Annotated in this window: 70 protein-coding genes and 1 pseudogene (1 of these 71 running past the window's edge); 21 read left to right on the forward strand and 50 right to left on the reverse strand. The window is 53.4% G+C overall.

Features of this window, described 5'->3' with window-relative positions:
* From COO59_RS13270 to COO59_RS13285, 4 genes are all read left to right on the forward strand, one after another.
* On the forward strand, positions 1–105 hold the final stretch of the coding sequence (locus COO59_RS13270; RefSeq protein WP_103060266.1) for an MFS transporter. 1,182 nt of this gene lie to the left of the window's left edge; only the last 105 of its 1,287 coding nucleotides appear in the window; the start codon falls outside the window, past its left edge; its stop codon occupies positions 103–105.
* Positions 106–196: 91 nt separating this feature from the next.
* Positions 197–1,171, forward strand: coding sequence for a glyoxylate/hydroxypyruvate reductase GhrB (gene ghrB, locus COO59_RS13275; protein WP_103060267.1), 975 nt, complete (start codon positions 197–199; stop codon positions 1,169–1,171).
* Positions 1,172–1,328: 157 nt separating this feature from the next.
* Positions 1,329–2,582 (forward strand): valine--pyruvate transaminase, encoded by a 1,254-nt coding sequence (locus COO59_RS13280; RefSeq protein ID WP_103060268.1) that lies wholly within the window; start codon positions 1,329–1,331, stop codon positions 2,580–2,582.
* A 381-nt stretch (positions 2,583–2,963) separates the two neighbouring features.
* Positions 2,964–3,878, forward strand: coding sequence for an EamA family transporter (locus COO59_RS13285; protein WP_103060269.1), 915 nt, complete (start codon positions 2,964–2,966; stop codon positions 3,876–3,878).
* A gap of 60 nt (positions 3,879–3,938) precedes the next feature.
* Here the strand turns inward: COO59_RS13285 and ibpA are convergent, their stop codons facing one another.
* Entirely contained in the window at positions 3,939–4,355 is a 417-nt protein-coding gene (gene ibpA, locus COO59_RS13290; protein ID WP_103060270.1) for a small heat shock chaperone IbpA, read from the reverse strand.
* A 307-nt stretch (positions 4,356–4,662) separates the two neighbouring features.
* Between ibpA and COO59_RS13295 the strand changes: the two genes are divergently transcribed.
* Complete coding sequence (locus tag COO59_RS13295; RefSeq protein WP_103060271.1) at positions 4,663–5,031, forward strand: YceK/YidQ family lipoprotein; 369 nt, start codon at positions 4,663–4,665, stop codon at positions 5,029–5,031.
* Here the strand turns inward: COO59_RS13295 and COO59_RS13300 are convergent.
* The 13 genes and pseudogenes from COO59_RS13300 to dnaA form a co-directional block, all read right to left on the reverse strand.
* Complete coding sequence (locus tag COO59_RS13300) at positions 5,012–6,274, reverse strand: YidR family protein (protein ID WP_103060272.1); 1,263 nt, start codon at positions 6,272–6,274, stop codon at positions 5,012–5,014. The two genes, COO59_RS13295 and COO59_RS13300, sit on opposite strands and share 20 nt — an antisense overlap.
* A gap of 63 nt (positions 6,275–6,337) precedes the next feature.
* Positions 6,338–7,270, reverse strand: coding sequence for a 2-hydroxyacid dehydrogenase (locus COO59_RS13305; RefSeq protein ID WP_103060273.1), 933 nt, complete (start codon positions 7,268–7,270; stop codon positions 6,338–6,340).
* Positions 7,271–7,283: 13 nt separating this feature from the next.
* Positions 7,284–8,594 (reverse strand): MFS transporter, encoded by a 1,311-nt coding sequence (locus COO59_RS13310; protein WP_103060274.1) that lies wholly within the window; start codon positions 8,592–8,594, stop codon positions 7,284–7,286.
* 141 nt (positions 8,595–8,735) lie between these two features.
* A pseudogene (locus COO59_RS13315) lies at positions 8,736–10,072 on the reverse strand (MFS transporter).
* Positions 10,073–10,205: 133 nt separating this feature from the next.
* Entirely contained in the window at positions 10,206–11,354 is a 1,149-nt protein-coding gene (dgoD, locus tag COO59_RS13320) for a galactonate dehydratase (protein ID WP_103060276.1), read from the reverse strand.
* The gene (locus COO59_RS13325; protein WP_103060277.1) at positions 11,351–11,968 is read right to left on the reverse strand and encodes a 2-dehydro-3-deoxy-6-phosphogalactonate aldolase; all 618 of its coding nucleotides are present in this window, start codon (positions 11,966–11,968) and stop codon (positions 11,351–11,353) included. Before COO59_RS13325 ends, dgoD begins: the two co-directional genes overlap by 4 nt.
* Complete coding sequence (locus COO59_RS13330; RefSeq protein WP_103060278.1) at positions 11,952–12,836, reverse strand: 2-dehydro-3-deoxygalactonokinase; 885 nt, start codon at positions 12,834–12,836, stop codon at positions 11,952–11,954. The genes COO59_RS13325 and COO59_RS13330 overlap by 17 nt, the downstream gene beginning before the upstream one ends.
* Positions 12,833–13,522: a D-galactonate utilization transcriptional regulator DgoR gene (gene dgoR, locus COO59_RS13335; protein WP_103060279.1), complete on the reverse strand. Its 690-nt coding sequence runs from the start codon at positions 13,520–13,522 to the stop codon at positions 12,833–12,835. Before dgoR ends, COO59_RS13330 begins: the two co-directional genes overlap by 4 nt.
* Before the next feature lie 301 nt (positions 13,523–13,823).
* Entirely contained in the window at positions 13,824–14,636 is an 813-nt protein-coding gene (gene yidA / locus COO59_RS13340; protein WP_103060280.1) for a sugar-phosphatase, read from the reverse strand.
* A gap of 145 nt (positions 14,637–14,781) precedes the next feature.
* A complete protein-coding gene (gyrB, locus tag COO59_RS13345; RefSeq protein WP_103060281.1) occupies positions 14,782–17,190 on the reverse strand; it encodes a DNA topoisomerase (ATP-hydrolyzing) subunit B in 2,409 nt (802 codons plus the stop codon).
* Positions 17,191–17,207: 17 nt separating this feature from the next.
* The gene (gene recF / locus COO59_RS13350) at positions 17,208–18,293 is read right to left on the reverse strand and encodes a DNA replication/repair protein RecF (RefSeq protein ID WP_103060282.1); all 1,086 of its coding nucleotides are present in this window, start codon (positions 18,291–18,293) and stop codon (positions 17,208–17,210) included.
* 255 nt (positions 18,294–18,548) lie between these two features.
* A complete protein-coding gene (dnaN, locus tag COO59_RS13355) occupies positions 18,549–19,649 on the reverse strand; it encodes a DNA polymerase III subunit beta (RefSeq protein WP_103060283.1) in 1,101 nt (366 codons plus the stop codon).
* A 4-nt stretch (positions 19,650–19,653) separates the two neighbouring features.
* Positions 19,654–21,054: a chromosomal replication initiator protein DnaA gene (gene dnaA / locus COO59_RS13360; protein WP_205960868.1), complete on the reverse strand. Its 1,401-nt coding sequence runs from the start codon at positions 21,052–21,054 to the stop codon at positions 19,654–19,656.
* A gap of 596 nt (positions 21,055–21,650) precedes the next feature.
* Between dnaA and rpmH the strand changes: the two genes are divergently transcribed.
* From rpmH to mnmE, 5 genes are all read left to right on the forward strand, one after another.
* Positions 21,651–21,791 carry a 50S ribosomal protein L34 gene (gene rpmH / locus COO59_RS13370; RefSeq protein WP_003849659.1) on the forward strand — a complete coding sequence of 47 codons (141 nt, stop codon included), beginning with the start codon at positions 21,651–21,653 and terminating at the stop codon, positions 21,789–21,791.
* Between the two features lie 16 nt (positions 21,792–21,807).
* A complete protein-coding gene (rnpA, locus tag COO59_RS13375) occupies positions 21,808–22,167 on the forward strand; it encodes a ribonuclease P protein component (RefSeq protein ID WP_103060285.1) in 360 nt (119 codons plus the stop codon).
* Entirely contained in the window at positions 22,131–22,388 is a 258-nt protein-coding gene (gene yidD / locus COO59_RS13380; RefSeq protein WP_103060286.1) for a membrane protein insertion efficiency factor YidD, read from the forward strand. Before rnpA ends, yidD begins: the two co-directional genes overlap by 37 nt.
* A gap of 2 nt (positions 22,389–22,390) precedes the next feature.
* Positions 22,391–24,034, forward strand: a complete 1,644-nt coding sequence (gene yidC, locus COO59_RS13385; protein ID WP_103060287.1) for a membrane protein insertase YidC — start codon at positions 22,391–22,393, stop codon at positions 24,032–24,034.
* Positions 24,035–24,335: 301 nt separating this feature from the next.
* Positions 24,336–25,700, forward strand: a complete 1,365-nt coding sequence (gene mnmE / locus COO59_RS13390; protein WP_103060288.1) for a tRNA uridine-5-carboxymethylaminomethyl(34) synthesis GTPase MnmE — start codon at positions 24,336–24,338, stop codon at positions 25,698–25,700.
* 100 nt (positions 25,701–25,800) lie between these two features.
* Here mnmE and COO59_RS13395 read toward each other — a convergent pair whose 3' ends face one another.
* From COO59_RS13395 to COO59_RS13440, 10 genes are all read right to left on the reverse strand, one after another.
* Positions 25,801–28,911: an autotransporter family protein gene (locus COO59_RS13395; RefSeq protein WP_165786518.1), complete on the reverse strand. Its 3,111-nt coding sequence runs from the start codon at positions 28,909–28,911 to the stop codon at positions 25,801–25,803.
* Between the two features lie 122 nt (positions 28,912–29,033).
* Positions 29,034–30,074, reverse strand: a complete 1,041-nt coding sequence (locus COO59_RS13400; protein ID WP_103060290.1) for a fimbrial protein — start codon at positions 30,072–30,074, stop codon at positions 29,034–29,036.
* A 27-nt stretch (positions 30,075–30,101) separates the two neighbouring features.
* Positions 30,102–32,669, reverse strand: a complete 2,568-nt coding sequence (locus tag COO59_RS13405; protein WP_103060291.1) for a fimbria/pilus outer membrane usher protein — start codon at positions 32,667–32,669, stop codon at positions 30,102–30,104.
* 37 nt (positions 32,670–32,706) lie between these two features.
* A complete protein-coding gene (locus tag COO59_RS13410) occupies positions 32,707–33,429 on the reverse strand; it encodes a fimbrial biogenesis chaperone (protein WP_103060292.1) in 723 nt (240 codons plus the stop codon).
* Between the two features lie 91 nt (positions 33,430–33,520).
* A complete protein-coding gene (locus COO59_RS13415; RefSeq protein ID WP_103060337.1) occupies positions 33,521–34,063 on the reverse strand; it encodes a fimbrial protein in 543 nt (180 codons plus the stop codon).
* 380 nt (positions 34,064–34,443) lie between these two features.
* Positions 34,444–34,857 carry a hypothetical protein gene (locus COO59_RS13420; protein WP_240614139.1) on the reverse strand — a complete coding sequence of 138 codons (414 nt, stop codon included), beginning with the start codon at positions 34,855–34,857 and terminating at the stop codon, positions 34,444–34,446.
* Positions 34,858–34,973: 116 nt separating this feature from the next.
* Positions 34,974–37,124 (reverse strand): peptidase domain-containing ABC transporter, encoded by a 2,151-nt coding sequence (locus tag COO59_RS13425; protein ID WP_103060293.1) that lies wholly within the window; start codon positions 37,122–37,124, stop codon positions 34,974–34,976.
* Between the two features lie 41 nt (positions 37,125–37,165).
* Positions 37,166–38,425 carry an HlyD family secretion protein gene (locus COO59_RS13430; RefSeq protein WP_103060294.1) on the reverse strand — a complete coding sequence of 420 codons (1,260 nt, stop codon included), beginning with the start codon at positions 38,423–38,425 and terminating at the stop codon, positions 37,166–37,168.
* A 4-nt stretch (positions 38,426–38,429) separates the two neighbouring features.
* Positions 38,430–39,800: a TolC family outer membrane protein gene (locus COO59_RS13435; RefSeq protein WP_103060295.1), complete on the reverse strand. Its 1,371-nt coding sequence runs from the start codon at positions 39,798–39,800 to the stop codon at positions 38,430–38,432.
* 38 nt (positions 39,801–39,838) lie between these two features.
* Positions 39,839–40,480: a LuxR C-terminal-related transcriptional regulator gene (locus tag COO59_RS13440; RefSeq protein WP_103060296.1), complete on the reverse strand. Its 642-nt coding sequence runs from the start codon at positions 40,478–40,480 to the stop codon at positions 39,839–39,841.
* 881 nt (positions 40,481–41,361) lie between these two features.
* On the opposite strand from COO59_RS13440, the gene COO59_RS13445 reads away from it, so the two are divergent.
* A complete protein-coding gene (locus tag COO59_RS13445) occupies positions 41,362–42,102 on the forward strand; it encodes a 4'-phosphopantetheinyl transferase family protein (protein ID WP_103060339.1) in 741 nt (246 codons plus the stop codon).
* Between the two features lie 17 nt (positions 42,103–42,119).
* Here COO59_RS13445 and COO59_RS13450 read toward each other — a convergent pair whose 3' ends face one another.
* Positions 42,120–43,433, reverse strand: a complete 1,314-nt coding sequence (locus COO59_RS13450) for an NCS2 family permease (RefSeq protein ID WP_103060297.1) — start codon at positions 43,431–43,433, stop codon at positions 42,120–42,122.
* A gap of 164 nt (positions 43,434–43,597) precedes the next feature.
* On the opposite strand from COO59_RS13450, the gene yieH reads away from it, so the two are divergent.
* On the forward strand, positions 43,598–44,260 hold the full coding sequence (gene yieH, locus COO59_RS13455) for a 6-phosphogluconate phosphatase (RefSeq protein WP_103060298.1): 663 nt from the start codon (positions 43,598–43,600) through the stop codon (positions 44,258–44,260).
* A gap of 68 nt (positions 44,261–44,328) precedes the next feature.
* Here yieH and gbpA read toward each other — a convergent pair whose 3' ends face one another.
* The 6 genes from gbpA to pstS all read right to left on the reverse strand — a co-directional run bounded on the left by gbpA (position 44,329) and on the right by pstS (position 50,873).
* Entirely contained in the window at positions 44,329–45,798 is a 1,470-nt protein-coding gene (gbpA, locus tag COO59_RS13460) for an N-acetylglucosamine-binding protein GbpA (RefSeq protein ID WP_103060299.1), read from the reverse strand.
* 517 nt (positions 45,799–46,315) lie between these two features.
* On the reverse strand, positions 46,316–47,050 hold the full coding sequence (gene phoU, locus COO59_RS13465) for a phosphate signaling complex protein PhoU (RefSeq protein WP_103060300.1): 735 nt from the start codon (positions 47,048–47,050) through the stop codon (positions 46,316–46,318).
* A 12-nt stretch (positions 47,051–47,062) separates the two neighbouring features.
* Positions 47,063–47,830, reverse strand: a complete 768-nt coding sequence (gene pstB, locus COO59_RS13470; protein ID WP_103060301.1) for a phosphate ABC transporter ATP-binding protein PstB — start codon at positions 47,828–47,830, stop codon at positions 47,063–47,065.
* Between the two features lie 46 nt (positions 47,831–47,876).
* Positions 47,877–48,764 (reverse strand): phosphate ABC transporter permease PstA, encoded by an 888-nt coding sequence (pstA, locus tag COO59_RS13475; protein WP_103060302.1) that lies wholly within the window; start codon positions 48,762–48,764, stop codon positions 47,877–47,879.
* On the reverse strand, positions 48,761–49,723 hold the full coding sequence (pstC, locus tag COO59_RS13480) for a phosphate ABC transporter permease PstC (protein WP_103060303.1): 963 nt from the start codon (positions 49,721–49,723) through the stop codon (positions 48,761–48,763). Before pstC ends, pstA begins: the two co-directional genes overlap by 4 nt.
* Before the next feature lie 106 nt (positions 49,724–49,829).
* Entirely contained in the window at positions 49,830–50,873 is a 1,044-nt protein-coding gene (gene pstS / locus COO59_RS13485) for a phosphate ABC transporter substrate-binding protein PstS (protein WP_103060304.1), read from the reverse strand.
* A 771-nt stretch (positions 50,874–51,644) separates the two neighbouring features.
* Here pstS and COO59_RS13490 point away from each other — a divergent pair.
* Positions 51,645–51,974, forward strand: a complete 330-nt coding sequence (locus COO59_RS13490) for a hypothetical protein (protein ID WP_103060305.1) — start codon at positions 51,645–51,647, stop codon at positions 51,972–51,974.
* Positions 51,975–52,397: 423 nt separating this feature from the next.
* Here the strand turns inward: COO59_RS13490 and cspG are convergent, their stop codons facing one another.
* The 18 genes from cspG to ravA all read right to left on the reverse strand — a co-directional run bounded on the left by cspG (position 52,398) and on the right by ravA (position 71,927).
* Entirely contained in the window at positions 52,398–52,610 is a 213-nt protein-coding gene (gene cspG, locus COO59_RS13495; RefSeq protein WP_085069158.1) for a cold shock protein CspG, read from the reverse strand.
* Positions 52,611–53,133: 523 nt separating this feature from the next.
* Positions 53,134–54,963 (reverse strand): glutamine--fructose-6-phosphate transaminase (isomerizing), encoded by a 1,830-nt coding sequence (gene glmS, locus COO59_RS13500; RefSeq protein ID WP_103060306.1) that lies wholly within the window; start codon positions 54,961–54,963, stop codon positions 53,134–53,136.
* Positions 54,964–55,192: 229 nt separating this feature from the next.
* Positions 55,193–56,563, reverse strand: a complete 1,371-nt coding sequence (glmU, locus tag COO59_RS13505; protein WP_103060307.1) for a bifunctional UDP-N-acetylglucosamine diphosphorylase/glucosamine-1-phosphate N-acetyltransferase GlmU — start codon at positions 56,561–56,563, stop codon at positions 55,193–55,195.
* A gap of 260 nt (positions 56,564–56,823) precedes the next feature.
* Positions 56,824–57,243 (reverse strand): F0F1 ATP synthase subunit epsilon, encoded by a 420-nt coding sequence (locus COO59_RS13510; protein WP_103060308.1) that lies wholly within the window; start codon positions 57,241–57,243, stop codon positions 56,824–56,826.
* 138 nt (positions 57,244–57,381) lie between these two features.
* The gene (gene atpD / locus COO59_RS13515) at positions 57,382–58,779 is read right to left on the reverse strand and encodes a F0F1 ATP synthase subunit beta (RefSeq protein ID WP_103060309.1); all 1,398 of its coding nucleotides are present in this window, start codon (positions 58,777–58,779) and stop codon (positions 57,382–57,384) included.
* Between the two features lie 122 nt (positions 58,780–58,901).
* A complete protein-coding gene (gene atpG, locus COO59_RS13520; RefSeq protein WP_103060310.1) occupies positions 58,902–59,768 on the reverse strand; it encodes a F0F1 ATP synthase subunit gamma in 867 nt (288 codons plus the stop codon).
* Between the two features lie 52 nt (positions 59,769–59,820).
* A complete protein-coding gene (gene atpA / locus COO59_RS13525; RefSeq protein WP_103060311.1) occupies positions 59,821–61,362 on the reverse strand; it encodes a F0F1 ATP synthase subunit alpha in 1,542 nt (513 codons plus the stop codon).
* A gap of 14 nt (positions 61,363–61,376) precedes the next feature.
* Positions 61,377–61,910, reverse strand: a complete 534-nt coding sequence (gene atpH / locus COO59_RS13530) for a F0F1 ATP synthase subunit delta (protein ID WP_103060312.1) — start codon at positions 61,908–61,910, stop codon at positions 61,377–61,379.
* 14 nt (positions 61,911–61,924) lie between these two features.
* Complete coding sequence (gene atpF / locus COO59_RS13535) at positions 61,925–62,395, reverse strand: F0F1 ATP synthase subunit B (RefSeq protein WP_103060313.1); 471 nt, start codon at positions 62,393–62,395, stop codon at positions 61,925–61,927.
* Positions 62,396–62,514: 119 nt separating this feature from the next.
* On the reverse strand, positions 62,515–62,757 hold the full coding sequence (atpE, locus tag COO59_RS13540; RefSeq protein WP_038629267.1) for a F0F1 ATP synthase subunit C: 243 nt from the start codon (positions 62,755–62,757) through the stop codon (positions 62,515–62,517).
* Between the two features lie 49 nt (positions 62,758–62,806).
* Positions 62,807–63,625, reverse strand: a complete 819-nt coding sequence (atpB, locus tag COO59_RS13545; protein ID WP_103060314.1) for a F0F1 ATP synthase subunit A — start codon at positions 63,623–63,625, stop codon at positions 62,807–62,809.
* Positions 63,626–63,633: 8 nt separating this feature from the next.
* Entirely contained in the window at positions 63,634–64,017 is a 384-nt protein-coding gene (atpI, locus tag COO59_RS13550; RefSeq protein WP_103060315.1) for a F0F1 ATP synthase subunit I, read from the reverse strand.
* 711 nt (positions 64,018–64,728) lie between these two features.
* The gene (gene rsmG, locus COO59_RS13555; RefSeq protein ID WP_103060316.1) at positions 64,729–65,346 is read right to left on the reverse strand and encodes a 16S rRNA (guanine(527)-N(7))-methyltransferase RsmG; all 618 of its coding nucleotides are present in this window, start codon (positions 65,344–65,346) and stop codon (positions 64,729–64,731) included.
* Positions 65,347–65,448: 102 nt separating this feature from the next.
* A complete protein-coding gene (gene mnmG / locus COO59_RS13560; protein WP_103060317.1) occupies positions 65,449–67,338 on the reverse strand; it encodes a tRNA uridine-5-carboxymethylaminomethyl(34) synthesis enzyme MnmG in 1,890 nt (629 codons plus the stop codon).
* Between the two features lie 443 nt (positions 67,339–67,781).
* Entirely contained in the window at positions 67,782–68,222 is a 441-nt protein-coding gene (mioC, locus tag COO59_RS13570) for an FMN-binding protein MioC (RefSeq protein WP_103060318.1), read from the reverse strand.
* 155 nt (positions 68,223–68,377) lie between these two features.
* The gene (asnC, locus tag COO59_RS13575; protein WP_085069191.1) at positions 68,378–68,839 is read right to left on the reverse strand and encodes a transcriptional regulator AsnC; all 462 of its coding nucleotides are present in this window, start codon (positions 68,837–68,839) and stop codon (positions 68,378–68,380) included.
* Positions 68,840–68,973: 134 nt separating this feature from the next.
* On the reverse strand, positions 68,974–70,434 hold the full coding sequence (viaA, locus tag COO59_RS13580; protein ID WP_103060319.1) for an ATPase RavA stimulator ViaA: 1,461 nt from the start codon (positions 70,432–70,434) through the stop codon (positions 68,974–68,976).
* A complete protein-coding gene (gene ravA, locus COO59_RS13585) occupies positions 70,431–71,927 on the reverse strand; it encodes an ATPase RavA (protein WP_103060320.1) in 1,497 nt (498 codons plus the stop codon). Before ravA ends, viaA begins: the two co-directional genes overlap by 4 nt.
* Before the next feature lie 265 nt (positions 71,928–72,192).
* On the opposite strand from ravA, the gene kup reads away from it, so the two are divergent.
* The 8 genes from kup (at position 72,193) to rbsR (ending at position 80,791) form a co-directional block, all read left to right on the forward strand.
* On the forward strand, positions 72,193–74,061 hold the full coding sequence (gene kup / locus COO59_RS13590; RefSeq protein ID WP_103060321.1) for a low affinity potassium transporter Kup: 1,869 nt from the start codon (positions 72,193–72,195) through the stop codon (positions 74,059–74,061).
* A gap of 202 nt (positions 74,062–74,263) precedes the next feature.
* Positions 74,264–74,659, forward strand: a complete 396-nt coding sequence (locus COO59_RS13595) for a YgiW/YdeI family stress tolerance OB fold protein (protein WP_103060322.1) — start codon at positions 74,264–74,266, stop codon at positions 74,657–74,659.
* A 320-nt stretch (positions 74,660–74,979) separates the two neighbouring features.
* Positions 74,980–75,399, forward strand: coding sequence for a D-ribose pyranase (rbsD, locus tag COO59_RS13600; RefSeq protein ID WP_103060323.1), 420 nt, complete (start codon positions 74,980–74,982; stop codon positions 75,397–75,399).
* Between the two features lie 7 nt (positions 75,400–75,406).
* Positions 75,407–76,918 (forward strand): ribose ABC transporter ATP-binding protein RbsA, encoded by a 1,512-nt coding sequence (gene rbsA, locus COO59_RS13605; RefSeq protein ID WP_103060324.1) that lies wholly within the window; start codon positions 75,407–75,409, stop codon positions 76,916–76,918.
* Entirely contained in the window at positions 76,915–77,886 is a 972-nt protein-coding gene (gene rbsC, locus COO59_RS13610; protein ID WP_103060325.1) for a ribose ABC transporter permease, read from the forward strand. The genes rbsA and rbsC overlap by 4 nt, the downstream gene beginning before the upstream one ends.
* A 23-nt stretch (positions 77,887–77,909) precedes the next feature.
* Positions 77,910–78,791, forward strand: coding sequence for a ribose ABC transporter substrate-binding protein RbsB (gene rbsB, locus COO59_RS13615; protein ID WP_409371596.1), 882 nt, complete (start codon positions 77,910–77,912; stop codon positions 78,789–78,791).
* A gap of 63 nt (positions 78,792–78,854) precedes the next feature.
* A complete protein-coding gene (gene rbsK, locus COO59_RS13620) occupies positions 78,855–79,784 on the forward strand; it encodes a ribokinase (RefSeq protein WP_103060326.1) in 930 nt (309 codons plus the stop codon).
* Positions 79,785–79,789: 5 nt separating this feature from the next.
* Entirely contained in the window at positions 79,790–80,791 is a 1,002-nt protein-coding gene (gene rbsR, locus COO59_RS13625; RefSeq protein ID WP_409371595.1) for a ribose operon transcriptional repressor RbsR, read from the forward strand.
* Here rbsR and mdtD read toward each other — a convergent pair.
* On the reverse strand, positions 80,788–82,191 hold the full coding sequence (mdtD, locus tag COO59_RS13630; protein ID WP_103060341.1) for a multidrug transporter subunit MdtD: 1,404 nt from the start codon (positions 82,189–82,191) through the stop codon (positions 80,788–80,790). The two genes, rbsR and mdtD, sit on opposite strands and share 4 nt — an antisense overlap.
* Between the last annotated feature and the right edge of the window lie 520 nt (positions 82,192–82,711).

Raw genomic sequence — 82,711 nt, forward strand, 5'->3', positions numbered from 1 at the left:
TTTATGGGCGTTGCGCTGCTGGTTGCTGTTTTCCTGACGCTGATCGTTAAACCGGCGGAGAACAAGAAGTCCCCCTCTCCCGGACGCGCGGCCAGGCACGCCTGATTAGCCCGCGCGTAAAGGCCGGGTTCGCCCGGCCTCAGACCATAGTCCCATTCTTTTTGTTTTACCGCCTGACAGGCGGATGGAGCCTGATATGAAGCCTGAAGTGGTGTTATACAAATCTTTGCCCGATGATTTACGTGCCCGTCTTGATGCGCATTTTACCGTAACGGCCATTAAAGGCCTGACGCCGGAAAGCGTGGAAGAACATGCGGATCTCCTGGCCCGTGCGGAAGGCATCATCGGTTCCAGCTGCAAAGTGGATGACGCGCTGCTGGAGAAAATGCCAAAGCTGCGTGCCGCCTCGACCATTTCCGTGGGCTATGACAATTTTGACGTCGATGCGATGAACCAGCGCGGCATTGTGCTGATGCATACGCCAACCGTGCTGACCGAAACCGTCGCCGATACTATGATGGCGTTGGTATTGAGCAGCGCCCGCCGCGTGGTGGAGGTTGCCGAGCGGGTTAAGGCCGGAGAGTGGCAGCGCAGCATCGGGCCGGACTGGTTTGGTATCGATGTGCATCATAAAAAGATGGGCATTCTTGGCATGGGCCGCATCGGCCTGGCGCTGGCGCAGCGCGCGCATCACGGCTTCGGCATGCCGATTCTGTATAATGCCCGCAAACATCATGAGGAAGCGGAATCACGCTTTAACGCGCAGTATTGCGATCTTGATACGCTGCTGCAGGAGTGCGATTTTCTTTGCATCAGCCTGCCGCTGACCGAGCAAACGCACCATATGATCGGACGTGAGCAGCTGGCAAAAATGAAGCCGGGCGCCATTTTAATCAACGCGGGCCGCGGTCCGGTGGTGGATGAGCAGGCGCTGATCGCGGCGCTGAAAGATAAAACCATTCATGCCGCCGGGCTGGATGTGTTTGAACAGGAACCGCTGCCGGCCGATTCAGAATTGCTGAAGCTGCCTAACGTCGTGGCGCTGCCGCATATTGGCTCTGCAACGCATGAAACCCGCTACGGTATGGCGCGCGATGCGGTAGAAAACCTGATTGCCGCGCTGGCGGGCAACGTAGAGAAGAACTGCGTTAATCCCCAGGTGCTGCGCTAAGCGATCCGCCTTACCGCCAGCTCATCTTTTAATAGCGTACAGGTCAGCGTAGCCTGAGTTTAACGTGCCTGACCGCCGTGCTGGTCAGGCATTTGCATCAGCATCCGCCTGACGGTAAGGTAGAACCCCACTTGCCCATCATATTTAATTGACAGCTATGAGCTTTTCTCTCTTCGGTGACAAATTTACCCGCCATACCGGCATTGCTCGTTTAATGGAAGATATGGACGAAGGGCTGCGCACGCCTGGCGCGGTGATGCTTGGCGGCGGCAATCCGGCGCAGATCCCGGAGATGGATAACTATTTTCATCAGCTGCTGCTGCAGATGCATCAGGAGGGAAAGCTAACCGAGGCGCTGTGCAATTATGATGGCCCACGCGGCAAAGCGCTGTTGCTGGAAGCGCTGGCAACGCTGCTGCGCGAGGAGCTGGGCTGGCAAATCTCGCCTAAAAATATCGCCCTGACCAACGGCAGCCAGAGCGCTTTTTTCTATCTGTTTAACCTGTATGCCGGACGTTGTGCCGACGGCACCAAAAAGCGCGTGCTGTTTCCGCTGACGCCGGAATATCTTGGCTATGCCGATGCCGGGCTGGATGAAGAACTGTTTGTTGCCGCCCGGCCCAATATCGAACTACTGCCGGAAGGCCAGTTTAAATATCACGTCGATTTCGATCATTTGTCGATTACCGATGAAATTGGTCTGATTTGCGTTTCGCGCCCCACTAACCCTACCGGCAATGTGATTACCGATGATGAGCTGCTGCATTTGGATATGCTGGCGCAGCAGCATGACATTCCGTTATTGATCGATAACGCCTACGGCCTGCCTTTTCCCGGCATTATTTTCAGCGAGGCGCGTCCGCTGTGGAATCCCAACGTTATTCTCTGCATGAGCCTGTCGAAACTGGGGCTGCCGGGTGCGCGCTGCGGGATTATCGTGGCGGATGAGAAGGTAATTGACGCCATCAGCAATATGAACGGCATTATCAGCCTGGCGCCGGGCGGCATTGGCCCCGCCATCGCCACGGAAATGATTCAGCGCGGCGATCTGCTGCGGCTGTCGGAAACGGCGATCAAACCTTTCTATCAGCAGCGCGTGCAGGAAACCATCAGCATTATTCGCCGCTATCTGCCGGAAGAGCGCTGTCTGATTCATAAGCCGGAAGGAGCGATCTTTCTGTGGCTGTGGTTTAAAGATCTGCCCATCACCACCGAACTGCTTTATCAGCGCCTGAAACAGCGTGGCGTACTGATGGTGCCCGGACATTTCTTTTTCCCTGGGCTGGCGCAGGACTGGCCGCATACGCATCAGTGTATGCGCATGAACTATGTTCCGGACGGCGAAAAGATTGAACGGGCCGTAAAAATTCTTGCTGAAGAGATCGAGCGCGCCTGGGGCGAACTGGCGTAGCCGGGGCGCTAAACGACAGTAATATCACGAGCCGCTGATAGGTTTAAGGGATGTTTCCACCCCTTAAACCTATTCTCAATCACAGACCTGATAACCGCCCTGAATTCGGCATATCCCCCGCCCGCCGCCACTCCCGAAATATATTCAATGTCATTCAGGTACAACTTTTTCATTTAATCTTTTTAACTTTAATAAAAACCTACCATGCAACCGTATTGAGCAGGGAAAAAATCATGGAGGCCAAATGAAGGGGATAAACCCTCTCTTTATCCCTTCGTCCATCAGATCGTCCCCTTATGGTTGTACGCTCTGTATAGCAAACAGGCAGATTTGCGAGTAAGTTAATTAACAATTTCTTAACTATGGATAGCTGGAGAAAAGATGTCTGTAAAAGATCTGTTGCTGGCGCTGTGTGTGGTCGTCACCTGGGGCGTTAACTTCGTGGTGATCAAGGTCGGGCTGCACGATATGCCACCGTTTCTGCTGGCTGCCCTGCGCTTTGCGCTGGTGGCGCTACCCGCTATCTTTTTTGTGCGCCCACCGAAAGTTCCGCTGCGCTGGCTGGCACTCTATGGGCTGACCATCAGCTTTGGGCAGTTCGCCTTTCTGTTTCTGGCTCTCAATCTCGGTATGCCTGCCGGGCTGGCGTCGCTGGTGCTGCAGGCACAGGCCTTTTTTACGCTGCTGCTCGGCGCGCTGCTGCTGGCGGAAAAGCTGCGCTGGCACCATGTCGCCGGTATTGTTATCGCCTCAGGCGGCATGTTTCTGTTAGCCACCACCGCTCATGGCATCCAGGCCGCCAGCGGCGTGACGATAACCACCATGCTGCTGACGCTGGCCGCCGCGCTCTGCTGGGGTATGGGCAACATTACCAATAAGGTCATTATGCGTAACGGTAATGTTCCCATTATGTCGCTGGTGGTCTGGAGCGCGCTGATACCCGTCGTGCCGTTTCTGCTTTGTTCATGGCTGTTCGAAGGGCAGGCAGCGATTGTTCACAGCCTGGCGCATATCCAGCTGCAAACGGTGCTGGTGCTGTTTTATCTGGCGTTTGTCGCCACCATTGTAGGCTACGGCATCTGGGGCACGCTGCTGAGCCGCTATGAAACCTGGCGCGTGGCGCCGCTTTCGCTGCTGGTGCCGGTGGTGGGCATTCTTAGCGCGGCGCTGCTGCTGGGGGAAACGCTCTCAATGCGTCAGCTTATCGGCGCTATGATTATTGTGATCGGTCTGGTAATTAATGTCTTTGGCGGGCGGTTAAAGCCGCTGCGTACGGCGCGTGCGCAGCACGACTAACGGATTGTTGCCGACGGCAGATATAACAACGCCGCGTTTCCGCGGCGTCAGGCTAGCTTATTAGCCCAGGATTTCGATACGGCGTGGTTTCATCTCTTCCGGCACGATGCGTTCCAGATCGATGTACAGCAGGCCGTTTTCCAGGCGGGCATCGCGCACCACAATGTGGTCGGCCAGCTGGAATTTACGTTCGAAATTACGTTCGGCAATACCCTGATAAAGATATTTGCGCTCGTTCTGTTCTTCAGGATGTGCGCCACGCACGATTAACATATTGTCATGCGCGGTAATATCCAGTTCGTTCTGTGCGAAACCCGCTACGGCAATAGTAATGCGGTAGTGGTTTTCCGCCACCAGCTCAACGTTATACGGAGGGTAACCGCCGTTGCTTTGGTTCTGATTAGATTCCAGCAGGTTGAACAGACGATCGAAACCGATAGATGAACGATAGAGCGGAGAAAGGTCAAAGTTACGCATAATGCAAAGCTCCTGATTTTCAGCGAGTTGGTTAATCGTAGCCTTCCGCTATGGACAGGCTATCCGGTCACGCTGGCAAACCCATTCGGCGAAGGCCGCGCTGACCGTGATAACAAAATGGGGATAGCTAAAAATCTTTCAAGAGGAGATTTGCGATTTTTTTAAGCAAACACCAGAGAATGTCATACACTCAGGGGAAAATGTCGTCATACATCAGGCGTGAGTCACCACAGAGTGACCGGGATTTTCCCCGCCGCGGATAATGAAACTCAGCCAGGCTACCGGCTATGGCTGAAGGGATAAAAAGATGAAAGCGATAAAGAAATACCGTTTAGCAGGGCTTCTGGCCTGCAGTGCATTGGCCGGTACTTCCGGCTGCTCCAGCATGATGTCACATACCGGCGCCAGTCAGGGTTATTATCCCGGCACCCGCGCCAGCGCGGAAATATTAACCGACGATCAAAGCAGCTGGGCGCTGAAGCCGCTGGCGCTGGTCGATCTTCCTTTCTCCGCCGTACTGGATACCGTCCTGCTGCCCTGGGACTATATGCGTGCTGGCGACAGCCAATCTATCGATTCGCCGCGCGCACGCGTCATAGAAGCGGAAAAACTGGCGCGTACCCAGGAAAACCTGGCGGAAGCCGCGCCGCTGGCGATTAACTCACCGCAACCGTAAATATCTGCCGGTAGCCGTCAAGGTCGCACATCCAGGCGACCTGACGGCCATCGGGCGAAAACACGACCGCATCGCCTGACGGCGGCGTTGCACTTCGCGGCGTAAGACGCCGTAGCTTTCCGCTTTCCCGCTCGCACAGCATCACGCTGTTATCGCAGATAAAAGCCAGCCGATCGCCATCGGGATGCCAGCTAAACGCCGACTGGATATCATGCCTGCCGTGTGTAATCTGGCGCGGTTCGCCGCCGCATGACGGAATGCCCCACAGCTGCACTACGCCTTTATCATCACGCATCAAACAGGCGATTTCACTGCCGTCCGGCGCGCTGCGCAGCCAGTGACGCGGCGCCGTCGCCAGCCCCGGATAGCGGCGCTGATGAGTAAACGTTAAGCGGCGCTGGACAACGCCGCGCGGCACCGCCGGTAAGCTGGTTTCGGTGCCTTCCAGCGGCGCATCTCCCGGCTGAGCATACTCCGTCAGGCTTTCCGGCAGATCGACAATAAACACTTCCGGCACCGTGCTGCCATCCGTTGCCCGCGTATCGCCAATAAAGGCCAGCGCCCAGCGCTGACGGCTGCCGTCCGCACGCAAATAGCCCTGCTGACCGATCCAACCCTCTTCGTAAGCGCGATTGATCTCATCGCTGCCGGGCCGGGGCGTGGAGGTGGTTTTGCTGACCAGCACGCAAAAATGGCTGCCGTCATATTCACGCGGATGCTGTTTAACGGGACAAACCGCATGCAGCGGTACGGCAACGCCTACGTTACGCAAATCCTCTTTGCTATCCCATTCGTGCATCACATGATCGTTATAGGTAAAGCTGATGCGGCTGCCGTCCGGGCTGAAAATGTGAACATGCGAGCCGCCACGCAGCGCGCCGGGCGTAAAAGGCGGCGTAATATCGCAGGCGTCGAGGTTTTCCGCCGTGCCGTTCTGAATGATAACGCCACGGCGATGATGGAAATCATAGCGCCAGCTGGCGTCCGGATGCTCCGGCCCATGAATACAAACATAGCGCGGCGGCATATCCGGGCTAACGGTAACGACGCCAACGTGGGCGCCGTCACGCGCCTGATAGAGAATTTCCGTCATCCCGCTGGTCACATTGACGCGTTCAATGGTTAAGCCGGTAAAGGAGGCGCCGGAAGGACGCACATCATAAACCAGCCACTGGCTATCGCCGGTCCAGACGTTGATGTTGGTCAGCTGATGGTTACGCGCGGCGAAAGTAAGCTGTTTCATAAATAAAAACCCTGAAGCGACGAAGTATCGCCTCAGGGTAAAAGATTCGCGCGTAAAAACCTATCAGGGAACCGGCGTAATCAGCGGCTGGCCGGTAAACCAGGCGTTGACGTTTTCCAACACCAGCCGTGACATTTCGCGGCGCGTCTCCCAGGTAGCGCTGGCCATATGCGGCGTGATGACCACGTTGTCGCGCTGCTGCAGCGCGGCGGGGACGTTCGGCTCATCGGCGAAGACGTCCAGCCCCGCGCCAGCGATAGCGCCGCGATCCAGCGCGTCGATCAGCGCAGCCTCATCCACCACGCTGCCGCGTGAGATATTGATCAGCATGCCCTGCGGCCCCAGCGCGGCGAGGATCTGCTGATTTACCTTACCCTGCGTTTTTGCGCCGCCCGGCACGCAAACCATCAGGAAATCGCTCCACTCCGCCAGCGCGCGCAGGTCATCGATATAGCGCCACGGCAGGCTGCTGTCCGGCCGACGGCCGTTCCAGGCGATATCCATATCAAACGCCTGGGCGCGGCGCGCGATGGCCTGACCGATGCGACCCATGCCGAAAATGCCGAGACGCGCGCCGGAGACCTTGCGCGTCCACTGAAAGCCGCCCTCCCGCCAGCCATCCTGCTCAATAAACTTCTGCGCGGCGACGATTTTACGCGAGGTCGCCAGCAGCAGACCGACGGCGAGATCGGCAACGTCATCCGTCAGCACGCCCGGCGTGTGGGTCACCGCCACGCCGCGATCGTGCGCCGCCGCCACGTCCACGCCGTCATAACCGACGCCGAATACCGCAATCAGTTTTAACGCAGGCAGCGAAGCGATAAATTCGCGCGTCACTACCGCTTCGCCGTTGGTGATGACGACCGTCACCTCATCGGCGATGGCGGCAAGATCGGCAAGCGACATCCGCGCCAGCTCAAGCAGGTCGTAGCGTTCACTCAGCCCGGCGGTAAGCGCATCCGGCAGGCTGGCCTGTTTCAATACTTTCTGTTTCATTTTCCTTCCTGCGTTAAGAGAGACGGGAAGCAGTACGTTCAGCCGTGCCAGGCCGCGCCGGGCGTGATACCAGCACGCCGATAACGCCGCCGAGTATCAGCGCCACCGCCACAATCAGCAGTCCATAGTGATAGCTGTTGGTCATATCTTTGATTTTTCCCAGAATCGGCGGCAGCCCCAGCCCGACGAAATTCGCCACGGTATTAATAAAGGCGATAGAGGCGGCAGCGGCGACACCCGCCAGCTTCTCGGTGGTAACCGCCCAGAAAATCGGCGTCAGGGCGAAGTTAAAGCCGACGGTCAGCACCAGCAGCAGATAGGCCACCAGTAAATTGCTGCAGTAGATGGCGATAGCGAGCGACACGCCGGAAATAATCAGCGGCAGGCCGAGATGCCAGCTGCGCTCGCTGGTGGTGTCGGAGTGACGGCCGTTAAGGTACATAAATAAACAGGCGGCGATAAAGGGCACGGCGGAGAGCAGGCTCACTACCAGGTTACTTTGCTCGCTCGCCATGCTTTTGATGATCAGCGGCAGAAACAGCGTGATACCGATAGAACCGAACGCCTGCAGAAACCAGACCAGGCTCAGCAGCAGCACAGTTTTGTTTTTTAGCGCGCTGTACCAGCCGTGGTTTTTGCCCACCTCCACGCCTGCGTTATCGCGCTCAAGCTGCGCCTTGAGCCAGCTTTTTTGCGCGCTGGAAAGCCAGGCGGCATGATCGGGCGTTTGCGGCAGGCGCCACAGCACCAGAATGCCCAGCACCAGCGCCGGCACGCCCTCAATGGCGAACAGCCAGCGCCAGCCCGCGATATCGGCAATGCCGTGCATATTCAGCAGGGAGCCGGAAAGCGGCAGGCCGATAATCGACGCCATCACCGAGCCCATATAAAAGAAGGACATCGCCCGCGCGCGGTTGCTTTTCGGGAACCAGCAGGAGATGTAGTAGATGATGCCCGGCGTAAAGCCCGCCTCCGCCATGCCAAGCAGAAAACGCATCACATAGAGCTGCGTCGGCGTCTGCACCAGCGACATCCCGGCGCTGACAATGCCCCAGGTAATCATGATGCGCGCAATCCACACGCGGGCGCCCACCTTCGTCATGATCACGTTGCTGGGGATTTCGAAAATAATGTAGGAGATATAGAACATCCCCACGCCCAGACCATACATGCTGGTGCTCAGGCCGAGATCGGCGTTCATTTGCAGCGCCGCGATGGAGATATTGGTTTTATCGAGGTTGGCAACGAAATAGCAGATGATAATAAAGGGAATAATTTTCGCGTTTAGCTGCCGTAAGGTTGTAGCGTACAGATCGGTATTCATAGCGGAACCCTCGCGATACCGTTTTATAAGCGACTGATTAACGGTTGAGTTTTATCATAATGAAGCCGTTACCGTCCGATGATGCCGGACGGTAACGCCCTGATGCGCTCCGTCGCCTGTCGATCTTTTCCCTTGCGGGACTTAGCCTACGCGCTTCACCTCTCCGACCAGCAGGATGTAAGAGAGCGCGCCGATCAGCGCCACCGCGGAGATATAGATCAGCGCCGGGCCAAAACCGTAATCCTGCGCCAGATAGCCAATCACCAACGGCACGGTGATGCCGCCAAGCCCGCCGACAAAGTTGAACACGCCGCCGGTCAGGCCGATCAGGCGCATCGGCGCCAGCGAAGAGACCAGCGACCAGGTGATGGATGCGAAGCCGTTGCCGAAGAAGGCGATAGCCATCAGCGTCACAATCCAGACCGGATCGTTGGTGTAGTTCGCGCCCATGATGCAGGTAGAGATCAGCAACCCGCAGATAATCGGCGTTTTACGCGCCACGCCGAGTGAATGCCCTTTACGCACCAGACGATCCGCCACCCAGCCGGAGAGCAGCACGCCAACGAAGGCAGCGAGAAACGGCACGGTGGTCATAAAGCCCGCCTTGAGCGCGGTGATGCCCTTCTCCTGCGTCAGGTAGTTCGGGAACCAGGTGAGGAAGAACCAGAGCGTGGAGGTCACGGCAAACTGGCCGAGATAAACGCCGATCAGCTTGCGGTGGAAAACCAGCTTCCAGTCGGCGCGGGAGAGCGGCTGGCGCTCAACCTTCGTCGTCGGCGCATCGCCGTCCACCAGCCCGCCGCCGTCGCGAATATAGTCCAGCTCCGTCTTGCTGAGGCTTTTGGTCAGGCGCGGCGGCTGATAGACCTTAAACCAGACCAGCGACCAGATAATGCCGATGCCGCCGGTGATGATAAATACCCAGTGCCAGCTTAATACTTCCTGGATCCAGATAAGCAGCGGCGTGAGGAACGCCAGCCCGACGAACTGCCCGGACGTGTAGAAACCTACCGCCGAGGCACGCTCCCGCTCCGGGAACCAGCTGGTTACCATGCGGTTGTTGGTGGGAAACGCCGGCGCCTCGAAAACGCCGGTGATGGCGCGCAGGCCGATCAGCGATATTAATCCGCTGGCGAAGCCCTGGAATAGCGTGGCGACCGACCAGCCGAAAATGGCGATGAAATAGGTCAGACGCGAACCCACCCGATCGAGGAACCAGCCGCCCGGAATCTGGCAAAGCGTATAAAGCCAGGCGAAGGCGGAAAAGACGTAGCCCATTTCCGCTTTGCTGATGCCGAACTCTTGCTGAATATGAGCCGAGGCCACCGCCAGATTAGCGCGGTCCACGTAGCAGATGACGACAGTAATAAAGATCATTAGCAGCGTCAGGTAGCGGCGACGCCCGGTTTTTACCGCAGTTACAGGTATATCCATGATAATCTGTCTCCAGATTTGGGCATGGCGAGGCCACTCACCATGCCCTGTAGATTACAGAGGGTGTTCGGATAACGAATTTTTTATTTATTAAGCTCAGGTGCTTAAATTATTCACGTAGCGCTAAAGCGACGAGTTAATTCAGCCCTTGCCTTTATATCGCTAAATATTACGCGTTTACCATTCGGCGACGGAGCCGTCATGATGACGCCATAACGGATTACGCCAGTCGGCGTTATTTTGGCTGCGCGCGATCACCTGCTCCTCGTCAATTTCCACGCCCAGACCCGGCTTCATTAACGGCAGGAAATAGCCGCCTTCCATTTTGAAGTCCTCTTTGTTTTTCACAAAGTCGAGCAGCTCGGCGCCTTGGTTATAGTGAATGCCCATGCTCTGTTCCTGGAAAACGGCGTTGCGTGAGACGAAATCGACGTGCAAACAGGCCGCCAGCGCAATCGGCCCCAACGGGCAGTGCGGCGCAAGGCCGACGTCGTACGCTTCCGCCATCGCGGCGATTTTGTAGCATTCGGTGATGCCGCCTGCATGTGACAGATCCGGCTGCAGAATGGCCAGGCCGCCCGCCTCCAGCACGCGCTTAAACTCAAAGCGCGAGAACATGCGCTCGCCCGCGGCGATAGGAATAGAGGTTTGCGCCGCAAGCCGCGGATAATATTCCGCCTGCTCCGCCAGCACCGGCTCCTCAATAAATAATGGGCGATAGGGTTCCAGCTCTTTAATTAATATTTTCGCCATCGGCGCGCTGACGCGACCGTGAAAATCGAGACCGAATTCAATATTCATACCGAACGCTTCACGGATCTGCGCCACGGTATTGACTGCCGCATCCACTTTGCGCGCGTTATCAATTACGCCCAGCTCTTCGCAGCCGTTTAATTTAAAAGTATCGAAGCCAATCTCGCGCAGCGTCTGAATACCGTTAATGACTTCCGCAGGGCGATCGCCGCCGACCCAGCTATAGGCTTTGATTTTGTCGCGCACCAGGCCGCCCATTAACTGCCAGACCGGCGCGTTTAACACTTTCCCTTTAATATCCCACAGCGCCTGATCGATACCGGCGATGGCGCTCATCAATATCGGGCCGCCGCGATAAAAGCCGCCGCGATACATCACCTGCCAGAGATCGTTGATGCGTGACGGATCCTGGCCAATCAGGTATTCGCCTAATTCATGCACCGCTGCCTCAACCGTGCTGGCGCGTCCTTCAATCACCGGCTCGCCCCAGCCGACAATGCCTTCATCGGTTTCAATCTTAAGAAACATCCAGCGGGGAGGTAAACGCCAGGTGGTGAGTTTAGTTATCTTCATTGCACAGCCTCTCGATACGCTTTAACGAATGCTTTAGCCTGCTCAACGGTGCGGCTCAACGGCTGCCCCGCGCGGTATAAATCGCTGCCCAGCCCGGCGCCGATGCAGCCCGCCTTCAGCCACAGCGCCAGATTTTCCGGCGTCACGCCGCCTACGGCAAAGAGCGGAATTTCTGGCGGCAGCACGGCTTTCAGCGCCTTGATGTAATCGGGTCCAAAGGCGGAGGAAGGGAAGATTTTCAGCGCCTGCGCGCCCGCCTCAATGGCGTTGAACGCCTCGGTCGCCGTGGCACAGCCGGGGCAGACGCTCATGCCGTAATCCACCGCGCGGCGGATCAGCGCCGGCTGAATATTCGGCGTGACGATAAGTTTGCAGTCCATCTCCGCCAGCTCATCGACCTGCTCCGGTTTAAGCACGGTGCCCGCGCCAATCAGCGCCTGCTCGCCAAACGCCTTCACCATGGCGGGGATGCTGGTGCGCCATTCCGGCGAGTTGAGCGGAATTTCCACCGCTTCAAACCCGGCCGCAATGACCGCCCCGACGTGATCGTGCGCCTCTGCCGGCGTGATGCCGCGCAAGATGGCGATAAGCGGAAGTTTATTCTGCCACTGCATGAACGATGCTCCTTATACCTGCCTGAAATGCGGTATCGCCTTCCAGCACCTGCGCGCTGATATTCAACGCGCTGAGCGCCTGCCGGTAACGTTCGGCGAGCGCCTGGCCAGCGACGATGGTGATAGGTTGCTGGGTATCCGGCCGCCACTGGCGAACCATACTGGCTACCTCGTTGCCAATCAGCAGCCCGGAGAGAAATTCGCTGACCTGCTCGCGCGGCAGCTCGCCCAGTACGTGGGCGGCGCGCACTTCAAACAGGCGGGCCAGCGGTGCATCGGTTTCCAGCCCCTGCGCCAGCCCGGCGCGGAAGGCCTCGGTGCTCGCCTGCTGGGCGGGCAGCCCGGCGCCGACCAGCGAATGCGTCAGCAACAGATGATGCAGCTCGCCGGTCATGACCGTGCGGAAGTCGGTGACCTGCTCGCTATCGGCGCGCACCCATTTGCAGTGGGTGCCGGGCATGATATAGAGCGGCGCGGGCTGTAACGCCCGCGCGCCGAGCAGCTGCGTCTCTTCGCCGCGCATCACGTTGCGGTTGTTTTCCTGCCGTACGCAGAGGCCGGGAATGATAAAAACGTTCGGCGCCGCCGTGGTGAGCTGCTGACCAAAATCGCTGAAGCGAGCCGGACAGGGCAAATAGGGGGCGACTTTCCAGCCAGCGTTGCTGCCGACCATGCCGGCCATCATTACCGGCGTGGCGTCGTCGCGCCAGCCCTGGGTAACCTCCGCTAACACCGCTTCGGGGGATCTGCCGTTAAGACGGGTGACGCCCGCCTCGGATTTTCTGCTCTCCTGACAGTCGCCGTTCTGAAAAAGCCAGGCGCGCAGGTTGGTCGAACCCCAGTCGATAGCGATGTAGCGTGAAGTCATGTGATTTCCTTGAGTCTCCGGGTGGAGCTGGCGATCATGGTGAGCGCCGCCTGTTCCGCCGCCTGGCTGTCCTGATGCCGAATCGCATCGTACAGCGCCTTATGTTCCCGCAGGGTTTTCGGCATGTTGGCCTCATCGCCCATCCAGGTTCGTTCAAACACCGCGCGCTGCAGAGAACTGATAGCTATACTCAGCTGCTGCAGCAGCGGATTATGCACCGATGCCAGCACCGCTTCGTGATAGCGGATATCCGCTTCGTTGAACGCTTCGCGGTTCTGGTTGTTGGCAATCATGTCGTTAAGCGCCAGTTCAATCTGCGCAAGGTCGCTGGAGGTTGCGCGCTCCGCCGCCCAGCGGGCAATGGCGGGCTCCACCAGATTGCGCACCTCGCTCATGGCGGCGATCAGTCGTGGGTCATAGTCATGCTCCAGCACCCACTGCAGCACCTCCGTGTCCAGGTAGTTCCACTGGTTACGCGGCGCAACAAACGCTCCACGGTAACGCTTCATCTCAATCAGCCGTTTCGCCATCAGCGAGCGGAAGACTTCGCGGATAATGTTGCGCGAGGTGGCAAACTCTTCGCATAGCTCAGCCTCTGCTGGCAGCGCCGCGCCCGGAACATACTTGCCGCTGACAATCTGGCGGCCCAGCGTAACGATGATGCGATCGGTTTTCGTGAGGGTCATGGTTCGTCCTTATCCAAAGGGGTAATGCCCTCTACTTTACCGCGGCTGTTGTTTTTCGCCTCTGTTTTGCAGTACAAACGTGACGCCTGATGCCATATCAACAGGGCCTAATGTAGTACAATCAATACATGTTGTACTACAATCCTGATCACAAAAACGACAATAAAAAAGCGCAGGCGAAATCGGGATGACGCGTATCAGACGGGAAGCGTAAAAGGAGAAGCGGCGGGATTCATCAAAACAAAGGGGCCATCAGCGTTCAGGCTGATGGCCCCTTTGCGTACGGATTTGCTAAGCGAGCTTAACGCAGTACGAATTTCTCAATGGCATACGCCACGCCATCTTCCGCGTTGGTTTTGGTGACGAACTGGCTGACGGCGATAACGGAATCGATCGCGTTGCCCATCGCCACGCCGGTGCCCGCATATTCAATCATCGCCAGATCGTTTTCCTGATCGCCGATAGCCATGATTTCATCCTGCGCCAGATGCAGCAGCTGCGCCAGCGCATGCACGCCGGTGCCTTTATTGACCTTTTTATTAAGAATTTCAAGATAGAAAGGCGCGCTTTTCATCAGGGTGTAATTCTGCCGCGCCTCCTGCGGCAGACGGGCGATGGCCGCATCCAGCAGTTCCGAGTTATCAATCATCATCAGTTTCGGGAAGGTGAGCGAGCGATCCATCTCTTCCACCGCGCGATAGCGCACCGGAATGCCGGTCAGAGAGGCTTCATGGATGGTGTATTCACTGATGTCCTTGTTCGGGGTATACAGCGAGGATTTATCCAGCGCCTGAAAATGAACGCCCAGTTCACGCGCCAGCTGTTCAAACTTCAGATAATCATCAAACGAGAGCGTGGTTTCCGCTACGCAGTCGCCGTTTACCGCCCGTTGAACCAGCGCGCCGTTGTTGGTAATGCAGTATTGGCCTTCCTGCTGCAGATCCAGCTCCATCAGATAGCGTTCCACACCGATATAAGGACGTCCGGTCGTCAGCACGATATGCACGCCTTTGTCACGCGCCTGGCCGATAGCCTGTTTTACGCGCGACGTAATTTGGTGTTGGGGATTAAGCAGCGTGCCGTCCATATCAATTGCAATCAATTTTATCGCCATAACGTCCTCGTTAGTTTTCGGTTTGCTGTCATGCTAACGCGATCCAGCTCACAATGGCCAGTATGACGCAAACTCGCGGCGCGCCAGATAAAAAAAACGCCAGTCACAAGGACTGGCGTCAGGCTGCGGTTAAATCCTAAAGCGCTTAAATATCGATATTGGCCGCTTTCAGGGCGTTCTCTTCGATAAAGGCGCGGCGTGGTTCTACCGCATCGCCCATCAGCGTGGTAAACAGCTGATCGGCAGCAATCGCATCTTTAATCGTTACGCGCAGCATACGGCGGCTATCCGGATCCATAGTGGTTTCCCACAGCTGCTCCGGGTTCATCTCGCCCAGACCTTTATAACGCTGTACCGACAGGCCGCGACGCGACTCTTTCACCAGCCACTCCAGCGCCTGCTCGAAGCTTTCTATCGGCTGACGGCGTTCGCCGCGTTCGATATAAGCATCTTCTTCCAGCAGACCGCGCAGCTTAGCGCCCAGCGTACAGATTTTGCGATATTCCGGCCCCTGAATAAATTCGCTATCCAGCAGATAGTCGGTATCCACGCCGTGCGTACGTACGCGCAGTACCGGCTCAAAAATATTCAGCTCACGATTTTCACGCACGCTGGCAACGTAGGTACTGCCGTGGGTCTCTTTTTCATTCAGCAAGGTAACCAGCGTATCGATCCAGTCGGTGACCGTCTGTTGGTTATCCAGGCTTTCCAGCGTCGGATGGTAAACCAGCGCTTTAAGCAGGGCCATCGGGAAGCGACGTTCCATACGCTTGATCATGCGCTGCGTGCTGTTGTACTCGGAAACCAGGCTTTCCAACGGTTCGCCGCCCAGAGCCGGCGCGGCTCCGTTGGTGTGCAGCGTTGCGCCATCCAGCGCAATGGCGATCTGATACTGATCCATCGCCTCATCATCTTTGATGTACTGCTCCTGCTTGCCTTTTTTCACCTTGTACAGCGGCGGCTGCGCAATATAAACGTGGCCGCGCTCGATGATTTCCGGCATCTGACGATAGAAGAAGGTCAACAGCAGGGTACGAATGTGCGAGCCGTCGACGTCCGCATCGGTCATGATAATGATGCTGTGATAGCGCAGCTTGTCCGGGTTGTATTCGTCACGGCCGATGCCGCAGCCCAGCGCGGTGATCAGCGTCGCCACTTCCTGCGAGGCGAGCATCTTATCGAAGCGCGCTTTCTCTACGTTCAGGATTTTACCTTTCAGCGGCAGGATGGCCTGGTTCTTACGGTTACGTCCCTGCTTGGCTGAACCCCCTGCGGAGTCACCCTCCACCAGGTAAATTTCAGAGTGCGCCGGATCGCGCTCCTGACAGTCGGCCAGCTTGCCCGGCAGCCCGGCCAGGTCCAGCGCGCCTTTACGGCGGGTCATTTCACGCGCACGGCGCGCTGCTTCACGCGCACGCGCCGCATCGATAATTTTGCCCACCACGATTTTCGCATCGGACGGGTTTTCCAGCAGGTATTCGGCCAGCAGTTCGTTCATCTGCGATTCAACCGCCGACTTCACCTCGGAAGAGACCAGCTTATCTTTGGTCTGTGAGGAGAACTTCGGATCCGGCACCTTCACGGAAACCACCGCGATTAGCCCTTCACGCGCATCGTCGCCGGTGGCGCTGACTTTCGCTTTTTTGCTGTAGCCTTCTTTATCCATATAGGCGTTCAGCGTACGCGTCATCGCCGCGCGGAAGCCCGCCAGGTGCGTACCGCCGTCGCGCTGCGGAATATTGTTAGTGAAACAGTAAATGTTTTCCTGGAAACCATCGTTCCACTGCAGCGCCACTTCCACGCCGATGCCATCCTTCTCGGTAGAGAAGTAGAAAACGTTCGGATGGATCGGGGTTTTATTTTTGTTCAGGTATTCAACGAACGCCTTGATGCCGCCTTCGTAATGATAGTGATCGCTTTTATCCGTGCGTTTGTCTTCCAGGCGGATAGAAACGCCGGAGTTCAGGAACGACAGCTCGCGCAGGCGCTTGGCCAGGATTTCATATTCGAAATCGACCACGTTGGTAAACGTCCGATGGCTTGGCCAGAAACGCACGCGCGTCCCGGTCAGATCGGTTTCGCCCGTAACCGCCAGCGGCGCCTGCGGCACGCCGTGAACATAGGTCTGCTGATGCACTTTGCCTTCACGACGGATGGTCAGCTCCAGCTTTTCAGAAAGTGCGTTAACCACCGAGACGCCTACGCCGTGCAGGCCGCCGGAAACTTTATAGGAGTTGTCATCGAACTTACCGCCGGCGTGCAGTACGGTCATGATCACTTCCGCCGCCGAAACGCCTTCTTCCGGGTGGATGCCGGTAGGAATGCCACGGCCATCATCCTGCACCGATACGGAATTGTCCGCATGAATGGTAACCAGGATCTCTTTACAGTGGCCGGCGAGCGCTTCGTCGATGGCGTTATCCACGACCTCGAATACCATGTGATGCAGACCGGTGCCGTCATCCGTATCGCCGATATACATTCCCGGGCGTTTGCGTACCGCATCAAGCCCTTTCAGGACTTTGATACTTGAGGAGTCATAAGAATTCGACATCAACGTTTCTCGCTCATTTAATCTTCAGGTTGAACCGCTATTTTACCCTGTTCTACGCGGAACATCTTGCCCTTTTCGTCAGTCATATCGATGACATGATCGGCACCGATAGCACTGACAAAAACCTGGGCATGCGTGGCTTTAAGCCGGTCCGCCAGCAGGCGGCGACGGCTCTCATCCAGCTCGGAGGCAAAATCATCGATCAGGTAGAGGCAGCGGCGTCCGCTTTGCCGGGTAAGAAATTCACCCTGGGCCAGACGCAGCGCGCACATCAGTAATTTCAGCTGTCCGCGAGACAGTAAATCTTCAACCGGTGTCCCATCGGCGCGAATACGAAAATCAGCCTTATGGGGACCGCTGGCGGTATAGGTCAGCGCCCGGTCGCGCTCAAACTGCCGCTCCAGCAGTTCGGCGTAGTCGCTCTCTTTATCCCAGCCGCGCTGAAAAGAAAAATCCAGCGCAAACTCCGGTAAAAACTGGCTGCAGGTGGCGGTAATATCCGCCGCTATCGCTGCGCTGTATTCTGCGCGCCAGCGGCTAATTTGTTCCGCCAGCGGCGCCAGCTCGCGATCCCAGGGTTCAATTTGCTGGTAACGCGATACCTGACGCAGCGCGGCGTTGCGCTGCTTCAGCAGACGCTTCAGGTTGCTCCACGCCAGAAAAAAACCGGGCGTGTTGTGAAAGCAGCCCCAGTCAACGTAGGCGCGTCGGTATTTCGGCCCGCCGTTCAGCAGCGTAAAGCCTTCCGGCGTAATCAGCTGCATCGGCAGCAGCTGCGCCAGTTCGGCGACCTTATGGCCATCGCTGCCGTCAATACGCACCTTGCTGTCGCCGGCACGGTTTTTCGTCAGGCCCACCGCCGTTTCCCGCCCGGCTCCGTCAATCCGGCCATGCAGAATAAACGCGTCCTGTTCATGACGGATAACGCGGCCCGCCTGCAGGCTGCGAAATGCGCGCCCGTGGCCCAGCGTGTAAATGGCCTCCAGCACGCTGGTTTTACCGCTGCCGTTAGCGCCAATCAGAAAATTGAAGCCCGGCGCCAGCGCCAGGTCAGCTTGCTCAATATTACGGAAGTCTTTAATCAGCAGGCGGGTTAAAGCCATGAAATAATCCAAAGAGATGGAGTGACAGCAGGCGCCTTATCTCAAGGCTGCCTTTGCTTATCGCAGCTTATCGCACGGGCAATAAGCAAAGGCTTACTTGTCATCACAATATGGGGATGAACCGGCAATTTACAAGGGCTGAACCCGCGTCAGCTGCGGCAAAAACGCCATCAGAGCGAATCATTCCAGCCGACCTTTTGCTGTGCCTGAACGGAGCCTGGCCGCTGGAGAATGTGCTCCAGCGCACCGGGTTAACTAGAGACGCATCGGCATCACGACGTAAGCGGCGCTCTGGCTGGCTTCATCCTCAATCTGTACGCTGGAGACGGAATCCGTCAGCAGCAGGCGCACATTTTCGCATTTCAACGCGTTCAGCACATCCAGCACATAGCTGACGTTAAAGCCGATTTCCAGATCGCTGCCGCCGTAGGTGACATCAAGGATCTCTTCCGCTTCTTCCTGCTCCGGGTTGTTCGCCGTGATTTTCAGCTGGTTCTGGCTGATATAAAGACGCACGCCGCGGAATTTTTCATTGGATAAGATAGCGGCGCGCGCAAACGCCTGCTTCAGCAGATCGCAGCCCGCTTCCAGCGTTTTGTCCGGGTTTTTCGGCAGCACGCGACGATAGTCCGGGAAACGGCCATCCACCAGCTTGGAGGTAAAGATAAAGTCGCCGACGTGCGCACGGATATTGCTGCTGCCGATCTGGATTTGCAGCGGAGTATCGCCGCCGTCCAGCAGGCGTACCAGCTCGGAAACCCCTTTACGCGGTACGATCACCGAATGATTCGGCAGCGACTGGCCGACCGGCATGGAGCACACCGCCAGACGGTGGCCATCGGTGGCAACGGTACGCAGCTCTTCCCCTTCGGTTTCAAACAGCATGCCGTTAAGGTAGTAACGCACATCCTGATGCGCCATTGAGAACTGCGTCGCCTCAATCAGACGTTTCAGCGTCGCCTGCGGCAGCGTAAATTCAACTTCGCTCTGCCAGTCATCAAGGTTGGGGAAATCGCTGGCGGGCAGGGTGGAAAGCGAAAAGCGGCTGCGCCCTGAGCGCACCAGCATTCTGTCGCCCTCCAGCACCACGCTGATTTCCGCGCCTTCCGGCAGGCCACGGCAAATATCTAAAAACTTACGCGCCGGTACGGTGGTCGCGCCCGGCTCGTGCGGCTGCGTTAAAGCTACGCGCGCCACCATTTCCATTTCTAAATCAGTACCGGTCAGCAACAGGCTGCCATCATTCACCTGCAGCAGCAGGTTGCCAAGGATGGGCAGCGTCGGACGGCCGCCTAACGGGCCGCTTACCTGCTGTAGCGGTTTAAGTAATTGCTCACGTTCTACAATAAATTTCATAGCGTCAGGAAGATAATGTTCTGATTAAATTTGAAAAATCTTCTTTAATGTCGTGACTTTCTTCACGTAGCTGCTCGATTTTACGGCAGGCATGCAGCACGGTAGTATGGTCGCGACCCCCGAAAGCATCACCGATTTCCGGCAGGCTGTGGTTTGTCAGCTCTTTTGCCATCGCCATCGCCATCTGACGCGGGCGCGCAACCGAGCGCGAACGGCGTTTAGACAGCAAATCAGCCACCTTGATTTTGTAATATTCCGCCACCGTTTTTTGAATATTATCGATGGTGACCAGCTTTTCCTGCAGCGCCAGCAGATCGCGCAGCGCTTCGCGCACAAAGTCGATGGTAATGGCGCGGCCGGTAAAGTTGGCGTTGGCAATCACGCGGTTCAGCGCCCCTTCCAGCTCACGCACGTTAGAGCGCAGGCGCTTGGCAATAAAGAAGGCGACTTCGCCCGGCAGGCGAATATCGTTTTCGTCCGCTTTTTTCATCAGAATCGCCACGCGCGTTTCCAGCTCCGGCGGCTCGATGGCTACCGTCAGCCCCCAGCCAAAGCGTGATTTCAGGCGATCTTCCACGCCGTTGATCTCTTTAGGATAGCGGTCTGAGGTTAAAATAATTTGCTGATTGCCTTCCAGCAGCGCGTTGAAGGTATGAAAAAACTCTTCCTGCGAGCGCTCTTTATTAGCAAAGAACTGAATATCATCGATAAGCAGCGCATCCACCGAACGGTAATAGCGTTTGAACTCTTCTATCGCGTTATTTTGCAACGCTTTTACCATGTCCTGCACAAAGCGCTCTGAATGCATGTAAACTACTTTTGCATTCGGTTTACGCGCGATAATGCCGTTGCCTACCGCGTGTAACAGGTGGGTTTTACCCAGGCCGGTGCCGCCATACAGAAACAGCGGGTTATAGGCGCCGCCGGGGTTATCGGCAACCTGACGCGCCGCCGCGCGCGCCAGCTGGTTCGATTTACCTTCGACGAAGTTATCAAAGTTATGTTTGGCGTTGACATTCGAACGCCACGAGCGCTCTGCGGGAGCGGGAACGCTATCCCAGCTGGGGCGCGCTGCCGGCGCCGTTGGCGGTATGCTTGCCATCACCGGCGCTGCCACGCTGGCGCTGGTCATGGTGGCCTGCGGCATTGTCTGCACCACCGGCTTGCTGCCCACCTCAAAACGCAGCTGCGGCGCTTCGGTGCCGCAGAAGTCATTTAGCAGGGCGTTAATATTATGGAGATATTTATCTCTTACCCAGTCGAGTACGAACCGATTCGGGGCATATAAGGCCAGCGTATTGTCGTTCAGTTCAGCCTGTAGCGGACGGATCCACATGCTGAATTCAGTGGCAGGTAGCTCATCCTGCAAACGGGCAAGACACTGTTGCCAAAGCGAAAGTGACACGGCGGACTCCACTCGAACAAAATCGATAAGAAAATAGGCGCTGAAACAGATCAATCATCATTGTTGACGCATGCCAGTGACAGACATACGAACCGCTGTCCGCGGTTGCTCCGATCCCGATCGCAGAGAGGATCGTTAGCGGAAGGGCGGATCATAGCGCAAAGCGAGACAGAGATCTTCACTTTCTACACAGTTTTGATCCATTTTATCCACAGGCATTGAACGAGGCTAAGTTTACTCCAGGCTGAATGAAAGAGATGCAGGATCGCGCACCTTGATGTAAATTTCCGGCGGCCGTCACGTTATTATCGCAATATTGCTGCAAACGATCGGCAGAAGATCCCGCGCGATCCTTGCGCTTTATTATGGACTCCGTATAATTCTCGTCCCGGCGTGATGCGCCTTGTCGATTTCGACAGGATTTGCAGGTCGATTCGGGCAGCCAGGCGCGCGCAATAAGCGAAGTAAATTGACTCCGGACTGTACAATTATTACAATCCCGCCTCTTTATTAAAGACACACTGAGGCGTCGGTCGTTTTACTGAACCGGGTACGCGTCACCACGTGAAATTTTTCAAGTTTAGGTAGAAACCGCCATGAAACGCACTTTTCAACCGTCCGTACTGAAGCGCAACCGTTCTCACGGCTTCCGTGCTCGTATGGCAACTAAAAATGGTCGTCAGGTTCTGGCACGTCGTCGTGCTAAAGGCCGTTCTCGTCTGACCGTTTCTAAGTAATAAAGCTAACCCATAAGTGGTTAAGCTCGCATTTCCCAGGGAGTTACGTTTGCTAACTCCCACTCATTTCACTTTCGTCTTCCAGCAGCCACAACGGGCTGGCACGCCGCAAATCACCATACTCGGCCGCCTTAATTCGCTGGGGCATCCCCGTATCGGTCTTACCGTCGCGAAAAAAAACGTTAAGCGTGCGCATGAGCGTAACCGGATCAAGCGATTGACCCGCGAAAGCTTTCGCCTGCGCCAACACGAACTCCCTGCGATGGATTTTGTGATCGTGGCCAAGAAAGGGGTCGCCGATCTCGATAACCGTGCGCTAATGGAAGCGTTGGAGAAATTATGGCGTCGTCACTGTCGCCTGGCGCGCGGCTCCTGATAGCGCTGATCCGCGTTTATCAACGCGTCATTAGCCCTCTTCTGGGACCACACTGCCGTTTTAACCCGACCTGCTCGCAATATGGAGTTGTATCATTGCGCAGGTTCGGAATGATAAAAGGCAGTTGGTTGACGGTTAAACGCGTATTAAAATGCCACCCTTTAAACCCGGGTGGTGACGATCCGGTGCCGCCAAAAACCGACGATAACAGAGAACATTAACGATGGATTCGCAACGCAATCTTTTTCTCATCGCTTTTCTGTTCGTGTCTTTCATGATCTGGCAAGCCTGGCAAACGGACCACGCTCCGCAGCCGCAGCAAACTCAGACCACGCAAAACACGACAGTAGCCGGTGATGCCGCTAATCAGGGTGTGCCTGCCAGCGGTCAGGGCAAAACCATCACCGTTAAGACTGATGTCCTGTCTTTGCACATCAATACCCGTGGTGGCGATGTGGAACAGGCGCAGCTGCTGACTTACCCGGATAAACTGGGTTCTTCTCAGCCTTTCCAGCTACTGGAAACCACTCCAGCCTTTCTGTATCAGGCGCAGAGCGGCCTGACCGGCAGAAATGGGCCGGATAATCCGAATAACGGCGCGCGTCCGCTTTATAACACTACTCAGGATAGCTTCCAGCTGGCTGACGGACAGAGCGAACTGCGTATCCCGATGACGTTCACCGCAGAAAACGGCGCGGTTTATACCAAGACGTTTGTGCTGAAGCGCGGCGAATATGCCATCAACGTTGAGTATCAGGTCAACAACACCACCCAGCAGCCGCTGGAAGTGGCGATGTTTGGTCAGCTGAAGCAGACTATCGATCTGCCGAAGCATCGCGATACCGGCAGCAATAACTTTGCTCTGCATACTTTCCGTGGCGCGGCGTACTCCACCAGCGACAGCAAATATGAAAAGTATAAGTTTGACAAAATTGCTGATAACGAAAACCTGAATACCTCCACCTCCAACGGCTGGGTGGCTATGCTGCAGCAGTATTTTGCTACCGCATGGGTGCCGCGTACCGCCGGTGCGAATACGCTGTATACCAGCAGCCTGGGCAATGGACTGGCGGCAGTAGGCTACAAGTCAGCGCCGGTAGCGGTTGCGCCAGGGGCGCAGCAAACGCTGGCGGCTACGCTGTGGGTTGGCCCGGAAATTCAGGACAAAATGGCGGCGATTGCTCCGCATCTTGACCTGACCGTTGATTACGGCTGGCTGTGGTTTATTTCTCAGCCGCTGTTTAAGCTGCTGAAGTTCCTGCACAGCTTTATCGGTAACTGGGGCTTCTCGATTATCGTTATCACCTTTATCGTACGCGGCATCATGTACCCGCTGACCAAAGCGCAGTACACCTCAATGGCGAAGATGCGCATGCTACAGCCGAAAATTCAGGCGATGCGTGAGCGTTTGGGTGATGATAAGCAGCGTATGAGCCAGGAAATGATGGCGCTGTATAAATCAGAGAAGGTTAACCCGCTGGGCGGCTGTCTGCCTCTGGTTATCCAGATGCCGATCTTCCTTGCGCTTTACTATATGCTGATGGGCTCGGTAGAGCTGCGCCACGCGCCGTTCGCACTGTGGATCCACGATCTCGCCGCACAGGACCCGTACTACATTCTGCCGATCCTGATGGGCGTAACGATGTTCTTCATTCAGAAGATGTCGCCGACCACCGTCACCGATCCGATGCAGCAGAAGATTATGACCTTTATGCCGGTCATCTTTACGGTGTTCTTCCTGTGGTTCCCGTCAGGTCTGGTGCTGTACTATATCGTCAGCAACCTGGTGACCATTATCCAGCAGCAGCTGATTTATCGCGGCCTGGAAAAACGCGGGCTGCACAGCCGCGACAAGAAGAAAGCGTAACGGCCTGAGTTTATTCAGTTTCAGGCAGAACCTAACAGGGGCGGATTTTACCGCCCCTGTTTATTTGTCGCCGTCCGGTCATCATAATTGACGCGACGGTCATTTAACGAGCGAACAAACTCAAGGCGCGGGGAGTGCAGGCAGAAGAGTAAAGCGCCCTGTGCCAGGGACGGCGCAGGCCGAGCTGTCAGGGACGGCGTTTTTTGCGACTTTACGATCGGCCAGCACTCCCCACGCAGACACCTTTTATCTGAGGCGGTCAACAGACCTTCTTTTTTATTACCGTATTGAGAGAGTTTCCATGAGCCACAACGATACGATTGTCGCCCAGGCCACACCGCCAGGACGTGGCGGCGTGGGTATTCTGCGTATTTCCGGCAGCAAAGCGGCAGAAGTAGCCCGGCAGCTGTTGGGTAAACTGCCGAAGCCGCGTTACGCTGACTATCTGCCGTTTAAGGCCGCGGATGGCAGCATTCTCGATCAGGGCATTGCGCTCTGGTTTCCTGGCCCTCATTCCTTTACCGGCGAAGATGTGCTGGAGCTACAGGGACACGGCGGCCCGGTTATTCTCGATCTGCTGTTAAAGCGTATTGCCGCTTTACCCGACGTGCGTATCGCCAGGCCAGGTGAATTCTCTGAACGCGCGTTCCTTAACGATAAGCTGGATCTGGCGCAGGCCGAGGCCATTGCCGACCTGATTGATGCCAGCTCTGAACAGGCCGCCCGCTCGGCGCTGAATTCTTTGCAGGGCGCGTTTTCTATGCGCGTTAATCACCTTGTGGAAGCACTTACTCACCTGCGCATCTATGTGGAAGCGGCTATCGACTTCCCCGATGAAGAGATCGACTTTCTTTCGGACGGCAAAATCGAGGCGCAGCTGAACGCCGTTATGCAGGATTTGAACGCGGTGCGCGCGGAAGCGCGCCAGGGCAGCCTGCTACGTGAAGGGATGAAAGTGGTTATTGCCGGACGCCCTAACGCCGGTAAATCAAGCCTGCTGAACGCGCTGGCCGGTCGCGAAGCGGCCATCGTGACGGATATTGCCGGCACCACGCGTGACGTATTGCGCGAACATATCCATATCGATGGAATGCCGCTGCATATCATTGATACCGCCGGTTTACGCGATGCCAGCGATGAAGTCGAACGTATCGGCATTGAGCGCGCCTGGCAGGAGATTGAACAGGCGGATCGCGTCCTGTTTATGGTGGATGGCACGACCACCGATGCCACGGAGCCCGCCGCAATCTGGCCAGACTTTATTGCCCGTTTGCCGGATTCGCTGCCGATTACCGTGGTGCGTAATAAGGCTGACGTTACCGGTGAAATTCTCGGCCTGACGGAAGTAAATGGTCACTCACTTATTCGTCTTTCAGCCCGCACCGGCGCAGGAGTGGACGTTCTGCGTGACCATCTTAAGCAAAGCATGGGCTTTAACGACAATATGGAAGGCGGTTTCCTGGCCCGTCGTCGCCATTTACAGGCGCTGGAGTTAGCGGACACTCACTTACAGCAGGGTAAAGCGCAGCTGTTAGGGGCCTGGGCGGGCGAGCTGCTGGCTGAAGAGCTGCGGCTGGCGCAGCAGGCGCTGAGTGAAATTACCGGCGAGTTTACCTCTGACGATCTGCTGGGCCGCATCTTCTCCAGCTTCTGTATTGGTAAATAAGCGCGCCGTTGAACGTCAGCTGGCGATCGTCAAAGGGCTTAGCGATAAAAAAGACGCCGGGGCAGCTGCCTGTCCGGCGTCTCTTTATTTGGCAACGTTATCAGAAGCTATATTTCGCGCCCAGCATCAGGCTGGCATCCTGATAGTGGTAGCGCCCCTGCTGCAGAGTAACGCTGCCGTTGAGCTGAAAGTTATCACTTACTTTTCCTTCCACGCCGGTTTTAAGCTCCGCTAAATTGCGTCCGCTGTTCTGCTGCACATTAAGCTGGTTAAGATTCACCCGGTAAGGATCGCTATTATGCAGCCAGTTGAGCTCGACATAGGGCTTCAGGTTGCTCTCGCCGGGCTGTTTCGATTCCGCTATCCAGCCGCGAACCCCGATACGGCTGATTAAATTGTTATTTTTATTGGTTATCTGCGTACCGTTTCGCTCAGTCAGCCGCACGGTTTTCAGACCGTTAAAAATAACCTGCGCATGCGGCTGGAGATAAAAACCGTAGCGCCGCTGGTTATTACCCTCTCGCTCCAGCGCCTTCCAGATATAACCGCCTTCCAGTGAAGTGCTGACGCCCTGCATATGATATTTTTCCGCCCGTAACCCTTCCCCCGCTACGCTGCCGGTAAACCAGTTATATTGCAGCCAGCTATCCAGCCACAGTCCGCTATCGCTGTTTTGATCGGCAAACCAGGTGGCGTAAGCGCCCAGGCTGTAGCCAGAAATCGTGCTGCTGGCGGTGTAGTGGCTCTGGGTTGAACGGATATTGGTTGCCTGGCGGCCATAGCCCATCATCGGCCCAATATGTAAACGGCCATCTTTTTGCGCCAGCTGCCACAGATCGCCGCCTAACTGTACGGTATAGCGATTGCCTTGCGCTTCCAGCGTATCCGCTATCCGGGCGCGGCTGTGTCCTCCCGTCTGACGTAGCCATAAGCTGGTTTCGCGTTGCCGGTCGCTATCACTCTGGCTGCGGTTACCCAGGTGATCATACAGGCTAAGGTTAAATAACGTGGCGGCAGCCGCGCTGTTAGCGATATAGCCGCCGGCTTCGGGGCGAAACACAGGTGCTTCATTAGCTGCATAATTCATTAAATACCAGTTACCGGTATGGGTGCCTGCACCTCGCTTTAGCTGATACTCGTACGCGCCCGCAACAATACGTCCCTGTTGGACAAACTCGCCTTCAGACGAGCCGTTAACCTCTATCAGCTCAATCCCGTTAAGCGTTTTAGCGCCGGTTCCGCCCGCGTTAAGTACCTTAACCCAGGTCGATCCTGAACTATTGCCGTTCACGATAAGCCTGTTGGTCGCCGCGCTGTCATCGCCCAAATAGGTATTAAAAATCAGCGTACCGTTATTACCGGCGTAATTACCGGCAACGATCAGATCGTCGCCAGCGGTTCCACGCTTAAAGGCGATGGTGCCCTGGTTGATAACATTCTGTACTGACGAAGCGTGAGTCGTTTGCCACAGGCTATGGGAATAAACGGCTATATCCGCATTATTTACCGCCCCGGTAAGCTGTGAGCTATTCTGTAATATCAGCGAGGCGGTGCTGCCCGGATCGACATTCACATCGCCGTTCAGGATGGTTTGGTTGTTTGCCTCCAGTTCGACGTGGGAAGCGTAAACGGCGCCTTTTCCGGCATCGTTAACCGTAACAACGTTTAACAGCTGTTGATTGCCTCCCTGCAGGAAAGTGCCGTTACTGGCCTGCAGTTTAAGCCGGGCCGCCGTAACGTTAATGGCTTCCTGCGTCGCGCTGGTCAGCCTAACGCTATCCAGCCGTACCTGATTAAGCTGCGCTGCGGGATTATTGCTGGTTGCAGAATCGCTTTTGACAATCAGCGCCGGCGCATTCCCTGCGCTGGTTACATTACTGTTATCAACCAATATGTTGCCTGATTGCGTGAGCAGAGCGCTGGCGTTGTCGCCATACGTCGTCACGTTCATCCGGCTGGCCGTTACGGTCGCCTGGCTAAAAGCCCCCATGCCGGAAGCCAACTCGCCGTAGGTTTTAATGGTGCTGCCGGTGATATTAAGCTGGCCGCCCAGCTCGCTAACAACGCCCCTGCTACGATAGCCAGTTGTGTTAATGGTGAGGTTATTACCGGTGGCCTGATCTCCCGTATAGATGCCATAGCTCCGCATCCCGGAGGTGGTTAAGGTAACGCCGTCCGCCACCGCCGTGCCCTGCAGCCCATTCAGGGCATGGGCGGTATTTCCAGTGGTGGTTAGCGAGGCGTCGCTAATGGTTAGCTGTGTATCTTCATTTGCCAGCCAGAGGGCATCGGCATACTCTCCGTGGGTGGTATAACTACCGCCGTTAACCGTCACGTTGGCGTTCTTATTAATATCCAGCGCCCTGACATTATCGCCGGTGGTGATAACCTCAACGTTAGTAAGTTCTGAGTGCGAGTTACGAATCAGCAGAGCATAGTCATCTTCCACCTGAATATAGCTGTTTGATAGTATCGTTCGGGTCATTGGCCCCCAGTCACCGATACGCACCCCCCCGCTTTGGCCTTTGGCTATAATGGTTAAACCATCCGCGTTTAATTCCCCAAGGTTTTGCTGGATGGCATAGCCTACCGTGCCGTCTCCGAGATTAAACAGGCTATTCGTGATCGTGGCCGTTGCTCCACTACCGTTTAACGTCACGCCCGCCGAAACGGAGGTGCTATTAATATCGACTTTTAATCCATCGGCCACCAGAGTTGAATTATCCAACACCTCAACGCCATAACCGCTGTTTTCTGACAGCGTAATAGCGGTATTCTTGATATTGGCCACCGAGTCACCGCTGACAACGACGCCATAAGAATTACGTTGATAAGTGCTAATGCTGCTGTTATCGATATTAAGGTAAGCCGAAGAAACTTTAATCGCGGGTCGGCCTGTAGCGTTATTTTTTAAGCTGGCCCCTTGTATGGTCAGCGTTCCCTTATTTTCAACCAGAGCCGTTGAAGTGGCTTCGCTATGAAAGCTCAGAGAAGGTTTAACCACCAGTTCGCTGCCGGCGCCTGAGACATACAGGGGATAATCATTCGGATCCTGAGTGGCGTAGCCTGTGGTCACCTCCGTACGATTTCCGCTGGTTTCATGCCAGAGCGAAGCGCTGCCAGCTGAAAAAGGCAGCAGCGCGAGTAGCAGGCAAGCATTACCTGCGCCGTCATCGGTGAAAGGAAAGCAACGCAAATATTTTCTGCTCATAGTCATTCCTTTGTATATCTATTTTAACCATGAATAATAAGGCGGTTGCAGGTGCGTTCTTCTCTATCCATAAACATCCTGCCGCCTGGGAATAATAAAAATCAAGCCGTTATTAAATAGCGCTACATATAATCAATGGTATAGGTTACGGACCCCGTTAACTCTCCCGGCGTGACCTTTTCGTTTGTTCTGTAATAGGCAGCCCTTAAAGGAACGTTTAATAGTTGATTGCCGGAAAGAAAATCACCTATTTTAAACCATTCATTATTTCCGGTTTCAATAAATGCCCCGGTGCTGTCCTGATGTAATAACTGAAATCCTATGCCTTCAGCCACCTTGCCGGAGCGGTCAAGAAACGGATAAACGCCATTGCGTTCTAATCCTGCAACCGGCGTACCGCTGAATGCCATATTAATAGAGAGCGTGCTCCATAAGTTGCCGTTACACTGCAGCGAAACGGCAAAGTCGGTAACATAATTATCCGCCCGACCCCTGATCGGCAGATCGGCAACATTCAGGCCAGGCAATGTTTGGTGGATATTCGGCGTCGTTGTATTACAGGTAAAAGAAGAAAAAGAGAGGCTTCTAACGTTAGTGGCCCGATAGCGCATATAGCCGGTGCCCGCATCGCCAATTGAAAATAACCAGACATCGTTACGAAACGGAGAGAAAGCTACATTTTCTGCGATTTTCACTAACTCGATACGTACGGTAACGTTGATTTTTGTATAGTATGAGGTTGGTAGTCCGTTTGCAAAAACCGCATCTGTAGAATAACCGCTGTCATAGCTCTTAGTGTCCTTGCTCCTTTCGCCATTAATCGTGACGTAAAATGCCAATCCACTATCACTCCCTAATGCATTATCAATAGTGTCCCGATTAATATATATTTTTTCCCTGCCCGACGTTACCGTGCTGCTATTAATTTCTTTAGCACACCATAAATCAAGATCCATAGTGACATCATAAATTGTTGTACCCACAGGCACCGTATTGGGTATTTGATTAGGCAATTTATTAAAGTCAAAGGCGGTAACGCTGTTGGAAATATTTGAGTCAGGGCCACAGCGAACGTTTGTAGCATAGCTTATATTGCTGATAAAGCAGGAAGCCAGCAGTAAAAGCCAGGTACTGTACGAACACTTTTTAGTTAATTCATTCATTATTTTCTCCCAAATCCAGCGCCAGCCTTATTGCGCTGATTTTGCTAATGCTTCTTGCCTGACAGTAGGTGTCGGGTAGTGACAGGTCGTATTAAAACGTTGAAAACGACGTTGCCTTTTATTTGTCTTTTCCGGCAGATTAACATCGAATAAACAGGTATAGCGGCTATGCGGTCCCCAGCTAACCTGTAAACGTTTCATACTCTCCTCCAGGCGGATATACATTTTTCCTCCCTGGGCAACGACTCCCACATCATGTCCGTCTTCGGTTTTTACGCTGGCGCCGAAGGGCAAGGCTTCACCATCCGGCAGCCGCGCTTGAATTAATAGCGCGTTGCCCTGCCTGGTTGGATAATTCACTTTTACTATCGCGCCAGCGCGCGGCACCACCTGTTTAACCGTGGATTCCAGCTCGACGTCTAGCGGCATCCCGATGGGATTAATCGCGATTTTATTGATGCGGTAAGGCGTGAGATACGGAACCAGCGCATAGCCGGCATCGTTGATGATTACGCCCGGATAACCTTCAATCGTCGCGCCCGCTGCGCCTTTCGCCTGAACCACGGCCAGCGTGTCGCCGTTATAAGGGCTGGCGATCAGCGCATCCGGCAACATCACAAAGCTGCCGTTCATCCCGGCGGTATAAGAGCGATAGTTTTTACTTCTGGCGTAGCTGGCTTTCAGCTGCGTGTTTTTGAAACGATAAGAACCCGATATATTCCCTGAGCTGTCGCCGTTATCTTCACGCGTTACGCCAACGTTATAATCGACCTGATCTTTTTCACCCAGCACGCCGCTTAATGCCAGCTGGGTTGAGACACCTTCATCGCTGCGCGTGGTATAGCTGTTAACATATGGCGTATGAGATCCCCGGCCCAACGGCAGGGAGAAAGAGAGAAGATACTGCGTTTCGCTGTAGGTGGCGGTTTTAGCGCGATTAATGCTAATGCCGTAATTTACTAAACGAAAACGGTTGGTATAACCCAGCTGATACTGCACGTCGCTGCCTTGCCTGTCCCAGTAATTTTCTACATAACCGCTGGTATAAATATTGCCGCTGCTCTCGCCCAGCCGCTGATTTAGCGTGAGGGATAAACGATTGTGGGGCCGGTTTAGCTGCGATCCCCCTATCCGATCCGCTTTCTGATGTATATCCACTAACTGCGTGGCGCTGGTTAAATCAAGATAACCGGAGGAAGAAAAGCGGTAAGCCGCAATGGAGACAGAGCTATTGGTTGCTGAAATAAATTTGCTGTAGCTGGCCCGAACGCTAACGCCACTCTGCGCGCTGATGCCATCATCAAAGCGGGAACTGGTCGCATCCAGAGCAAAAGCCCCTATCGATGTGCCGACGGCGCCGCCAACCAGGCCAGCGAGATAATCACCGGAGCCCAGCAGGCCGCTATAGCCAGTGAGCCAGTTGTTTACGCCGTACTGAACGGTAGCCTGAAACACTTTGGGCGTGTAGCTGACGTTTTGATTACGCAGCGTGCCCAACAGCAGGCTATAGCGGTAGCTGCCTGGGCGGATCATTTCCGAAACGGACGCATAGGGCACTATAAACTCCGTTTCCCGTCCGTCAGATTCCGTAACCGTTACGCTAAGATCGCCGCCATAACCGGAGGGATAAATATCATTGATAGCAAATTCGCCCGGCGGCACCGTGGTTTCATAAATCAGGGCGTTATTTTGCCGAATCCGTACGCGCGCATTGGTCTGGGCAATACCGCGCACCACGGGAGCGTAACCGCGTTGGGAGTCAGGCAACATCTGATCAGAGGTCGCAAGCCTTACTCCCCTGAACATAAATGAGTTAAACATGGTTCCCGAACTGTTTGCGTCGCCGATTAAAATCCTGGAACGCAGTGGAGTAATATCCCGCTGTAGGTTATTACTAAAAACGGAATAGCTGCTGCCGTTATTTTTGTTCCATCTCCATGCGCCAGAATGACGAAACATCCAGCCGTGGATATTGATACTGCCGCCCAGCTTGCTGTAAAAGGATTCCGAGTCAAACCTTCCTGACTCCTGTTTGAAGTAGCTATTATCGTAACTGGCATACAGCGCGTTGCTGCCATCTTCCCATAGCTCAGGATCAACATAACCGCGAGCGACTCGGCTAAGCCACGCCTGCGGTATTTGCAGATTAAGACGCATATCGGCAAGCGTCATCCGCGCCCTGGACGAGGGCTGAAGCGTTTCCAGCGCCGTACAGTTATTATTCTGACGCAGGGTATTCTGCTGCGCTGATGAAAGAAGGTTTATACGAAACCCGGTCAGGTTAACCAGAGTCTGGTTAAAACAGATGACCGACTCTCCTTTTTTATCGCGAACAATCACATTTTCCCGCCCCAGCAGCTGGTTATTCAAATAAATATCGCTGGCATAGATACCTGGCGGAATTTTAAATTCACCGTTAAAACGGGTAATGTCGATATGATCGCCAGCGGCCTGGTTAAGAAATATCGGATCAAAAGAGACTTCGGCCACGGCAGGGGCATGCAATGTACAGCCTATAACGGCGATAAATGCCGAGGAGAACACGCTATTTTTCTTATAACGACTGTATCCATGATAGAAAGAAAAAGTTAACATAAAAATTCCCTTTATTATGTTTGATTATTTAAGCAGGCTAAATTTCTCTTTCTATCGGCACGCTGGCCCCGTAATCGTTGATATAAACGTATTTAAATTTACTCAGAGTGAACTTATTACCCGTAAAAGCGTAAACAGCCTTAGAAAAAGGAGCAATCATCTGTCCTTCGGCTCTGAGGTTCTCTCCCCTTAAATTAGTTTCTACTGACGCGATTGAAATATGGAAAGGAGAACTATTTTCTGCCTCAAGCACGGTTTTTTTATTATCTTTTACTAAACGCCAGACCAGCTTTTCCGCAGCCTGGGCCGGAGAAATATCCTGAAGGGATTTTGGCCTGAAAAAAAGTTTGATCCGGGTACGGATCGCCATCTGTAGAAAATTTTCAGCGTTGCCTGACGATTTAGGCGGAATATCCAAAACGTTTAACCAAAAAACCGTCTCTCTGTCTGTGGGCAGAGTAAAGCCTTCTTCCAGATAGCTAATACGCAATGTCTGACCCTGATGCGGCTCGATGCGCGTAATAGGAGGGAGAAGGATAAAGGGAACCTTAATATTTTTAATTTCTTCATTTTTATTCCCGCTATCGATCCATGACTGAACCAGAGATGAGTAATCATTCTGGCTCTCCAGCCGTACGGTAACCTCACTTTTTTCTTCAGGATAAATGACACGCGTACTATTAATTACAATTCCGGCCACGGCGGACGTTGCGTTTAACAACAGGCCGGAAAGGAGCAGTAAAAAAAATTTTATATTCATTCCTGGTGCTGTTCCTGAGGCTAAATATTACAAAACTGAACAAATGCAGGAGCGTGGCTCCTGCATTTTTATCAACTGGCAGGAAAGCGAATCATTGATAATCAATAGAATAGGTTACAGACGTCGCCAGTCCACCGGCTTCCGCCGGGGCGGTGGCGTAATAGTAAGCGCTGTAGAGCAAATCGGCCGTGCCGGCAGCCGACACATCGGTGGCTGGATTAGTACGCTGGCTGGTATTACCAACATACACATCATTTTCATCGTTATCTCTCAGCTGAATCTGAACATTTTTCGCAGCGTCGGTGGTCTGCATATTATTCAAACGGCCGGATGCGGCATCAACCGTTGGGCCATGTTCAAAATAGGCACGTACGCTACCGGAAGCTGGCGTACATCCCGTCAGGTTCATAGTAAAAGCCGTTCTGCCCGCCACTTTTTTTGCGGCATCCAGTGCAGACGTGGACAATGTAGGCAGGCTAATTACAGCATCTGCTGTACCGTTATTAATTTTCACGGTACAGGTCTGCTGCGTCAGTTTGCCATTGATAGTGATTGTCCCGTCCGCCGCGCTGACCGGAAGCGCCAGTACAGAAACCGTTAGCGCAATCGCTGTACCTAATAACGTTTTTTGCATTTTAAACTCCATTTTATTTTGAGTGACAAATAAGTTACGCGTAAATAAAACCATTTGATTTCCTCGCGTTATGCATTAAGCCAAAATAATGAAAAATACCCCATCAAAATTTATTCAATGACTTAATCATAAATACTGACTTATTCAACACAGGGAACCATAACAGTTCGGCAACGGGCATATTGACGATACCCGTTGCCGCAGTGACGGTAACAACCTTAAATAAAAATGGAGTTTTCCACATTAAAAAATAATTCATTAACTATTTTCCCGGCCAAACCTATAATTCGTTCTGTTAACCGGCATCAATAGCGAATTCACTATTTAACTTACCTGAAACGCTATTAATAAACCGGAAAAACCGACCGGGAAATATACTATTACTTCGGCAATGGTGAAATCATATCAAACCATTGCTCAGCAGTATTATTAAACCATTCCAGGGTCTTATCCCAGCTGTTTATCATGCCATACAGGGCTCCCTGTACACCGCCGGTAATCGCGCCAATAAGCGCGCCGCCAGCGCCGCCGAAGATACCAGCCCCCAGGATACCGCCGCTATTTCCACCCACCGTACCTGCTTTTAATATGCCGGAAGAGGCGCCGGCAACGCTACCGATTATTATTGCGCCTACCATCTCGAAGAAATCGCCTCCTGAAACCTGGTTAACTTCGCTTAATGTTAAATGTCGCATAAAAACTCCTTTTTTAATCTTAGTTAAATATCGAATAATAATTTTTTCATAATGCATTTCTGGCGTTTGAATAATATTTACAGAAGGGAACAACAACAATAGTAAACGGTCTATTATTAATAATGGATGGTCTAATCAGCCGCGATGTTTAACGGCTGTAAAATTATCGTTGCCAGCGAAGCAGGCATATTTAAGGCTTTGTACTGGTTGATAAATTAACTTGCACCTTTAATTAAAAGCGCATACTGGCTTTTATCGATTTCCATTACGCCACCCTGATTTAACAAAATAATCCTGTCAGCGCTACAGATAGTCTCAGGCCGATGAGCAATGATAATTCGGGTTACGGGCATATTTTTTATCGCCTCATTAATACTACGTTCGCGTTCAACATCAAGATGGCTGGATGCTTCATCAAGAATAAGCAGCGACGGCTGACGATAAAGCGCCCTTGCTAATAACACGCGTTGAATCTGGCCGCCCGATAAGGAAGAGCCCATATCGCCTACCAGGCTATGATAACCCATCGGCATAGCGGATATATCTTCATGTATTTGCGCCAGTTTTGCGGCAGACTCTATGTTTTCCTGCACGGGAGAGGCATCGAAAAAGCTGATGTTGTCGGAAATGGAACCGGCGAACAGGATGTCGTCCTGCATTACGCAGCCAAGGCGATCGCGATAGTTACGCATGCCCAGCTTTTTAATATCGATGCCGTCTATTTCTATACAGCCTGACTCCGGCTTCAATAAGCCCATCACCAGCTTGGCCAGCGTGGTTTTTCCCTGCCCGGAAGGGCCGATAATCGCCACCGACTCGCCGGCGGCCACGGAGATCGTGCAATGGTGAAGAACGTACGGCTCCGTTTCCGCATAGCGAAAGCAGAGATCGTTAATGGTCAGCGAGGGCGGCGCATTGTTCTCTCGGGTAACCGCAGGCAACAGCGTTTCCATATCGGCCTCCGGCTCGGTTAACACAATATCAGCCAGACGTTCACCGTGCAGACGCAACATGGAGAAATCGATAACCGCATCAACCAGCCCTGAAGCGCGCCCGATAAACTGATCGGAAAAGCTGATAAAAGCGACCAGCATCCCACTGGTAAAATGTCCTTCCAGCACCTCTAAGGCCGCCATCCATATCAGAACGATGCGCCCGATACCTGAGATTAAGCTTTGTATCGCGCTAAAACTGATTGATAAACGCTGTATTACCACGCCTTTATTGGTGCTTTCGACCAAGGCATTGGCATAGGCCGCGACGCGGATTTCCTGTTTGTTATTAAGCTTAACCGCCTTCACGCCGCGAATAGACTCCAGCAGCTGCGACTGCGCACGCGCCGAAGCGGTAATCTGATCTTCATTGGCCTGACGGAAAGGACGAAATGAAATCCAGCGAATAAAGGTATAGGCCGCCAGCAGAGCCAGCACCAGCCAGGCCAGCTTAACATTATAAATAAACAGCATACCCAGCGTGACAATCGCCATTACGCCATCAAGAATAGAGCTGATAAAGCGCCCGGTTAGCGTATTTTGTATGGTGCCAATAGAGCCAAAGCGTGAAAGCACATCGCCCACGTGCCGCGTTTCAAAATAGGACATCGGCAAGCCGAGCAGTTGCGAGCAAACGTTCGCCGTCCACTGCACGCTAAGCAGGCTTGAAAACCAGGTGGTTACCCAGGATCGCAGCGCCGAAATAGAGACGCTTAACAGCGTAACGATAATAAAACCGCTGCCCAGCAGAGTCAGCAGATCATAGTCCGCCGACACTAAAACCTGGTCCATCACCCATTGCATATAAAAGGGCATCAGGATGCCAAAGAGTTCCAGCGCTACCGACAAAATTAAAACCTGCGCAAAAGCCGAACGGATCCCGGTGACGTTACCGATAAGCTTTAGCATGGAAATGGATTGCTTTTCCTGCACGCGGGTAAAAGTGGCGCCGGGCAACAGTTCCAGCGCAATGCCGGTAAAGCAGCGTGAAACTTCCTCCATCGGAATATCACGCTTGCCTCTGGCTGGATCGTGAATGGTTATCTTCTCTTTCGAGACGCTTTTCAACACTACAAAATGGTTCATTTCCCAGTGCAATATGCAGGGACGACGCAGCTTGCCCAGCTCGTCCAGCTCAAGGCGCAACGCCCGGCCGGCCATTCCCAGCTGATGCGCAATCAGCATCACGTCCGCCAGCGTTGCTCCCTTTAGCGAAGTAGGAAACCGCTTACGCAGCGTGACCATATCAATGCCGTGACCAAAATAGTTGGCAATCATGCCGACGCAGGTCAGGCCGCATTCCGTTGCCTGCGTTTGTTGCATAACCGGTAATTTACGGTGCCAGCTAAAATTAAGTGCTTCTAAAAACTTCATGAACAATACCACTCCCTGTTGTGAACTTATGGCGGATTAAATTAATTTCCTGAACGACGACCAAGCGCGTAAAGCGGCTCCAGAACCCATTCGTAAAGTCGTCGGTTATCAATCAGGAAATCAGCCTCAAGCGCACTGCCGGGACGAAGCTTTTCCTTATGGCCATAAACATTAATGTCCTGCTTATCCAGCTGTACCACCACGCGATAGTGCTGCTCCTGCACATTGTTATTACCGGTAAGCGTGGCTACCTCCTGCGGCGACAGCGCAACGCGGGAAACATCGATAACTTTGCCGTACTGCTGACCAAATTTCTGGAAAGGAAAGGCCTGATAGCGCAGCACTACTTTCTGTCCGGGCTGAATGAAACCGATCGCCCGGCTGCTGACCATAATCCGCGCCTGCAGCTGGCCGTCATCCGGCAACAGTGAAAATAGCGTTTGTCCGGCATTCACCATTTGGCCCGTTTTGGCCATTACCGATCCCGCCATGCCATCCGCCGGCGCACGTAGCACAACCGATCGTCGCGACTCATTTTCAGCCGCCGACTGCTCGATTTCCGACAGGCGGCGTTCAATCTCGTTTTGTTTATTACGCGCATTCATCGGAAGTTCGCGTAGCTGCTGACGCGTTTGGGCAAGCTGCTGCTGAATATCAAGCTGCTGACGAGCAATATCCTGTAGGCGCGTTTCGGCATCGATAACCACTGCTTCCTGCTGCTCAACCTGGCTGTTTGAGGCGTAGCCCTGCTGGCGCATCAGATTGATTTTTTCCTGTTGCCCGCGTGCCAGTCGGACCTGACGGGAACGCTGGCGCTGCTGAACGTTAAGCTGTTCCAGCTGGGCGCTTAATAGCCGTTCGCGCTCGTTAAGCCCTTTTATTTCTTCGGCGAACAGCTTCTCCTGATTGTCTAAATCGGCCTTCAGGCGAGCCCGCTGTATATCCAGCTGCTGCGCCACTTTCTCGCGCGTGAGCCCCAACGCCGTATAAACTTCCGAAGAAATAGTGGCGATAGCGTCGCCCTTTTTCACTTTCTGCCCTTCCTCTACGGCAATATCCACAACGGTGCCCGTGGCTATTGCCGCGACATTCATAATGCCTTTCGCCGGCAGCAGCTGCCCCTGGGCGGTTTCTCGCTTGGTATAACTGCCGAAAATAAAGAAAGCGGCTATCGCCAGGGTCATCACCCCGACAAAAGAAACAATCAACCAGCGCCAGGGCGGGCAATATAAAGCCACGGTGCCAATCATGGTGGTTTTATTCGCCTCTAACGCTTCCTGACGAAATAATGGTTCACTCATTCACTTAACGTCCTTGTTTAATTAACCGAGGGGTTTTATTATCCGCAGCGCAACGGTATTGAGCCAGACGTGAATAATCCAGCTCGCCGGTTTCCATAGATAATTTTAGCCTGGCATTTAAATAGTCATATTGTACCTTTGCCAGCGTCTGCAGGGTTTTATAATATTCTTGCTCCGCGTTTAACTCATCGATAATGGTTCTTAAACCCACTTTTCTGCCATAGGAAGTTGAGTTCACTTTATTTTTGGCTGAGGCTAACGCCTTTTTTTCCGCCAGATACTGACTTTGTCCGTTCTTTAATTTAAGCCAGGCGGATTGGGTTTCCTGACGTGCCTTACGACGCGCATCTTCCAGCAAATCCCTTCCCTGCTCGCGTCGTCTAACCGCTTCTATGGACTGAGAGATTTGCGATCCGCCGGCAAATAAAGGAATGGAAACATTAATACCGATGCTGCTGGAGCGTGTTTTTGACGTAGTGCCAAAAACAGTATCGAGAATATTAGAATCCTCCGCCTTACTCCAGTTGGTGCCGTAACCCGCCTGTAATGTCACTACCGGCAAATGCGCGCCATGCGCGGCGATCAGATCGGCTTTGGTTTGTTCCAGTTGAAAAAGCGCGGCGCGAACCTGAAGGTTATGCTGCCCGGCCTGCTGCTGTAAGGCTTTAAAATCATCAGAAACCGGAAAGCGCATCACGCAGGAGAGCGCAATCGGCTGAATTTCATCAGGATTACGTCCGGTAAGGCGGGAAAAAATCATCCCGGCCTCCTCCAGATCGTTTTTAGCGGCAATCTCATCCGCAACGGCCCGGTCGTAGTTGGCCTGCGCTTCGTCCCGTTCAAGGCGCGTACCTTCACCGACCTGTAGCGCAACCTGCGTTTGGTTCAGCTGTTTGCCATAGGCGGATTTTGCGTTAATCGCGCTCGTTAGCACCTCTCGTTGATAAATCACATGAAAGTAGGCTTCCGCAACGCTGGTGATAAGCTTTTGCTCTGCCAGCATCAGCGCAACGTCAGCATAGTTAGCTATTGCATCGCCGCGTTTCCATGCCGCATATTTCGCTATATCAAACAGCGGCTGCGTAAGGTTAAGGCTGTAATTATGCCGCGTGACGCCCGCCGCATAGGTGGCTTTAGGCTGATCCTGTTTAGTATAAGAGCCATTCAAACTGACGACCGGTAACAGACTGGCGAAACCCTGCAGCCTTTTTTGGCTATCCGCCCGTTGCGCGTTGCGCGCCGCACTAATTTCACTGTCATAAACGCTGGCTGCCAATACGGCTTCCTGCAGCGTCAGGCTATGTCCGCTCCCTGGTATGATGATTAACGCTGAAAAAAACGCCGTTATAAAGGCGTTAACTTTTCTGGAATGCATTACCAAAATCCTTTTTTAATAAGCAGAGGAATGAAAAATTAAATAATATTATTTATGCAGGCGTATTGAATAAGCTCGCTATTGTTATTAACGTTAAGCTTTTTCATCGCATTATATTTTTGCGTGGCAATGGTACTTACCGCACGGTTTTGTTTCTTGGCAATACTGGACAAGGATAACCCCATAGAATAAAGCTGAATAATCTCCCATTCCTTCGCCGTTAACCGACTCGATTTTTCAATGTCACTTTCGATAATGGCTTTTATATTTTTAGAAAGCCAGGCTATGCTGTGCTTTTTAACAAACACCTCGCACAGCGCTTTTTTTATTTCGCTAACCGCATCATATTTACTGACAATAGCATCAACGCCATAGTTAAGCGTTTTTTTCAGAATGGATGAGTTGTTGTATTCTAAATAGAGAATTATTTTAGCCGTCGGAAAGCGTTGTTTTATCGCTCTGATTTTTGAAACGCCATAAAGCTGGTCACCATCGCTACAATAAGAAAGGTCGGTGATTATCGCATCTACGGGCTTCTGATTTGTATGCCGAAGCGCATGTTCCTCATTTAAAGAAAATTCAGGTATTATGTTACAGCCTAATTCTTGCCTAATGTAATTACAAAGAAAATACTGAACAGCAGGATACTTATCTGATATAGCTAAGTTAATTTTCAACATAGTGATATATCCCTCATCTGATTACCCGGCTGGGCTCCCTGTGTTTACTTTAATACATAGCGTAATCACTGGCACTACTTGGATTTATTAATGTCTTCTTGCTCAATTATTTTTGAGCGATTCTAATAGCTTCCCTGATTATTCACAAGCCACATTTATAGTAAAGGTGAAAATGAAAATTAGTAAATGGAACATATGAAATCTAATGTTAATTATTCATATTATAAATAAATATCAGCAATAAACATATTAAGCGATTGTTTTATATGAGTTTTAATAAAAAATTACCTTGCCCAGCGATTACCATGGCGGTATCAGGATAAATCTAACCCTACCGCCCTTCAGAATAACTCAACGTAGGTTTTAGCCATAAATAATGAAGACACAAGACAATTCTCAAATGCTTTTAAAGACCATTCTCAACCAGTGACTTTTTCTCATTTTAATAATGCAAAAATAAGCTCCTTCCTTTCTTAACCGGCATTATTTTGCCATATCCGCATGGCTGCACGACAGAGAGTTTTATTGTGCCTTCATGTATTGGTGGCTATCTTCGCAAATGGGGGGTGGGCCTTTCCTAAAAATCAACCTGGTCAATCAGCGTGCCAACCGCCAGCGTTCTCTATCCGTTAACAGAAAATAAGGAGATCGGCATGGCCGATCCTCTTGAGCATCAGGTGCCGGATCTGTCGTTTACAGAAGCCTGCCGTTTCGCCTGAGGGATTATCCGGCGCGATTTGGCTACCTTCCGTATTTTTCTACCGCTCTGGTTTAAACCTATTCCGAAAAGCCTCTTGCTGAAAGTAAAGCCAGGTGCAAAAGCATCAGAAAATTCTTACAATGCAATTGATGATTATCCGACCATTTTCACGGAGCGACAGATGGCAAGTCATTTTGTACGCTGGACGCTTGCCCAAAACCGGGCAGACGTGCAGCGTATCCCGGCTGATATAGTGGAAAAAGCCCAGTTTCTGAGCGAAAAACGTCGCAGCCGTTACCTGGCGGCGCGTATGTTACTGGCCGAACTTATGCTGCGTATTTACGGCATGTCCCAGCTTCCCGCCTTAACCACCACCCCCAACGGCCGTCCCTGCTTTACCGATCCCGACCTGCCCGATTTCAGCATCGCCTATGCCGGCAATATGGTTGGCGTCCTGCTGGCTGAAGAACAGAGCCGGGCCGGGCTGGATATGGAAATAGTCCGGGCGCATAGCCGTCAAACCCTGGAACACCATTTGCAATTTCTCTCTTCCGGCGAAAAAGCGTGGATTAATGCCCAGCAGGATCCTCTGGAAGCAATTACGCAAATTTGGACGCTGCGACAAAGCGTGCTCAAGCTAACCGGGGAAAATAACGACTGTGACGGCTCTCTACGTTTGCATCCAGCCTCTGGCCGTTTGCGCTCGCATGTTTTTCCTGACGTGCAGGCGGTATGCGATGTCGAACCCCTGCTTATCTGGTCCTGTGCGCTGTCGCCAGTTACCAGCCGTTTACGTTTGTGGGAAATAGACGGGCAGCAGAACTGGAATGCGTTAAGGGATATTGAGCTGAATAAAGCGAATATGGGGCCGCACACCTTAAGACTCACCAGTATGCCGACAGAAAGGCAGCTGCAGCTTTAAGCCGCAGCGCCATCTGATTAATGTGAATCAATAAAAGCGATTTTCAGGACAAACAGCAGCGCCACCACGACTACGCAGAGATTGATTTCGCGCCAGCGTCCGGTACCTGCTTTCATCACGCACCAGGAGATAAAACCCAGCGCGATGCCTTCGGTGATTGAGAAGCTGAACGGCATCATGGCTGCGGTAACAAAAGCGGGCACCGCTTCGGTCAGGTCGTCCCACTTTACGCGCGCCAGGCTTGATGTCATCAGTACGCCAACATAAATCAACGCGCCTGCGGCAGCGTAGCCCGGCACCATCGACGCCAGCGGCGACAGGAACATCACCAGCAGGAATAAAATCCCGGTGACCACCGCCATCAGCCCGGTACGTCCACCAATGGAAACGCCCGCCGAGCTTTCAATATAGGCCGTCACCGAAGAGGTGCCGATTGCCGCACCGGCAACAGAGCTAACGCTATCAACCAACAGCGCCTGCTTCATGCGCGGGAACTGTCCGTCTTTATCCACCAGCCCGGCTTTATCCGTCACGCCAATCAGGGTCCCGGATGAGTCAAACAGGTTAACCAGCATAAAGGAGAAAATCACGCCGGCCATATCCAGAGTAAATGCGCCGCCTAAATCAACCTGCCCGATAACGGAGTTAATCGCTGGCGGTGCAGAGAAGATGCCATTGTATTTAACGTCGCCCAGCAGCAGACCGGCCAGCGTGGTAATGACAATGGAGATCAGCACCGCAGCGTGGATATTGCGTGAAGCCAGCACGGCGATAATAAAAAAGCCCAGCGCGCCCAGCAGAACGCTATGTGAGGTTAGATCGCCTACCGTGACCAGCGTTGCGTCATTCGCCACGATAATACCGGCGTTTTTCAGCCCCATCATGGCAATAAACAGGCCGATGCCGGCGGTAATGCCGGTACGCAAAGCGAGGGGAATATTGGCGATAATCCAGTAACGCACGCGAAATAGCGTCAGCAGCAGCAGCCCCGTCGCGCCCCAGAAAATAGCGCCCATGCCCACCTGCCACGAATATCCCATCGCACCAACCACCACAAAGGCGAAAAAGGCGTTCAGGCCCATTGCGGGTGCCAGCGCTACGGGCAGGTTAGCGATGATCCCCATCAGTATGCTGCCCAGCGCGGCGATCAGACAGGTAGTAACGAATACCGCCTGGGTATCCATGCCAGCGGCACCGAGAATTTGCGGGTTTACAAAGACGATATAAACCATCGTTAAAAAAGTAGTAAAACCGGCAATCACTTCGGTACGCACCGTAGTGCCATGTTCCTGCAGCCGGAACAGGCGCTGTAGTAAGCCTTGTTTTGTCATTTGTTACATCCGAACGGGAAAAGGTGTCGCCGCGTATGCTAGCGATTTTGGCGCAACAGTACACTGATTTTTCGCAATCGGTTGCGGTTTCCTGCGGGCCGCAGGGTCGCTTTTTACGCTCAGTCGGGTAAAGTGAAATTTTTCTCTGGTAAGGATGAGGCAGGATGACGATTGAATGTCTGTTTTTCGACTGTGACGGGACGCTGGTAGACAGCGAATTACTTTGTACCCAGGCGTATGTTTCCACCTTTTCCCGCTACGGCGTGCATCTGCCATTACAGGAGATGTTTGAAAAATATAAGGGCGTAAAACTCTACGATATTATTGCCGACGTTAACCAGCAGCATCCGCTTGATGTCGCGGTAGAAATCTTTGAACAGGAGTATCGTGCGGAAGTTGCCCGCCTTTTCGAGGCGCAGCTGCAGCCGATCCCCGGCGCCAGAGCCTTACTGGATCAGGTCGCCGTGCCGGCGTGCGTGGTGTCCAACGGCACGGTAAAAAAGATGCAGCACTCGCTTGGGCTAACCGGCCTGCTTCCCTTCTTCGACGATCGCCTGTACAGCGGCTACGATATTGGTTACTGGAAGCCGGATCCACAGCTGATGTTTCATGCTGCTCAGCAAATGCAGGTGCCGATTGAGCGCTGTCTGCTGATTGATGATTCTGAGGCGGGTGCCCGTGCGGGCATCGCGGCGGGCATTCCGGTTTTCTATTACTGCGCCGATGCCCATAACGCGCCGCTTGATCATCCGCTGGTAACGGCGTTTGACGATCTGTCGCAGCTGCCGACGATGTGGCGCGCGCGCGGCTGGCACCTTACCCGCTGATCCAGACCGTCCATAAAAAAGCCTCAACCCTGCTGCCAGCGTTGAGGCTTCCGTTCAGTCAAAAAAGTTTATTCCTCAATCCATGCCAGCTGCCAGCTGGTACCGATACCGGGTTCAAATTGGGTCGCATGGACCGACCACTGGGAGCAGTAGCCCGAATAAGGGAAGGGCTTACACTGATAAACCTTACCGTTTTTGGTTTGCAGCACTCGCGTGCCGGATTTGTAGTCTGATTTGTTATTCGGGAAGATTTCGTCATATTTCACGACGCCCGTCGCTGGTGTTTCCGCTTCTGCGGCTGCAGCATGCAGCGTAACCAGCTGCGGCTCCGGCTGGATCGGCTCGCCTTTATCATTGGTGGCGATAATGCTCAGCATATAAGGCTCTTTGGCAGAAACGCCTTCCAGATCAAAGGAAACGCGCTGATCGGCGTTGGTTACCGTCAGTTTGGTGTAGCCTTTTACCGTACCGATAGGGTCGTAAACTTTTGCTTCTACCGAAACTTTGCCAGCAGTCCAGAGATCAAACGACAGTGTGGAGACGCCATTTTTCACCGCCGTGGAGGTCAGGTTGCTGACATCAATCTGTTCGCTGACGCTTGTGGTCGCCTCTTCATAAGAGATAGCGATCGTTTTCAGCTCGCGCGTCGCCGCCGGACTGGTTGAAGCGATATAGATGCGGTTGGCGCCGAACACTGGTTCGACGTTGCCCTGCGCATCTTTCATCCCGGCGCGCAGGCCCCACGGTTTTCCTTTTTCATTGACTGCCGCCGCCAGCGCCTTCGCCCAGCGGTTTTTATCGGTGAGTTCGTCAGTGATGGTCAGGGTGGTGGCGAAAGAGAGGGTTTCCGCATTCGGCGAGAAGAAGCGCAGCTTGACCTTATCGCCCGCGCGCAGATCTTTACCATAAATCTGGCCATCCAATACATTGGTCCAGGTATCGGAAGGATTAACCGGCGTGGTGTTCTTTCCGTCAAAAAGCACGTCAGCGACCTGATAGAAACTGTTCGCGGTATCCGCAATTTCCCATACGCTATAAATCGCCTGATAACCAGTACGCGCAGGCACATTACATTCGTGCGAGGCTTCAACGGCAGGTGCCTGACCATTACCATCAATCACGCAGAACGGCCTCTTTTCAAACGCGTCGCGGGTTAAAGGCGCGTTAGGATTCCAGTCCTGTTTAGTGATGTAATAACGCCAGTTGGTAGTTTTATGGGGAGCGGTATGATGCCAGGTAAAGGCCTGCTTGCCGGCTTTAATTGAAGTTTTAGCCCAGGCATCGGCGGATTGGCGATTTAGCTGGGAAAAACCAGGAATACCCGCGCTGGCTAACTCGCCGTCACGCGGTAAGGCAGAATCAGGAAACCCTGACTTTTGTTCTACGCTCTGCGGCTCCCAGGTGACGTTGCCGCACTGCTGGTTGTTGCCTACTTTACATTGATAAGCCCGGCTCGGCGGATCCATTAAATAGCCATGAGCCCATGCGCCGCTCATGGTCATCGCCGATACGGCTAAGGCAATTAATTTTATCTTCATACGTTTGCTTCCCCTGTAAATAAATCAAGGGTGCGTTTATATATTTACATAACGATCATGGGAATAGTTTTTCTTTTAATTAAGATAAAAAGCGATAACCCCAGATTTATTTTCCTCGTTATCACCATTAAGTTTCATTTAATACACAGTTTTAACTAAACGCCGTCAAATAGAGATCACAAGAATAGTTAATGATTTGTGGCAATAAAAATAATAATCACGGGAAGGCGTGGCCGTTATCGCTGACAGCCAGAACACAAATAAAATCAATAGTAACTGGCTGTTAAAAAAGCTAAAAAAAATTCGGCAACCATTCTTTAGCTGTTACCGATATGTATTTTTTACCGGAAGGGGACCAGGGAAAAAAGAGAGGGGCGTGATACCGCCTGAGCGATTAACTAGCTTATTAATGTTCTTATCTGTGCACAATTCGCGCCGTTAATGCCGCGAATAATAATTAATATCAGTCGGCTAAAAACTTTACCCGCAGACCCGTACGGCCTGCGGGTAATTTAAATCAGGCGGGATTGCTGCCGTTTTCTTCGCCCGCCAACAGCTTGTCGAGACGGTCGCCGCCAACGTGGCGAAAATCCTGGCCCTTCACGAAATAAAAGATAATTTCGCAAATATTCTGGCAGCGATCGCCAATACGCTCGATCGCGCGTGCGCAGAACAGCGCGGTCAGCACGCTGGGAATAGTGCGCGGATCTTCCATCATGTAAGTCATTAGCTGACGCACAATGCCTTCATATTCCTGGTCAACTTTTTTATCTTCACGATAAATTTCAACCGCTGCGCTCAGATCCATCCGCGCGAAGGCGTCCAGCACGTCGTGCAGCATTTGGATAGTATGCTTCCCCAGCGATTCCAGGCTTACCAATAGCGGCTGGTGCTGCTGGCTAAATTTCTCCAGCGCCGTGCGGCTGATTTTTTCCGCGACGTCGCCAATGCGCTCCAGCTCAGAAATGGTTTTGATAATCGCCATCACCAGCCGCAGATCGCTGGCGGTCGGCTGCCGCTTAGCGATAATACGCACGCAGGCCTCATCAATTTCCACCTCCATCATGTTGACCTTCTGGTCACCATTGATGACCTGCTTCGCCAGCTCAGCGTCCTGGTTATGCATCGCGGTAATCGCGTCGGTAAGCTGTTGCTCCACCATGCCACCCATAATCATTACCTGGGTGCGAATATGCTCAAGCTCAGCGTTAAACTGGCCGGAGATATGCTTGTTCAGATTCAAATTGTCCATACCGATCTCCAGTTAACCATAGCGGCCAGTAATATAGTCTTCAGTTTGCTTCTGATGAGGTTTGGTAAACAGCGTGTCGGTATCGCTGAACTCAACCAGTTCGCCCAGATACATAAATGCCGTGTGGTCGGAACAGCGTGCCGCCTGCTGCATATTATGCGTAACGATCACCACGGTGTAATCCTGTTTCAGCTCGGTAATCAACTCTTCGATGCGGCCCGTTGAGATAGGGTCCAACGCCGAGCAAGGCTCATCCAGCAGTAGCACTTCCGGGCGAATGGCGATGCCGCGCGCAATGCACAGGCGCTGCTGCTGACCGCCGGACAGGCTATAGCCGCTCTGATGCAGCTTGTCTTTCGTTTCGTTCCACAGCGCCGCTTTACTCAGCGCCCACTGAACGCGCTCATCCATATCGGCACGCGACAGCTTTTCAAACAGGCGGACGCCAAAAGCGATATTGTCATAAATCGACATCGGGAACGGCGTTGGCTTTTGAAATACCATGCCTACCCGCGCACGCAGCAGCGCAATATCCTGCGCGTCGGCCAGAATATTTTCGCCATCCAGCAGGATTTCGCCCTCGGCGCGCTGCTCCGGATAAAGCGAGAACATTTTATTAAAGGTGCGTAACAGGGTCGATTTGCCGCAGCCGGAAGGGCCGATAAAAGCGGTGACCTGATTACGGGCAATACTTAGATTAATGTTTTTCAGCGCATGGAATTTCCCGTAATAGAAGTTCAGATCGTGAACCTGAATTTTGCCGGGAGTCTGATTAACCATAGTCTTCTCTTTCTCTTAACGCCGCGCCGTCGGAACCACGCGGTAATTAGTTTTTCGATTTGGCGAAAATCACACGCGCCAGGATATTCAGCACCAGCACACACAGCGTAATCAACAATACGCCCGCCCAGGCCAGGCTCTGCCACTCCGCAAACGGACTCATGGCGAACTTAAAGATGGTGACCGGCAGGTTAGCCAGCGGCTGCATCATGTCGGTGCTCCAGAACTGGTTCGACAGCGACGTGAACAGCAGCGGGGCGGTTTCCCCGGCAATACGCGCCACGGCCAGCAGCACCCCGGTGATAATGCCGGAAACCGAAGCCTTCAGAGTAATGGCGGAGATCATCTTCCATTTTGGCGTGCCCAGCGCATACGCCGCTTCGCGCAGGCTATCCGGCACCAGCTTCATCATGTTTTCTGTCGTGCGGATCACGATGGGAATTTGCAGCAGCGCCAGCGCAATCACCCCGGCCCAGCCGGAGAAGTGCTGCATCCGCGCCACCACGATGGTGTACACAAACAGCCCTACCACGATCGACGGCGCCGACAGCAGAATATCGTTAATAAAGCGGATCACTTCCGCCAGCCAGGATTTACGGCCATATTCCGCCAGATAAATTCCCGCCATAATCCCCAGCGGCGTACCAACCAGCGTGGCCCACAAGATTAACAGGCCGCTGCCCGCAATGGCATTTGCCAGCCCGCCGCCAGCGGTATTCGGCGGCGGCGTCATTTCGGTGAACAGCGCCAGCGAAAAGCCGTCAATGCCGCGGGTAATGGTGGTAAACAGGATCCATACCAGCCAGAACAGGCCAAACGCCATAGTGAGCAGCGAAAGCGTCAGGGCGATTTTATTGCGCATACTGCGGCGCGCCTGCATTTTACGGCGTGACGCTTGCAGTTCAGCACGAGCATGTAAATCGAGCGTGGTCATGAGCGCGCCCCTTCATTTTTCGCCAGCCGTAAAATCATCAGCCTGGAAATCGCCAGTACGATAAAAGTGATAACAAACAGAATCAGCCCCAGCTCCATCAGCGCGGCGACATGCACGCCGGACTCCGCTTCGGCAAACTCGTTGGCCAGCGCGGAAGTAATACTGTTACCCGGCATATAGAGCGAAACGCTGTCGAGCTGGTAGGTGTTACCGATAATAAAGGTCACCGCCATAGTTTCGCCCAGCGCACGTCCCAGCCCCAGCATAATGCCGCCAATCACGCCGTTCCTGGTAAACGGCAGTACGATCCGCCAGATCACTTCCCAGGTGGTACAGCCAATGCCATAGGCGGACTCTTTCATCATCACCGGCGTTTGTTCGAAAACATCGCGCATCACCGAAGCAATATAGGGAATAATCATAATCGCGAGGATCACGCCTGCGGCGAGGATGCCAATGCCGAACGCCGGGCCTTCAAACAGAGCGCCGATAAACGGAATGCTGGAAAGCACATTGCCTACCGGCGTTTGGAAATATTCAGCAAACAGCGGCGCAAAAACGAATAACCCCCACATGCCGTAAACAATACTGGGGATGGCCGCCAGCAGTTCAATCGCCACGCCCAGCGGACGACGCAGCCAGCCAGGCGCCAGCTCGGTTAAAAACAGCGCGATGCCAAAGCTGACCGGCACGGCAATCAACAGGGCGATAATCGAGGTAACGACAGTGCCGTAAATCGGCACCAGCGCACCAAAGTTTTCATTAGGCGCATCCCACTCTTTATTCCACAGGAAAGAGAAACCAAATTTCTCAATGCTGGGCCAGGAGGAGAAAAGCAGAGAGATAATGATGCCGCCAAGCAACAAAAGCACAATCAGCGCAGCCAGCTTAACCAGCGCACCGAAAATAATGTCACCTTGTTTTCCTGGGGCCTTAAAGGTCGGCCTGGATTCAGCCATAGAAGTCTCGACAGAAAAAATTCACAGGGGCGACATTCAGCCGCCCGGATACTGCGGATCGGCTTTCAGCCGACCCCTGCGACGGTGCAGACACCGTTAAAGCCTGTTACTGATAGAGCGCCTTGCCAGAACTGTCTTTAATCTGCGCTTTCCAGTCAGAGCGAATCTGCTCGACGACGGAATCAGGCAGCGTAGCGTAGTCCAGGCTGGTGGCGGTTTTATCGCCGTCTTTATACGCCCAGTCAAAGAACTTCATCACTTCAGCGCCTTTGGCCGCGTTAGCCTGGTCTTTATACATCAGGATAAACGTAGTGGTGGTAATCGGCCAGGCGTCTTTGCCTTTCTGATTGGTCAGATCCTGAGCGTAGCTTTTGCTCCAGTCTGCACCTTTCGCCGCGTTACTAAAGGTTTCTTCCGTCGGCGAAACCGGCTGTCCATCCGCATCAATCAGTTTGGTATAGCTCAGCTTGTTCTGTTTGGCGTAAGCATATTCCACATAACCGATCGCGCCCGGCAGACGCTGAACGAAAGCAGCGATGCCGTCATTACCTTTACCGCCGAGGCCGGTTGGCCAGTTAACCGTGTTGCCTTTGCCAACCTTCTCGCTCCACTCCTGGTTTACTTTAGCAAGATAGCTGGTGAAGACAAATGAAGTGCCTGAACCATCGGCGCGGCGTACCACGGCGATATTGGTTTCTGGCAGCTTAAGGCCTGGGTTCAGCTTAGCGATGGCCGGGTCGTTCCATTTTTTGATTTTGCCGAGGTAAATATCACCTACGGTCTGTCCATCCAGCGTCAGCTGTCCAGACTGGATACCCGGCAGGTTTACCGCCAGCACCACGCCGCCAATCACGGTAGGAAACTGGAACAGGCCATTTTTTTGCAGATCTTCATCTTTCATTGGCGCATCGGACGCACCAAAATCAACCGTTTTCGCGATTATCTGTTTAACACCGCCAGAGGAGCCAATGCCCTGGTAGTTAACTTTACTGCCGGTCGCTTGCTGATAATCCGCTGCCCACTTGGCATAAACCGGAGCCGGGAAAGTGCCGCCTGCGCCAGTGAGATCGGTCGCTGCAAAAGCAGAAACCGCGCTCAGCGAGAGGGTGGCGGCAACAAGTTTGGCTACGGTGCTACGCATCAGTGTCATATTCCCTCCAGGGGAGTAAAAGTCAGGGTGTATGCCGTTGTAGTAAGGATCTGTATTGCTGCAGGAGGGAAAATAGGACAGTTTAGTGACAGCCAGATGTCGTTAATGTGACGGTTTTATGACAGACGAAAAGCATGCAGGGTTGCCACCAGTCCGCTTTTTTCCTTTGGGCAGCGTGGCGCTTTTTCATAGTTCACGCTGCGGGAGTCTCGGTTCGGTGTAGGTCGTCGCTCCTGGCAGGACTGTATGCATGGCCTCCCCCGTTCAGCCCGACTGCTGTGGCTTAACCAGTAACTATCATTTTGAGTCCAACCCGAATAGACATGTAAATAACGCCACTGGCAGCAGCTATTGTTAAAAGGTTATAAAAGTTACTAATGCAAAGTACTTGAATAAGATTACGTACAGAAAAAAGGATCTCAAGTAAAATCAAGTTAGTTGCTGTATATCACAGAAAAAATAGAACCCTCTTTATTATGGATAGCAGCGGATTAATTATACAAAAGGAAAATATAAAATTAAAAAATTTATCATCAGATGAATTAAATATCCCCACAGGTGGCGGAGCTAACTCTAACTCTGAGTTTAATCTTAACAGGAATAATTCTTCGAAAAATAAAGGAGAATCTTATAGTAGTGTTGATTCATGCGGGTCAGGAATAATGGGTGGCCTAATAGCAGGCTCGCCGGGAGGGCTTCCTGGTATGGCTGCGGGTATTGTTGGAGGAATGATCGCCGGTCAATGTACGAAAGATAGCTTCAGTAGCGGCAATGGCGGCGGCGGCAAATCCAGTTCAAATTATGGAGGCCAGTGTACCTGGTAACCGCCAGAAAAAAGAACCTAAAAAGCAGGCCAACTTGATGAAAATTATTATTCACTTCTTATTATATTTAGTCCTTTTTATTATTGGGTTCGCACTACTTAATAACGCTAATGTTCTTGATTTAAATACTACTTCAAGAAGTGAAACCATTTCTAAATTCATTGTTATGATTATCGTACTCATCGCTACAATGCGCTGGGGGATAAAATCTTATAAGCTATTAGTAGGCCGAAAAAAAATAGTAAAAAAGAGGAAAGCTTCTTTCCCCTTTTCATAAAACGTTTACCGTTCCAGGGACGGTCACAGGTATTCCTGCTCTTTCTGCCGCTGCTCATGAACAACATGATCATCCACCAGCTCACGCCGCTGCACGACTGTTTCAAACAACTCAGTTGCCCACTCAAGCGCTCCGTCTTGCTGCAGGAGAGAAAACAGGACAGTTTGGTAACAGCGAGATGTACGTAAAATGACAGCTTTATGACGCAGCGAAAATGAACAGCGCGACTTTATTCACGACAGCAAAGCAGACTGGCTACGCTTAACCATTGCGGAAAAGGCACCAAAAGCAATTATCGTTATTTTCTTATCAAAACTAAAAAACAAAAAACCCGCTCAAGGCGGGCTTTTTATCACTAACGCTTAACTGCTCAGGCTGTTGCCTTCATCGCTATCGTAAGGGTTAGCGAGCTGCTATCGACGCTTACAGCGCGACAACGTTGGTCGCTGAAGGACCTTTAGCACCGTTCTCAATAGAGAACTCAACTTTCTGACCTTCGTCTAAGGTTTTGAAATCGTTGCTCTGGATTGCAGAGAAGTGTACGAATACATCTTTGCTGCCGTCCTGAGGAGTGATAAAGCCGAAACCTTTCTCAGCGTTGAACCATTTTACTAAACCAGTCATTTTATTAGACATTGATATTTCCTTGATTATTTTTGAGCCACTCTTGGTGACGAATATGGTCTGCTTTGCAGATTTTTACTTATGGGGCACTTAGGAGGAGCTCACGAGGAAGGGTATCAACAGATAACGCTTGAACTGAGGACTGCTTTACTAAAACTGCTTACATAAGGTCTGTGTTTCAAACCGATGACGCTATACTAGCCTGGTTCCGATCCTCATTGCAATCTTTAATTTCGTTAATATTAAATTATCGACCGACCCCGCCATCAACCGCATCCCGCAGCGGAAAAATAACAGCGCGACTTAACAAAGGTAACGGCTTTCAGCCACTGGCAACCTTGCCCTCTGCCTGGCAGTGAGTAAAACCGCGCCGGCAAAGAATGTACACGACGAGTAAAGCTGAGCGGTGAGCCATCCGCTTTGCGCATAAAAAATCCGGCATGCTTTTAACAGCATTACCGGATTTTTCGCGTTAGGGTTTTGCCCCGTTACGTTAAAGCAGCCTCGCCTGCGGCCTCTTTATGCAAGACGCGCCTTATTCCACGGTAACGGATTTCGCCAGGTTACGCGGCTGGTCAACGTCGGTGCCTTTAATCAGCGCGACGTGGTAAGAGAGCAGCTGCAGCGGCACGGTATAGAAGATCGGTGCGATAACGTCTTCTACATGCGGCAGAGAAATGATTTTCATCCCTTCGCTATCGTTAAAGCCCGCATCCCGATCGGCAAACACATACAGCAGACCGCCGCGTGCGCGTACTTCTTCGATGTTGGATTTCAGCTTCTCCAACAGTTCGTTGTTCGGCGCGACGACAATAACCGGCATATCGGCATCGATCAGCGCCAGCGGGCCGTGTTTCAGCTCGCCGGCGGCGTAGGCTTCCGCATGGATATAAGAGATCTCTTTCAGCTTCAGCGCGCCTTCCATTGCGATGGGATACTGATCGCCACGTCCGAGAAACAGGGCGTGGTGCTTATCGGAGAAATCTTCCGCCAGCGCTTCAATCAGCTTATCCTGCGCCAGCATCTGCTCAATACGGCTCGGCAGCGCCTGCAGAGCATGGACGATAACATGCTCGACCTGCGCATCAACGCCTTTCAGGCGGCCAATCTTCGCCACCAGCATCAGCAGTACCGTCAGCTGAGTGGTAAACGCCTTGGTGGACGCCACGCCGATCTCCGTTCCGGCTTTGGTCATTATCGCCAGGTCAGATTCACGTACCAGCGAAGAACCCGCGACGTTACAGATAGCCAGCGAGCCCAGATAACCCAGCTCTTTCGACAAACGCAGCGCCGCCAGCGTATCTGCCGTTTCACCCGACTGCGACAGCGTGATCAACAGACTGTTTTTACGTACCGCAGACTTGCGATAGCGAAACTCAGACGCGATTTCCACATCGCAGGGCAGGTTAGCCAGCGATTCAAACCAGTAACGCGCCACCATGCCGGAATTATAGGAAGTGCCGCAGGCGATAATCTGAATATGCTCAACCTGGCTCAGCAGATCGTTGGCGTTGGCGCCCAGCTCAGAAAGATCGACTTCGCCGTGGCTAAAACGTCCGCTCAGGGTGTTTTTAATCGCGTTAGGCTGCTCATAAATCTCTTTCTGCATGTAGTGACGGTAGCCGCCTTTATCGCCAGCGTCATACTGCACGGTAGATTCGATTTCGCTACGCTTGATGGGATTGCCTGCGCGGTCAAGGATGGTAATTTCACGACGCGTTACCTCAGCAATATCCCCTTCTTCCAGGTAGATAAAGCGACGGGTTACCGGCAGCAGCGCCAACTGATCGGAAGCAATAAAGTTCTCGCCGACGCCACAGCCAATGACCAGCGGGCTACCTGAACGGGCGGCCACCAGCAGCGACGGATCGCGACTGTCCATAATCACCATGCCGTACGCCCCGCGCAGCTGAGGAATAACGCGCTGTACTACTTCGCGCAGGCTGCCGCCCTGTTTCTGTTCCCAGTGCACCAAATGCGCGACCACTTCCGTATCGGTTTCCGAAGCGAAGTGATACCCGCGTTCGATCATCAGTTCACGCAGCGGCTCATGGTTTTCGATGATGCCGTTATGCACGATAACGATATGTTCAGAAACGTGCGGATGCGCATTCACTTCGGACGGCTCGCCGTGGGTTGCCCAACGGGTATGAGCAATACCGGTGCCGCCAATCAGCGGATGCTGCTCGGCAGCCTCAGCCAGTTTCTGTACCTTACCTACACGACGCAGGCGAGTGACGTGCCCCTGTCGATCCACCACCGCTAAACCCGCGGAGTCATAGCCGCGATACTCCAGACGGCGCAGGCCTTCCAGTAGTATCTCTGCAATATCACGTTGCGCAACCGCGCCAACAATTCCACACATAGTTGTATTCCTGACTCATGGCGCCTAGCGCCCAGCGTTGTCGTCTGACCTGATATGCCAGCTTTGCTGGCTCCCCGAGCCTTGTAGAGAGTGGGGGTTATACTCGTCATACTTCAGGCTGCATGTGCGTTGGCTTTCTTCACTCATCCCGGTCGCTTACCTGAGTAAGTTTCCGGAGACTCGCTGCGTTGCCGCCTTCATGTAACTCGAATTATTCAGAGTTTATGTTTTATTTTTTCTTTACCGGGCGTTGCCAGCCCGATTTTTGCAGCTGTTCTTTGCGGTTATACACCAGCTCGTCGGCGGTCACATCCTGCATGACAGTGGTGCCCGCCGCGATGGTGGCGCCGCTGGCTACCGTAACCGGCGCGACCAGCTGCGTATCAGAACCCACAAACACATCGTCGCCGATGATGGTTTTTGATTTATTGGCGCCGTCATAGTTGCAGGTAATGGTGCCGGCGCCGATGTTTACGCCAGACCCGATTTCGGCATCACCCAGATAGCTGAGGTGGCCGGCCTTCGAACCTTTGCCCAGCCTCGCCTTTTTCATTTCAACGAAGTTGCCGACGTGTGCGGCTTCATCCAGCTGGCTGCCTGGACGCAAACGCGCAAAAGGCCCAACGGTACAGGAGACAGCCAGCTCGGCATCTTCAATCACGCTGTAAGGGCTGATTTCACAGCCGTCGCCGATAACGCTGTTTTTGATTACGCAGCCTGCGCCGATTTTAACGTTGTTGCCCAGCGAGACCTTACCTTCAAGGATCACGTTACTGTCGATTTCCACATCGCGGCCGTGCAGCAGTTCGCCGCGCAGATCGAAGCGGGCCGGATCGCGCAGCATAACGCCCGCCAGCAGCAGCTTTTCAGCCTGCTCGGCCTGATAAATCCGCTCCAGCGTCGCCAGCTGCAGGCGGTTATTAACGCCTTCCGTTTCGCTAATGCGTGACGGCTGTACGGTAGCGATACGTCGTCCTTCTGCCGAGGCCAGCGCAATAATATCGGTAATATAATATTCGCCCTGGGCGTTGTTGTTGGTGAGCTGGCTTAACCAGCGTTTCAGATCGCCGCCGTTCGCGACCAGAATGCCGGTGTTGATTTCGGTAATCGCCAGCTGCGCAGGCGTTGCATCTTTCTGTTCAACGATGCCGGTGACCTCACCGTTTTCACGCACAATGCGTCCGTAGCCGGTGGGGTTCTCAAGCGTCACGGTTAACAGGCCAATTCCGCCTGCGGGCTTCGCTGCGCACAGGCGCGCCAGCGTATCAACCATGATTAACGGCACGTCGCCGTATAGCATCAGAATATCTTCATCATCGGCAAAGAAAGGGGCGGCCTGCTGCATCGCATGTCCGGTTCCTAATTGCTCAGCCTGCAGCACCCAATTCAGCGCATCATCACCCAGCGTGGCTTTCAGCCGATCGCCGCCGTGACCGTAAACCAGATTAATTGCGCGCGCACCGACGCCTTTTGCCGCATCGATAACGTGTTGAACCATGGGTTTTCCCGCCAGAGTATGCAGGACTTTAGGAAGATCGGAATACATGCGTGTTCCCTTGCCGGCAGCAAGGATCACCACGCTCATTGCGCTGTTAGACATAGCCATCCTGATAGAATTTTTACAGAGGAAAGTTAAACGGTTTCGCCCTGAGATTACTACATTTTTCTCCTGGCGAAATTATCCGGCTTTCCGATTATTACCACGGCAAAGAATGCACCGCCGTTGGCGATAAATACAACGAAAAAAGGCGATTTTTAGCCGCTTAATTTTAGCTGTGTAGCAAGAAGGGAACAGGGCGGGGAACCATAAAAAAATGCCAACCCGTTTGGGCTGGCATTATTAGCTGCTGTTAAGCCTGATTACATCGCTTTCTTGGTCAGTTCGATGACGCGCAGCTTGGCAATGGCTTTCGCCAGTTCTGCCGAAGCCTGAGCATAGTCCACGTCGCCGTGAGCTTTGTGAATATGCTCTTCCGCTTTGCGTTTCGCTTCCAACGCCCGCGCTTCATCAAGATCTGTGCCGCGAATCGCCGTATCAGCCAGCACGGTAACCGTACCCGGCTGTACTTCCAGCACGCCGCCGGAGAGATAGATATACTCTTCTTCGCCGTGCTGTTTAACGATGCGCACCATGCCAGGCTTAATGGCGGTCAGCAGCGGCGTATGGCCTGGGAAAATACCCAGCTCACCTTCGCTACCTGACACCTGAATTTTCTGTACCAGACCGCTGAACATCTGCTGTTCTGCGCTGACAACATCCAGGTGATAAGTCATAGCCATTTTCAACCTCCCGGAAAACTACCCCGTGGTATTTCAGGCTGCGCTAGCGGCTTTGATATACCCGAATCACCGTCTTAAGCCAGCGATCCGGGATGAATTCTATGCCGCTCCGCCCCTAAAATAGTCAGGGGGAAGTCATTACAGTTTCTTCGCTTTTTCCACGGCTTCTTCGATGGAACCCACCATGTAAAAGGCCTGCTCTGGCAGATGATCGAACTCACCTTCCATAATGCCTTTAAAGCCACGAATAGTGTCTTTCAGCGAAACGTATTTGCCCGGAGAACCGGTGAATACTTCTGCCACGAAGAACGGCTGAGACAGGAAGCGCTGAATTTTACGCGCGCGAGCCACCAGCAGTTTGTCGTCTTCAGACAGTTCGTCCATACCGAGGATGGCGATGATGTCTTTCAGTTCCTGGTAACGCTGCAGAATAGACTGCACGCCACGCGCCGTATCGTAATGCTCCTGACCTACAACCAGCGGATCCAGCTGACGGCTGGTGGAGTCCAGCGGGTCAACGGCCGGGTAGATACCCAGAGACGCGATCTGACGGCTCAGGGTAACGGTAGAATCAAGGTGGGCGAAGGTGGTCGCCGGAGACGGGTCAGTCAAGTCATCCGCAGGAACGTAAACGGCCTGTACGGAGGTGATTGAACCGGTCTTGGTGGAGGTAATACGCTCCTGCAATACGCCCATCTCTTCCGCCAGCGTCGGCTGATAGCCTACTGCAGACGGCATACGACCCAGCAGCGCGGACACTTCGGTACCGGCCAGGGTGTAACGGTAGATGTTATCGATAAACAGCAGAACGTCGCGGCCTTCGTCACGGAATTTCTCCGCCATGGTCAGACCGGTCAGTGCTACGCGCAGACGGTTACCCGGCGGCTCGTTCATCTGGCCATAAACCAGCGCAACTTTGTCGATTACGTTAGAGTCGGTCATTTCGTGGTAGAAGTCGTTACCCTCACGAGTACGCTCACCCACGCCGGCAAATACCGAGTAACCTGAGTGCTCAGCCGCGATGTTACGGATCAGCTCCATCATGTTTACGGTTTTACCTACGCCCGCACCACCGAACAGACCGACTTTACCGCCTTTAGCGAACGGACACATCAGGTCGATAACCTTGATGCCGGTTTCCAGCAGTTCCTGCGAGTTTGACTGATCTTCGTAAGAAGGCGCAGCGCGGTGAATAGAGGCGATCTCTACTGCGTTGCCGTCTTCATCTTTCAGCTCGCCTTTCATATCGATCGGCTCGCCAAGCACGTTCATGATACGGCCCAGGGTAGCTTTACCCACCGGTACCTGAATCGGCTTTTTAAGATCGGTGACTTCCAGGCCACGTTTCAGGCCGTCAGAAGTACCCATAGCGATGGTACGAACCACGCCGCCGCCCAGCTGCTGTTGTACTTCCAGCACCAGACGCGCATCACCATTTTTAACCTCAAGGGCGTTGTACACCTGCGGTACAGCGTCCTGAGGGAACTCGACGTCAACTACGGCGCCGATGATCTGGACAATCTTTCCAGTTGCCATCTTGAATCCTCTACCTAATTCGTTTCTACCCATCGTCATGGTCGTCGCAGCGTCGATCGCGCGTTACGCTCAGCAGCCCGGTCAACCTGTCGGCAGCCGCGCCAGTGACGGGGTATACCTGGTTAAACCGCGGAGGCCCCCGAGACGATCTCGGTAAGTTCCTGGGTGATGCTGGCCTGACGAGCTTTGTTGTATACCAACTGCAGCTCTTTGATCAGGTTGCCGCCGTTGTCGGTCGCCGCTTTCATCGCCACCATACGTGCGGCCTGTTCGCTGGCCAGGTTTTCCACAACGCCCTGATAAACCTGGGATTCGACATAACGACGCAGCAGGGTATCCAGCAGCGATTTCGGATCCGGTTCGTACAGGTAATCCCAGGTTTTTTTCTTCAACTCGACTTCCCCTTCCGCTGGCGGTAACGGCAGCAGCTGGGTAATCGTTGGAGTCTGGGACATGGTGTTGTTAAATTTGTTGCTGACCACATACAGCTTGTCGAGACGACCTTCGTCATAGGCCTGCAGCATGACTTTTACCGGGCCAATCAGTTCTGACAGGGAAGGGTTATCGCCCATGCCGTTCACCTGCGCCACGATATTGCCACCTACGGAACCGAAGAAAGCCAGCCCCTTGGAACCGATAATCGCCAGATCGCTCTGAACGCCTTTATCAGACCAGGCTTTCATCTCTGCCAGCAATTTTTTGAACAGGTTAATGTTCAAACCACCACAAAGCCCGCGGTCGGTAGAAACGACCAAATAGCCGACGCGCTTAACGTCGCGCTCTTCCAGGTAAGGGTGCTTGTATTCCAGATTACCTAACGCAATGTGACCAATCACTTTGCGCATGGTTTCTGCATACGGACGGCTGGCCGCCATGCGTTCCTGCGTTTTACGCATTTTGGAGGCGGCGACCATTTCCATCGCTTTAGTGATCTTCTGCGTGTTTTTCACGCTTCCGATCTTGGTACGTATCTCTTTTGCGCCGGCCATTAGCTTCTCCTCAAAGCCTTGCGGCCTGCCTTTTCAGACAAGCCGCCAGACATTACCAGGACTGGGTTGCTTTAAACGTATCGAGGATGCCTTTCAGCTTCTCTTCGATTTCGTTGTTGTAGTTACCAGTTTGGTTGATTTCCTGCATCAGCTCGGCGTGTTCGCGATCGGCATACGCCAGCAGCGCAGCTTCAAAGCTACCGATTTTCGCCAGTTCGACGTCGTTCAGGTAACCACGCTCAGCGGCGAACAGCACCAGACCCTGTTGGGCAACGGACATCGGCGCATACTGTTTCTGCTTCAGCAGCTCGGTCACTTTCTGACCGTGGCTCAGCTGTTTACGGGTTGCATCGTCCAGATCGGAAGCGAACTGGGAGAATGCAGCCAGTTCACGATACTGCGCCAGCGCGGTACGAATACCACCGGACAGTTTCTTCACGATTTTGGTCTGAGCGGCACCACCAACACGGGATACGGAGATACCCGGGTTAACAGCCGGACGGATACCGGAGTTGAACAGGTTAGATTCCAGGAAGATCTGACCATCGGTAATGGAGATTACGTTGGTCGGAACGAACGCGGAAACGTCACCCGCCTGCGTTTCGATAATCGGCAGGGCGGTCAGTGAACCGGTTTTACCTTTTACTTCACCTTTGGTAAACGCTTCAACATATTCAGCGTTTACGCGGGAGGCACGCTCCAGCAGGCGAGAGTGGAGATAGAACACGTCACCAGGGAACGCTTCACGGCCCGGCGGACGACGCAGCAGCAGAGAAATCTGACGATAAGCAACAGCCTGTTTAGACAGGTCATCGTAAACGATCAGCGCATCTTCGCCGCGGTCGCGGAAGTATTCACCCATTGCGCAACCGGCATACGGAGCCAGGTACTGCAGCGCAGCGGATTCAGACGCGGACGCAACCACTACGATGGTGTTAGCCAGCGCGCCGTGTTCTTCCAGTTTACGCACCACGTTAGCGATGGTGGACGCTTTCTGGCCGATAGCCACGTATACGCATTTAATGCCGGAGTCGCGCTGGTTGATGATGGCGTCGATAGCCAGAGCGGTTTTACCGGTCTGACGGTCGCCGATGATCAGCTCACGCTGGCCACGACCGATTGGGATCATCGCATCGACAGATTTGTAGCCAGTCTGAACCGGCTGGTCAACGGATTGACGATCGATAACGCCCGGCGCGATAACTTCAACCGGAGAGAAACCGTCATGCTCAATCGGACCTTTACCGTCGATAGCTTCACCCAGGGTGTTAACTACGCGGCCCAGCAGGCCACGGCCAACCGGAACTTCCAGGATACGGCCGGTGCATTTTACTTTCATGCCTTCGGCGAGGTCAGCATACGGACCCATAACCACTGCACCTACGGAGTCGCGCTCCAGGTTCAGGGCGATAGCGTAGCGGTTGCCCGGCAGCGCGATCATTTCACCCTGCATAACATCGGCCAGGCCGTGTACGCGGATGATGCCGTCGCTGACGGAAACAATAGTACCTTCGTTGTGAGCTTCACTCACGACATTGAACTGAGCAATGCGCTGCTTGATCAGTTCGCTGATTTCGGTGGAATTCAGTTGCATATGCTCCAGTCCCCTTAAGACTGCAAGACGTCTGCCAGACGCTCAAGACGGCCGCGTACGCTACCGTCAATGACCATATCACCCGCCTGGATGATAACGCCTGCCATTACAGACTTATCGATTTTGCAATTCAGCTTAACTTTGCGTGACAGACGCTTTTCCATTGCGGTGCTGATTTTAGTCAGCTGCTCGTCGCTCAGCGCACTGGCAGAGATGACATCCACTTCCGCGGTCGCCTCCCAGGCGTCACGCAGGTGGATGTACTGCTCCAGTACTGCCGGCAGCGCGGACAAACGTCCGTTTTCTGCCATAACCTTGATAAGGTTCTGACCTGCTTCGTCGAGTTGGTCACCACAGACTGCGATGAACGAGGCAGATAAGGTTTCCGGTGCCAGAGCACCGGAAAGCAATTCGGCCATCTGTTCGTTGCGAGCGACTTCTGCAGCGAACGTCAGCATTTGTTGCCAACGATCGATGCTTTGATGCTCAACGGCAAAGTCAAAAGCTGCTTTGGCGTAGGGGCGAGCTACAGTAATTAGTTCAGACATCAGCCCCTCCCTCCTTACAGTTCAGCGACCAGTTTATCTACGATGTCGCTGTTAGCAGCTTCATCCACGGAACGTTCGATGATTTTCTCGGCGCCGGCCACAGCCAGCATCGCGACTTGCTTACGCAACTCTTCACGGGCACGTTTACGCTCGGCGTCAATTTCCGCCTGCGCCTGTGCCACGATCTTGTTACGTTCCTGCTCAGCTTCAGCTTTCACTTCGTCCAGGATCTGAGCGCGGCGTTTGTTCGCCTGCTCGATGATAACCTGAGCTTCTTCTTTCGCTTTTTTCAGCTGGTCGGTCGCAGTTGCCTGTGCGAGATCCAAATCTTTTTTGGCGCGTTCTGCAGAAGCAAGGCCTTCAGCGACTTCTTTCTGGCGCTTTTCGATGGCAGCCATAATCGGCGGCCATACGTACTTCATGCAGAACAGGACAAACAGGACGAACGCGATGGCCTGGCCGAGGATTGTTGCGTTAAGGTTCACAGCACAATGCCTCTCGTTAAGTTAACTTACTCTGCCGTTATCGAAGACAACCTGCAGATTCTGTTCATCGTCTGATGCTTTTCGCTCCAGGCCGATGAACTCTCGTTTGGCCCTGTCGCTTAGCCCGCGACAGCAAACATCACGTACAGACCCAGACCGACAGCGATCATCGGGATTGCATCCACCAGACCCATAACAACAAAGAACTGCGTACGCAGCAGAGGGATCAGATCCGGTTGACGCGCAGCGCCTTCCAGGAATTTACCTCCGAGGATGCCGATACCGATCGCAGCACCGATTGCCGCCAGGCCCATCATCACAGCGGCAGCCATGTACAGCAGATCCATATTCAGGTTTTCCATGACAGTCTCCAGTTTGTTTCAGTTAAAACGCAGTAGTGTTAATAAAAAATCAATGTTCTTCGGATGCCATCGACAGATAGACAATCGTCAAGACCATGAAAATGAAAGCCTGCAGCGAAATGATCAGGATGTGGAAAATGGCCCAAGGCACACTCAGAACCCACTGTGACCACCACGGCAACAGACCCGCAATCAGGATAAAGATCAGTTCACCCGCATACATGTTGCCGAACAGTCGCAGACCGAGAGAGACCGGTTTAGACAGCAGGCTTACCCCTTCCAGAATCAGGTTGATGGGAATGAAAAGCGGATGATTAAAGGGTTGCAGGGTCAGCTCTTTAGCAAAACCACCAACACCTTTCATTTTGAAGCTGTAGAACAGAATCAAAATAAAGACGCCCAGAGCCATAGAGAGCGTGACGTTTACGTCAGCGGACGGCACCACGCGCAGCGCAGGCAGACCAAATATATGCTCACCAATATATGGCAGGAAATCGATGGGCAGCAGATCCATAAAGTTCATCAGGAATACCCAGACGAAAATGGTCAGCGCCAGCGGGGCGATAAGTTTGCTTTTACCGTGGTACATATCGCGGACGTTGCCGTCAACGAAGCCAACCACCAGCTCAATAGCTGCCTGTAATTTTCCCGGAACGCCGCTGGTGACGCTATTGGCCACTTTGCGGAACAGCACCAGGAAAATCAGACCCAGCACCACGGAGAAAAACATGGAATCAATATTTAATACCCAAAACGTCGCCGGAGCGTCGTGCGGATTCACCAGCTCGAAAGTACGCAGGTCCAGCTGAAGGTTATTCAGATGGTGTCCTATGTATTCTTGCGGAGTAGAGATTTCTCCTGCAGCCATGATGCCTCTTACCCTTTGTTGTTAATTACAGCCGGTGCCACAATCTGAACCACCAGCACCGATAACCAGGTTAACCCAACCGGCACAAATACCGCGTTAAGCACGCCCAGCGCCAGAATGAGCAATAAAATGGTGACAAACACTTTCACCGCTTCACCGAGCGCGAAGCTCCAGGCTATACGCCCTTTTGCAGGGGCTTGCGCGCCCAGGCGCCAGGCCAAAATCACAAACAACACGTTTGGCAGCCAGGCTGCCAGTCCACCTGCGATGGCAGATGCGCCCCATGTGAAATCTTTAAGGGCAAAAAACAGCGCGCCAATAACGAGCAAAGTCGCCAGCTGCCATAGCAGCACGGTCCGGGCTAATTTCACACTGTAAAGAGACACTGACATGACGCTGAAACTCTCCTGCCCCGATCGGGGTATGTCGCGTGTCGTATAAAACTGCCTTTGCTCTTTTGAGTCAAGCAGCAAAAAACGAGCAAATTATACGGGCCGCACCTGCGATTTCAATCGATAAGTAGCGAAAAGGTGAACAATTATTTAAATTTCTTTCGGCAGCCCTATTTTTTAAAAGTCGCTTTCTGAGAAAACCGCCAGCTTATTACAACAATTCCGTCAAATTTATGCTCATAAAGCGTGCGTTAGATCACATTTCATTAATATAACGCTGACAAAATATGCAGGAATAATCTTAAAAAACCTGCCGAACTGAAAATAAAAAACTTTACGATTCAAATGGATAACAAAAATAAACGGATATTATGCCGGGAAGGATAATAAATAGCTTAATTTGACATCACGATTAAAAATTTCATCAACAATATATCGTTACTTCAGTTGAGTGATAAAGTCGATATATTTTCAACAGTGACTATTTATTGGCGTTTTGTTCGCTAACTACGTGATCATCATGATAATCAATTGTAAAATTCAGGTTAAATATTACTAAAAGTTTCAGATAATGACTACGCGCCTATTTAACTTCTGGGCAACAAAAGCAGCGAAAAAATAGCGAAAGTAAACAGAATCAAATGGCCATTTTTTAACCACAGACGTGGCTAAAAAAGATGCCACCCCGTAATAACCGGATGGCACGGAAAGCTAAAGCGCCTTAATAATGACCAGGTGACGCTCTCCTTCCAGCTGCGGAACCTTCAGCTCTACCACGTCCGTGACCTGAAACTGAGGTGGCAATGCCGCGATTTCCTCCGCTGGATGCTGCCCTTTCAGCGCATAAAAACGCCCTTCCCTGCCGGGAAGATGATGGCACCAGTTCACCATATCGCTCAGTGAAGCAAACGCCCGGCTGATAACGCCGTCAAAGGCGGGTTCGCCGCTAAAGGCTTCAACCCGGCTCTGTACCGGCTCAATATTTTGTAAGCCCAGCGCAAATTGAACCTGGCGCAAAAACCGTATGCGTTTGCCGAGGCTATCCAGCAGGGTGAAATGAGAATCAGGACGTACGATAGCCAGCGGAACGCCCGGTAAACCGGGGCCGGTACCGACATCGATAAAGCGGTTGCCGGTAAGAGAGGGGTTAACCACAATACTGTCGAGAATATGGCGCACCAGCATTTCTTGCGGATCGCGAACCGAGGTAAGGTTATAGGCCTTATTCCACTTATGCAGCAGTTCAACATAGCCTACCAGCTGCTGTTTTTGCTGATCGGACAGAGAAATGTTGGCTGCGCTGAGCAGCTGAGTCAGTTTATTAATCACAAAATATTCCAGTCGCTAAAGGCGGGGCAGGCTTCTGGCAGAAAAATCACGCCGACCGTGAGCGTTTGCCAGTGAAAAATAAGGCGGTTTCCCGCCTTATTATCAGGCGCTTTTACGCAGCAAGCCCTGCTTTTTCAAATAAATAAGCAAAATAGAGATGGCCGCCGGCGTAATGCCGGAAATACGTGACGCCTGTCCAATCGAGCTGGGCTTATGATCGTTCAGCTTGGCGATCACTTCGTTCGACAGACCGTTAACGTTGCGATAATCCAGATCCACCGGCAACAGCGTATTTTCATTGCGCTGCTGGCGATCTATCTCTTCCTGCTGACGGGCAATATAACCTTCATATTTAACCTGGATTTCAACCTGCTCGGCAGCCTGCGGATCGGCCAGCGCCGGACCAAAGCCTTCCAGTTCCATCAGTCGCTGATAGGTCATCTCAGGGCGACGCAGCAGATCTTCTCCGCTCGCCTCTTTAGTCAGCGGCGTATTCAGCGCCGCGTTCACCAGCGCAACATCGGTAGATTTAGGATGAACGTGGAGGTCACGCAGACGCTGACGCTCCAGTTCAATGCTTTCCAGCTTCTGATTGAAGCGCGCCCAGCGGGCATCATCAACCAGGCCCAGTTCGCGAGCGGTTTCCGTCAAACGCAGATCGGCATTGTCTTCGCGCAGCATCAGACGATATTCAGCGCGTGACGTAAACATGCGGTACGGCTCTTTAGTACCCAGGGTGCAAAGATCGTCAACCAGTACGCCAAGGTAAGCCTGATCGCGACGTGGAGCCCAGGTCTCTTTCTCGGCAGAGAGACGACCGGCGTTAAGACCCGCCAGCATGCCCTGTGCAGCCGCTTCTTCGTAACCGGTCGTGCCGTTAATCTGTCCGGCAAAAAACAGGCCCTGAATAAACTTACTTTCCAGCGTCGGTTTTAAATCGCGCGGATCGAAGAAATCGTACTCAATCGCATAACCCGGACGCACGATCTTCGCGTTTTCCATTCCCTTCATTGAGCGCACAATTTGCATCTGCACGTCAAAAGGCAGGCTGGTCGAAATCCCGTTCGGGTAAATTTCGTTGCTGGTCAACCCTTCCGGCTCAAGGAAGATCTGATGAGCATTACGATCGGCAAAGCGCATCACCTTATCTTCGATCGACGGGCAGTAACGCGGGCCGATCCCTTCGATCACCCCGGCATACATCGGGCTACGATCGAGGTTATTGCGGATGACTTCATGCGTCTGCTCATTGGTATGGGTGATGTAGCAGGGAACCTGCTGTGGATGCTGCGAGGCATCGCCCATAAACGAGAAAACCGGCACAGGATCGTCGCCATACTGCGGAGCCAGCACGCTGAAATCGATAGTGCGGGCGTCAATGCGCGGCGGCGTACCGGTTTTCAGGCGGCTGACGCGCAGCGGCAGTTCGCGCAGACGGCGCGCCAGCGGAATAGAAGGCGGATCGCCGGCACGGCCGCCGCTGTAGTTATCGAGGCCGATATGGATTTTGCCGTCGAGAAAGGTTCCCACCGTAAGCACAACCGCACGGGCGCGGAACTTCAGTCCCATCTGGGTAACGGCGCCGACGACCCGATCGTTTTCCACGATCAGATCCTCTACCGCCTGCTGGAAGATCATCAGATTGGGCTGATTCTCCAGCGCGGTGCGTACCGCCTGACGATAAAGCACCCGGTCAGCCTGAGCGCGAGTCGCGCGGACTGCCGGTCCTTTGCTGGCGTTTAGTATCCTAAACTGGATGCCAGCACGATCAATCGCGCTGGCCATCAGGCCGCCCATCGCATCCACTTCTTTCACCAGATGTCCCTTTCCGATGCCGCCGATCGCCGGATTACAGGACATTTGTCCCAGCGTATCGATGTTATGGGTTAACAGCAGCGTTTGTTGACCCATCCGGGCCGCAGCCATAGCGGCTTCTGTGCCTGCATGACCACCGCCAATGACGATGACGTCAAAAGGATCGGGATAAAACATGGGAAATACCTCGTTAGTGTTCGATCAGGGATCGTTGCCCTGGGGCGTGGATTCTACTCAAATTCATAGCGTGACGAAAGCGTCGGGATCGCAGGGTAATTAATAGAAGATCTTTATTCTTTAAAGGATCTCTTTGTTAGATCTCTTATTAGGATCGCCGGTTTCTGTGGATAAGCCCGGCTTTGCTTAGCAGATCAATCAGTTGTTGAGGATCGTTTGCTGTGAATGATCGGTGATCCTGATCCGTATAAGCTGGGATCTAAATGGCGACTTATCCACAGAGCAAAAAAGCATCACGGGTTATACCTTGGATAACTACCGGTTATCAGACCCTTTTGAGCATGGTTATCCACAGCTTACGGGAAGATCCTGGGATAAAAACAGTGAAAAAAACTGGGGATCAACCGAAAAAAGCGCGGAGATCCCAGCTTCGATCGCGCCTTTTACAGCAATGAGCGCCAGTTTTCTAACCAAACCTCTGCCGGATCTTCAGGGATCTCATGCTCAAGGACATCAATTTCCAGCCGCTCGCCGATGCGTTTTGCCCCCAGGCTGACCATCAGCTGCTCAAACTGCTTAATGGCGCCGCAAAAAAGATCGTATTCACGGTTACCAATACCTACCGCGCCAAAGCGTAAGTCAGAAAGATCCGGGCGCTGCTGTTCCAGCGCTTCATATAATGGCTGCAGGTTATCCGGCAGTTCGCCAGCGCCATGCGTAGAACTGACGATCAGCCACAGTCCCTGTAATGAAAGTTTGTCCAGCGTTGGGCCGTGCAGCGTCTCGGTTGAAAAGCCCGCTTCTTCCAGCTTGTCAGCCAGATGTTCGGCGACATATTCCGCACTGCCCAGTGTGCTGCCGCTAATAAGAGTAATATCTGCCATGGTGCGATCCTGCAACGCGCTGTCATCGAGAGCGAGCATTGTACGCTGTGATCAGGCTGGGATCTACCTGTGGAAAACAGGAAGATTAATAGAGTTTAAGACGTGGATCCGGCTGTCCGGCGCGGCTCCACGATCGGGATAAGTTTATGCACAGCTCAGGGCTTGATGGTGCGCATAATCGGGTTTTGCAGGGAGATCAGGGTTTCGGTGGACTGGATTTCATCAATGGTCTGGATCTTGTTGATAAGCACCAGCTGCAGGGCATCAATCGATCGGCACATGACTTTAATAAAGATGCTGTAGTGACCGGTGGTATACCAGGCTTCCACGACCTCATCCAGCGCTTCCAGTTTGGCCAGCGCCGCCGGATAATCGCGGGCGCTTTTTAGAATGATGCCAATAAAGCAGCAGACGTCATAACCCAGCCGTTTGGGATCGATCTCTACGCGCGTGCCTTTGATAATACCGGCCTGGCGCATTTTCTCTACCCGCACATGAATGGTGCCGGGACTAACGTTAAACTGTTTGGCCAGTTCGGCATAGGCGGTACGGGCATTGTCCAGCAGCGCATTAAGGATACCGCGATCCAGATTATCGAGTTGTAGCGTTTCTGCCACGTTACGCTCCACGGTTGGCTAAGAATAAAGAGGGAAGGGAAGTTCGTCGACCCGGACAGAAACCGGTCCGGCTGAGCTGAAGTCATCCTACCGTTGCCGACGAAGAATGCAAAGGCAATCTACAGGCGGCAGCGCTAACGCTTCCAGCGACGCAGCAGGCGCTGCTTCAATCCGGTATCGAAGCGCCAGATATGATCGAAAATACGCAGAATGCCCGGCTTCCCGTGCGCCGACATGGCGACCGCATGAAAGCGCTGGCGCTGCTGCTGTTGCTGGCGCCCGATCGTTTTAATAAGCGCATCCGGCAGCCGCTGAGCAATAAAATCTGAGACGATCACCGCATCCGCTTCCTGCCACGCTTTGCCCTGCAGGCGCTGCAGCACCGCCTCCAGACAGGCGGCGAGATCGGTGCCGCCGCGAAAGCGCTGGTTAAGGAAGCGGATCGCCTGAGCGATACCATCCTCCGCCGTCAGTTCATAACCCACAACTTCATGCGCAAACAGCATGATGTAGCAGCGGCGTTTATCGGCCAGCGCCACTTTGAGCAAGGCCAGACAAAAAGCTTTTGCGCAGCGCTCGTTAAAGCCGCCCATAGAGCCTGAGGTATCCACGCAGACAATAAAGGGGCCGCGTGGACACGCTTCCTGTTGCTGATGATTTACCGGGCGCTGCGTTATTTTTTCATGCCAGCTCTCGCCCTGCAGACGATAGGTCAGCAGGCGTTTCTCTACCAGCCGCCGGTAGAACTCCAGTTCCAGCTCGCTGATCCCCAGCGTCGCCAGTTCGGCAGGCAACAGCCGCAGCACATCGTCGCTCTGATGCAGGCCGTTAACTTCTTCCGGTACGCAGGCGGGCTCGCGCACCTGCTGACGCAGTGCCTCCGGCGGCGCCTCTTCGGTTGGGACAGCTTTCGCGGCGCGGCTGCGGCCCAGCTGCTGCGCCAGTTTCATCAGTTCCGGCTGCCCGGCAAGGAACTCGCCATATTCCACCAGCCGCTGGTAATCGTGGTGCTGTAACGGCGCGGCGCTCATATCCCACAGACGGCCAGCGGAGGCCTCTTCGTTTTCCGACAGCAGCGGTGCGAGCTGCCCGCTGAGCGCCATACGCCGCTGCAGTTCAGCCAGTAACTCTTCCCGTTGCTGCTCCAGCAGTTGCTCATTAAGCGTCATGGTTTGTAACGTCAGGCTGAGCCGCCAGCGCTGAAGAAAAAGCGTATGCTGCGCCGGACTTAACCGCTGGCAATCGCTATTGTCCACCAGCATCCGCGCCTGCTCAGCAAAAGGCGAAGCCAGCTTATCCAGGTCGTTTAGCAGAGAGGGCAATGCGGCGGTAAAATGCGGTGGGTCAAGGGTTTGATAGTGCTGGAACAGGTTAAATTCCTGATCCAGCGTAACGGGCACCGGCGTCGCCTTTAAATGCTCAACGATTTCTGCCTTCCAGCGTGGCATATCGCGTAACAGCGCCTGTTTCATGCCGGGGAACTTTTCGAAAAACAGCACCAGCTGCGGCGAAGCCAGCAGCGCAATCACCAGATCTTCGACCAGATCCCCTTCGCTAATCGACAGCAGCGCGCTGAGCGTATCCAGAGAGATCATCGTCTGGCTTGTTTTAGCTGCTCTGCCACATCCTGTAGGCTAGTTTCAATACGGGCCAGCCAGTCATCGCTGATAAACAGACAGCGCTGATGCTGAGTAAAGAGCGCGCGCTGGCTACGCAGCTGATTTTCCAGCTCGTCCAACGCCTCGCTGATTTCCGGCGGCAGGGCCGCATTATCGGCGTTTCCGGGCAGCGCCAGCCGAGACGACTGCAGGCTGACGTCGCGCAGCGCCAGGCAATCGCTATTGTCCACCTGTAAATCCAGCGTCTGAGCAAAGCCGATGCCGTTCAGCTTGCCGCGTACCTCGCCGCCTTTTTGCAGCCAAAGTTGCAGCGCGTCGTGGGTGATAACCACATGGGTGACCTGTATCTCATGCAGCATCAGCGGCTGTTGCAGCATCAGCGTCAGCGTCTCTGCGGTAAGCGAGGCGGGCAGTTCATAGTGCGCTTTGCGGCTAAACATTCCGCCATGCTTTTCCAGCCGGATCGCCCGATCGAGGCTTTGCTGCTGCGCCAGCGCCAGACGGCGCGCTTTAATGTGCTGTAGCCGGATAAGTATCGGCTGCTGCTGCCACGCCTGTTGGGTAATTAACGTATCGATTTCCCGATCCAACAGCTTCATTGAAGAGAGATCGTGCCACAGACAATCTTTTAGCAGGATCAGATCCACCGGCGCGATGGTTTGACGGCCGCTGTAAAAGGCGCAGGCCTGCAGCAGATGTATCGCCTTTTTCCAGCGCCGGTCGGAAATGTAAGGCGCCTCCGGTAACGCTTCCAGCCGCTGGCGCAGCTGATAAATCAGTTCAAATACCGGCTCCGGCAAGGAAACCTGACTGATGCTGGCCTGCCACTGTTGATACTCTTCATCGCTAATGCACAGCGCGCTATCGACCGGATTCGCGTTTTCATCCTGCTGGTGGATCAGCATATTACGGAAGTTGTGCTTTTCATGAACGTTATCCAGCCACAGGCGAATCAGCATTCGGTCATACAGCGCTTCCAGCCCGCTATCCGCTTCGGGCAGTTCGTTGGATGCGGTCACCAGCAGACGCATAGGAATACGTTCTTCGCTGTCGCCGTTGCGAAAGCGGCGTTCATTAATGGCGGTAAGCAGCGTGTTGAGAATTGCCGGACCCGCTTTCCAGATTTCATCCAGAAAAACGATTTCCGCGTCGGGAAGATAGCCTTTGGTGAGCCGCTGATAGCGGCCTTCATCTTTCAGCGCCTGAATGGAAAGCGGACCGAACACCTCTTCCGGCGTGGAGAAGCGCGTCATCAGATATTCAAACGCGCGCGCATGCTGAAAAGCGTATTTCAGGCGACGGGCAATCAGACTTTTGGCGATACCCGGCGGACCGAGTAAAAAAACGCTTTCCCCGCTAAGCGCCGCTAACAGGCAAAGGCGAATAGCATGGTGACGTTCATATAAGCCTTTTTCTAATGCATTGCTGAGGCGTGAAATTCTTTCCGCCAGTAAATGTGGTTGAGCCATAATCAGTCAATTATCCTGTTACTACTGCACGCGCAATACCCGCTTAGCGAGCGCAAACACTACTGGCTATCATGCTTGAAAGCGTTGATAGACGTCAGCTTTTTTATCGCGAAACGGTGAAGCGGCGCTCTTATTGTCTAATATTGACAAAGGTTGCCCAGACACAGGGGTGGGCTTTTACAGAAAATTAGGCATACTGTGCGCTTTTTGATGACCTGAGCCGTGCGCAAAAATGCGTCACTTCGCTCCAACAAAAGATGACATTATGAGCTCTGATAAGAAGCAGCCGCTCGCCGCAGTTACCCTGGCGGCAATAGGCGTGGTTTACGGAGATATTGGTACCAGTCCGCTTTACACCCTACGCGAATGCCTCTCCGGGCAGTTTGGTTTTGGCGTAGAGCGGGGAGCCGTATTTGGCTTTTTATCTCTGATTTTCTGGCTGCTGATCCTGGTGGTATCACTGAAATATATCAGCTACGTTATGCGCGCCGACAATGCCGGAGAAGGTGGGATACTTACCCTGATGTCGCTGGCGGGCCGCAATACCGGCGGACGCGCTACCGCGGTGCTGGTAATTATGGGGCTGATTGGCGGCAGCTTCTTTTATGGCGAAGTGGTGATTACGCCCGCTATCTCGGTGATGTCAGCAATAGAAGGTCTTGAAATCGCCGCGCCATCGCTGGATACCTATATTGTGCCGCTGTCGATTACCGTGCTGACGTTGCTGTTTATTATTCAGAAACATGGCACCGGTATGGTCGGTAAGCTGTTCGCTCCGGTCATGCTGCTGTGGTTTGGCGTACTGGCGGTGCTGGGCGCGCGCAGCATTTTTCATAATCCGGAAGTTCTGCAGGCGTTGAATCCGGCCTGGGCCGTGCATTTCTTTATTGAATATAAGCAGGTTTCTTTCTTTGCGCTGGGCGCGGTGGTACTGGCGATTACCGGCGTGGAAGCGCTGTACGCCGATATGGGGCACTTTGGTAAAATACCGATTCGTCTGGCCTGGTTTAGCGTGGTCGTCCCGTCGCTGGTGCTGAACTATTTCGGTCAGGGCGCGCTGCTGCTGGAGCACCCGGAGGCGATTAAAAACCCCTTTTTCCTGCTGGCGCCGGACTGGGCGCTGATCCCCATGTTGATTCTCGCGACGTTAGCCACGGTTATCGCCTCACAGGCGGTGATTTCCGGGGTGTTTTCCCTGACGCGTCAGGCGGTGCGCCTGGGATATCTGCCGCCGATGCGCATTATCCATACCTCGGAAGAGGAGTCAGGTCAGATCTATATCCCGGTAGTTAACTGGCTGCTCTATTATGCGGTGCTGATTGTGATTATCAGCTTCGAGCATTCCAGTAATCTGGCGGCGGCTTACGGTATCGCCGTGACCGGAACCATGATCCTGACCTCGGTTCTGGTATGTACGGTCGCGATCAAAAACTGGCACTGGAATCGACTGCTGGTGGCGCTAATCCTGCTGGGGCTACTGTGTATTGATATTCCGCTTTTCTCGGCCAACCTGATTAAAATTTTCTCCGGCGGCTGGCTGCCGCTCTGTCTGGGCCTGGTGATGTTTATCATCATGACCACCTGGAAAAGCGAGCGTTTCCGTCTGCTGCGCCGCCTGCACGAGCACGGTAATTCCCTGGAGGCGATGATCGCCTCGCTGGAGAAATCGCCGCCGGTGCGCGTGCCGGGTACCGCGGTTTATATGTCGCGTGCGCTGAATGTGATTCCTTTTGCGCTGTTGCATAACCTGAAACACAACAAGGTGCTGCATGAGCGCGTGGTACTGCTGACGCTGCGCACCGAGGATGCGCCTTATGTGCATAACGTTCGTCGCGTTACCATTGAACAGCTTTCACCGACTTTCTGGCGCGTGGTGGGCAGCTACGGCTGGCGGGAAACGCCCAATATGGAAGAGATCTTCCATCGCTGTGGTCTGGAAGGGCTTAACTGTCGGATGACGGAAACCTCCTTCTTTATGTCGCATGAATCGCTGATTATCGGTAAACGCCCCTGGTATTTGCATCTGCGCGGCAAGCTGTTTCTGGCGCTGCAGCGTAACGCGCTGCGCGCGCCCGATCAGTTTGAAATTCCGCCGAATCGGGTTATTGAGCTGGGAACGCAGGTGGAAATCTAGCGATGTATCAGCAGGGCAGCAGCGGCTGCTCTCAAATTGATAAAAGCGTGCCTGAACTTTTCCGTGCTTTGGGTTGGTTAGTTGTCTGAGGGCGGCCAGACAACAAACTGACAAAAAAATGGCTTGTCTTAAGATCCTGTCCAGAACTCTGTGCTGTACTTAGGAACATCTATCCGCGCCATTATCAAACGAGGGAAATCCGATGAAGAAACATGCTGCAATGGTTGCGATTGTTGCTTTGTTCACGATGCCGGCACTGGCGGCGCAGACCGGTGGTTTTGTCGATCCGAATGCGCCGCAAACCCAGGCCCAGAAAGGAGGCTTTAAAGGGCCGAAAAATGTGGTCACGGTAAAAGAAGCGAAAGAGATGAAGGATGACAGCTGGGTTACCGTACGCGGCAATATTGTTAAGCGCCTCAGCGATGATGATTATCTGTTCCAGGATAAAACCGGCACGCTTTCAGTGGAAATCGATGACGAAGACTGGCAAGGCCAGAGCGTAGCGCCTGGCGATAAAGTTGAGCTGCAGGGCGAACTGGATAAAGCCTTTAACGATGCGCGGCTGGAAGTGAAGCAGGTACGTAAAATCCAGGGCTAATCCCCGGCGCTTAGCTGCTGCGTTAGCGTATCCAACAGATGCTGCAACGTTTATCAACACAGCCAGAAGCCGTTATGGAAAGCAAAGCTGCATTAGTGACTCAGGGCATGGGTAAAGTCATTGTCCTGCGGCTGGTGAAGAATGAATTCGCGTATACGTTTACGGGCCGTAACCGGCCCGTTTCTTCGCCTAAATCAAATTCCTCCGCACCTCAGCGAAACGTTTCGATAACGATCACAGTTTCGCTACCTTTCTGTTGTCAAATTCGCCGCTTTTTCTGACACTCCCGGCTGGCGAAACGTTTCGCTCAGGAGCGAATCATGAAAAAAGGCACTTTACTCAACGCGGATATTTCCACGATCGTTGCGCGTCTCGGACATACCGACAGCCTGACGATTGGTGATGCCGGGCTGCCGATCCCAGCCGGCCCGCAGCGTATCGATCTGGCGGTAACGCACGGTATCCCCAGCTTTTTGCAGGTGGCGCAGGCCGTTACGCATGAAATGCAAGTAGAAAGCGCCATTATTGCTGAAGAGATCCGCACGCATAATGCCGGACTGCATCACGAGCTGATCGCGCTGCTGGACGCGCTACAGCGGCAGCAGGGCAATAACATCGCTATCGCCTATGTTCCTCATGAACAATTTAAAACCTTAACGCAACGGAGCCAGGCGGTGATTCGCAGCGGGGAATGTACGCCCTACGCAAATATTATCCTGTCCGCCGGCGTGACTTTCTGAGGCTGCTATGCAACCGCTACTGCAACTAAAAGGCATCGAAAAATCATTCCCCGGCGTGAAGGCGTTGAATGGCGCTGCGCTTTCCGTTTATCCAGGCCGGGTAATGGCGCTGGTAGGCGAAAACGGCGCGGGCAAATCCACCATGATGAAAGTGCTGACCGGCATCTATAAACGCGACGCCGGATCGTTGCAGTGGCTGGGCGAAGAGACGCATTTCAGCGGGCCGAAAGCGTCGCAGGAGGCGGGCATCGGCATTATCCATCAGGAGCTAAACCTGATCCCGCAGCTCTCCATCGCGGAGAATATTTTCCTGGGCCGCGAGTTTGTTAATCGTTTTGGCCGTATCGACTGGAAAAAGATGCACACCGAAGCGGATGCGCTGCTCAAGCGGCTTAATCTGCGCTTTACCAGCCATCGGCTGGTGGGCGATCTCTCCATCGGCGATCAGCAAATGGTGGAAATTGCCAAGGTGCTCAGCTTTGAGTCAAAAGTGATCGTGATGGATGAACCCACCGATGCGCTAACCGATACCGAAACGGTGTCGCTGTTTCGGGTAATTAACGAACTTAAAGCGCAGGGCTGCGGCATTGTCTATATCTCCCATCGCATGAAAGAAATTTTTGAAATCTGCGATGACGTAACGGTTTTCCGCGACGGCCAGTTTATTGCCGAGCGCAGCGTCGATACGCTAACGGAAGCCTCGCTGATTGAAATGATGGTGGGACGCAAGCTGGAAGATCAGTATCCGCGTCTGGATAAAGCGCCGGGCGAGATCCGCCTGCAGGTAGAAAACCTCAGCGGGCCGGGTATTGATAACGTTAGCTTTACGCTGCGCAAAGGCGAAATTTTAGGCGTGTCCGGGTTAATGGGCGCCGGGCGCACCGAACTGATGAAAGTGCTGTACGGTGCGCTGCCGCGCAGCGCGGGCAAAGTGGTGCTAAACGGGCGCGAAGTTAACGTCCGCACGCCGCAGGATGGCCTGGCCAACGGCATCGTTTATATCTCTGAAGACCGTAAGCGTGACGGCCTGGTGCTGGGCATGTCGGTTAAAGAAAACATGTCGCTGACCGCGCTGAGCTATTTCAGCAACGGCGGCGGCGGGTTAAAGCACAGTGCCGAACAGCTGGCGGTCAGCGATTTTATTCGTCTGTTTAATATCAAAACGCCGGGCATGGATCAGACCATCGGCCTGCTTTCCGGCGGTAATCAGCAGAAAGTCGCCATTGCCCGTGGCCTGATGACGCGGCCCAACGTACTGATTCTTGATGAGCCGACGCGCGGCGTGGACGTTGGCGCCAAGAAAGAGATTTATCAGCTGATCAACCAGTTTAAAGAGGAAGGGCTGAGCATCATTCTCGTCTCTTCTGAAATGCCGGAAGTGCTGGGGATGAGCGATCGCATTCTGGTTATGCATGAAGGCCGCCTGAGCGGCGAGTTTTCCACTGAACAAGCCACGCAGGAAGTCCTGATGGCCGCCGCCGTAGGCAAGCAACACAGCGAGGAGTTAGCACATTTATGAGTACGCAAACCTTACCAGCTCGTCGCCGCTGGTTCAGCAAGGCCTGGCTGCTGGAGCAAAAGTCTCTGATTGCCCTGATTGTGCTGATTGCGGTAGTTGCCAGCCAGAGCCCGAACTTTTTTACCGTTAATAACTTGTTCAATATCCTGCAGCAGACTTCGGTAAACGCCATTATGGCGGTGGGTATGACGCTGGTTATTCTGACCGCCGGCATCGACCTTTCCGTTGGCTCGCTGCTGGCGCTAACCGGCGCGGTAGCAGCATCCATCGTCGGACTGGAAGTTAATGCGCTGCTGGCCGTGGCCGCCGCGCTGGGGCTGGGTGCAGCGATTGGCGCTATTACCGGCACCATTGTCGCGAAGGGCAAGGTGCAGGCCTTTATCGCCACGCTGGTGATGATGCTGCTGCTGCGCGGCGTCACTATGGTGTATACCAACGGCAGCCCGGTGAATACCGGCTTTAATGAGAATGCCGATCTGTTCGGCTGGTTCGGCATTGGCCGTCCGCTGGGTATCCCGACGCCGGTGTGGCTGATGGCGGTGGTCTTTCTCGCCGCCTGGTACATGCTGCACCATACGCGCCTGGGCCGCTATATTTACGCCCTGGGCGGCAACGAAGCGGCAACCCGGCTGTCAGGGATCAACGTCAACCGCGTTAAAGTTATTGTCTATGCGTTGAGCGGTATGCTGGCGGCGCTGGCGGGCACGATTGAAGTGGCTCGCCTCTCCTCTGCGCAGCCAACGGCAGGAACCGGCTATGAACTGGACGCCATCGCAGCGGTCGTGCTGGGCGGAACCAGCCTGGCGGGCGGTAAAGGACGCATTATGGGCACGCTAATCGGCGCGCTGATCCTTGGCTTCCTGAATAATGGCCTCAACCTGTTGGGCGTCTCCTCCTACTATCAGATGATCGTCAAAGCGGTAGTGATTTTGCTGGCGGTGCTGGTGGATAACAAAAGTAGCAAATAGCGCTTACCTCTAAGGATATAAAGATGAAAATGAAAAAACTGACGGCACTGGCGGTATTACTTGGTGCCACGCTCAGCGCCAACGCACTGGCGAAAGACACCATCGCGCTGGTAGTTTCTACGCTGAATAACCCCTTCTTCGTCTCTTTGAAAGACGGGGCGCAGAAAGAAGCGGATAAGCTGGGATACAACCTGGTGGTGCTGGATTCGCAAAATAACCCGGCGAAAGAGCTGGCGAATGTACAGGATCTGACCGTACGCGGCACTAAACTGTTGCTGATCAACCCAACCGACTCGGATGCGGTAGGAAATGCGGTTAAAATGGCAAACCAGGCCAATATTCCGGTGATTACTCTGGACCGCGTAGCGGCGCAGGGTAAGGTCATTAGTCACGTGGCGTCAGATAACCGCTTCGGCGGAAAAATGGCCGGTGACTTTATCGCCAAAAAACTGGGTGAAGGCGCCAAAATTATTGAACTGCAGGGTATCGCCGGAACCTCCGCAGCGCGTGAGCGTGGCGAAGGTTTCAAACAGGCCGCCGATGCGCATAAGTTCCAGATTCTGGCCAGCCAGCCAGCCGACTTCGATCGTACCAAGGGCCTGAACGTGATGCAGAACCTGCTGACGGCGCATCCTGATGTGCAGGCGGTGTTCGCGCAGAACGACGAAATGGCGCTGGGTGCATTACGAGCATTGCAAACCGCCGGTAAATCTGATGTGGTGGTAGTGGGCTTCGATGGTACCGATGATGGGGTTAAAGCCGTTGAAGGCGGCAAACTGGCCGCGACCGTGGCTCAGATGCCGGAAAAAATTGGTCAGGTAGGCGTACAGACCGCTGATAAAGCGTTAAAAGGCGAGAAAGTACAGGCTATCAATCCGGTCGATCTGAAGCTGGTCACCAAATAACTAAAGAAAAGCAGGGCAACGCGCCACCGTTCAGGTGGCGCACTTTTCTGGATGAACCCCGAAATGACGCAAACCGCTAAACTCGCTGTACTTGGCAGTATTAATGCCGATCATATTTTAAATCTGTCACAGTTCCCGCGGCCTGGTGAAACGGTGATCGGGAAACAGTACCAGGTCGCTTTTGGTGGTAAAGGAGCAAATCAGGCGGTTGCCGCCGGTCGCAGCGGCGCAGTTATCTCTTTTATCGCCTGCGTCGGCGCTGACGATATTGGCGAACGTATTCGCCAACAGTTAGCCGCTGACCGCATCGATACTTCACCCGTCTCTGTTATTGACGCCGCCACTACCGGCGTTGCGCTTATCTTCGTCAACGGCGAGGGTGAAAACAGCATTGCTATTCATGCCGGTGCGAATGCCGCATTGACGCCACAGGTTGTCGCGCAGCATCAGCAGGTGATTGCCGGGGCTTCCGCATTGCTGATGCAGCTGGAGTCACCGCTGGAAAGCGTGCTGGCGGCGGCGAAGATTGCCCGACAGCATCAGACGCGCGTGATCCTTAATCCCGCTCCGGCAGCGTCGTTGCCGGATGAGCTGCTGGGGCTGGTGGATATGATCACCCCCAATGAAACCGAAGCGGAAATGCTGACCGGCATCGCGATAAAAAGCGATGAAGATGCGGCCCGTGCCGCCGCCGTGCTGCATAAGAAAGGTATCGCGCAGGTGTTGATTACGCTCGGCAGCCGTGGCGTCTGGCTCAGCGAAAAAGGGGAAGGTCAGCGCATTCCCGGCTTCCGCGTTCAGGCTATTGATACCATTGCCGCCGGGGATACGTTTAATGGCGCTTTAATTACCGCGCTGCTGGAGCAGCAGCCGATGGTGCAGGCGGTGCGTTTTGCGCATGCGGCGGCGGCGATTGCCGTGACGCGTCCCGGCGCGCAGCCGTCCGTGCCCTGGCGCGAAGAGATTGACCGCTTTTTACAGCAGCAGGGGTAAGCGGATTGGCTACCATGAAAGATGTCGCCCGTTTAGCGGGCGTCTCGACTTCGACGGTCTCGCACGTCATTAATAACAGCCGCTTTGTTAGTGAGTCGATTCGGGAAAAAATCGAAGCGGCCATACATGAGCTAAACTATGCGCCCTCTGCCCTGGCGCGCAGCCTGAAGATCAACCAAACCCATACCATTGGTATGTTGCTTACCGCCAGCAGCAACCCTTTCTATGCCGAAGTGGTACGTGGCGTGGAAAACAGCTGCTATGAACGCGGCTATAGCCTGGTGTTGTGCAATACCGAAGGCGATGAAGACCGCATGAATCGCAGCCTGGAAACGCTATTGCAAAAGCGCGTTGATGGCCTGTTGATCATGTGTACCGAAAGTCATCTGCCTTCTGCCGACATCCTGACGCGTTATCCGGGCATTCCTTCGGTGATGATGGACTGGGCGCCCTTTGACGGCGGCAGCGATATTATTCAGGACAATTCATTGCTTGGCGGCGAACTGGCGGCTAACTACCTTATTGCACGCGGCTATACGCGCATCGCCTGCATTGCCGGGCCGCTGGATAAAACCCCAGCGCGGCTGCGGCTGGAAGGATTTAAACAGGCAATGGCAGCAGCCGGCCTGCCTTTACCGCCAGAGCATGTGGTTGACGGCGATTTTGAATTTCAGGGCGGATTTAACGGTATGAATGCGCTGCTGGCCTGCAAATCGCGTCCGCAGGCGGTATTTACCAGCAATGATGCTATGGCCGTCGGCGCGTATCATGCGCTGTATCAGGCGGGGCTACGTGTTCCTGATGATATGGCGGTGATGGGATATGACGATATTGAACTGGCGCGCTATATGACGCCGCCGCTGACGACAATTCATCAGCCAAAGGATGAGCTGGGCGAACTGGCTATCGATACGTTAATTCATCGCCTCAAATCGCCCGGCGGCAGCCAGCAAAGGCTGGTGCTGACGCCGGAGCTGATTGAGCGTCATTCAGTCGCGCAACGCTAAGCCTTTTTACGGCGCTTTGCGCGATCGCTAATCAGGTGGCGGCCATCTCCCGGCTTTAACAACATAAATACCAGCGCCGACAGGATAGTGACCACGCCCATCGTCAGAAAAGTCGAGTGGAACTGTTCAACCGTAGTGCCGCCGAAGTTTTCATAGAAACGCAGCACCGCGGCGCTCACGGCCACGCCAAAACCGATCGCCAGCTGCTGCGTCACCGCCAGCATACTGTTGCCGCTGCTGGCATTCTCATCGGTAAGGTCGGCCAGCGTAATGGTATTCATGGCGGTAAACTGCGTTGACATCGCCATACCCAGCAGGAACAGCGGCAGCAGCAAGATGTAAATCTGCTCGCCCGGCGACTGCAGCGCAAAGCTGGCAATAAACAGACCGATAATCATCGTAATGGCGACCAGCGTGGTGCGATAGCCCAGCCTGCGTAGCACGCCGGTGACCGTCGATTTAGCCAGCATCGATCCAATCGCCGTCGGCGCCATCATACAGCCAGCGATAATTGCCGAATAACCAAATCCCACCTGCAGCATCAGCGGCATAAGAAAAGGAACGCAGCCGGTGCCAAGCCGGGAAGCCACATTTCCCAGGATGCCAATTGAAAAAGTGCGCGTTTTAAACATTGGCAGGCCAATCAGCGGCGTTGGATGACGGCGCGCATGCGCTATATAAAGCAGCAGTAAAAAGATACCAGCCAACAGAACGGCGGCGGCAACCGTACCGGCGACCAGTTTCTCTCCGAAGAGCTCAATGCCGCACGAGAGTAGCACCAGACCAAAGCCGAACAGAATAAAGCCTGACAGATCGAAGCGACGACGCGGTGTTGTAAAGTCCGGCATATATTTACGTGCGTAGACGATACCGAGAATGCCGATAGGGATGTTTATCAGGAAGATCCAATGCCAGGAAGCGTAGGTTACTAAAATGCCGCCAAGCATCGGGCCTACGACCGGGCCGACCAGGCCGGGCAAGGTAACAAAGTTCAGCACAGGCAACAGCTCGCTGCGCGGATAAGCACGCAGTAATGCAAGGCGCGCCACCGGCATCATCATTGCCCCGCCAATCCCCTGGATAATACGGGAAACGACCAGTACCGTTAGCGAGCCGGAAAGCGCACAGATCAAAGAGCCAAAGGTAAAAAGGAAAACGGCAACGATAAAAACCTTCCTTGTGCCGTAGCGATCGGCCAGCCAGCCGCTGACCGGAATTAACATTGCCACCGTCAGGGTATAGCTGATGACCGCAGACTGCATAGCAAGTGGGGAACGCTGGAGACTGTCGGCTATCGCCGGAAGGGCAGTATTCAATATCGTTGCGTCGAGCGACTGCATAAAAAAAGCCATCGCAGCAATCCAGGGGAGGCCGGCCATACTGCGCGCAGATTTGATCATTAAGCATCCTTCTTCTTTATTGTTTACGCGGGCAAAAACAAAAAACGGCAGAGAAATAGAGAATAGCATCAGCCGAAGCCGGTCACTTCGCCAAAAACGGGCAAAACAAAACGGACTTTGGGTTAATAGATGCGCAATAAAAGGTGGTTATTTACGCTATTGGCGAAAAAAGAAACGCTTGGTTGTTTTTTTTAAATTAGGGCTTGCGAGGTTCTGAGAACTCCCTATAATGCGCCTCCACTGACACGGCACAGCGGCTTACGCAGCGTCGAGTCAGGCGGTTCAGCAAAGCTGAATCGCCGGAGAAAAACTTCTGAAAAAGAGGTTGACTCTGAAAGAGGAAAGCGTAATATACGCCACCTCGCGACAACGGCACAACACGCCGGTCGCACCGCTCTTTAACAATTTATCAGACAATCTGTGTGGGCACTCACGGACGGGATATCGCAAAACTAATTGCAGTATCAAGTCTCAGAGTGAACACGTAATTCATTACGACGTTTTTATGAGCATCAGACTT

Origin of the sequence: Mixta theicola (assembly GCF_002895925.1) — a bacterium.
GTDB classification, from domain to species: Bacteria; Pseudomonadota; Gammaproteobacteria; order Enterobacterales; family Enterobacteriaceae; genus Mixta; species Mixta theicola.

Coding starts and splice junctions, on each gene's coding strand:
- rbsB (WP_409371596.1), top strand. CDS start 77,910: ATGAAAATGAAAAAACTGACGGCACTGGCGGTATTACTTGGTGCCACG.
- atpD (WP_103060309.1), bottom strand. CDS start 58,779: ATGGCAACTGGAAAGATTGTCCAGATCATCGGCGCCGTAGTTGACGTC.
- rbsA (WP_103060324.1), top strand. CDS start 75,407: ATGCAACCGCTACTGCAACTAAAAGGCATCGAAAAATCATTCCCCGGC.
- dnaN (WP_103060283.1), bottom strand. CDS start 19,649: ATGAAATTTATTGTAGAACGTGAGCAATTACTTAAACCGCTACAGCAG.
- COO59_RS13285 (WP_103060269.1), top strand. CDS start 2,964: ATGTCTGTAAAAGATCTGTTGCTGGCGCTGTGTGTGGTCGTCACCTGG.
- yidA (WP_103060280.1), bottom strand. CDS start 14,636: ATGGCGATAAAATTGATTGCAATTGATATGGACGGCACGCTGCTTAAT.
- COO59_RS13450 (WP_103060297.1), bottom strand. CDS start 43,433: ATGACAAAACAAGGCTTACTACAGCGCCTGTTCCGGCTGCAGGAACAT.
- mnmG (WP_103060317.1), bottom strand. CDS start 67,338: ATGTTTTATCCCGATCCTTTTGACGTCATCGTCATTGGCGGTGGTCAT.
- atpI (WP_103060315.1), bottom strand. CDS start 64,017: ATGTCAGTGTCTCTTTACAGTGTGAAATTAGCCCGGACCGTGCTGCTA.
- atpE (WP_038629267.1), bottom strand. CDS start 62,757: ATGGAAAACCTGAATATGGATCTGCTGTACATGGCTGCCGCTGTGATG.
- dgoR (WP_103060279.1), bottom strand. CDS start 13,522: ATGACCCTCACGAAAACCGATCGCATCATCGTTACGCTGGGCCGCCAG.
- rbsK (WP_103060326.1), top strand. CDS start 78,855: ATGACGCAAACCGCTAAACTCGCTGTACTTGGCAGTATTAATGCCGAT.
- pstS (WP_103060304.1), bottom strand. CDS start 50,873: ATGACACTGATGCGTAGCACCGTAGCCAAACTTGTTGCCGCCACCCTC.
- dgoD (WP_103060276.1), bottom strand. CDS start 11,354: ATGAAGATAACTAAACTCACCACCTGGCGTTTACCTCCCCGCTGGATG.
- COO59_RS13440 (WP_103060296.1), bottom strand. CDS start 40,480: ATGTTGAAAATTAACTTAGCTATATCAGATAAGTATCCTGCTGTTCAG.
- pstA (WP_103060302.1), bottom strand. CDS start 48,764: ATGACCACGCTCGATTTACATGCTCGTGCTGAACTGCAAGCGTCACGC.
- COO59_RS13330 (WP_103060278.1), bottom strand. CDS start 12,836: ATGACTTCACGCTACATCGCTATCGACTGGGGTTCGACCAACCTGCGC.
- yidC (WP_103060287.1), top strand. CDS start 22,391: ATGGATTCGCAACGCAATCTTTTTCTCATCGCTTTTCTGTTCGTGTCT.
- pstC (WP_103060303.1), bottom strand. CDS start 49,723: ATGGCTGAATCCAGGCCGACCTTTAAGGCCCCAGGAAAACAAGGTGAC.
- gbpA (WP_103060299.1), bottom strand. CDS start 45,798: ATGAAGATAAAATTAATTGCCTTAGCCGTATCGGCGATGACCATGAGC.
- rbsD (WP_103060323.1), top strand. CDS start 74,980: ATGAAAAAAGGCACTTTACTCAACGCGGATATTTCCACGATCGTTGCG.
- COO59_RS13400 (WP_103060290.1), bottom strand. CDS start 30,074: ATGAATGAATTAACTAAAAAGTGTTCGTACAGTACCTGGCTTTTACTG.
- COO59_RS13405 (WP_103060291.1), bottom strand. CDS start 32,669: ATGTTAACTTTTTCTTTCTATCATGGATACAGTCGTTATAAGAAAAAT.
- atpG (WP_103060310.1), bottom strand. CDS start 59,768: ATGGCCGGCGCAAAAGAGATACGTACCAAGATCGGAAGCGTGAAAAAC.
- glmU (WP_103060307.1), bottom strand. CDS start 56,563: ATGTCTAACAGCGCAATGAGCGTGGTGATCCTTGCTGCCGGCAAGGGA.
- atpH (WP_103060312.1), bottom strand. CDS start 61,910: ATGTCTGAACTAATTACTGTAGCTCGCCCCTACGCCAAAGCAGCTTTT.
- kup (WP_103060321.1), top strand. CDS start 72,193: ATGAGCTCTGATAAGAAGCAGCCGCTCGCCGCAGTTACCCTGGCGGCA.
- COO59_RS13425 (WP_103060293.1), bottom strand. CDS start 37,124: ATGAAGTTTTTAGAAGCACTTAATTTTAGCTGGCACCGTAAATTACCG.
- atpB (WP_103060314.1), bottom strand. CDS start 63,625: ATGGCTGCAGGAGAAATCTCTACTCCGCAAGAATACATAGGACACCAT.
- yieH (WP_103060298.1), top strand. CDS start 43,598: ATGACGATTGAATGTCTGTTTTTCGACTGTGACGGGACGCTGGTAGAC.
- COO59_RS13510 (WP_103060308.1), bottom strand. CDS start 57,243: ATGGCTATGACTTATCACCTGGATGTTGTCAGCGCAGAACAGCAGATG.
- COO59_RS13325 (WP_103060277.1), bottom strand. CDS start 11,968: ATGCAGTGGCAGAATAAACTTCCGCTTATCGCCATCTTGCGCGGCATC.
- yidD (WP_103060286.1), top strand. CDS start 22,131: ATGGCGTCGTCACTGTCGCCTGGCGCGCGGCTCCTGATAGCGCTGATC.
- COO59_RS13435 (WP_103060295.1), bottom strand. CDS start 39,800: ATGCATTCCAGAAAAGTTAACGCCTTTATAACGGCGTTTTTTTCAGCG.
- cspG (WP_085069158.1), bottom strand. CDS start 52,610: ATGTCTAATAAAATGACTGGTTTAGTAAAATGGTTCAACGCTGAGAAA.
- COO59_RS13445 (WP_103060339.1), top strand. CDS start 41,362: ATGGCAAGTCATTTTGTACGCTGGACGCTTGCCCAAAACCGGGCAGAC.
- COO59_RS13490 (WP_103060305.1), top strand. CDS start 51,645: ATGGCGGCGGCGGCAAATCCAGTTCAAATTATGGAGGCCAGTGTACCT.
- mioC (WP_103060318.1), bottom strand. CDS start 68,222: ATGGCAGATATTACTCTTATTAGCGGCAGCACACTGGGCAGTGCGGAA.
- rpmH (WP_003849659.1), top strand. CDS start 21,651: ATGAAACGCACTTTTCAACCGTCCGTACTGAAGCGCAACCGTTCTCAC.
- COO59_RS13310 (WP_103060274.1), bottom strand. CDS start 8,594: ATGAATACCGATCTGTACGCTACAACCTTACGGCAGCTAAACGCGAAA.
- ibpA (WP_103060270.1), bottom strand. CDS start 4,355: ATGCGTAACTTTGACCTTTCTCCGCTCTATCGTTCATCTATCGGTTTC.
- ravA (WP_103060320.1), bottom strand. CDS start 71,927: ATGGCTCAACCACATTTACTGGCGGAAAGAATTTCACGCCTCAGCAAT.
- phoU (WP_103060300.1), bottom strand. CDS start 47,050: ATGGACAATTTGAATCTGAACAAGCATATCTCCGGCCAGTTTAACGCT.
- COO59_RS13280 (WP_103060268.1), top strand. CDS start 1,329: ATGAGCTTTTCTCTCTTCGGTGACAAATTTACCCGCCATACCGGCATT.
- viaA (WP_103060319.1), bottom strand. CDS start 70,434: ATGATCTCTCTGGATACGCTCAGCGCGCTGCTGTCGATTAGCGAAGGG.
- COO59_RS13295 (WP_103060271.1), top strand. CDS start 4,663: ATGAAAGCGATAAAGAAATACCGTTTAGCAGGGCTTCTGGCCTGCAGT.
- COO59_RS13305 (WP_103060273.1), bottom strand. CDS start 7,270: ATGAAACAGAAAGTATTGAAACAGGCCAGCCTGCCGGATGCGCTTACC.
- COO59_RS13410 (WP_103060292.1), bottom strand. CDS start 33,429: ATGAATATAAAATTTTTTTTACTGCTCCTTTCCGGCCTGTTGTTAAAC.
- ghrB (WP_103060267.1), top strand. CDS start 197: ATGAAGCCTGAAGTGGTGTTATACAAATCTTTGCCCGATGATTTACGT.
- glmS (WP_103060306.1), bottom strand. CDS start 54,963: ATGTGTGGAATTGTTGGCGCGGTTGCGCAACGTGATATTGCAGAGATA.
- recF (WP_103060282.1), bottom strand. CDS start 18,293: ATGGCTTTAACCCGCCTGCTGATTAAAGACTTCCGTAATATTGAGCAA.
- COO59_RS13415 (WP_103060337.1), bottom strand. CDS start 34,063: ATGCAAAAAACGTTATTAGGTACAGCGATTGCGCTAACGGTTTCTGTA.
- mnmE (WP_103060288.1), top strand. CDS start 24,336: ATGAGCCACAACGATACGATTGTCGCCCAGGCCACACCGCCAGGACGT.
- COO59_RS13395 (WP_165786518.1), bottom strand. CDS start 28,911: ATGAGCAGAAAATATTTGCGTTGCTTTCCTTTCACCGATGACGGCGCA.
- atpA (WP_103060311.1), bottom strand. CDS start 61,362: ATGCAACTGAATTCCACCGAAATCAGCGAACTGATCAAGCAGCGCATT.
- COO59_RS13300 (WP_103060272.1), bottom strand. CDS start 6,274: ATGAAACAGCTTACTTTCGCCGCGCGTAACCATCAGCTGACCAACATC.
- pstB (WP_103060301.1), bottom strand. CDS start 47,830: ATGGTTAATCAGACTCCCGGCAAAATTCAGGTTCACGATCTGAACTTC.
- gyrB (WP_103060281.1), bottom strand. CDS start 17,190: ATGTCGAATTCTTATGACTCCTCAAGTATCAAAGTCCTGAAAGGGCTT.
- mdtD (WP_103060341.1), bottom strand. CDS start 82,191: ATGATCAAATCTGCGCGCAGTATGGCCGGCCTCCCCTGGATTGCTGCG.
- rbsC (WP_103060325.1), top strand. CDS start 76,915: ATGAGTACGCAAACCTTACCAGCTCGTCGCCGCTGGTTCAGCAAGGCC.
- COO59_RS13595 (WP_103060322.1), top strand. CDS start 74,264: ATGAAGAAACATGCTGCAATGGTTGCGATTGTTGCTTTGTTCACGATG.
- COO59_RS13430 (WP_103060294.1), bottom strand. CDS start 38,425: ATGAGTGAACCATTATTTCGTCAGGAAGCGTTAGAGGCGAATAAAACC.